Origin of the sequence: Pseudoalteromonas issachenkonii (assembly GCF_002310795.1) — a bacterium.
GTDB classification, from domain to species: domain Bacteria; phylum Pseudomonadota; class Gammaproteobacteria; order Enterobacterales; family Alteromonadaceae; genus Pseudoalteromonas; species Pseudoalteromonas tetraodonis.
Genome location: NZ_CP011030.1, coordinates 3,171,924 through 3,287,266 on the forward strand (window position 1 = coordinate 3,171,924; position 115,343 = coordinate 3,287,266).

General features: G+C 40.9%; 114 protein-coding genes and 4 tRNA genes (1 of these 118 only partly in view). 51 read left to right on the forward strand and 67 right to left on the reverse strand.

The features are described from left to right. A protein-coding gene (locus tag PISS_RS14715) for an efflux RND transporter permease subunit (RefSeq protein WP_058155535.1) crosses the window boundary here: on the reverse strand, positions 1–1,866 show its 5' portion. The gene continues 1,410 nt to the left of window position 1, outside the view; 1,866 of the gene's 3,276 nt are visible here — the first part of the coding sequence; its start codon is at positions 1,864–1,866; the stop codon falls past the left edge of the window. A gap of 5 nt (positions 1,867–1,871) precedes the next feature. Further along, positions 1,872–2,174, reverse strand: a complete 303-nt coding sequence (locus PISS_RS14720; RefSeq protein ID WP_008467273.1) for an ArsR/SmtB family transcription factor — start codon at positions 2,172–2,174, stop codon at positions 1,872–1,874. 131 nt (positions 2,175–2,305) lie between these two features. Between PISS_RS14720 and PISS_RS14725 the strand changes: the two genes are divergently transcribed. Both PISS_RS14725 and PISS_RS14730 read left to right on the forward strand, forming a co-directional pair. Further along, complete coding sequence (locus PISS_RS14725) at positions 2,306–2,494, forward strand: YgaP family membrane protein (protein ID WP_008467276.1); 189 nt, start codon at positions 2,306–2,308, stop codon at positions 2,492–2,494. 5 nt (positions 2,495–2,499) lie between these two features. Further along, positions 2,500–2,844 (forward strand): rhodanese-like domain-containing protein, encoded by a 345-nt coding sequence (locus PISS_RS14730; RefSeq protein WP_008467278.1) that lies wholly within the window; start codon positions 2,500–2,502, stop codon positions 2,842–2,844. A gap of 62 nt (positions 2,845–2,906) precedes the next feature. Here PISS_RS14730 and PISS_RS14735 read toward each other — a convergent pair whose 3' ends face one another. The 4 genes from PISS_RS14735 to PISS_RS14750 form a co-directional block, all read right to left on the reverse strand. Then, positions 2,907–3,449: a PH domain-containing protein gene (locus tag PISS_RS14735; RefSeq protein ID WP_013466085.1), complete on the reverse strand. Its 543-nt coding sequence runs from the start codon at positions 3,447–3,449 to the stop codon at positions 2,907–2,909. A gap of 77 nt (positions 3,450–3,526) precedes the next feature. Continuing rightward, a complete protein-coding gene (locus PISS_RS14740) occupies positions 3,527–4,144 on the reverse strand; it encodes a LysE family translocator (RefSeq protein WP_028834843.1) in 618 nt (205 codons plus the stop codon). A 9-nt stretch (positions 4,145–4,153) separates the two neighbouring features. After that, entirely contained in the window at positions 4,154–4,336 is a 183-nt protein-coding gene (locus PISS_RS14745) for a hypothetical protein (protein ID WP_008109493.1), read from the reverse strand. Positions 4,337–4,353: 17 nt separating this feature from the next. Next, the gene (locus tag PISS_RS14750) at positions 4,354–4,752 is read right to left on the reverse strand and encodes a DUF3224 domain-containing protein (protein ID WP_058155334.1); all 399 of its coding nucleotides are present in this window, start codon (positions 4,750–4,752) and stop codon (positions 4,354–4,356) included. Positions 4,753–4,840: 88 nt separating this feature from the next. Here PISS_RS14750 and PISS_RS14755 point away from each other — a divergent pair, with 88 nt between their 5' ends. Continuing rightward, on the forward strand, positions 4,841–6,619 hold the full coding sequence (locus tag PISS_RS14755) for an ABC transporter transmembrane domain-containing protein (RefSeq protein WP_058155335.1): 1,779 nt from the start codon (positions 4,841–4,843) through the stop codon (positions 6,617–6,619). 14 nt (positions 6,620–6,633) lie between these two features. Here the strand turns inward: PISS_RS14755 and PISS_RS14760 are convergent, their stop codons facing one another. Both PISS_RS14760 and PISS_RS14765 read right to left on the reverse strand, forming a co-directional pair. After that, the gene (locus PISS_RS14760; RefSeq protein ID WP_058155336.1) at positions 6,634–7,299 is read right to left on the reverse strand and encodes a hypothetical protein; all 666 of its coding nucleotides are present in this window, start codon (positions 7,297–7,299) and stop codon (positions 6,634–6,636) included. Positions 7,300–7,403: 104 nt separating this feature from the next. Beyond that, entirely contained in the window at positions 7,404–8,036 is a 633-nt protein-coding gene (locus PISS_RS14765) for a YiaD family glycine zipper/OmpA-like lipoprotein (RefSeq protein WP_058155337.1), read from the reverse strand. 184 nt (positions 8,037–8,220) lie between these two features. Between PISS_RS14765 and chrA the strand changes: the two genes are divergently transcribed. Continuing rightward, positions 8,221–9,372: a chromate efflux transporter gene (chrA, locus tag PISS_RS14770; protein WP_058155338.1), complete on the forward strand. Its 1,152-nt coding sequence runs from the start codon at positions 8,221–8,223 to the stop codon at positions 9,370–9,372. Here the strand turns inward: chrA and PISS_RS14775 are convergent. Genes PISS_RS14775 through speA form a run of 4 tightly spaced genes read right to left on the reverse strand, consistent with a single transcriptional unit; the run spans position 9,332 to position 14,340 of the window. Then, a complete protein-coding gene (locus PISS_RS14775; RefSeq protein ID WP_058155339.1) occupies positions 9,332–10,591 on the reverse strand; it encodes a mechanosensitive ion channel family protein in 1,260 nt (419 codons plus the stop codon). The genes chrA and PISS_RS14775 overlap by 41 nt on opposite strands. Continuing rightward, a complete protein-coding gene (locus tag PISS_RS14780; protein ID WP_058155340.1) occupies positions 10,588–11,508 on the reverse strand; it encodes an acetyltransferase in 921 nt (306 codons plus the stop codon). Before PISS_RS14780 ends, PISS_RS14775 begins: the two co-directional genes overlap by 4 nt. An 18-nt stretch (positions 11,509–11,526) precedes the next feature. Continuing rightward, a complete protein-coding gene (locus PISS_RS14785) occupies positions 11,527–12,399 on the reverse strand; it encodes an acyltransferase (RefSeq protein WP_008109502.1) in 873 nt (290 codons plus the stop codon). Between the two features lie 60 nt (positions 12,400–12,459). Beyond that, positions 12,460–14,340 carry a biosynthetic arginine decarboxylase gene (speA, locus tag PISS_RS14790; protein WP_028834838.1) on the reverse strand — a complete coding sequence of 627 codons (1,881 nt, stop codon included), beginning with the start codon at positions 14,338–14,340 and terminating at the stop codon, positions 12,460–12,462. A gap of 199 nt (positions 14,341–14,539) precedes the next feature. Here speA and speE point away from each other — a divergent pair, with 199 nt between their 5' ends. Continuing rightward, entirely contained in the window at positions 14,540–15,403 is an 864-nt protein-coding gene (speE, locus tag PISS_RS14795) for a polyamine aminopropyltransferase (protein WP_013466096.1), read from the forward strand. 139 nt (positions 15,404–15,542) lie between these two features. Continuing rightward, complete coding sequence (locus PISS_RS14800) at positions 15,543–17,585, forward strand: glycoside hydrolase family 97 protein (protein ID WP_058155341.1); 2,043 nt, start codon at positions 15,543–15,545, stop codon at positions 17,583–17,585. Positions 17,586–17,626: 41 nt separating this feature from the next. Here PISS_RS14800 and envZ read toward each other — a convergent pair whose 3' ends face one another. Continuing rightward, entirely contained in the window at positions 17,627–18,940 is a 1,314-nt protein-coding gene (gene envZ / locus PISS_RS14805) for a two-component system sensor histidine kinase EnvZ (protein WP_013466098.1), read from the reverse strand. A 5-nt stretch (positions 18,941–18,945) separates the two neighbouring features. After that, positions 18,946–19,665, reverse strand: coding sequence for an osmolarity response regulator transcription factor OmpR (ompR, locus tag PISS_RS14810; protein ID WP_013466099.1), 720 nt, complete (start codon positions 19,663–19,665; stop codon positions 18,946–18,948). A gap of 183 nt (positions 19,666–19,848) precedes the next feature. Here ompR and greB point away from each other — a divergent pair, with 183 nt between their 5' ends. The 4 genes from greB to PISS_RS14830 all read left to right on the forward strand — a co-directional run bounded on the left by greB (position 19,849) and on the right by PISS_RS14830 (position 23,879). Next, positions 19,849–20,322: a transcription elongation factor GreB gene (greB, locus tag PISS_RS14815; protein WP_024602196.1), complete on the forward strand. Its 474-nt coding sequence runs from the start codon at positions 19,849–19,851 to the stop codon at positions 20,320–20,322. 124 nt (positions 20,323–20,446) lie between these two features. Next, positions 20,447–20,752: a hypothetical protein gene (locus PISS_RS14820; RefSeq protein ID WP_024602195.1), complete on the forward strand. Its 306-nt coding sequence runs from the start codon at positions 20,447–20,449 to the stop codon at positions 20,750–20,752. 55 nt (positions 20,753–20,807) lie between these two features. Next, positions 20,808–21,386: a CBS domain-containing protein gene (locus tag PISS_RS14825; protein WP_013466114.1), complete on the forward strand. Its 579-nt coding sequence runs from the start codon at positions 20,808–20,810 to the stop codon at positions 21,384–21,386. A gap of 168 nt (positions 21,387–21,554) precedes the next feature. Continuing rightward, positions 21,555–23,879: a Tex family protein gene (locus PISS_RS14830; RefSeq protein ID WP_024602194.1), complete on the forward strand. Its 2,325-nt coding sequence runs from the start codon at positions 21,555–21,557 to the stop codon at positions 23,877–23,879. A gap of 61 nt (positions 23,880–23,940) precedes the next feature. Here PISS_RS14830 and PISS_RS14835 read toward each other — a convergent pair whose 3' ends face one another. The 3 genes from PISS_RS14835 to bioH all read right to left on the reverse strand — a co-directional run bounded on the left by PISS_RS14835 (position 23,941) and on the right by bioH (position 25,973). Beyond that, a complete protein-coding gene (locus PISS_RS14835) occupies positions 23,941–24,798 on the reverse strand; it encodes a putative metalloprotease CJM1_0395 family protein (protein WP_058155342.1) in 858 nt (285 codons plus the stop codon). A 6-nt stretch (positions 24,799–24,804) separates the two neighbouring features. Continuing rightward, a complete protein-coding gene (locus tag PISS_RS14840) occupies positions 24,805–25,113 on the reverse strand; it encodes a hypothetical protein (RefSeq protein WP_008112879.1) in 309 nt (102 codons plus the stop codon). Positions 25,114–25,205: 92 nt separating this feature from the next. After that, entirely contained in the window at positions 25,206–25,973 is a 768-nt protein-coding gene (gene bioH, locus PISS_RS14845) for a pimeloyl-ACP methyl ester esterase BioH (protein WP_058155343.1), read from the reverse strand. A 74-nt stretch (positions 25,974–26,047) separates the two neighbouring features. Here bioH and PISS_RS14850 point away from each other — a divergent pair, with 74 nt between their 5' ends. Continuing rightward, a complete protein-coding gene (locus PISS_RS14850; protein ID WP_016900084.1) occupies positions 26,048–26,725 on the forward strand; it encodes a ComF family protein in 678 nt (225 codons plus the stop codon). Between the two features lie 2 nt (positions 26,726–26,727). Here PISS_RS14850 and PISS_RS14855 read toward each other — a convergent pair whose 3' ends face one another. Further along, positions 26,728–29,277 carry a M14 metallopeptidase family protein gene (locus PISS_RS14855; RefSeq protein ID WP_198147818.1) on the reverse strand — a complete coding sequence of 850 codons (2,550 nt, stop codon included), beginning with the start codon at positions 29,275–29,277 and terminating at the stop codon, positions 26,728–26,730. Positions 29,278–29,423: 146 nt separating this feature from the next. Here PISS_RS14855 and nfuA point away from each other — a divergent pair, with 146 nt between their 5' ends. Beyond that, entirely contained in the window at positions 29,424–29,999 is a 576-nt protein-coding gene (nfuA, locus tag PISS_RS14860; protein WP_013466120.1) for a Fe-S biogenesis protein NfuA, read from the forward strand. A 13-nt stretch (positions 30,000–30,012) separates the two neighbouring features. Continuing rightward, positions 30,013–30,282: a hypothetical protein gene (locus tag PISS_RS14865; protein ID WP_016900082.1), complete on the forward strand. Its 270-nt coding sequence runs from the start codon at positions 30,013–30,015 to the stop codon at positions 30,280–30,282. A 4-nt stretch (positions 30,283–30,286) separates the two neighbouring features. On the opposite strand, the gene dinF is transcribed toward PISS_RS14865, so the two are convergent. Beyond that, positions 30,287–31,621 (reverse strand): MATE family efflux transporter DinF, encoded by a 1,335-nt coding sequence (gene dinF, locus PISS_RS14870; protein WP_076916068.1) that lies wholly within the window; start codon positions 31,619–31,621, stop codon positions 30,287–30,289. Between dinF and PISS_RS14875 the strand changes: the two genes are divergently transcribed. Beyond that, complete coding sequence (locus PISS_RS14875) at positions 31,601–32,626, forward strand: polysaccharide deacetylase family protein (RefSeq protein WP_058155344.1); 1,026 nt, start codon at positions 31,601–31,603, stop codon at positions 32,624–32,626. The two genes, dinF and PISS_RS14875, sit on opposite strands and share 21 nt — an antisense overlap. Positions 32,627–32,629: 3 nt before the next feature. Here the strand turns inward: PISS_RS14875 and PISS_RS14880 are convergent, their stop codons facing one another. From PISS_RS14880 to PISS_RS14940, 13 genes are all read right to left on the reverse strand, one after another. After that, the gene (locus tag PISS_RS14880) at positions 32,630–33,661 is read right to left on the reverse strand and encodes a protein-glutamate methylesterase/protein-glutamine glutaminase (RefSeq protein WP_058155345.1); all 1,032 of its coding nucleotides are present in this window, start codon (positions 33,659–33,661) and stop codon (positions 32,630–32,632) included. Positions 33,662–33,669: 8 nt separating this feature from the next. Then, the gene (gene cheD / locus PISS_RS14885; RefSeq protein ID WP_024602188.1) at positions 33,670–34,287 is read right to left on the reverse strand and encodes a chemoreceptor glutamine deamidase CheD; all 618 of its coding nucleotides are present in this window, start codon (positions 34,285–34,287) and stop codon (positions 33,670–33,672) included. Continuing rightward, positions 34,271–35,101 (reverse strand): CheR family methyltransferase, encoded by an 831-nt coding sequence (locus PISS_RS14890; protein ID WP_058155346.1) that lies wholly within the window; start codon positions 35,099–35,101, stop codon positions 34,271–34,273. Before PISS_RS14890 ends, cheD begins: the two co-directional genes overlap by 17 nt. 69 nt (positions 35,102–35,170) lie before the next feature. Then, positions 35,171–37,870 (reverse strand): methyl-accepting chemotaxis protein, encoded by a 2,700-nt coding sequence (locus tag PISS_RS14895; RefSeq protein ID WP_016900080.1) that lies wholly within the window; start codon positions 37,868–37,870, stop codon positions 35,171–35,173. Positions 37,871–37,918: 48 nt separating this feature from the next. Beyond that, positions 37,919–38,404 (reverse strand): chemotaxis protein CheW, encoded by a 486-nt coding sequence (locus PISS_RS14900; protein WP_013466129.1) that lies wholly within the window; start codon positions 38,402–38,404, stop codon positions 37,919–37,921. After that, positions 38,386–40,461, reverse strand: coding sequence for a chemotaxis protein CheA (locus PISS_RS14905; RefSeq protein WP_013466130.1), 2,076 nt, complete (start codon positions 40,459–40,461; stop codon positions 38,386–38,388). The genes PISS_RS14900 and PISS_RS14905 overlap by 19 nt, the downstream gene beginning before the upstream one ends. 14 nt (positions 40,462–40,475) lie before the next feature. Next, positions 40,476–40,838 carry a response regulator gene (locus PISS_RS14910; RefSeq protein WP_013466131.1) on the reverse strand — a complete coding sequence of 121 codons (363 nt, stop codon included), beginning with the start codon at positions 40,836–40,838 and terminating at the stop codon, positions 40,476–40,478. An 8-nt stretch (positions 40,839–40,846) separates the two neighbouring features. After that, entirely contained in the window at positions 40,847–41,119 is a 273-nt protein-coding gene (locus tag PISS_RS14915) for an STAS domain-containing protein (RefSeq protein ID WP_024602184.1), read from the reverse strand. A 163-nt stretch (positions 41,120–41,282) separates the two neighbouring features. Then, positions 41,283–41,900 (reverse strand): SCO family protein, encoded by a 618-nt coding sequence (locus PISS_RS14920; RefSeq protein ID WP_058155347.1) that lies wholly within the window; start codon positions 41,898–41,900, stop codon positions 41,283–41,285. Further along, positions 41,897–42,826, reverse strand: a complete 930-nt coding sequence (cyoE, locus tag PISS_RS14925) for a heme o synthase (protein ID WP_058155348.1) — start codon at positions 42,824–42,826, stop codon at positions 41,897–41,899. Before cyoE ends, PISS_RS14920 begins: the two co-directional genes overlap by 4 nt. Before the next feature lie 12 nt (positions 42,827–42,838). Continuing rightward, positions 42,839–43,828, reverse strand: coding sequence for a COX15/CtaA family protein (locus tag PISS_RS14930; RefSeq protein WP_024602181.1), 990 nt, complete (start codon positions 43,826–43,828; stop codon positions 42,839–42,841). A gap of 12 nt (positions 43,829–43,840) precedes the next feature. Further along, positions 43,841–44,335, reverse strand: a complete 495-nt coding sequence (locus tag PISS_RS14935; RefSeq protein ID WP_013466136.1) for a hypothetical protein — start codon at positions 44,333–44,335, stop codon at positions 43,841–43,843. Then, positions 44,325–45,065, reverse strand: a complete 741-nt coding sequence (locus tag PISS_RS14940; protein ID WP_013466137.1) for an SURF1 family protein — start codon at positions 45,063–45,065, stop codon at positions 44,325–44,327. The genes PISS_RS14935 and PISS_RS14940 overlap by 11 nt, the downstream gene beginning before the upstream one ends. 14 nt (positions 45,066–45,079) lie before the next feature. On the opposite strand from PISS_RS14940, the gene PISS_RS19150 reads away from it, so the two are divergent. Next, a complete protein-coding gene (locus tag PISS_RS19150; RefSeq protein ID WP_081485455.1) occupies positions 45,080–45,388 on the forward strand; it encodes a DUF2909 family protein in 309 nt (102 codons plus the stop codon). On the opposite strand, the gene PISS_RS14950 is transcribed toward PISS_RS19150, so the two are convergent. The 5 genes from PISS_RS14950 to lexA all read right to left on the reverse strand — a co-directional run bounded on the left by PISS_RS14950 (position 45,291) and on the right by lexA (position 50,577). Continuing rightward, complete coding sequence (locus tag PISS_RS14950; RefSeq protein WP_013466138.1) at positions 45,291–46,166, reverse strand: cytochrome c oxidase subunit 3; 876 nt, start codon at positions 46,164–46,166, stop codon at positions 45,291–45,293. The genes PISS_RS19150 and PISS_RS14950 overlap by 98 nt on opposite strands. Before the next feature lie 35 nt (positions 46,167–46,201). Next, the gene (locus PISS_RS14955; protein WP_013466139.1) at positions 46,202–46,732 is read right to left on the reverse strand and encodes a cytochrome c oxidase assembly protein; all 531 of its coding nucleotides are present in this window, start codon (positions 46,730–46,732) and stop codon (positions 46,202–46,204) included. Next, positions 46,732–48,324, reverse strand: a complete 1,593-nt coding sequence (gene ctaD / locus PISS_RS14960; RefSeq protein ID WP_058155349.1) for a cytochrome c oxidase subunit I — start codon at positions 48,322–48,324, stop codon at positions 46,732–46,734. Before ctaD ends, PISS_RS14955 begins: the two co-directional genes overlap by 1 nt. Continuing rightward, on the reverse strand, positions 48,324–49,466 hold the full coding sequence (gene coxB, locus PISS_RS14965) for a cytochrome c oxidase subunit II (protein ID WP_036980527.1): 1,143 nt from the start codon (positions 49,464–49,466) through the stop codon (positions 48,324–48,326). The genes ctaD and coxB overlap by 1 nt, the downstream gene beginning before the upstream one ends. Positions 49,467–49,959: 493 nt before the next feature. Further along, positions 49,960–50,577: a transcriptional repressor LexA gene (gene lexA / locus PISS_RS14970; RefSeq protein WP_008114166.1), complete on the reverse strand. Its 618-nt coding sequence runs from the start codon at positions 50,575–50,577 to the stop codon at positions 49,960–49,962. 198 nt (positions 50,578–50,775) lie between these two features. Here lexA and PISS_RS14975 point away from each other — a divergent pair, with 198 nt between their 5' ends. Next, positions 50,776–51,219, forward strand: coding sequence for a PaaI family thioesterase (locus tag PISS_RS14975; protein WP_058155350.1), 444 nt, complete (start codon positions 50,776–50,778; stop codon positions 51,217–51,219). 29 nt (positions 51,220–51,248) lie between these two features. Here PISS_RS14975 and PISS_RS14980 read toward each other — a convergent pair whose 3' ends face one another. Further along, positions 51,249–51,629: a hypothetical protein gene (locus PISS_RS14980; protein WP_024602174.1), complete on the reverse strand. Its 381-nt coding sequence runs from the start codon at positions 51,627–51,629 to the stop codon at positions 51,249–51,251. 252 nt (positions 51,630–51,881) lie between these two features. Between PISS_RS14980 and PISS_RS14985 the strand changes: the two genes are divergently transcribed. Then, positions 51,882–52,535, forward strand: coding sequence for an endonuclease (locus PISS_RS14985; protein ID WP_013466146.1), 654 nt, complete (start codon positions 51,882–51,884; stop codon positions 52,533–52,535). Positions 52,536–52,574: 39 nt separating this feature from the next. On the opposite strand, the gene hmpA is transcribed toward PISS_RS14985, so the two are convergent. Beyond that, positions 52,575–53,756 carry an NO-inducible flavohemoprotein gene (gene hmpA / locus PISS_RS14990; protein WP_058155351.1) on the reverse strand — a complete coding sequence of 394 codons (1,182 nt, stop codon included), beginning with the start codon at positions 53,754–53,756 and terminating at the stop codon, positions 52,575–52,577. Between the two features lie 165 nt (positions 53,757–53,921). Here hmpA and norR point away from each other — a divergent pair, with 165 nt between their 5' ends. Then, positions 53,922–55,487 carry a nitric oxide reductase transcriptional regulator NorR gene (gene norR, locus PISS_RS14995; RefSeq protein WP_058155539.1) on the forward strand — a complete coding sequence of 522 codons (1,566 nt, stop codon included), beginning with the start codon at positions 53,922–53,924 and terminating at the stop codon, positions 55,485–55,487. A 5-nt stretch (positions 55,488–55,492) separates the two neighbouring features. Here norR and PISS_RS15000 read toward each other — a convergent pair whose 3' ends face one another. After that, positions 55,493–56,389 (reverse strand): LysR family transcriptional regulator, encoded by an 897-nt coding sequence (locus tag PISS_RS15000; protein ID WP_013466149.1) that lies wholly within the window; start codon positions 56,387–56,389, stop codon positions 55,493–55,495. A 116-nt stretch (positions 56,390–56,505) separates the two neighbouring features. Between PISS_RS15000 and PISS_RS15005 the strand changes: the two genes are divergently transcribed. Further along, the gene (locus tag PISS_RS15005) at positions 56,506–57,072 is read left to right on the forward strand and encodes an NADPH-dependent FMN reductase (protein ID WP_013466150.1); all 567 of its coding nucleotides are present in this window, start codon (positions 56,506–56,508) and stop codon (positions 57,070–57,072) included. Between the two features lie 7 nt (positions 57,073–57,079). On the opposite strand, the gene PISS_RS15010 is transcribed toward PISS_RS15005, so the two are convergent. Next, complete coding sequence (locus PISS_RS15010; RefSeq protein ID WP_013466151.1) at positions 57,080–57,523, reverse strand: tellurite resistance TerB family protein; 444 nt, start codon at positions 57,521–57,523, stop codon at positions 57,080–57,082. 95 nt (positions 57,524–57,618) lie between these two features. Between PISS_RS15010 and PISS_RS15015 the strand changes: the two genes are divergently transcribed. Then, a complete protein-coding gene (locus tag PISS_RS15015) occupies positions 57,619–57,999 on the forward strand; it encodes a hypothetical protein (protein ID WP_013466152.1) in 381 nt (126 codons plus the stop codon). A 74-nt stretch (positions 58,000–58,073) separates the two neighbouring features. On the opposite strand, the gene PISS_RS15020 is transcribed toward PISS_RS15015, so the two are convergent. Beyond that, the gene (locus PISS_RS15020; RefSeq protein ID WP_058155352.1) at positions 58,074–58,670 is read right to left on the reverse strand and encodes a hypothetical protein; all 597 of its coding nucleotides are present in this window, start codon (positions 58,668–58,670) and stop codon (positions 58,074–58,076) included. A gap of 385 nt (positions 58,671–59,055) precedes the next feature. On the opposite strand from PISS_RS15020, the gene PISS_RS15025 reads away from it, so the two are divergent. Then, positions 59,056–59,349 carry a hypothetical protein gene (locus PISS_RS15025; RefSeq protein ID WP_013466154.1) on the forward strand — a complete coding sequence of 98 codons (294 nt, stop codon included), beginning with the start codon at positions 59,056–59,058 and terminating at the stop codon, positions 59,347–59,349. Between the two features lie 51 nt (positions 59,350–59,400). On the opposite strand, the gene leuD is transcribed toward PISS_RS15025, so the two are convergent. The 5 genes from leuD to fabR all read right to left on the reverse strand — a co-directional run bounded on the left by leuD (position 59,401) and on the right by fabR (position 65,094). Continuing rightward, complete coding sequence (gene leuD, locus PISS_RS15030) at positions 59,401–60,000, reverse strand: 3-isopropylmalate dehydratase small subunit (RefSeq protein ID WP_013466155.1); 600 nt, start codon at positions 59,998–60,000, stop codon at positions 59,401–59,403. Continuing rightward, complete coding sequence (gene leuC / locus PISS_RS15035; RefSeq protein ID WP_008465616.1) at positions 60,000–61,400, reverse strand: 3-isopropylmalate dehydratase large subunit; 1,401 nt, start codon at positions 61,398–61,400, stop codon at positions 60,000–60,002. Before leuC ends, leuD begins: the two co-directional genes overlap by 1 nt. Positions 61,401–61,456: 56 nt before the next feature. Next, the gene (gene leuB / locus PISS_RS15040; protein WP_013466156.1) at positions 61,457–62,533 is read right to left on the reverse strand and encodes a 3-isopropylmalate dehydrogenase; all 1,077 of its coding nucleotides are present in this window, start codon (positions 62,531–62,533) and stop codon (positions 61,457–61,459) included. Beyond that, complete coding sequence (gene leuA / locus PISS_RS15045) at positions 62,530–64,083, reverse strand: 2-isopropylmalate synthase (RefSeq protein ID WP_013466157.1); 1,554 nt, start codon at positions 64,081–64,083, stop codon at positions 62,530–62,532. The genes leuB and leuA overlap by 4 nt, the downstream gene beginning before the upstream one ends. 393 nt (positions 64,084–64,476) lie before the next feature. Beyond that, positions 64,477–65,094, reverse strand: coding sequence for an HTH-type transcriptional repressor FabR (gene fabR / locus PISS_RS15050; protein ID WP_013466159.1), 618 nt, complete (start codon positions 65,092–65,094; stop codon positions 64,477–64,479). A 130-nt stretch (positions 65,095–65,224) separates the two neighbouring features. On the opposite strand from fabR, the gene PISS_RS15055 reads away from it, so the two are divergent. Both PISS_RS15055 and sthA read left to right on the forward strand, forming a co-directional pair. After that, on the forward strand, positions 65,225–66,358 hold the full coding sequence (locus tag PISS_RS15055) for an acyl-CoA desaturase (RefSeq protein WP_024602170.1): 1,134 nt from the start codon (positions 65,225–65,227) through the stop codon (positions 66,356–66,358). 13 nt (positions 66,359–66,371) lie between these two features. Further along, a complete protein-coding gene (sthA, locus tag PISS_RS15060; protein WP_016900074.1) occupies positions 66,372–67,802 on the forward strand; it encodes a Si-specific NAD(P)(+) transhydrogenase in 1,431 nt (476 codons plus the stop codon). A gap of 73 nt (positions 67,803–67,875) precedes the next feature. On the opposite strand, the gene hemE is transcribed toward sthA, so the two are convergent. Further along, the gene (gene hemE / locus PISS_RS15065; protein WP_013466162.1) at positions 67,876–68,940 is read right to left on the reverse strand and encodes a uroporphyrinogen decarboxylase; all 1,065 of its coding nucleotides are present in this window, start codon (positions 68,938–68,940) and stop codon (positions 67,876–67,878) included. 507 nt (positions 68,941–69,447) lie between these two features. Between hemE and PISS_RS15070 the strand changes: the two genes are divergently transcribed. Continuing rightward, a complete protein-coding gene (locus tag PISS_RS15070; RefSeq protein ID WP_013466164.1) occupies positions 69,448–69,918 on the forward strand; it encodes an Rsd/AlgQ family anti-sigma factor in 471 nt (156 codons plus the stop codon). Between the two features lie 59 nt (positions 69,919–69,977). Here the strand turns inward: PISS_RS15070 and fkpA are convergent, their stop codons facing one another. Continuing rightward, positions 69,978–70,730, reverse strand: a complete 753-nt coding sequence (gene fkpA / locus PISS_RS15075) for an FKBP-type peptidyl-prolyl cis-trans isomerase (RefSeq protein ID WP_013466165.1) — start codon at positions 70,728–70,730, stop codon at positions 69,978–69,980. A 195-nt stretch (positions 70,731–70,925) separates the two neighbouring features. Here fkpA and PISS_RS15080 point away from each other — a divergent pair, with 195 nt between their 5' ends. Beyond that, on the forward strand, positions 70,926–71,924 hold the full coding sequence (locus PISS_RS15080) for a WD40 repeat domain-containing protein (protein ID WP_058155353.1): 999 nt from the start codon (positions 70,926–70,928) through the stop codon (positions 71,922–71,924). After that, on the forward strand, positions 71,911–72,126 hold the full coding sequence (locus PISS_RS15085) for a SlyX family protein (protein ID WP_013466167.1): 216 nt from the start codon (positions 71,911–71,913) through the stop codon (positions 72,124–72,126). Before PISS_RS15080 ends, PISS_RS15085 begins: the two co-directional genes overlap by 14 nt. An 11-nt stretch (positions 72,127–72,137) precedes the next feature. On the opposite strand, the gene PISS_RS15090 is transcribed toward PISS_RS15085, so the two are convergent. Next, entirely contained in the window at positions 72,138–72,341 is a 204-nt protein-coding gene (locus PISS_RS15090) for a YheV family putative zinc ribbon protein (RefSeq protein ID WP_008114218.1), read from the reverse strand. Between the two features lie 132 nt (positions 72,342–72,473). Here PISS_RS15090 and PISS_RS15095 point away from each other — a divergent pair, with 132 nt between their 5' ends. Then, a complete protein-coding gene (locus PISS_RS15095; protein ID WP_013466169.1) occupies positions 72,474–74,393 on the forward strand; it encodes an ATP-binding cassette domain-containing protein in 1,920 nt (639 codons plus the stop codon). Continuing rightward, positions 74,380–74,796, forward strand: a complete 417-nt coding sequence (locus PISS_RS15100) for a TIGR02444 family protein (protein WP_013466170.1) — start codon at positions 74,380–74,382, stop codon at positions 74,794–74,796. The genes PISS_RS15095 and PISS_RS15100 overlap by 14 nt, the downstream gene beginning before the upstream one ends. 77 nt (positions 74,797–74,873) lie before the next feature. Here PISS_RS15100 and PISS_RS15105 read toward each other — a convergent pair whose 3' ends face one another. Further along, on the reverse strand, positions 74,874–75,107 hold the full coding sequence (locus tag PISS_RS15105; protein ID WP_013466171.1) for a helix-turn-helix transcriptional regulator: 234 nt from the start codon (positions 75,105–75,107) through the stop codon (positions 74,874–74,876). Beyond that, positions 75,100–75,600, reverse strand: coding sequence for a hypothetical protein (locus PISS_RS15110; protein ID WP_013466172.1), 501 nt, complete (start codon positions 75,598–75,600; stop codon positions 75,100–75,102). Before PISS_RS15110 ends, PISS_RS15105 begins: the two co-directional genes overlap by 8 nt. 588 nt (positions 75,601–76,188) lie before the next feature. On the opposite strand from PISS_RS15110, the gene PISS_RS15115 reads away from it, so the two are divergent. From PISS_RS15115 to PISS_RS15125, 3 genes are read left to right on the forward strand one after another with little or no spacing between them, the layout of a single operon-like run. Next, positions 76,189–77,181 carry a hydrolase gene (locus PISS_RS15115; protein ID WP_013466176.1) on the forward strand — a complete coding sequence of 331 codons (993 nt, stop codon included), beginning with the start codon at positions 76,189–76,191 and terminating at the stop codon, positions 77,179–77,181. Further along, positions 77,178–77,423 carry a YheU family protein gene (locus tag PISS_RS15120; protein ID WP_008114225.1) on the forward strand — a complete coding sequence of 82 codons (246 nt, stop codon included), beginning with the start codon at positions 77,178–77,180 and terminating at the stop codon, positions 77,421–77,423. The genes PISS_RS15115 and PISS_RS15120 overlap by 4 nt, the downstream gene beginning before the upstream one ends. 60 nt (positions 77,424–77,483) lie before the next feature. Next, positions 77,484–78,674, forward strand: coding sequence for a dipeptidase (locus tag PISS_RS15125; RefSeq protein ID WP_058155354.1), 1,191 nt, complete (start codon positions 77,484–77,486; stop codon positions 78,672–78,674). Between the two features lie 894 nt (positions 78,675–79,568). Here the strand turns inward: PISS_RS15125 and tuf are convergent. From tuf to murB, 8 genes are all read right to left on the reverse strand, one after another. Next, the gene (gene tuf, locus PISS_RS15130; RefSeq protein WP_013463851.1) at positions 79,569–80,753 is read right to left on the reverse strand and encodes an elongation factor Tu; all 1,185 of its coding nucleotides are present in this window, start codon (positions 80,751–80,753) and stop codon (positions 79,569–79,571) included. Positions 80,754–80,888: 135 nt separating this feature from the next. Further along, positions 80,889–80,964, reverse strand: a tRNA-Thr gene (locus PISS_RS15135). A gap of 10 nt (positions 80,965–80,974) precedes the next feature. Then, positions 80,975–81,049 (reverse strand) — tRNA-Gly (locus PISS_RS15140). Positions 81,050–81,095: 46 nt separating this feature from the next. Next, positions 81,096–81,189, reverse strand: a tRNA-Tyr gene (locus PISS_RS15145). A gap of 61 nt (positions 81,190–81,250) precedes the next feature. Continuing rightward, a tRNA-Thr gene (locus PISS_RS15150) sits at positions 81,251–81,326 on the reverse strand. Positions 81,327–81,452: 126 nt separating this feature from the next. Continuing rightward, a complete protein-coding gene (locus PISS_RS15155) occupies positions 81,453–82,151 on the reverse strand; it encodes a type III pantothenate kinase (RefSeq protein WP_058155355.1) in 699 nt (232 codons plus the stop codon). Beyond that, positions 82,148–83,140, reverse strand: coding sequence for a bifunctional biotin--[acetyl-CoA-carboxylase] ligase/biotin operon repressor BirA (gene birA, locus PISS_RS15160; protein WP_058155356.1), 993 nt, complete (start codon positions 83,138–83,140; stop codon positions 82,148–82,150). Before birA ends, PISS_RS15155 begins: the two co-directional genes overlap by 4 nt. Then, positions 83,137–84,147 (reverse strand): UDP-N-acetylmuramate dehydrogenase, encoded by a 1,011-nt coding sequence (gene murB, locus PISS_RS15165; RefSeq protein WP_058155357.1) that lies wholly within the window; start codon positions 84,145–84,147, stop codon positions 83,137–83,139. The genes birA and murB overlap by 4 nt, the downstream gene beginning before the upstream one ends. 142 nt (positions 84,148–84,289) lie before the next feature. Between murB and PISS_RS15170 the strand changes: the two genes are divergently transcribed. Then, on the forward strand, positions 84,290–86,131 hold the full coding sequence (locus tag PISS_RS15170) for a M1 family metallopeptidase (RefSeq protein WP_058155358.1): 1,842 nt from the start codon (positions 84,290–84,292) through the stop codon (positions 86,129–86,131). 57 nt (positions 86,132–86,188) lie between these two features. On the opposite strand, the gene PISS_RS15175 is transcribed toward PISS_RS15170, so the two are convergent. Beyond that, positions 86,189–86,791 (reverse strand): DUF2057 domain-containing protein, encoded by a 603-nt coding sequence (locus PISS_RS15175; protein ID WP_013466184.1) that lies wholly within the window; start codon positions 86,789–86,791, stop codon positions 86,189–86,191. 92 nt (positions 86,792–86,883) lie between these two features. Here PISS_RS15175 and PISS_RS15180 point away from each other — a divergent pair, with 92 nt between their 5' ends. The 3 genes from PISS_RS15180 to PISS_RS15190 all read left to right on the forward strand — a co-directional run bounded on the left by PISS_RS15180 (position 86,884) and on the right by PISS_RS15190 (position 90,362). Further along, positions 86,884–87,255 carry a histidine triad nucleotide-binding protein gene (locus tag PISS_RS15180; RefSeq protein WP_013466185.1) on the forward strand — a complete coding sequence of 124 codons (372 nt, stop codon included), beginning with the start codon at positions 86,884–86,886 and terminating at the stop codon, positions 87,253–87,255. A gap of 213 nt (positions 87,256–87,468) precedes the next feature. Beyond that, positions 87,469–88,125: a helix-turn-helix transcriptional regulator gene (locus PISS_RS15185; protein WP_008108518.1), complete on the forward strand. Its 657-nt coding sequence runs from the start codon at positions 87,469–87,471 to the stop codon at positions 88,123–88,125. Positions 88,126–88,205: 80 nt separating this feature from the next. Further along, positions 88,206–90,362: a response regulator gene (locus tag PISS_RS15190; protein WP_058155541.1), complete on the forward strand. Its 2,157-nt coding sequence runs from the start codon at positions 88,206–88,208 to the stop codon at positions 90,360–90,362. Between the two features lie 593 nt (positions 90,363–90,955). Here the strand turns inward: PISS_RS15190 and PISS_RS15200 are convergent. The 3 genes from PISS_RS15200 to PISS_RS15210 are packed head-to-tail and all read right to left on the reverse strand — an operon-like array spanning position 90,956 to position 94,348. Beyond that, positions 90,956–92,386, reverse strand: a complete 1,431-nt coding sequence (locus PISS_RS15200) for a mannose-1-phosphate guanylyltransferase/mannose-6-phosphate isomerase (protein WP_058155359.1) — start codon at positions 92,384–92,386, stop codon at positions 90,956–90,958. Positions 92,387–92,444: 58 nt separating this feature from the next. Then, positions 92,445–93,218: an amidohydrolase gene (locus PISS_RS15205; RefSeq protein ID WP_058155360.1), complete on the reverse strand. Its 774-nt coding sequence runs from the start codon at positions 93,216–93,218 to the stop codon at positions 92,445–92,447. Further along, positions 93,206–94,348 carry a methionine aminotransferase gene (locus PISS_RS15210; RefSeq protein ID WP_013466189.1) on the reverse strand — a complete coding sequence of 381 codons (1,143 nt, stop codon included), beginning with the start codon at positions 94,346–94,348 and terminating at the stop codon, positions 93,206–93,208. The genes PISS_RS15205 and PISS_RS15210 overlap by 13 nt, the downstream gene beginning before the upstream one ends. 107 nt (positions 94,349–94,455) lie before the next feature. Here PISS_RS15210 and PISS_RS15215 point away from each other — a divergent pair, with 107 nt between their 5' ends. From PISS_RS15215 to PISS_RS15225, 3 genes are read left to right on the forward strand one after another with little or no spacing between them, the layout of a single operon-like run. Next, positions 94,456–95,073, forward strand: coding sequence for a methylthioribulose 1-phosphate dehydratase (locus PISS_RS15215; protein ID WP_013466190.1), 618 nt, complete (start codon positions 94,456–94,458; stop codon positions 95,071–95,073). Next, positions 95,070–95,756, forward strand: a complete 687-nt coding sequence (gene mtnC, locus PISS_RS15220; protein ID WP_033103525.1) for an acireductone synthase — start codon at positions 95,070–95,072, stop codon at positions 95,754–95,756. The genes PISS_RS15215 and mtnC overlap by 4 nt, the downstream gene beginning before the upstream one ends. Further along, positions 95,753–96,295 (forward strand): 1,2-dihydroxy-3-keto-5-methylthiopentene dioxygenase, encoded by a 543-nt coding sequence (locus tag PISS_RS15225; RefSeq protein WP_058155361.1) that lies wholly within the window; start codon positions 95,753–95,755, stop codon positions 96,293–96,295. The genes mtnC and PISS_RS15225 overlap by 4 nt, the downstream gene beginning before the upstream one ends. A gap of 63 nt (positions 96,296–96,358) precedes the next feature. On the opposite strand, the gene mtnA is transcribed toward PISS_RS15225, so the two are convergent. Further along, entirely contained in the window at positions 96,359–97,384 is a 1,026-nt protein-coding gene (gene mtnA, locus PISS_RS15230; protein WP_058155362.1) for an S-methyl-5-thioribose-1-phosphate isomerase, read from the reverse strand. A gap of 130 nt (positions 97,385–97,514) precedes the next feature. Here mtnA and mtnK point away from each other — a divergent pair, with 130 nt between their 5' ends. Beyond that, complete coding sequence (mtnK, locus tag PISS_RS15235; protein ID WP_024602242.1) at positions 97,515–98,732, forward strand: S-methyl-5-thioribose kinase; 1,218 nt, start codon at positions 97,515–97,517, stop codon at positions 98,730–98,732. 69 nt (positions 98,733–98,801) lie between these two features. Here the strand turns inward: mtnK and PISS_RS15240 are convergent, their stop codons facing one another. After that, a complete protein-coding gene (locus PISS_RS15240) occupies positions 98,802–100,283 on the reverse strand; it encodes an FMN-binding glutamate synthase family protein (RefSeq protein ID WP_058155363.1) in 1,482 nt (493 codons plus the stop codon). A 77-nt stretch (positions 100,284–100,360) separates the two neighbouring features. After that, a complete protein-coding gene (locus PISS_RS15245; protein ID WP_058155364.1) occupies positions 100,361–102,139 on the reverse strand; it encodes a DUF885 domain-containing protein in 1,779 nt (592 codons plus the stop codon). A 342-nt stretch (positions 102,140–102,481) separates the two neighbouring features. Between PISS_RS15245 and PISS_RS15250 the strand changes: the two genes are divergently transcribed. From PISS_RS15250 to PISS_RS15305, 12 genes are all read left to right on the forward strand, one after another. Next, positions 102,482–103,441: a GGDEF domain-containing protein gene (locus PISS_RS15250; RefSeq protein WP_058155365.1), complete on the forward strand. Its 960-nt coding sequence runs from the start codon at positions 102,482–102,484 to the stop codon at positions 103,439–103,441. Positions 103,442–103,549: 108 nt separating this feature from the next. Next, positions 103,550–104,305, forward strand: coding sequence for a bifunctional demethylmenaquinone methyltransferase/2-methoxy-6-polyprenyl-1,4-benzoquinol methylase UbiE (gene ubiE / locus PISS_RS15255; RefSeq protein ID WP_058155366.1), 756 nt, complete (start codon positions 103,550–103,552; stop codon positions 104,303–104,305). Between the two features lie 12 nt (positions 104,306–104,317). Continuing rightward, positions 104,318–104,977 carry a ubiquinone biosynthesis accessory factor UbiJ gene (locus tag PISS_RS15260; RefSeq protein WP_013466198.1) on the forward strand — a complete coding sequence of 220 codons (660 nt, stop codon included), beginning with the start codon at positions 104,318–104,320 and terminating at the stop codon, positions 104,975–104,977. A gap of 17 nt (positions 104,978–104,994) precedes the next feature. Next, positions 104,995–106,596: a ubiquinone biosynthesis regulatory protein kinase UbiB gene (gene ubiB, locus PISS_RS15265; protein WP_028834688.1), complete on the forward strand. Its 1,602-nt coding sequence runs from the start codon at positions 104,995–104,997 to the stop codon at positions 106,594–106,596. Positions 106,597–106,675: 79 nt separating this feature from the next. Beyond that, on the forward strand, positions 106,676–106,936 hold the full coding sequence (gene tatA, locus PISS_RS15270) for a Sec-independent protein translocase subunit TatA (RefSeq protein WP_013466200.1): 261 nt from the start codon (positions 106,676–106,678) through the stop codon (positions 106,934–106,936). Positions 106,937–106,941: 5 nt separating this feature from the next. Continuing rightward, complete coding sequence (gene tatB, locus PISS_RS15275) at positions 106,942–107,274, forward strand: Sec-independent protein translocase protein TatB (protein ID WP_013466201.1); 333 nt, start codon at positions 106,942–106,944, stop codon at positions 107,272–107,274. Positions 107,275–107,323: 49 nt separating this feature from the next. Continuing rightward, a complete protein-coding gene (gene tatC / locus PISS_RS15280; RefSeq protein WP_013466202.1) occupies positions 107,324–108,064 on the forward strand; it encodes a twin-arginine translocase subunit TatC in 741 nt (246 codons plus the stop codon). Between the two features lies 1 nt (position 108,065). Further along, on the forward strand, positions 108,066–108,575 hold the full coding sequence (locus PISS_RS15285; RefSeq protein WP_058155367.1) for a hypothetical protein: 510 nt from the start codon (positions 108,066–108,068) through the stop codon (positions 108,573–108,575). Then, positions 108,575–109,360, forward strand: coding sequence for a TatD family hydrolase (locus PISS_RS15290; RefSeq protein WP_013466204.1), 786 nt, complete (start codon positions 108,575–108,577; stop codon positions 109,358–109,360). The genes PISS_RS15285 and PISS_RS15290 overlap by 1 nt, the downstream gene beginning before the upstream one ends. Further along, positions 109,360–111,219, forward strand: coding sequence for a sensor domain-containing diguanylate cyclase (locus PISS_RS15295; RefSeq protein ID WP_058155368.1), 1,860 nt, complete (start codon positions 109,360–109,362; stop codon positions 111,217–111,219). The genes PISS_RS15290 and PISS_RS15295 overlap by 1 nt, the downstream gene beginning before the upstream one ends. 13 nt (positions 111,220–111,232) lie before the next feature. Beyond that, entirely contained in the window at positions 111,233–112,240 is a 1,008-nt protein-coding gene (hemB, locus tag PISS_RS15300) for a porphobilinogen synthase (RefSeq protein WP_058155369.1), read from the forward strand. Positions 112,241–112,513: 273 nt separating this feature from the next. Continuing rightward, positions 112,514–115,177 carry an ExeM/NucH family extracellular endonuclease gene (locus PISS_RS15305; protein ID WP_058155370.1) on the forward strand — a complete coding sequence of 888 codons (2,664 nt, stop codon included), beginning with the start codon at positions 112,514–112,516 and terminating at the stop codon, positions 115,175–115,177. Positions 115,178–115,343 lie beyond the last annotated feature (166 nt).

Sequence of the window (115,343 nt, forward strand, 5' to 3'; positions counted from 1 at the left end):
ATAATAACCGCGCACCATACCGTTAAAGTCCATACTTGAAGGTTGACCAACATAGGCCGCTATTTCACTTACTTCGTTTAATTGCCATGTGAGTGTTTGGATTTGTTTAGTAAATGCAGCTGTGCGCTCCAGATTAGTCCCCTCTGGCATATCTATCAGCACTTGCAGCTCATTTTTATTATCAAAAGGGAGTAGTTTTAAAGGCACCAAACGCATCACGGGTAACATGGCGCTAATAATAAATAATGCTAGGGTTAGCCACAAAACAAGTTTAGCTCGCCCCTTAGAAGCCAATAATGGGCTTAATATTCTTTGATATGCACCAACTTTAGGAGCAAGCTCGGAGGGTTGTTCGTTATCAGGCTTGAGTAACTTCATCGCAAGCCAAGGGGTTACAAAAAATGCAACAATGGTAGAAACCATCACGCTAACCGGCACATTAAATGCCATAGGTGCCATGTACGGCCCCATCATGCCGGTGATAAACGCCAGTGGAATAAACGCCACCATTATAGTGAGTGTCGACATAAGCAAGGCATTTCGAATTTCGCTCATTGCACCAACAATCTGCTGTTTTTTATCGCCTTTTTTATTCAAAAAGCGGCTAATATTATCAATACCTGTGATTGGGTCATCTACCAGTAAACCCAAAGATAAAATAAGCGCAAATAAGGTCACCCGGTTAATGGTGTAACCAAATGCAAAATCTAATGAGAGTGTAATGCCATAACAAATAGGCACAGCCAGCCCTACCACAACCGCCGGACGCCAACCTAAAAACACCCCCACAAATATCACCACAGTAAAGACCGCAAAGACTAAACTTGAAGTGAGGTTATTTACTTTTTCATCGGCAGTTTCGCCATAATCTCTTAATACCGCATAGCTCACCTCAGTGGGTAATAGCGTGCGTGTTAGCTGCGTCATCATTTGATGAACATCGTTGGCAACTGCAACAGCGTTCGTGCCTGTTTGTTTTGCAACGCTTAGTGTTACCATTGGTAAATGCTGCTGGTTTGCCGATTGGGCAAGCCATTGGTAATGCTTAGCTTCACTTGGGCCATCAATAACGTTTGCAACATCAAGCAAGTAAACACTTTTGCCATTAACAACATTCACTACCAGCTGTTCTACAGCAGATTGACTTCGTAGAACATCACCTGCCTGCAATTCAATTTGCTGCTGACCATCAACCACACTGCCTACTTGCGTTAGTTGATTAGACACGCTTAATGCATAAAAAACGTCATTTACGGTTGTTTGGTGGGCAGCCAATGCGCTGGCATTTAAATTAATGGTGAGGGTTCGTTTACGACCAGCAATGACTTTTACTTCACTGGTGTGTTCAATACGCTGTAAACTGTTGGCTATTTCGTTAGCAAAGCGGTTTAACTCGTAATCACCATAAAGTTGTGGGTCTTTACTGTATAGCCCCAGCATAACAATAGGTACATCATCCACTTCAACGGGCCGTATTTGCCAACTTTTGATAACAGAAGCCATAGTATGTTGATAACTGTTAAGTTTTGCATAGGTATCTAAAATAGCTTGTTCGCGGTCATGGCCAACCTCAAAGCGAAGTGTAACCACTGCGGCATTCGTTTGTGTAGTGGAATAAATATGTTCCACACCGCCAAGTTGGGCAAGTAGCTTTTCAAGTGGCTGGGTAACCAATCTGGCTACCTCTGGAGCTTCTACGTTGGGCGCCGATACGTATATATCGAGCATAGGCACCACTATTTGTGGTTCTTCTTCTCGCGCTGTTTGTTGTAAAGCAAATAAGCCAAACAAAATCGACAACACAAAAATAATAACCGGAATACGGCCACTTAAGCTGCTTTTTACTGCGTTATCAATCATGCTCATAACTTTTAGCCCTTGCAAAACAGTCCATATAATGTGCCTAACAAATGCACGGCATTTTGATCAATCACGCGGTAATAAATAGTTTGGCTTTCGCGGCGAGTAGCCACTACATTGGCTTTGCGCAGTGCCGCTAGGTGCTGTGATAACGCAGACTGCGCTAGCGGTACGGCTTCGTTAAGCTGCGACACACTCATTTCGGTATCTTGTAATGAGCATAAAATCATTAGTCGATTTTTATTCGCTAATATTTTTAATAGCTGCTCAGCTTGATCCACATTAGTCGCCATCGCTGTAAAGTCAATTTTCATACTATGCTCTTATTCTAAATTATGCACTTAGTATAAATTGCTAGATAAGAAATGTCTAATATTAGAATTTACTAATTTAATAATATCTAATATAGTAGCTCTGTACTCAATCAAATAAGTGACCTACTATTATGAAACTCAATAACGCACTTCGTCTTATCGCTGGCATCATGATTGTTGTATCAATCCTTTTGCAAACGTATCACGATCCGAAGTGGATATACTTTACCGCTTTTATCGCTGTAAACTTAATCCAATCAGCTTTTACTAGCTGGTGCCCAATGATCACTCTATTACGCAAACTTGGCTTTAAGGAATAATCACCATGCTTACATCTATCCCCGATTTACTAAAAATTATTACGCCTAATCAACGTCGTATCGACGCCGAACAAGCTAAACAGGAGATCAGTGAAAACAAAGGATTACTCATTGATGTGCGTGAACCGGCTGAACATGCAACCAAAGCCGCTACCGGCGCAATTAATATTCCGCGCGGCTTACTTGAAATGAAGTTAATGGAAATAGAAAAAGACGCAGCACGCCCTATTTACTTACATTGCGCTAGTGGTGCGCGTGCAACATTAAGTGCTGAAGCACTGACACGCGTAGGTTATGAAAACGTCACAGTTATTACCTGTAAAGCAGAAGCTGTTTGTCAGGCATTTTAAAGGCCAAAAATTAAATCTCTCGGCGATCAACCGATCGCCGAAAATTAATGTATACCTGCGCCTTACTTCCTCTCATCCAACAAGTTGACTAACATTTGCTCGATATTTTTTACGCTATAGGTAAGCGAGCGGATGAGCTCTACTTGGCTTTGTGGTTCATCGTTATTAGATTGGGCTGGCTGATCTGAAGTGAGGTTATCTTTTTGAGTTAAAATGGCTTCACGAAATTCACTGGCATTAACTACCCCAAGTAACGATACTAATGCACCGTGACCAGACTGCCCTGCAGTTTCAAAGCTTAAGCGGTATAAACCAAATAGTCGCATTAATGGCCCCTGACTTAATCCCACATCAGTGATTTTTTCAAGCGGAATCGATTTTTCTTCTTTAAACAAAATACCGCGTTTAACCACTAGCTTGCGCTCTAGTAAATCGGCCGACATAGCTGCTAATACTCGCCCTGCGACTAGCCACACCAAAAGCAATACAACGGGTAAAAACACAATAGTTACAACTGGAAAAAGGCTAAATATTGCAGCTAAGCACATCCAGTACTGTTTGACTTTGTTATCAAAAGTGGCACTTTTTAAAATTATATTAGACATCGTTTTATCACTTTTAAATTATAGTTTTTTTAAGTTACATTAATTACCAACTGTACGCAATTCAATCACTTTGATAGTTAAAATCCAATTACCACTTTGATCGCAAGCGCAATAAATACCATACCTAATAGTCTATCTAACCAGATATTTTGCTTGGTAAAGCCAAAGCGCTTTTTAGACACATCAGTGAGTAAAGCCACCAATAAATACCACCCAGTATCTATTACAAAAACGGTTAAGCACATAATAATACCGATGTTTAATGTAAGGTTTTCTGGATCGATAAACTGCGAAAATAGCGCCAAAAAGAAAATTGCCAACTTAGGGTTTAAAAATGCAATCGCAAAACCATCTTGTAACGCCTTAGAACTGCTCACTGCACTTTTTTGAACTTGCAGCTCGCTGTCGTTAGGTTTTGAAAATAGTATTTTCAAACCTAAATACGCTAAATAGGCTGCCCCTAAGTACACTAAAAATTGATACACAGTAGGAAACTGCAACATCAATGCGCCTAATCCCAATAATGAGGCCGCTGCATATAAGCCAACCCCAAAACCATGGCTTAACGCTGCCAGCATGCCATTTTTCATCCCGCCATTTAAGCTATGCTTTAATACCACAGCTAAACTAGGCCCTGGCGACATTGCGCCCATCATGCATACCAGTGCTAAGCTAAACCATAATGATAATGCCATTAGTAACCCTTATATTTCTTCATTTTCAATAAGTAATGCATAACCATGCACTTGCCCATAAAAGCCTGTCAATGGCACTGCGTTTATTACTTTCCAGCCGTCTTGGTTTAATTCCTGTATGCGATCATTTAGTGCGACTATATCTACCCCACCCAAAAAACGGGCCTTTCTGAATTCGATTACTTTTTGCATTTTAATCCTTGTTGAACTTATAACATGTATTCAAAATCGTAATGGTGAATCCCTTGCTCAATCCGTATTTTCATACTGCCTGTTAATCCTGCGAGCTCATCAGTGCCTGATTCGGGTACCACTTTTAAAATCAAGCTATCTTGGCCTTTATCCATGGTGCCAAAATGCTGCAGTACAAAACCACCTTGCAAACCATCAAGTTCGCCTATTACTTGTTCAATAGCCACATAACCGGCACTGCCTTGGGTGGGGGTCATGGCGCTGAGCATTTCACCTTGGCTAGTTGCGGTTAGGCCGCCAGTAAATTGTTTATCAATCGACATACGACCTAAATTAACGCCTTGCTGCCCGTGTGCATACCCCTCTATAGGCGCTAATGTAACGGTAAACTCGCCTGTTACCTGTTTAGTTGTCATAATTTTTCCTTATTGATGATTTTTAATACTATTGATTTTTAATCTATTGATGCCATATCTATACCTTAATCATCAATAAGAATCTACTATGCCTACAGACAAGCCTGCTTCAGATAAAGCCGCCTTTAGCGCTTTATTCCCTATATTCAATTTTATTAAGCCTTATAAATGGGTAGTTTTAGGGGCTTTAGTGGCGTTACTTGCCACCGCAGGAGTTAACTTATCGCTAGGGCAAGGCGTTAAATTTGTGATTGATCATGGCTTTATTGCCGGTTCTCAAGCGCAATTACAACAAGCTGTTTTAGTATTAATTGGCTTGATCAGTTTATTGGCAGTAGGCACATTCAGCCGATTTTATTTAATGTCGTGGATTGGCGAACGAGTCAGTAACGACATTCGAAAAGCCGTGTTTAATCGTATTGTTACCTTGCACCCGAGTTACTTTGAAGAAAATCGTAGCGGCGAGCTGATGTCGCGTTTAACCACCGACACCACATTACTACAATCTATTATTGGCTCGTCATTTTCTATGGCACTGCGAAGCGCGCTAATGTTAGTCGGTGGTTTAATTATGCTGCTTGTTACTAATTTAAAGCTTACCTTGGTCGTTGTGGCCTGCGTCCCTTTAGTACTGGTGCCTATGATAGTGTTTGGTAAAAGGGTGCGTAAACTCGCCAGTTCTAGCCAAGATGCTATTGCCGATATAAGCACCTACGCGGGTGAGATCATTCAAAACATAAAAGTGGTACAAAGTTATAGCCACGAACAACAAGAACAATCTGCTTTTGCGCTTGAAACCGAAAAGGCCTTTAATGTGGCTAAAAGCCGAATTAAACAACGTTCGTTTTTAATTGCAGCTGTTATTTTTCTTACCTTTAGTGCTATTAGTGCCATGCTCTGGGTAGGCGGTAGTGATGTGTTAGCAGGCACTATGACGGGCGGTGAACTCGGTGCTTTTGTGTTTTATGCCATTATGGTGGCCATGTCGGTAGCGACCGTTGCAGAGGTTTATGGTGAACTACAGCGCGCCGCAGGAGCCGCAGCAAGATTGCTCGAACTGCTCGCCGTTGAAAGTAAAATACAAAACCCCGAAATTCCACAAGATGATGAGTTACATGCAACAACCAGCAACAGTGCAATTTCACTTGAAGGTATTAGTTTTAATTACCCTTCTCGCCCAGATGTAAGCGCATTAAATAATATCAGCTTAAATATTGAAACAGGTAAAACTGTGGCTATTGTTGGCCCTTCCGGTGCGGGTAAAACTACCTTATTTGAACTATTGCAGCGCTTTTACGATCCAGCCAGCGGAGCGATTAAGTTTCATAATATAGATATTAAAGAGTTGTCGTTAAACACCTTACGCAACAAAATGGGCATGGTGGCACAAAACCCAATTTTATTTAGCTCTGATGTCATGCATAACATTCGCTATGGCAACCCAAGCGCCAGTGACGAGCAAGTTTATGCGGCCGCCAAACATGCACATGCTGATGAATTTATAAAACAGTTACCACAAGGCTATAACAGCTTTTTAGGTGAGCAAGGTGTTAGGCTTTCGGGTGGGCAAAAGCAGCGTATTGTACTTGCCCGCGCCATTTTAAAAGATCCCGAAATACTGCTACTCGATGAAGCTACCAGCGCACTTGATGCGCAAAGTGAGCATCATGTTCAGGCCGCACTTGAGCACTTAATGCAAAATAGAACAACGCTGATTATTGCCCATAGACTAGCCACGGTAAAACACGCCGATATGATTGTGGTAATGGAAAATGGCGAAATAAAAGCCACAGGCACTCATCAGCAATTAATGGCAAGCAACCCTTTGTATCAAAAGCTATGTGAATTACAGTTTAATCTAGATTGATTGCAATTTAGTCGCTACTTTTTATCAAGCCATTTATTCATTGCGGTATCGTAAGCCTCAGTTAGCTTGGTTTTATCGCACTTTGCACCAACAATATAACTATCTGGCAAGTCATTTTTTGACATAACCCCAGCACCAACGGATACCTTTTTAAAACAGCTATCACCTCGTCGGTAAGTGGTAAATTGCATATTTTGCTGCTCTATTTTTAATAGCGGCTTCACCTTCCCTGCATGCTCTTTTGGGACGGTAATGCGCTTTTTCTGAGGGTCATTCTTTGCAGTATCAGAATAGCCAGTTTGTTGCTGTAAAATACTATTGAGCCCTTTTTTCAGGTCGATCTTTTTATAAGACGTTGCGGTTACAGGGTGGGTGTTTATGGAGGTGGTACTTACCGGCTCAGTCGTCTCCTTTGTTTTTTTATTAGTCGCATTTAGTGGTTTTGATTGGGTTGCATTAACAGGCTTGGTTGGGGTTATTTCTGTATTAACATTTTTATTAGCGCTTTGCTGAGTGGCTTGTTGCGTTACTTTAGTTTTGGCAGGCACATTCACCATATACGCTTTAATTGGCGTTAATTGCGGCTGTTTAATTTTAGGGGCTTTTAAGGTAGTTAAAAAAAACAAAACTAACCCATGTAAACATACCGATAAAATAATTGCTGTACGCCAATTTGTCATAAACATGTCCCTATGAAGAACTCCTTATGACAACTAACTTATTTAAAAGTGCCCTTTAAATAAGTACACAAACCGCGCGCAAACGCGGTTTGTAACTACAAAAGCTAACCTTGAGTGTTTGGTACAATTTGAATTTCTACTCGGCGATTTTGCGCACGACCATTCGTGGTATCGTTAGTCGCTATTGGGCGTGATTCGCCATAGCCACTCGTGCTTACTCGTGCCGCCATAATTTGCTGGTTCACTAAGTAGTTTTTTACACTTTGTGCACGCTGCTCTGAAAGAGTCATGTTGTAACTGTCTTTGCCCGTGCTGTCGGTGTGACCTTCAACACTTAAGTAGGTTTTTTCGTATTTATTCATTACACTTGCTATCGCATTTAGAGTGTCATGAAAGCCCGATGAAATATAAGATTGATCAGTCGCAAACGTAATATTAGAGGGCATCACTAAGCGTAAGTTATCGCCTTCACGAACCACTTCAACTCCCGAACCCGCTAACTCATCACGAAAAGCAGCTTCTTGTTTATCCATGTAATCACCTACAGCAGCACCCGCTAGCGCACCAATAGCTGCACCAATAAAAATACGCTTATCTTTATGATTACCTGTAGCTTTACCTAAAATACCACCCGCGGCTGCACCAATAGCGGCACCTTTACCTGTGTTATTCATTTCACAGCCAGAAAGTAATACAGCAACGACAGTGACACTTAAAAGTGATTTAGTTAACATCATGGTAATTTCCTATTCATTTAGAATTTATTATTGCGATTATGCAAATATATGTATGAACCAACAATGAAGAATAACGTATAAGCGTTGATATTGCCTATCAAATAAGGAAGTAGTGATAGCGTTTCATAATAATGTCATACTTGTTTGTGACAATTTTATGATTTATCAAAAGGCGATGGACACTATGTTAATTGCGATTTTTAGGCAGTTTTTTTTGCTTGGCTGCATGAGCTTTGGCGGCCCTGCCGCGCATTTAGGTTACTTTAAGCACCACTTTGTTGATTCGCTTCGCTGGTTAAGTACAGCGCGTTACGCGCAGCTAATTAGCTTAAGTCAAGCTCTGCCAGGCCCTGGTTCAAGTCAGGTTAGCTTTGCTATTGGCGTAGAACGTGCGGGTGTACTCGGTGGTATCGCTGCGTTTATAGGCTTTACCCTGCCTTCGTTTTTGATCATGGTGCTAATTGCAATAAGTGCACATCAGTTTGATGCTGTTTATTTTGCTATTATTGCAGGTTTGAAACTATTTGCCGTGGTTATTGTTGCTGATGCGACCCTTAGTATGGCGAAGAGCTTTTGCACCAGTGCGGTACTTAAACTTCTGGCAATAATGAGTACTTTAGCACTGATTTTATTTCCTATGTTGGGCACTCAAATCGCCATTTTAGTAACCGCTGCCATTATCGGTGCTTTATGGCCTTTACTTAACTTAGCCAAATCTACAGAAAATGTTAGCAGAGAAAAAACCAACATCAATTGGATTGCTTTTGGCTTATTTGCACTACTACTTGCAATCAGCTTTATCCCACTTGGCGAAAACGCTGCGTTATTCGCGCCTTTTTACCAAGCAGGTGCCATGGTATTTGGTGGTGGACACGTTGTATTACCTGTTTTGCAAGCGGGAGTTCCAACGCTGAGTAATGATCAATTCTTAACTGCGTACGCCAGTGCCCAAGCCGTTCCTGGCCCAATGTTTACTATAGCCACCTACTTGGGGGCACAATTGAACTCTGCACAACCATTAGTGGGTGCGCTAATCGCAACATTATTGATATTTTCACCCGGTTTTTTACTGATGCTGGCGTTTCAAAAAAGCTGGATAAACTTGGCCAGTAATCCTCGCTTTGCCAGCTCAATTGCAGCGCTTAATGCTGCTGTAGTTGGCTTTTTGGCAGCTGTATTATATTCACCCATTTGGACTTCTGCCGTAAGCAATATTTGGCAAATTGCATTAGTGATTGCTGCGTTTGCATGGTTACGTATTAAAAAGCCACCTATTTGGTGGCTATTGTTATTGTTTATTGGTGTTGGCCTTGGACAGCATTATTGGGCACTTTAATGCTGGGTTTACCTGCCATATTGGCCCCGTCAGCTGGGCTTAATTGCCCACTGACACTTTGATAAGCGCGCAGCCCAAACACAGGTAATACGGCCAGTAAATGGTCCATAATTTCAGCTTGTAAGTGCTCGTACGATATCCAACGTTTGTCTTCACTGAAGCAGTAAAACTCAATCGGTAAGCCATGATTAAGCGGTTGTAGTTCACGCACCATAAGTGTGAGCGAGGTATTGATTTTACTGTGTTGTTTTAAGTAACCCTCTGCATAGCGACGAAATAGCCCTAAGTTCGACACCGGATCGGGAAGGGTGCCTAGTCGAATATATTCTTGCAGTGGTATAGCCGCTTCTATTTGTGTTTTAAAGTCACCATTAACCAAGAAAATGCTATTCATATCTATGTTTAAAGAACGCTTGATGCGTCGCCCACCAGATTCTTGCATACCGCGCCAATTTTTAAATGAACCGGCCACCAGCATATAAGTAGGGATGGTCGTTATGGTGTTATCCCAGTTACGCACTTTTACAGTATTAAGTCCTAAATCAATTACTTCGCCATCGGCGCCGTAGTTATCTACTTGGATCCAGTCCCCATAGGTCACCAAACGATTAGCGGCAATTTGAATGCTGGCGACAAAACCTAATATGGTGTCTTTAAATACTAATAAAGTAACAGCGGCAATAGCACCAAAACCAGAGAGAATATAAGTCGGCGATTTTTCAAGCACAATACTAACAATTAATATTGAACACACAATAAAGGTGATCAGCTTAACCACTTGAATTAAGCCTTGAATAGGTACTTCGCGAGCAAAATCTAATTGGTTATAAATAGCGCCAGCAATGCTCACTATGCTGCTAATAATAAAACCAATATAAATAATTAATAATGCTTGGCCAATGGTTTTAAGGATCTCTTGAGCAATTGCATTAACCGGATAAACACTATCAAATGTGGCTAAAAAAAGTACACAACATAACAAGCAAGCAATTCGTTTATTCAGCTTAGTTAACATAGGTGACAATGAACCAATACGCTCAGGAGAGAGTTTAGTCACCACCTTTTGAATACCCGGTAACATCAAGCGACGAGTAAATAAGTAAACAAATAATAACGAAAGGATGCCAATTGATGAGGCGGTGATTGCGCTGAGAAAAAAAGCATCGGGGACTTTTTCAAACCAAGGAGTAATTAGCTCCTGTAGGTGTGTTTTGCTCATGGTATTTCAATTTCCTTACTGGGTGTTAATTCAGTACTAGCTTGCTGAATATGAATAGCGCTTAATTGCTTATCTTTTACTGTCCATAAGTTATTTAAGTATTGCTGAAACTGGGCCCTGAATGCCTTATCGGTTTGGTAACTGCCAATCATCTGTGTATTTATTGGCATAACCTCAATAGTAATATGAATAGACTCCAGCTCGCCTTTTAAAATATTACGACACACATGATCTGACTGACCGCTATACACTAAACTGGTGTTAAGCATAGCGTCAAACTGCTCGTTTAAAACCTCTAAGGCAAAAGCAGTTCCACCAGCCTTAGGCTTTAATAAATGCTGAAAAGGGCTTTGTTGATGCAGGTGCTTTTGCGCAGTAAAACGCGTACCTTCTACAAAGTTAACTATGGTTGTAGGATGATGACGAAAGTTACGGCAACTGCGCTTAGTACGCTCGACATCTAAGCCTTTTAAATTCGGATTTTTAGCCAATTGCGCTTTGGTCACTCGTTTCATAAAGGGCATACCCATCGCCCACGCACCAGTGCCAATAAATGGCACGTATTTAAGCTCATCTTTTAAAAAAAACTTAGGGGCTGGCAATGCATCCAACGAGCTCAATACCGCAATATCAAGCCAACTAATATGATTACTGATTAGCAAATACCAACTGTTGGCGTTTACCTCCCCACTAATATTAACTTTAATATTATTACAGCCTAACCACAGCCCTAAGCGGTTACCTTTACACCACCCTTTATACGCACTGTGTAATAATTTACTCACTACAGGTATGGGCAGCACTAATTTAACTAACCCTAGGGTAAGCACTAATGCGCCAAATATTATTAAATTAGCAAATAAAACACAGCCAACAATTAAGCCATTTAACCAATTAGGTAACCATTTTTTTAGCATAACTGTCAGCTCATTTTGTTATTTTTGTTTGAGATTAACCAACGTCTGGTTTTTTTCTTCCCACACGCGGTTTAATTCACTTTGAAAGCGTACTCTAAAGTCAGGATCATTAGTGTAATCACCAATTAAGTCGTCACTAACGCCTTTTACTTCAACATGTACATCAATGTGTTTTACTTTACCGGCTGCAAAATCCATAAAGGTAGGAATGCCCTCAGGGTAATGAATAGTGACATTTACCACTTTAGAAATTTGCTCACCCATGGCTTGCATTACAAACGCCACACCACCCGCTTTCGGTTTAAGTAAGTGAGGAAACGGGCTATTTTGACGCGCATGCTTTTGCGCTGTAAAACGCGTCCCTTCAACAAAGTTAACCACACTGACTGGCATTTCTTTAAATTTTTCACAGGCTTTACGGGTGGTTTCTAAATCTTTACCACGCAATTTAGGATTCTTTTTTAATTGGCTTTTACTGGTACGGGTCATAAAAGGAAAGTCGAGTGCCCACCAACACAAACCTAAAACAGGTACGTAAATAAGCTCTTTTTTCAAAAAGAAGTTCAAAAAAGGTATTTTTCGGTTAAACACCCGCTGTAACACTAAAATATCCACCCAGCTTTGATGGTTCGCAATAACTAGGTACCAATCTTTTAATTTAAGCTCTTCAAGGCCAATAACATTAAGTTTAGTTGGCGTTAATAACGTCTGATTTAACGTGTTGAAGGTCACCCAAATAGAGGCACATTGCTTGGCCGTCCAGCTCATTAATTTTTGTAGTGGTTTGATTGGGATTAACTTAACGATGCCACAAATAAAAATAGGCACAAACCAAAAAAGAGTGTTTATTGTATAAAAGAAAATACTAAATACACTACGAATAACTGACATTACTTCTATTCCTTTAAACATCGCGCAGCCACTAAGACCGCGCTTAACTATGCAACTAAATTAATCTTCAAAATAGGTGTAGCCCTCAAGCCCTGCATTGAGCTCGGCTAGGTACCCTTCTTTACAGTGTTCTGATACATCAAGTTTATTAATTTGAGTGGCAAAGTTATCAGCTAATAACTCGCTATCATAATCAACAAATTTTAATACATCCTTAACGCTGTCACCTTTAATGGCATTGGTTAATACATATCCTTGCTCATTAAGCTCAACATGGACTGAGTCGGTATCACCAAATAGGTTATGTAAGTCACCTAAAATCTCTTGGTATGCCCCCACCATAAACATGGCAATATGATACTGCTGACCTTGTGTATATTCAGGGATAGGTAAACTTGTTTCAATACCCGCACCTTCAACGTACTCTCGTATTTGCCCGTCAGAATCACAAGTAATGTCTTGGATAATCGCGCGCTGAGTAAGCGGCTGCGTTAGGTTTTCGATGGGCATGACCGGAAATAACTGCTGAATACCCCATACATCAGGTAATGACTGAAACAATGAAAAATTCACAAACAGTTTATCGGCTAGCTTTTCGTTTAAATCATCCAGCACTTCGCGATGAGCACGTGCGTTAACGCTTAACGATGCACGAACTCGGTGTAAAATCGTAAAGTAAAGCTGCTCTATTTTCGCCCACTCTAGCATGCTCACTAAACCATGCACGTATTGATCGTGTGCTTCGCTAAATAAGTGCATAGCATCATGATATATTTCAAGTGCCATACGTGGGTTCAAACGTTGTAAGCATTGCCACATTTCATCTAGCACTAATGCGCTGTTTTCCAGTGGCGGTTCTGGGTTTAAATGATTCGGTGCTTTTTCTACATCAATGACATCGGTGATCAACACTGCATGATGAGCCGTTAATGCACGGCCAGATTCGGTAATAATAGCAGGGTGCGTTAAGTTATGCTGATCGCACACATCGGCAAATGCATTCACTACATTACGCGCGTATTCTTCGACCGTGTAGTTCATTGAGCAGGCACTGCGTGAGCCTGAGCCTTCGTAGTCAACGCCAAGCCCGCCACCCACATCAACCGTATTTAGCGGTACACCGTATTGAGTTAATTCAGCAAAATGGCGAGCACATTCGCGCAAGGCACGATGAATATCACGAATATTGGCGATTTGAGAACCAATATGAAAATGCACCATTTGCATTAAATGCAACTTGTTATGTTGCTTAAGTACTTCCACTGCACTGAGTACTTGCCCTGCGGTTAAACCAAACTTACCTTTTTCACCACCGGTATTTTGCCATTTACCTTTGCCAACCGAATTTAAGCGAATACGAATTCCAATAGCCGGTTCAATGCCTAAATTATCAATTTCTTCAAGCAATGTGGTTAGCTCTGAGAGTTTTTCAACCACAATTTTAACGCTGTGTCCCATTGCTTGACCAATACAGGCTAAACGTAAAAACTCACTGTCTTTGTAGCCGTTGCATACAATTGTAATAGGCTCTTTCGCCACCCCTAAAATGGCCATTAGTTCAGGCTTAGAACCGGCTTCAAGTCCCACTAAGCCACTTGGGTGAGCTAATAACTTACTAACAACAGAGCGCTGCTGGTTTACTTTAATAGGATAAACACAGGTGTATTTGCCGTTATATTCGCGGTTAGTGCGCGCTTGAGTAAAGGCATTGGTGAGCGTATCTACACGATTTTTTAAAATATCAGTAAAGCGCACCAGTACGGGCAATGTTAACCCTTGCTGCTTAAATTGCTCAGTAAGCTGACTTAAAGAAATGGCAGGTTTTGTTTGGTCGCCATCAGGATAGGCTATCAACTCACCTTGTGCGTTAATATCAAAATAACCATCGCTCCAATGAGCAACATTGTATGTAGCACGTGCTGTTTCTAAACCCCAAGTCATGGCAACTCTTCTTTATTAAATTAGGTGTAAAGGGGCATTTTAATACGTCACTATCTGCTAAGCTAACAAAAATTGAACTTTCCCCTCTTTATAGCTAACTTTATTCGCTAAAGAGAGTAAAATTTGATTGAGCAATAGGCCAAGCACTGGCAGAATTGCCTCCTTTTTTTCATACTCAACCAAAAGTGTAACAACAACTATGGCAAATTTAGATCAAAGTAAGTGGTTTACTGAAATTAGCGACCGCGATGGCAGCGCATTTTCATTACGTATTAACAAAAAGTTAGATGAAAAACAGTCTCCTTTTCAAAAAGTAGAAATGTTTGAAACCACAGACTTTGGTAATTTAATGATCATTGATGGTTGTACTATGGTAAGTAGCCGTGAAAACTTTTTTTACCACGAAATGATCAGCCACCCAGCATTACTGGCACATCCAAACCCAAAAAACGTAGTTATTATTGGTGGCGGCGATTGCGGTACGTTACGTGAAGTGCTCAAGCACCCAAGCGTAGAAACTGTAACTCAAATAGATATTGACGAAGTGGTTACCCAAATGTCGTTAAAGTACTTCCCAGAGTTATGTGAATCAAATAATGACCCACGTGCTACTGTGATGTTTGACGATGGCATTAAATACATGCGCGAAGCAGCTGGTGAGTCTATTGATGTAGTGATTGTTGATGGTACTGATCCGGTAGGCCCAGGTGAAGGTTTATTTAACCATGCGTTTTATACTAGCTGTTTAAACGCACTTCGCCCTGGTGGAATACTGGTACAACAAAGTGAATCGCCATTAATGCATATGCCACTGTTGGTTGAAATGCGCGAAGCTATGCTAAGTGTTGGTTTTAACGATTTACAAACACTCCCATTCCCACAACCTATTTACCCAAGTGGGTTATGGTCAGTGACGCTAGCTCGCAAATCTGAGGCATTTAATGGCTTTAGAGAAGACGGCGCAGCAACAATTGCACAGCATAGTGAATACTACAATGGCGGCATTCATCACGGTGCACTCGCAACACCTAATTACATGAAACGCGCTTTTGATAAAAAATAATAAGTTATAAATATAAAACAGGGCTCGCTAGAGCCCTTTTTTATGTGTTTAATTACACTGAATACGTTTGCAGTCATCTCGTAATAACCCCACCTTCACTTTATGCTCATAGTCTACAATTTGACATAAAGGACACACAATGAGATTACCTTTACTGCTAGTTGCTTTACTTTCAAGCAGCGCTTTTGCAAAAGAAGCCATGCTGGAATCGCCTGATCAAAAAATTAAAATCACCATATCTGATCAATCTTCATCTCCTTACTATTCTATTAGCTTTAACGGTAAACCTGTTATTACGCAGTCACATTTAGGTTTTAGATTTAAAAGCCAAGCGCCATTTGATGAAGGTTTTGTTATTAGTGAAGTAACTCGCTCACAAACAGATAGTCAATGGCAGCAACCTTGGGGAGAGCGTCAAACCGTTGTCGACAAGCACAATGAAATTGCCGTTACCTTTAATAAACCCGCACCCCACGGTGGCACATACACAGTGCGATTTAAAGCCTTTGATAGCGGTGTGGGATTTCGCTATGAAGTCCCTAAACAAGCCGGTTTTGAAAAAACAGAAATTACTAAAGAGCTGACCGAGTTTGCCATCGCCGGTGCCGATAAAGCCACTGCATGGTGGATACCTGCTCGCGGTTGGAATCGTTACGAATATGTCTACAACACCACAGCCTTACAAGATGCTGCACTCGCTCACACCCCTTTTACTTTTAAAAATGGCAACGGCGTGCATGTCAGTATTCATGAAGCAGCCCTAGTCGATTATGCGGGCATGGTGCTTAACCAACGTCGCCCAGGCACTTTTAGCGCCGATTTAACGCCATGGTCAGATGGTATAGCAGTCAAAAAGCACGGTGCATTTAATACGCCTTGGCGCACCATTCAAATTGGCGAACATGCGGTAGACTTAGTTAATTCAGATATTATTTTAAATCTAAATGAGCCAAATAAGCTCGGTGATGTGTCCTGGGTTAAACCAGGCAAATACGTAGGTATTTGGTGGGGCATGCACATCAATGAAAATACTTGGGGTAGTGGCGAAAAACACGGTGCTACCACAAAAAATACTAAATACTACATGGACTTTGCCGCAAAATACGGCTTTGATGGTGTATTAGTTGAAGGTTGGAACACTGGTTGGGATGGCGACTGGTTTTTTAATGGCGATGTATTTAGCTTTACCCAAGCATATGATGACTTTGATATTGAGGAGCTTACCCGCTACGGTAAGCAAAAAGGGGTGCAGTTAATTGGCCATCATGAAACCTCAGGTAACGTAACAAATTATCGTAATCAAATGGAAGACGCTTTTGCGCTTTACGAGCAATCAAATGTAAGCCAAATTAAAACCGGTTATGTGGCCGATGGTGGCAATATTAAACGCATTGATGAAAACGGCATTGCCCGTTTTGAGTGGCATGACGGCCAATTTATGGTTAATGAGTACTTATACAACGTTAAGCTAGCTGCAAAACATAAAATAAGTATTAATACTCATGAGCCAATAAAAGACACCGGCCTTCGCCGAACTTACCCTAATTGGATTGCTCGTGAAGGCGCTCGTGGCCAAGAATTTAACGCATGGGGCACACCACCCAATCCACCAGAGCACATTCCAATGCTTGCTTTTACGCGTATGCTTGCAGGCCCAATGGACTTTACGCCAGGTATTTTTGACATGAGTTTTAATGGCTTAGGTGGCGATACAAACCGTCCGCAAACAACACTTGCAAAGCAATTAGCACTTTATGTTGTAATGTACAGCCCAATTCAAATGGCGGCTGATTTACCTAAAAATTATTTAGCTAAGCCCGATGCTTTTCAATTTATTCAAGACGTACCGACCGATTGGCAACAAAGTATTGCGCTTGATGGAGAAGTAGGCGACTTTATTGTATTTGCACGAAAAGAACGTAAACGCGATCAGTACACTGGTAATGACTGGTACTTAGGCGCTGTAACTGATGAAAACGCCCGCACCATTGAGGTTAAACTCGACTTCTTAGATAAAGATAAACAGTTTGAAGCGCAAATCTACAAAGATGGTGATAAGGCAGAGTGGAAGAACAACCCTTACGATTTAAAAATCGAAAAACGCACTGTTACCGCAAATGATAAACTCACACTAAAATTGGCCACCAGTGGTGGTACAGCCATTCGTTTTAAAGCACTATAAAATGGTTAAAGCTATCCGCATATAACGGCGGATAGCTTTATTTAGTTTTGATTAACCACTTTAACCGGTAAATATATTTGCGCACTTAAACCACCTTCAGGGCGATTAGAGAGCACAACCTTGCCATTATGCATGTCTATAATGCGTTTAATAATAGCTAAGCCTAAACCACTGCCTTCACTGCCTCGTGCAGCGTCACCTTGCTTAAATGGTTCGAACACTGATTCTAATTCACTCTCAGGAATACCTGGGCCATTATCGTTAACCGCAATAATGACGTACTTTTTATTGCTATTAAAATAACTTTGCACCTCAATATCCCCTTGCGAGTAACGCAGTGCATTTTCAATCATATTCGTCACTACTCGCTTAATAGCCACTGAGCTGATGGGAATATTACCTAGGTTAGGATTGCTTTCAAACGTGATAACACGTTGATGCTTTAATTCACTTTGTACGACTTCGGCTACCAACGCATTGATATCTTCATAGCTTTGTTCTTCACGTTTATGATGACGTAAATATTCAATAAACTGATCAATAATGCCATTCATATCTTCAATGTCGTAAATAATACCTTCGCGTAAATAATCATCTTCATCAACCATCATTTCTGTGGCTAAGCGTATACGGGTAAGCGGTGTGCGTAAGTCGTGAGAGACACCGGCCATGAGTAATCGACGATCATTTTCAAGGGCTGCAATACCTCGCGACATTTGATTAAAAGCCCGCGTTACCTCAATAACTTCACTTGAGCCTTGTTCTTGTAACTTAGTACTAAAATCACCAACGCCTACTTTTATTGCCGCTTGTTGCAGTGCTTTTAATGGTCGGTTCAAATGTCTTGCAAATAGCCACCCGCCTAATACACTTAAAAAGCCTATACTGGATAAGTAAAAAGTTAAAAATTCAAGATTACTTTCTTTAAATCCGGTTAAGGGAACTTTAACCCAATAGCCCGGTGCTTGCGGGGCTTCCACCCAATAAATAAGTGGATCGGTTTGACTAATGCGTACCCGAGAAAACCCATTCAACTGCTCTGACATACTTCGCGATAGCCCTGAATACTCACGACTTTGCCCTAAGCCATTGCGCATCGCTTCACGCTGAGTCATCACCTCAATACCGGTTATTTCAAAAAACTTTTCTGAAACTTCATCGGTTACTTCAACACCATCTTCCCAGTCAATAAATACAGTTTTAATTTGCTTAGCGAGCATCAAATTAACTTGCTCAATAGTGGGTTTAACAACATATAAACTTACTGTGACGTAGGATACAATTTGGTTAATCAGCAACAAAGCTGCTACTAAAAAAACAGTTTGCCCAAACGCACTACGTGGAAACATCCCCATAATTATTACTTTTCACCATCAGGAACAAACACATAACCTAATCCCCATACAGTTTGAATATAACGCGGGTTAGCCGCATCCACTTCAATCATACGGCGAAGGCGTGACACTTGCACATCAATACTACGCTCTAGCGCACTGTAATCACGACCTCTTGCCAAGTTCATTAATTTATCACGACTTAACGGCTCTCGAGGGTGAGATACCAACGCTTTTAATACGGCAAATTCACCACTTGTGAGCGATACGGTATTATCCCCCTCGCTCATTTCTCGTGTGGCTAAATTTAAGGTAAATTTACCAAACTTGATTAAATTCTCTTCTGCTGAGGGCGCCCCTGGCACTTCTTTTGATTGGCGACGTAAAATTGCTTTTATGCGGGCAAGTAACTCACGTGGATTAAACGGTTTAGGAATATAATCGTCAGCACCGAGCTCCAAACCAATAATGCGGTCTACTTCATCACCTTTAGCGGTCAACATCACAATTGGGATTTGGTTTTCTTTTTGACGTAACCGTCTGCAAATAGAGAGCCCGTCTTCTCCGGGCAGCATTAAATCAAGCACCATTAAGTGAAAGTTTTCACGCTCAATAAGCCTATCCATTTGCTGTGAATCGGCGGCTGTTCTAACAATAAATCCTTGCTCTACTAAATAGCGCTCAAGCAAACTGCGCAAACGTTTATCGTCATCAACCACTAATACTTTTACTGTCTCTTGTCCCATAATCTGTTGCTTATTTTTATAATTTATTAATAGTTAATATAAATGAAAAACTTAATAATAAAAAACTAATTAAGTGCTTAGATTGTTACTGAACATTTCAAACCCATTGGTGGCTATTTTATCTCGACAAGCTGCCTTTATTTTAATACCGTGCCACACATGAAAATTAAACAAGAACACGGCGTGAAAACAAACTTAATTACTCGCGAAGGTTATTTACAACTTCAGCAAGAACATGACCATCTTTGGAATGTAAAACGCCCAGAAGTCACTAAAATTGTGAGTTGGGCTGCAAGCCTTGGTGACCGCTCTGAAAATGCAGACTATCAGTATAACAAGCGTCTATTACGCCAAATAGACCGCCGAGTGCGCTATCTACGTAAGCGCATCCCCGATTTAAAAATTGTTGATTACTCACCCGTGCAAGACGGCAAAGTTTTTTTTGGTGCTTGGGTTGAAATAGAAAACGAGGCTGGGGAGTGTAAGAAGTTTAGAATTGTCGGTCCCGATGAAATTTATGATCGCAACGATTACATTTCTATTGACTCACCGATGGCGCGAGCATTATTAAAAAAACAAGTAGACGATGATTTTGAGGTCATGACCCCTCAAGGTGCTAAGCAATGGTATGTAAATAATATTTCCTACCAAAAATAAAACGGCTTAGTTTTGATTCAGATCATATTAACTTTTTATTGTTTATATTATCTGAGTAAGCTATAACTAAAGTAACTCAAGTTATGATGTATTAATTTGAGAGTAGTTAATTAAGGTCGTCACTATGTCAAACATTACAGCGCGCATATTACAAAATGCCCTATTGTTTACACTCTTTATGAGTGTAAGTTTGACATTGCATGCAACACCCAAAAATACGCAAATTGATGCTGGTTTTACACCTGCAGAATTTATTGTTTGCGACTCTCCTGACCAAGCAAACCTCGACACCGATATAGATTCTCATGTCGGTGTTATTGCGCTTAGAGAAATTCAACCACTTCCTTTAGCGTTTTACTTTCATTATGAAAGCAGCCTTTTAGTCACACCTTACAGCCATGCACACCCGCGAGCGCCACCCGTTATTTAGTTTAATAACTTGCTTTTAAACATTATTAAATTTTATAACTAATTAGGTGGATATTATGTCTAACTTTAAAGAACTCCGTACCCAAGATATTTCGCATGGCACTATTGCGAATACATTTACTAATGAAGCTGTCATTGATTTAACTTCACCTGCTACACAAGTGGTGACTAGTTTTACTGATACAAGCCCGATGCGTGCATCGTTTGATACAACAATTGAACAAGCGTCAAAACAGTTAACGACTCAACGCTCTGATTTTATTTTGGTAACTGATGAGCAGCAAAAGCTAGTAGGTATAGTTGCGAGTGCTGATTTACAAAGCTCAAAAATCATGATTTTAGCACAGCGTTTAGGCTTGCCTCGTAGTGAAATTAGCTTGCGCTATTTAATGACACCGCTAAGTAATTTAATGGGTGTAAGTATGAAAAGCTTAAGCTACTCATGCATTGGTGATGCACTGCAAACTATGGAACATCATGGCGCTATGTTTTTATTAGTCACTGCGGCTAATAATGAAATAAGTGGTTTAATTTCAGCACGCGATATAGCACGTAAGCTGCAAATTCCTGTTCATATTAGTCCAATAGCGCACACATTTAGTGAAGTACTCGAAAGTATAGAGCACCCTCACTAAATCAGCTTTTTATTAGTATAGTTCCAACCCCAGTAATGGCATCTTAAAGCAAGTAAAATAGCTTGCTTTAAGAGCTTTTTATTACCTTCCCCTGTGATATTATTCAAGACATTGACGCATCAGTTAACTTCTTAGCTGGTCTTATTTTTTGTATTAAAAGGTTTTTGCATGAGCGATATCTCTGCACGTTTAGCAACTGAGCTAAATGCACAGCAGCAACAAGTGGTTGCAGCAACAAAGTTACTTGATGAAGGCGCAACCGTCCCCTTTATTGCCCGTTACAGAAAAGAAGTGACCGGTGGATTAGATGACACCCAACTACGCCTTCTAGAACAACGTTTATCTTATTTACGTGAACTTGAAGAGCGTCGTGGCTTTATTCTATCGACGATAGAATCTCAAAATAAGCTTACCGGGGAATTAGCAGCTGATATAAAAGCAGCGCAAAGTAAAACCGAGCTTGAAGATTTATACTTGCCTTATAAGGCAAAGCGTCGCACTAAAGGTCAAATCGCTATTGAGGCCGGTTTAGAACCTCTTGCTAATGCGTTATTTAACGACCCAATGCTCGACCCAGAAGCTGAAGCTGCTCACTATATTAATGCCGATAAAGCCATTATTGATACAAAATCAGCCCTTGATGGTGCCAAATTTATTCTAATGGAGCGTTTTGCTGAAGACGCTAAATTACTCGCTAAGTTTAGAAGCCATATTAGTCAAAATGGGGCGATTGAGAGTAAGTTAATTGACGGGCAAGAACAAGCAGGTGCTAAATACAGAGACTACTTTGAACATCAAGAGCCGTTAAAAAAAGTGCCCTCGCACCGTGCATTAGCCATGCTAAGAGCACGTAATGAAGGCATTTTACAGTTAACGATTAACCCTGAGCCAAGTGCTGAAAATCCAGCCCAGTTATGTGCCCAAATGATCAGTGATCATTACCGCCTAGATATTAAAAACAAACCTGCTAGTGCATGGTTATTAACTGTGGTGCAGTGGGCATGGAAAATTAAGCTTGGGCTACACTTAGAAAACGAGTTTTTAGCCGCAATGCGTGAAAAAGCCGAAACCGGTGCCATTGACGTATTTGCTAAAAATTTAAAAGATTTATTAATGGCAGCGCCTGCAGGCCCTCGCACGACACTTGGTTTAGATCCTGGCTTGCGTACTGGTTGTAAAATTGCGGTAGTCGATAGCACAGGAAAACTGCTCGCTACACAAACAATCTTCCCACATGCACCGCAAAATCATTGGGATAAATCACTGCGTACGCTCGAGCAATTATGTCGCCAACATAAAGTTGAGCTTATTGCGATTGGTAACGGCACTGCTTCTCGCGAATCAGATAAACTGGTTGGCGAACTTATCAAAGCCAACGCCGAGCTTAAACTGAATAAAATTATGGTCAGTGAAGCCGGCGCTTCGGTGTATTCTGCGTCTGAATTTGCCGCTAATGAGTTCCCAGATTTAGATGTATCTTTACGCGGTGCAGTATCTATTGCACGTCGCCTACAAGATCCATTAGCTGAACTAGTTAAAATAGAGCCTAAGTCTATCGGTGTAGGCCAATATCAACACGATGTATCACAAAGCCAACTTGGGCAAAGCCTAATTTCTGTAGTAGAAGACTGTGTAAACAGTGTGGGGGTTGATTTAAATATGGCCTCAGTGCCTTTGCTTGCACGTGTTTCTGGCTTAAACAAAACGTTGGCTCAAAACATTGTAAACTACCGTGACACGAATGGGTCATTTACAAAACGTAGTCAGTTGAAAAAAGTAGAACGCTTAGGGCCAAAAGCATTCGAACAAGCGGCCGGGTTTTTACGCATTAATAATGGCAGCGATCCGCTAGATAACTCATCAGTTCACCCTGAAGCATACCCAATCGTTAAGCGTATTTGTGAACATAATCAGGTAGACGTAAATAACTTAATTGGTAACAGTGAATTTTTAAGTAAACTCGCTGCAAACGACTATATTGACGATAAATTTGGCTTACCAACCGTGACTGACATTATTAGCGAGCTTGATAAACCAGGTCGCGATCCACGTCCTGAATTCAAAACCGCGGAGTTTAAAGCCGGTGTTGAAAAAATTAGTGACCTTAAGCCTGGTATGATTTTAGAAGGTGTGGTTTCTAACGTTGCTAATTTTGGTGCATTTGTTGATGTGGGTGTTCATCAAGATGGACTCGTGCATATTTCAGCTATTACTAACAAGTTTATTTCAGACCCACGCGAAGTGGTTAAAGCAGGTGACATTGTTAAAGTAAAAGTGGTTGAAGTCGATGCTGCCCGTAAACGCATTAGTTTTACTATGCGCCTAGATGACGACATAGACACCAGCAATAAAGCAGCAGCTGCAGCACCGCAAAAGCCTCGCAGCAATAATACAAACCAAGCACGAGCGCCTAAGCCTAAACGCGATACAGGCAATGCGATGATGGGGAATGCCTTTGCTGACGCCTTTGCTAACGCAAAAGTGAAAAAGTAATTTAAACGATATATTTAAAAATAAAAAAACCGCCTAGGCGGTTTTTTTTATTTTTAATCAGCTAAATTTGCGCTGAAAATTCGCTCTGAATCGCGGGGGATGTGGCCAGTTGATAAAAGCTAGCAATGCGTCCTGCACGCGCTTCAACTTCAATATCACGCGATTGTTCTTCGCTTTTAGCGGTTTTTACTTCTGAACTTTCACTATTAGAAAACGACGCACTGACTCTGCTTTTATCTTCGCTGCTGTCTTCGTCATCAGCTGAAGCTAACTCAGCTTGTGCGGCAGCCATTTTCTGTGTGGCGTCTGCCGCAATCGCTCTGTCGGCACCTGAGGGTTCTGCTGGTGCTAGTGCAGCAGCACGTACCGTTTGCATTTTATCGATGGTTGCTTGCGGATCGCCATTGATAATCCCAACATCAATCGGTACTTCACCACCTACGGCATAATTAGTTCCATCGGGGCCTCTTTGGTATTCGTAACTGGGTGAACCGGCATATTGTCCACCAACAGCCGCATGCGCTTGCTCGTGGGTTCGCACTTCGGTATCGCGAGCTTTGAGCTCTTTAATTTGTTGCTGTTCTTGCTCAAGTTGAAGCTCTTCTTGCTCACTAACTTCTTCGGCAGCTTGCTGTTTTTCTTGCTCGGCATCATCTTGATCACTATCAGCATTGCCTTCGCGTTGTTCAATAATTTTGTTGTCTGCAATTTTGCCGCTTGCAGTATAAGTTGAACTATCGCTGTTACCAGGTAGTTTGGCTTTTTCTGCATCACTTTGAGCTTTGTTTTCAGTACTACCAGCGGTGTTTGCAGCGGCTGGGGGAATGACTTCACGTAACTGATTGTCACGCCGAGCAGTCTCCGTATAAACATTTGCAGTGTTTATATTGATAGACGGAAACGGCGTGACGATATTCATGAGGAATTACACTTTGATATCAACTAAAGTGCCTAGTACATCATCTGCAGTTTGAATTGATTGCGTGTTAGCCTTGGCATTAAACTCTTCAACTTTTAAGTTTACTAATGCATCATCAATTCGTGCAGGTTGGGATACCGGCGCGGTTACGGCTTCTTCAGGGCGAGCAGCCGTTAATTGACGTTGCTGCGCTAATTGAGAATCATCTTGCTGCTCTATGCTGGCACGGTTAATCTCAGCGCTGGCCTTTTCAATACCTTGGCTGGCTCTATTAAACCCTTCAACACCGCTATTAAATACAGATCCAATCGGCATAATAATAAACCTCCACCAAATAAATATTGTTTAATTATCGCTCAAAAATCACGCAAAATAAAGCTTTAAACCGCTGTATTCATGGCTTTGCTTCAAAGCATTGATTTAACGGCAGATAAAAATTCTTTTTTATGAGAAATAAATGGCGCATGGGATGCTTTGTCTATCACTTCGTACTCAAAGCCAGAATTAAGTGCGACCATTTTTTCAATTGCTCGATAAGGAACGAGAGAGTCTAAACGCCCAAAAATTCCACTAATCGCGACGGGACAGTGAGAAAATAATTCACGTAAGTCTTCACTTTGCAGTATATCTAACCCCGCACTCAATGCTTGGTTACTCGGCGGCGGTGACTGACTCAATAGTTGTTTTAGCTGTTTTACATCATCTCGCGCCGACTCACTGCCCATCGCTTGAATCGCCAAAAAGCGCTCTATCGTTTTTGAACGCTCTTGCAATAGCTGTTCTTTAAACTGTGTGAGCACTTTAGGTTTAATACCTTCCCAGGGCAATTGCTCTACAAAAAAAGGAGTGGAGGCAACTAAAATAACTTTTGACACTTTTTCTGGCCAATGTTTGGCAATATAAATGGCAAACAAACCGCCTAAAGACCATCCCATCAAAACAGACTGTGGTTTTAATTGCTGACTCACCAGCTGAGCTGCATCATGTAAAGTATACGGTTCCAAAGAGACATCATGTAAAGTATACGGTTCCAAAGAGACATCATGAGCACCGTAACCAGGTAAGTCTAAACTACGTACCTTACCAGAATATAAAAATTCTAATTCTGGTTTTATTAACTGCCACACGCCTTGGTTCATTCCCCAACCATGCAACAACACACATTCATTTTGCATATTTGCCTAACCTTAACCAAACTTAAATCTATGATAGCGTTTTAGGGGGAGTTTGTAATGAGGAGAATCAGCGAATGAAACTTAGCCTAACTGATTGGCTTTTTCCCTCGTATTGCGTGTTGTGCCAGAATCAGATACACAGCTCACTGGGACTATGTCAGTTTTGTTTAGATGACCTGCCTTTGCTAGATTTGGCTGAGTATGACAATTTATTTTACCGCCCAGATATTGTAGAAATGTTTCCTAACTGCAGCTTTGAGAAACTATTTGCCTGCGCTTTTTATCAACCCCCTTTTGATTTATGGCTAAAACAACTCAAATTTAATAATCAAATTCATTACAAAAAAGCACTGCAGCAAGTCATCAAAAAACAACTTACTATTTTTACTAATAAACAGCATTTAGCTGCTGCTGTATTTATTATTTTACCTTTGCACAAGTCGCGTTTTTTTAGTCGAGGATTTAATCAGGTTACCCAAGTATGGCAGCCTTGTTTGTCATCCTTTAAGGTCTTGAATAATGTTTTAATACGCAATAAAAACACCTCGGCACAGTCACAACTGAGCAAAACAAAGCGGATAAAAAATTTACAGCAGGCTTTTTCATGTACTGCCAATTTAGAGGGTAAAACGGTGGTCATTATTGATGATATTATGACCACCGGTGCAACACTCAATGCAGCCACCTTGTCGCTAAAAGAAGCGGGCGCTAAACAAGTCTGGGCATTTACGACCTGTTTAACGCCACTTTAGATTTAGTTACCACTGACGCGAAAGGTATGACCGAAAAATAAAGCGTTACTTAATAATCGGCTGGTGCCATACCAGTAACCTCTAAATACAGGGTTGTCTGTCATCGCAATCACACTACCTCGACCATAAGAGTGAGCCATTAGCGCAGCACCGCCGGCCACTTGCTCTACATTAACTGCATCAGTAAAACCAGCAAGTAACGGCTGTTGTGTATAGGTGAGTATATTTACAAACGGCGCTTGCGAGGCTTCAAGTAACCAGGTACTGTTTTTAAATACTGGCAGAGTGTCACGCTTAAATGAAAACGTCAGTGGGTGCGTTGTATCTACATCAGTATTAAATATAGCGCCTGCAATACGCTGGCGACCCGCTAGATGGTCTTTGTCTGCATATTTTAAACCTTGAGTATCAAATGCGCTTGCAACATCTTTACGTGATAAGTAGTTTGCTTTTAATAACTGCTGATCAGCTAAGAACTTTGCCCCGCCTTTATGACCCCAAATAACGCCGCCTTTTCTCACCCAGCTTTTAATTGCCACTTTGTCGGTATCAGATAACGTCGAATAATCGCCATGCGCCAAAACAATATGGCTGTAATTACTGAGCTCTAAAGACGCTAAACGGTTCATTTCAACAATGGTAGGCGCTACGCCTACAAAGCGATCTAGGTAATACCACACTTCACCTGCTTCATATTGGCTAACCCCTTTACCGCCAACTAATAACACCTTAGGCGCAGAAACAACCGCCATAGAGCGCGAGCCTAAGTCGGCACCTTTACTGGTTAAGCCTGTGGTAATTGGCTTAATTTCAATATCAAATTGGCTTTGTGCTTGATTTAGCTTTGCCACCCAATCAGTCTCTGTTTGCAGTCCTGCAGGGATAATAATACTGCCAGCATCAAAATTTATCTCATTACTCGTTGATGTTGCGGTTAATGGCTTTAATGCAACACGCGCTTTAATGCCTTGCTGTAATAAACTATTGAGCATTTTTGGGGCAAGCATGTCGTCCCAAGCAAATCCGTAGGCATAGTTTTTAGTTAGCGGCGTTAAAACAGGCTGTTTTGCTTTTTGCCAAGCCGTAGTATCAACCTCTAATCCCCAGCGGCTTTTTACTTTAGCAAATGGTAAATTAAACGCATGCGCTAATGTCCAACCTGATACATCGTAAAAAGTGTTATCGGCAAAGTTTTGTTGTTCACTAAAAATAGCTTTAACTAATCGGTATTGTGGTTGCGCAAGCGGCACAAAATAGCTATTAGCGGTAAAGTTTTTACCTTCAGCTTTTAGTCCCTCTTTAACTGGATAAGCATTAATTTGGTGCTGTTTAAGTATGCTTAAAAAGTCGTTAGTACGTGTTTTGTCTTCACCACCTTGAACAATATAGCCTTGATAGTCTTCATCTTTGGCAAGCTCAACCGCTTTGTTATAAAAGTTAGCCTGATACTCAAGTAAAGCTTGGCGGTTATCAATCGCTGCTTTAAACGTAGATAAGCTGGTTAATAACTGATTCTTAATAGTGAATGCAAACGTCAATGGGCCATTAATAGTGTCTTGAATATGACCGCGAGAACTTGCTTGTTCAAATAAAATACCGACACCACCATTTACATCAGGGTAAGTTGAACCTTTGCCATAATAAAAGTCATCAAAGCTTTCTTCTGTAAAATACAGTGCGTTGTTTTCATCTAAAGTTTTTGCATGATAATTTGCAATTGCTTTGGTTAGGCTCACATTTTCTTCAGGGGTAATGGGGTGTTTACGACTAGGGATCCCTGGCTGGAAAAAATAGCTACTGTTTGGTCCCATTTCATGAAAGTCAGTTAAAATATTAGGTTTCCAATAATGAAACTTGGCTATACGCGCTCGCGACTCAGGGTGCTGCAGTAAAAGCCAATCACGATTTAAATCAAACCAGTAATGATTAGTACGGCTACTTGGCCAGCTCTCTACATGCTCACGCGTTTGCGGGTCTGACGATAAGTTCATTCCACGATTACTATTAGCCCAATTAGCAAAACGTGCTAAGCCGTCTGGGTTAAGTGCTGGGTCGAGTAAAATAACGGTGTTATTTAGTAAGTTATTCATTTCATCACCTTGCGCGGCTGCTAAATAATAAGCCACTAGCAAGGCAGCATTACTCCCTGACGATTCGTTACCATGAACGCTATACCCCATCCACACAACGCTTGGCTGCTCTGCTAATTTATTATTTGAGTTATTTAGGCGAGCTAAATGTGCTTGGCGAGTTTGCTCTATATTTTTTAGTTTGTTAGCTGCGGTAATAGTGAGCATAACTAGTGGGCGCTGCTCGTGGGTACGACCTATTACTTCAAAATTAACTCGGTCGCTTTTTTGAGCTAAAATTTCCATATAGCGTACAAGCTGATCATGCCTTACATGCCATTCACCCACTTGATAACCAAGTACTTTTTCAGGTGTTGGAATGCTGGGATCAAATTCAACCTGTTGCTCAAAATAATACGACAGGGGCTTTGCCACACTTGAAAAACTGGCTAGTATCACCATTACTGTTAATATAAACCGCATATAAATCACTCTAAAAATGTTTGTTAATTGCACGCTACCATTGCTTAAAATAGATGCCAACTTTTTACGTTCAACACTAGCCGCAACACGATGAGCGGAGTATGATATGCAGTATCCGAGTAATTTAGTCAAGTATAGACGGTTTTATGATTTCAATTTCCGAAACAGCGCAAGCGCATTTTGCTAAGCTATTAGCAGATCAATCTCAACAAACGAATATTCGTGTGTTTGTTGTTAATCCTGGTACATCACAAGCTGAATGTGGTGTTTCTTATTGTCCAGAAGACGCGGTAGAAGAGAGCGATATTCGCCTAAACTTTAACGGTTTTGACGCTGTTGTTGATGCCGAAAGCGCGCCTTTTTTAGCCGAAGCTGAAATTGATTTTGTTACTGACAAAATGGGCACGCAGCTAACTCTAAAAGCGCCTAATGCTAAAGCACGTAAGCTAGGTGAAGACGCAAGCCTAAATGAACGCGTTCAACACATGTTAGAAACAGAAGTTAACCCACAACTTGCAAATCATGGCGGCCAAGTAAGCTTAGTAGAGATCACCGCTGCTGGTATTGCTGTGCTTCAATTTGGTGGTGGTTGTAATGGTTGCTCTATGATTGATGTCACACTAAAAGAAGGCATTGAAAAAGAAATGATTGCTAAGTTTGATGAGATCACCGGTGTGGCTGACATAACCGATCACGAAGCTGGCGAGCACTCTTATTACTAAGTATTAACCCACTATGCTAAAGCCACTCATTTACCGCTTAGGGAGCGACCCTAAGTTGAGTCTAAAGCGCTTTTTTCGCGGCCTAGCACTGTTTGTGCTGGCCGTGATATTTATCACTTTGGGTTATTACAGTCATTATAGTTTACAAGTCATTGGCATAGTAATTTTAGCGCCGGCATTGTTTTTTGCATTCTGGGGCTACGCGGGTATTTTTGCCAATCGTTTTTCGCAAGTATTGAAAAACATCCCTGCCAAAAATAACGACCCCGATCTGTGGAAATAACGGTTTAATCAAGTAATTGATTATTAGTTTTTAGCTGCTGATATTTAATTATAAGTGTTACACCCCGCATTAGCATAAAGCAACTCATTGCCAACCATAAGCCATTATTTTGCCATTCCTTAAATAGCCAAAACACCCCAAAAAAACCTATTGTCGCCGATAACAGCATACTATTTCGCATTGCTTTAGCACGTGTTAAACCAACGAATATACCATCAAACAAAAAACAACTCATCGCTAAAATTGGCAGCACAATTACCCACGGTAAGTAATGAGTAGCTTCTTCAATAACCTCAGGTACATTAGTCAACAGCTTTATAATAGAGCTGCCAAATAATATAAAAAATACACTATACAAAATGCCAAACAACATGCCCCAAAATACGCTTATTTTTACCCATAGCCTTATCTTTTCAACACTTTGTTGACCTTTCGCTTGGCCTACTTTGGCCTCGCTCGCATAAGCAATTCCATCAAGCGCAAAGCTGACCAACATTAAAAAGTTGAGTAGTACCGCATTGGCTGCCAATGTAGTTTCACCTATACGTGCAGCATAAAAGGTCATAAAGCTAAAACATAACTGCAATACTAAAGAGCGAATAAAAATATCGCGATTTAAACTTAATAATCCTGCCATTTTTTCTATGCTAAACCAATTTGCAACCGCTAAACTTATGCCCTGTTTTTTAGCTAGCTGAACCACTAACAGCAAAGCAAAAATTAAAGCCGTGTAATCCGCTATTAATGATGCCCAAGCCGCCCCTGCAACCGCCCAATCAAGATAAACTACAAAATAAATGTCGAGTACAATATTGGTAATATTAGTGACTAACAATAAATAAAATGGCCCTCGCCCATAATGAACGCCGAGCATCCAGCCTAATAAAACTAAGTTACATAGCGCAGCAGGGGCACTAAAAATACGAATACTAAAATACCGATAGGCCTCATTGAGCACATCACTATTGGCAGCAGATAAATAAGCAATGGCGTGTTTTATAAGGGGGGATAATAAAATCAGAATTAAAGCTACGCTGCTGGCCAATAACAAACTGCGTTTGAGTAAAGCTGCCAACTGAGTTAAATCATTTTTACCGTAAGCCTGTGCCACCAGCCCAGTGGTGCTCATTCTTAAAAAACCAGCAAGCCAAAATAAAATGGAGATCACGGTAGAACCTAAGGCAATTCCCGCTAAATAATGCGCACTCCCCAGGTGACCAATCACTGCCGTATCAACAATTCCTAACAACGGCACAGTAATATTTGATAATATCATTGGACCGGCTAACAACAACAAGCTTTTATGGTGTGCTTTATTATGTATAAGAAATTGTTTCATTTAGTATTATTGTTCCTGATTTGTGGTTCTTTACGTGCGCAAGCAGCTGTTATTCTACAGTATCATCACGTCAGTGAAACCCTTCCCGCGGTGACCAGTGTAAGCGCCAACACTTTTACTAAACACTTAAATTATTTAAAAGAGCATAACTTTAACGTTATTCCACTAAATGAGCTGATTAGCGCATTAAAACAAGGTAAGGCTTTAGACGATAAAACGCTCGCGATTACTTTTGATGATGGATACAACAATAACTACGAACAAGCTGCGCCTATTCTTGAGAAATTTGGCTATCAGTACACTATTTTTGTAAACCCAAAACTCATTGATGAACAAGCGGGTTATGTGATGGGATGGGATAAGCTCAGAGAGCTGGCAAAAAAAGGCGCCCTTATTGCCAACCATAGTGCCGAGCATAACTATCTGCATAAAAAGCGCGAAAATGAAACACAAAGCCAATGGCGTGAACGCACTAAAAACGACATTCTTAGTTCACAGCAGCGTATTAAAGAAGAAATAGGCCACGATTATAAATACCTTGCCTATCCATACGGAGAGTTTAACAATCAGCTACAAGCTCTCGTTACTGAACTAGGCTTTATTGGTATTGGTCAGCACTCTGGTGCAGTTAATCAACATTCTAATTTTAGCCGTTTACCACGTTTTCCCGCATCTGGTTTTTATAGCAAATTAGATACGTTAATTACCAAGCTCAATTCAACTGCTTTTACTATTAATAAACTAACCTATAAAGATAGTGTAACCACACAAAATCCACCGTCGTTAACTATAAATCTAGAGACTGATGACTTTCATAAAAGCCAATTTGCCTGTTATGTATCAAGCATTGGACAAGCTAATTTAAATTGGTTAAACGATAATACGGTTGAGGTGACCTCGCCAAAGCAGCTTAATAAAGGACGCTCTCGCTTTAACTGCACCGCCCCATCAATAAAAAAAGCAGGCAGTTATTATTGGTTTTCACAGCCTTGGGTGATCAATTAAATTCTATTTTTTAATCACTTGATTTAATAACCGCTGGGTCATTTTATCCAGCGGTACGACCTCATTTGCAGCCCCGAGATCAATAGCAGCCTTGGGCATTCCCCATACCACAGACGAAAACTCATCTTGTGCCAATGTATAAGCCCCTTGTTGTTTTAACGCCAGTAAACCTTTCGCGCCATCACTTCCCATACCGGTTAATAGTGTGGCAACAATATACTTAGCACCAATTTCAAGTAATGAGTTAAACAGTACATCTACTGCGGGCTTATGCCTATTTACAGGCTCACCATCATCAAGCTGACAATATAATGCACTACCTTGTTTGCTAATGCGTAAATGTAGCCCGCCGGGAGCTATGTAAGCGCATCCTGCTACCAGCTTATCGCCTTGTTGTGCCTCTTTTACGTTAATGGTACAGGTGCGCTGCATTCGTTCTGCAAATGAGGTACTAAATACAGGAGGAATATGCTGCGTTATTACAATGGGTGGGCAGTTTTTTGGCATGCGTATAAGTACTTCTTTTATCGCCTCCGTGCCTCCGGTTGACGCACCAATCGCAATCACTTTATTTACTAAAAATTCGGCATTAGTGGGGATAGGTTCTGCTACAGCACTATTTTTTTTATAGCCTCGAACCCGTGCACTGGCTGCCACTCTGACTTTTTGCTGAACAATATCAGCATATTGACTCATTTGCTCCTTAACGTTAACTGTTGGCTTAGCAATAAAGTCAACTGCACCAATCTCAAGCGCTTCAAGCGTAATGGGTGAACCTTTTTGTGTGAGTGTAGAAATCATCACAACCGGCATAGGACGTAAGCGCATCAGGTTTTTTAAAAAACTAATGCCGTCCATTTTTGGCATTTCAACATCCAACGTTAGTACATCCGGATTATATTTTTTGATCATCTCTCGGGCTTCGTATGGGTCTTGTGCACCCCCTACTACCACAATATCTTTTGCCTGTTGCAGTATCTCTGTCAGCAATTGTCTGATCAGTGCCGAGTCATCAATTATTAATACTTTAATCATAGCCATCCTTAAAACAGCTCTATATCAGTGGCTTTTGTTTGTTGTTCAAGATTATGTAAGTAACGCACTTCACGTTTTTCAATCGTATTATTGTGTAAGTTACGTAGCTTTTTAACTTGTACTTTTCCATTATGAGGATTAAAAAATATTTTTCGTGGCCAAGGCCCGCCCATATCATGCGCCACTAAATTTAGCGCTTCTTCTGCTATATATGCATTGGCAAAACTGATATTGCCAATACCAATATCTGTCATGGCGCTAATTATTTTGCCTCCCCCAAACAGTTTTACTTTTAAGTTTGCCCGGGATGCGCCATTTTTAAGCACTTCATTAATTAAATATTCCATAGCCCAATTACCGTAACGACAACTTAAACTATGCGCTTGCTCAATTCGCTCACCTTTTTGAATTGGTAGCATAAAGTGGTTAATCCCGCCTATGCCTAGCTTATCGTCGTAAACACAGGCAGCAATACACGATCCTAGTACGGTGGTGATTAGCTCATCATTTTTAGAAACATAAAACTCACCTGGTAATACCTTAGCGACCACACGATCTCGCGAGGCGTCCCAATAGCGTTTAATATGCTCAAAACCCGCTAATACTGGCTTAAATTGCGTGTGCATGGGCTACTTTTTGATACATGGTTTTCCCTAAGTTTTTAAATAAAACATGCTCTTTACCCATGGTTTCTGAATGCCCTAAAAATAAATAACCTTGGTCATTAAGAATATCGGCATAACGGTTAAAAAGCTGATCCTTTGTCTCTTTATCAAAGTAAATCACTACATTTCGGCACAAAATTAGGTCAAACGGGCCTTTCATTGGCCAGTCTTGTAATAAGTTTAAACGCTTAAATGAAATACATTGCTGCAGCTTAGGTTTAACCTTATAACTTTGCCCATCTTTACTGGTTAAAAACCAGCGTTTTAGTAAAGCATCATCAAGACCATTTACGTTCGCTGCGGTATAAATACCACTTTGCGCCTTCGCCAGTACATTAGAGTCAAGATCAGTGGCTAATATCTTCACATCCCAATCACTTGGAAAAGCTCCTTGCAGCGTCATTGCTAAACTATAGGACTCTTCACCGGTAGAGCAGCCTGCAGACCAAATTCGAACGCGCTTAGTCTGTTTATTTGTCTTTAACAGGGTTGGTATTAACTGATCTTTTATAAACTCAAAGTGATGCATTTCACGAAAAAAAGAGGTTAGATTAGTGGTAATGGCATTGATAAATGCATCAAACTCCTGATCTTTATGATTTTTTAAGTAATCGAGGTAGCTTGAAAAGTTTGTTAATTTTCGCTCACGAATTCGTCTTGCCAAGCGTGAGTAGACCATCTCTCGCTTATGCTCTCCTAGTACAATACCGCAGGCGTTATAAACTAAATGAGCCACTTCCTTAAAATCACTATCCGTTAATAAAAACTCTTTCATTATTTGCTCTCATTTAAAAATAAAGCGAGGTTCACGCATACATTGCAGGTGAACCTAACTAAAGTGAGTTTAAAACTCCTCCCACTCTTCAGCCGAGTCTACAAAATTTTCACCTTTGCTTTTATTACTAACGAAGCTATTTTGTTGCTGATGAGATATTTCAGGTGTGCGAATAACAGGCGATACCACTGCCATATCTTGCTGGCCTAATGAGAAAAAGTGCAGTAAACGGCGCATTTCATTGGCTTGTTCCGCCATTGATTCACCTGCAGCCGATGCTTGTTCAACTAATGCCGCATTTTGCTGGGTCATTTCATCCATTTGCGATACAGCTTTATTTACTTGCTCAATACCTGCACTTTGCTCTTCAGAGGCTTGGGTAATATCGGCTATCATTTGTGTTACGCGTTTTACTGATACCACAATCTCTTGTAACGTCACGCCTGACTCATTCACAAGCGCGCTACCGTCAGCAACTTTGCCAACACTGTCTCTAATTAGCTCTTTAATTTCTTTCGCTGCACCTGCCGAGCGCTGCGCTAAGTTACGTACTTCACCTGCAACAACCGCAAAACCTCGGCCTTGCTCACCGGCTCTAGCAGCCTCTACGGCAGCATTAAGTGCAAGCAAATTGGTTTGGAATGCTATTTCGTCTATCACTCCAATGATGTCGGCAATTTTCTTACTCGATTCATTAATCGCAGACATGCTGGTTACCGCTTTATTAACCACTTCTCCACCCTGAATCGCCTTATCACAGGTTTCTTCAGCTAAGTCGTTGGCCACTTTAGCATTATCTGCGTTTTGGCGAACTGTACTGGTCATTTCTTCCATGCTAGAGGCCGTTTCCTCTAACGATGACGCTTGCTCTTCTGTGCGCTGGCTTAAATCAGCATTGCCTTGTGAAATTTCTTCAGCCCCACTGGCCACCAAAGTGGCTGATGTATTAATTCGGTTAATAACCTCAGTTAGTTTATCTGCTGTCGCATTTGCATCTGTTTTCAGTTTTTCAAACGAGCCTTGGTATTCTTTTTCAATCCGTTTAGATAAATCACCAGTGGCCATGGCATCGAGCATATTGCCAGTATCAGTTACCGCATCGTCAACCACTTTCACTAAACTATTAAGACCCTGAGCTAAACGTAAGAAAAAGCCATCTTTACCTTGCTCAGCTACTCGTGCATTTAAATCACCTTTGCTTGCTGCGCCGACTAATTGAGCAATTTCTTTTTCAATAGCAACTTCTGCGGTTCTGTCTTCCCACTCAACTACCGTCCCAATACGCTCATTGTCTGTGGTGATTATAGGGTTTGCCACTAAACCAAAGGTTCTGCCGCCCACTTTAATTTCTGTACTGTAAGTATCCGTTAACTTAGCCAACATATTTTGCTGATGGGCTGGATTTTTATGAAATATATCAATACTTTGATTAAGTAAGTTTTTGCTATCAAAGTTAGGTAAGTCAGTACGTATATCATTTTGCGCAACACTCATCATATTTCTCACTGCGCTATTCATATACACAATGACATTCGAGGCATCAGCAATCATGGTATTGGTTGCCACGGTATCTAATGCTTGGCGAACACGTAAGTTTTCTTGCGCTCTAGCACGTTCAGCATCCGCTTTAGACACCTCATCAGTAATATCTTGCCATTCAACAATAGTACCTAAGCACTTGCCATCTTGATTTGTCCAAGGAGAAGCAATGATGTCAAAAATAAGACCAGCTAAATTCAACGTAGTTTTATAAGGAGCATCTAAGTTTTTTAGTCGCTCTTGCTGATTAGCTAGTTCCTGATGAAACTCATCAACACGGATATCCATTAACCCAGCGACTGAAAAACTAGGTAAAACAGTTTGCAACTCTTTTTCACGTGCTTTAAACATTTTCTTGATGCAGTCATTCACAAAAATAATGTTTAAATTTTTATCAGCAATCATCACACTTGCTTGGCATACTTTTAATGCGTTAGCCAAGTCGGCCGCTTTTTTAGAGGTTTTTTCTAGCTCTTTTTGCGCTGTAATATCGGTGGCGTACTTAATCACTTTAAATGGCTTACCATTCATATCGTAAATAGGATTATAAGAGGCATATATCCAAATTTCCTCGCCTTGTTTACCTATTCTTAAATACTCACCACTGTCATACTCGCCACGCCCAAGTTTATCCCAAAACGCTTGATATTCTTGGCTGTTTGCATATTCAGAAGTAACAAACAATCTATGATGCTGCCCTTGTATTTCATTTGCCTGATAACCAAATGTTTTTAAAAAATTATCATTAGCGCCAATAATGGATCCATCTAAATTAAACTCAATAACCGCTTGTGACTTACTGATTGCGGTAATTTGGCCTGCAGCTTCAACCGCTTTTAACTTTTGCTCAGTAATGTCTGTTGCAAATTTAACGACTTTAAGTACTTGCCCTTGCGAGTCTATAACAGGATTGTATGTTGCTTGGATCCAGACTTCTTTGCCATTTTTTCCAATACGCTTAAATTCATCTGAAATAAATTCACCCGCGTTCAAACGCTGCCAAAATTGACGATATTCATCACTTTGCGTTTCGCTAGGGCTTAAAAATAAAGAATGGTGCTGGCCTTGAATCTCAGCGAGTGAGTAGCCCATTACACGAAGAAAATTAACATTGGCAGTAATGATTCTTCCATTAGGCTCAAATTCAATTATTGCTAATGATTTATGCAATGCATTTATGATCAAATCATTGCTTGATTTAGACTGTTTTGAATTACTAAACCATCCCATGCTTATCACCACCTTTAAGTTATTTGCTTTATTTAGTTACTATTACCGCTAAATATTCATGGTTGCCTGTAGGTTAATTAGCGCGACCATTTTATCGCCCACATTCACTAGCCCTGCGACATATTCACTTTCATTTGTTTGGGTTAAACTCGGCACTGCTTTAGCGTCTTGCTCAGCAATACTGTAAACATCCGCTACGGCGTCTACCGTGATCCCCATCACTTTACTTTCTTGCTCAAACTCAACTTTTACAATAATGACTACCGTTAACGGTCCATACTCAATGGTGGGTAAACCAAAGCGCAATCGTAAATCAATAATTGGCACAATGGTGCCGCGTAAATTAATCACGCCTTTTACGTACTCAGGGGCATTTGGCAGTGCGGTTATATCTTCCCAGCTACGAATTTCTTGCACCGTTAATATATCTACTCCGTACTCTTCTTCAGCCATAATAAAGGTGAGAAACTGCTTAATGCCCTCTTTGCGCTGTAGTTCAATATTGCTATTTAATGCTATTGATTCAGAGAACATGAATCCTCCAAGATGGTCGATGGCTCAATACTCAATGCTTGGCTACCTGGCTTTTTTAACCCTGAAAGCTTTATCAAGCCGCTAATATCTAAAATTAACGAAACACGCCCATCACCTAAAATCGTTGCCCCCGACACACCATCCACTTTGTGGTAATTAGCCTCTAAGCTTTTTATAACCACCTGCTGTTGTGAAAGTAAATCGTCGACAAGTAACCCTACTTTTTGATTATCGTTTTCCACGACAACTAGTAAGGTTTTATCTAACGATTCAATGGCATTTTGGTGATTAAAAATGTCGTATAAACGTAAAATAGGAATGTATTCATCACGTAATCTGAGTACATCTAGGTCTTTACCAACACGGCTTACTTTTGCAATATCAATTTGCAACGATTCTACAATCGAGATCAGTGGAATAATGTAAGTATGCTTGGCTACTTTGACTAATTGCCCATCTAAAATAGCTAAAGTGAGCGGTAGCCGAATAGTAAAAGTAGAACCAATTCCAGCAGCAGATGTCACTTCTACCGAGCCATTTAATGATTGAATATTACGCTTAACCACATCCATACCCACCCCACGGCCAGATAAGTCACTTACCTCATCAGCGGTAGAAAATCCTGGCATAAAAATGAGTTCGTTAATTTCATCATCTGTTAGCTCACTGTCAGCGGCGATCACTTCATTGGTAATCGCTTTTTCTTTGATCTTTTGAGTGTTAAGACCTTGGCCATCATCCATAATTTCAATGACGATATTGCCGCCCTGATGAAAGGCATTTAATGTAACCTTACCCACAGGATCTTTTCCTGCTGCAATACGTTTTTCTACCGTTTCAATACCATGATCCAATGAGTTTCTTACTAAATGCACCATAGGATCGGATATTTTTTCCATAACGGTTTTATCTAATTCTGTTTGTTCTCCTATCAGCTTTAACTCCACCTCTTTATTAAGCTTTTGGGCAATATCACGTACTAAACGTGGAAAACGACTGAACACAAAGTTAATTGGCAACATGCGAATACGCATCACGTTTTCTTGTAAGTCGCGGGTGTTATGCGCTAATTGCGCAAGCCCCTCTTGAAGCGAGGTCACCGTGGTAGGCGTCATTTCTTGTTCGCTAAGCTGATTTAGCATCGCTTGGGTAATGACCAACTCTCCAACCATATTAATCAGTGAGTCGACCTTATCAATGCCAACACGAATGGAAGTTGACTCAGGCGCTGCTTTTGCACTGGTTGGTGCTTTTGGTTTATTGGTTTTGGGTTCAACAACCGTTTTTGGTGTTTCAATAACAGGTTCGTTGACCACTGCAGCTTCTGCTGCTTTACCATCATTAAATAAGCCACCGCAAAGCTCAATTTTAATATCGGCATCGTCCTCAACCCACTCAAAAATTTCTCTAATTGCTTGATCGTCACGGTCAGTGTTTAAGAAAAATCGCCAATATAAAAAGCATTCATCGGTCGTTAAATCTTTTATATCAGGTATGACATCTGTAAACGCTTGTACTTCCAATTCACCAAGTTCAGCTAATTCACTGATCATAAACAGCGGTTCGTTACCCGTTTTAAACAAATGAAAATGCGGTTTAAAATCAATTTGATAAGTATTAATAATGACCTGTTCAACACTGGCTTCTGCCACTACGGCTTCACTTTCAGGCATGCCAAGTAATCTTTCAAACTGCTCTCGTAATGAGTCAGCTTGGCTTAAATCAGGCTCTTCCTGTACTTTAAGCGAATGCAACAAGGCTCTTAAACAATCTACTGATTTAAGTAATAAGTTAATATGTTCACTGCTTATATTTCGCTGACCTTCACGTATTTGATCCAGTAATGTTTCTAGAACATGAGTGAAGTTTGCGATTGAATTAAACCCAAAGGTAGCACTGCCTCCTTTAATAGAATGGGCAGCCCTAAAAATAGTATTAATGGTTTCTAAGTCTTCTTCGCCCGGCACTAAGTTGAGTAATTCAGTCTCCATAACATCGAGGCCTTCAAAACTCTCTTCAAAGAACACTTCAAAAAACTGGCTTAAATCAATACTCACAGTGCACTCCTAGGTTAGCGGATTACTTTTTTTAGCACGGCTAATAGTTGATCTGGATTGAAGGGCTTTACAATCCACCCTGTTGCCCCAGCAGCTTTCCCTTCTACCTTTTTATCCATACCCGATTCTGTGGTTAACATAAGTAGCGGTGTAAACTTGTAATTCGGAAGCCCTCTTAACTCTCTAATAAGCGTGATCCCATCCATAACAGGCATATTTACATCAGAAATAACTGCATCAAAACCTTGCTGCTTGGCAATCGCTAATGCCTCACTACCGTCTTTGGCTTCGGTAACATCAAACCCTGCTGTTTTTAACGTAAAACTCACCATTTGACGCATTGATGCAGAATCATCTACAGCTAATATTCTTTTCATATAGACCTCTAATTAGTACTTTCTGGTGCTAAGTATTCACTTAAACCGAGTTGATCAATAGCATTGGTTAATGCATCACTACTGCCAACCCAGGCAATTTTTTGATTAATAGTAAGGAGATGTTTTTGTAGGGCACATAAAAGTTGAACCGAGGCCGTATCAGCAGACATTACATCGCTAATATCTAAGCAAATATCTCGGCTATTATTAAGTTCGCTTAATAAATCTTGATGTAAAACTTCAACATGAACAATTGAAAGTTCGTTTGGTAGTTTAAGCATTTTTTAAGCTTTTCCTTATCAACTCAATCCATAACAAAAGCTTAGACCGAGATAATGAAAACGCCATAAAAACGACTAAAAAATAACTAATTAATTAAAAACCGTTAATAAAAAACGCGAAAAGGGGCATAAAGCCCCTTTAAAATCGTAAAACCTTTAAAAGCTAGTTTTTGTAGTATTCGGCTATTTCAATAAATTCTGCGGTTAATTTTGTAGTATTAACCAAAGGCACATCTCCTTGTTTAAATTCAGGCTTAAAAATAGCCCTTAGTGCGCCACTGCCATCAACAAGGGCAACAGATGCACTATGATCCACCGCATAGTCGGATTCATTACTATCACTAATTGCGTAAATTAATCCAAGCTCGCGGACAAATGGAAATAAGTCTTTATGTTCACCTGATACAGCTAAAAAATCTGGATTAAAGTAATCTATGTACTCTTTACGTTTTTGAGCAATATCACGTTTAGGATCAACAGATATAAACCATACTTGTAGTGGATACTCAGCCTGCAAATTTTTATAGGCATTGTTGAGCTTAGCTAGCGTCATCGGGCAAATATCAGGGCAACTTGTGTAACCTAAAAACACTAAATTCCATTGGCCTAAAAACTGCTGTTTGGTTACTAACTTCCCTTGTTGATCACTCAACGAAAAGTCAGATAACGGCTTTGCGGTTTCATAAACTAACGCATCAAGATCTTGTAAATTTTTTTTATCACTACAGGCCGATAAAAAGAGTACTGAAAAAACAACTAAACCACACCATAACTGCTTCATATAACTAGCCATTTATCTATAAATAAGATGATAAATAGTATCATCAAATGAATAATCGAAAAACGAAATAAATCCATCGCAGTGTCTTCTTTGGCGGCAAACTTTAAGTTAATTGCTTTGTATATAAATACAATATTGAGAAGACATGCCCCGCTTAGATAAATAAGCCCTGACATGCCAATCAAATAAGGAAACACACATACAATGGCGAGTAATACCGAATATGCAAGCACGCATGTTTTACAAAAATCGATACCATGGGTGACCGGTAACATGGGGATTTTAGCCCGCTCATAATCACTTTTACGTGCGATGGCGAGCGCCCAAAAATGAGGTGGGGTCCAGGTAAATATAATCATCACCAGCAACCAAGGGGCTGCCGCCATTTGATTTGTTTCAGACACCCAACCGAGTAATGGAGGCATTGCACCGGCTAATCCCCCTATAACTATATTTTGTGGTGTGGCACGTTTTAAAAATGACGTATAAATAAACGCATAACCAACAAGTGCAAATAAGGTCAGTATGGCTGTGAGCGTATTTGCCCACAACATCAGCATAATAAAGCCCGCAACGCCAATCACAGCAGCAAAGCTCAGTGCATGTAATTTACTTAAACGCCCTTTAGCAACAGGGCGATGGCGGGTGCGTGCCATTTTGCTATCAATTTCGCTATCAACCACATGATTAATGATTGCGGCGGCCGCAGAGAGTAATCCAATCCCTAATAAACTGATGAACTGAACCCCAACACCTCTGCCAACATCAGGGGCTAGCGCTAAGCCAACCCATGCTGTTAACACTAGCATAGCCACTACTTTAAATTTACTTATTGCCAAATAGTCTTGGATTAAGTGGTAACTTTTAGTCAATAACGATGCGCTGTAAACGGGCTGCATTGCTTTTTTATTAATTGTAAGTGCCATAATCATTCCCCTCTAAGTACGTACTTTTAGGTAATAACATAACCTAACCATAGTTAATAACAGTATGGCAGCCATTAAGTTATGCGCCAGTGCCACGCCTAACGGAAAATGAAAATGCACCACGGCTAACCCTAAAGCTATCTGGCAAAATAACGCCACTAACACACTCACCGTACAGCTTTTAATTTTTTGCGAATAGGCATGACTGTATATACGCCACATCACCAAGGCTAAAACAATGCAAGTAACTAAGGCCCATATTCGATGCAGTAAATGAATAGACATACGCGCCTGTTGCGACAACACACCAAATTCATAATTACTGTGCTCAAGGGGGAGCTGAAAGACACTACTGAATGAAAAAGGCTGAGCGTAACTACATAGCGGTAAGCCATTACAATGTGGAGCCGCATAATTAGCCGCTAACCAACCACCAAGGGCGATTTGTAAAATCAGTACCGTTAATGCCACGAGGCTTAATTTAAAGTGAGGTTTTGCGCCCGCATCACCACCCGTAATAGGTTGGCTGGTCAGACGCAAATACAATAGCGTTAATAACGCTAAAATACTAAATCCTCCGAGCAAATGCCCCATAACTATAAGCGGCTGTAGGTTCATAGTAACCGTCCACATACCTAATGCGGCCTGAAAAATAACAAGCAGTAGCAATATCATAGGCAACCTTACAGGCGTGGTTGGGTACTGACGCTTTAGAAAAGCTAAAATAAACAACACTAAAATTAATACCCCAAGCGTGCCTGCAAAGTAGCGATGGATCATTTCTTTCCATGCTTTTGCTTTTTCAAATATCATATCGGGATAACTTTGAATCGCTTGTGCAATCTCTGCTTCGTGTTTAGGCACGGTTAAAAAGCCATAACAACCAGGCCAATCGGGACAACCAAGCCCTGCGTCACTTAAACGCGTGTATGCGCCCAGAGCCACCACAATTAATGCGAATAAACTCGTTGCTAATACCAAATTTTTATAGTTTTTATACATAGCATCCTCTACTTAGCTCGAACGAGAGTAATTGAGTAATTTTTTTAGATCTTTTAATAACCCTTTTTGGATCAAACGGTTTTCTTGTGGTTGAGAACTAAATGGATACTCCAGTACAATCAGCCCCATATGATCGATTAAATACAAACTGGCAGGTTTTAACTGCTGTTGCTCATCAATAACATGCCAACGCGTTGTAACTAGCTCAGGCTGTCCCATAATAGCCATATCAACTTTGTGTTGGTTTTTGCCAAGGGCAACATATAAGTTGTCTAAAGCGGCTAATTGCTCTGTGCAAGACGCTTTGCATTGTGCTGAATAATTTAAAGCGATGGTCCATTGCTTAGGGTTATGCTGCGCCCAATTGTCTAGCTTAATTTCACGCTCTAAAAATTCACCATGGTTAGTAATTGCTGTAGGTAGCCAATCAAGTTTTAACGCGCTGTAAGCCAGCACTAAGGGAATAGCGCAGCACACAGCAAAGAGTAACAGGGGTTTATTTTTCATTATCTATCCTCTTCCTGCTTGCAAAAATAGCGACCACCACACAGGCAACCGCAATTAAAAACCACTGTACTGAGTAGGCATAATGTTTTTCTGGACTCATAACAACGGCTTCATAATGAGGGGCAGCAATTTCATCAGCTTGACCTTGGCGGTAAGCCATAAAATTCACTAAAGGGCGATTAGATTGGCTACTCAATGCTTGTAAATCAATGATTTGAATTCGTTTGGCTAAATCCGACTGAGTATTGTTATTGGCTAAGGTAAAGCCACTTAAATTATCTTCTTTAATTTGTGCCGTTAACGTAAATTTACCACTAGGTATTGTTACGTTTGGTAGGATTTCTCTTGAACGTTCTGCTTTTACCCAGCCTAAGTTCACTAACAAAAAGCGTGATTCATCAGACAGTTTTAATAATGCCAGTAAGTCGTAACCAACCTGACCATTATAGATTTGGTTATCAAGCAACCAATAATTATTAGTGTCAAAATAACCATTTAACGAAACCAATACACCGGTTTTGTTCCACTCTTTTGGCAGCTGTTGTAACTCTGCCCAGCTCATTACGCCATGTTGTTGTATATTTTCAATGGCACTAAGCTGCTGTTGCTTTTGCTCTGCTCGCTGTAATTGCCAAAACCCTAGTCGCACACAAACCAATACCACAATAACAACCAAGCAAATTGTTATTATTGAGCTAAGCTTTTGTTTGTTAAATACAACTAACTGCATAAGGGTAAAATCCAGTGATTATTAAAATTATTATTGTTCTACTGTTATTATTTATATTATTTAATTTATTTCGTGCTTTATTAATTATGGTGTCAGGGAAAACCAATGGACGCCCTATGTCTCACTTTTTAGGGCGTCGGGTGTTATTTTCTGTTGTGGTATTAGTGATGGTGATTGCCGCACTAAAACTTGGTTTTATTACGGCAAATCAGTCCCCCTTAATCACTAAAGCACATACACAAATACAAACAAACACAGCCAAACAACATCAACAAAATGCCAGTACCAAGCTGCAGCTTGAAAGGCAAAGTGCTTATCTTTAGTGAAATGTCCTTTCATAATGCGCAAAAACACCACCAATAAAATAATTGTTCCTAAGGTGACGTGCATGCCGTGAAAGCCGGTTAACAAAAAGAAGGTATTGCCATAAATGCCCGCATCAAGGGTTAAGTTAAGATCGTTATAAGCATATATATACTCTTCTACCTGCAGCCCTAAAAAGCACACTCCGAGTAAAATGGTCGCTCCCAAGCATACTTTGAGTGGGGTACGTTTATTATTTTCCATCGCCACATGGGCAAAATGTAAAGTTACCGACGAGGCAAGCAAAATAAGGGTGTTGATAAGCGGCAACCCTTGCCAGCCCATTGCTTGGGTCGTGGTGCCTCCTGGGGTATTTAGCAATGGCCACATGGCTTCAAACGTCGGCCACAATACTTCATTTGTCATGGCGTTGTTATCCGCACCTCCAAGCCAAGGCACAGAAAACATGCGAGCATAAAAAAGCGCCCCAAAAAATGCCATGAAGAACATCACTTCTGAAAAAATAAACCAGCTCATACCTTGCCTAAAAGAACGGTCCATTTGTGCAGAATAAAGCCCTTGATCAGACTCGTGTATGACATTTTTAAACCAGCTAAACAGCATGTAAAGTAGTACAGCTATACCTACGTATAACAAGTAAACGCCATTACCACCCTCTTTGCCCATATCCATTACGGTTAAGGCTGCGCCTACCGCAATAAAAAATAACGCAACTGCCCCAACTATTGGCCATGGACTTTGCTCTGGTACATAATAATGTTCATATTTTTGATTCATTTTATTTGCTCCTAGTTTTTCACTAGTTTTATAAGCTAGTTATTACTGGCTACTAGCCTCTCGCTAATATCAAATACGGTATAAGACAGGGTTAACTCTTCTACATCACTGGGTAATTCAGTATCTACATAAAACAATAATGTAAACTCCAGCTCTTCACCTGCCTTTAACGGTTGCTGATCAAAGCAAAAACACGCTATTTTGTGTAAATACTTGGCCGCTTTTCCTGGTGCTACCGACGGTATAGCCTGCATTACTTTATCTTCATTGCTGTTATTTTTAGCGCTAAACTTAACTTCACGCATGGCCCCAGGCTTTACATCTACACTGTACTCTTTAGATTTAACTTCAAAAGGCGCACCACTTTGCGCATGCGTAGTGAAACTAACGCTGACTTCTCTATTTTCAGTGACCAAGGTACTTTGCTGTGCCTGCTCTAACGAGGGCTTACCATTAAGCCCCGTTATATCGCAAAACACGTCATACAAAGGGACCATGGCAAATGCAAATGCAAACATTGCAATGCAAATCACCACCAGCTTTTTTAATAACGGCAAGTGAGTCATTATTTAATGTCCGGCGGCGTTGAGAACGTATGATAAGGCGCAGGTGAATCAACTTCCCATTCAAGCCCCTCAGCTCCATCCCAAACTTTTGCAGGCACTTTGTCGCCCCCCTTTGCACATTTATACACAACCACCACGAATAATAATTGCGATAAACCAAAGGCAAACCCACCTATACTAATAATGGCGTTAAAATCAGCAAACTGTAGCGCATAATCTGGAATACGGCGTGGCATACCGGCTAACCCAACAAAATGCATTGGGAAAAACAGCACATTTACACTTATTAACGACAACCAAAAATGCCATTTTGCTAAGGTAATATTGAACATGTTTCCGGTCCATTTTGGCAGCCAATAATAAGCCCCCGCCATAATAGAAAACACCGCGCCCGTTACGAGTACATAATGAAAGTGTGCAACCACAAAATAGGTATCATGATATTGGAAATCGGCAGGTGTAATCGCTAGCATCAACCCCGAAAAACCACCTAAAGTAAACAACACAATAAATGCGATACTAAACAGCATTGGCACTTCAAAGCTAATAGACCCGCGCCACATAGTCGCTACCCAGTTAAATACTTTTACGCCGGTAGGTACCGATATCAGCATAGTCGCGTACATAAAAAACAACTCACCCGCCACGGGCATACCAGTGGTAAACATATGATGCGCCCACACAATAAAGCTCAACAAGGCAATGGAGGAGGTGGCATACACCATAGAGGCATAACCAAATAGTTTTTTACGTGAAAAGGTGGGAACAATCGTAGAAATAATGCCAAAGGCAGGCAAAATCATAATATAAACTTCAGGGTGACCAAAAAACCAAAAAATATGTTGGAACATCACCGGATCGCCACCACCAGCGGCATCAAAGAAACTGGTCGCGAAGTATTTATCGGTGAGCACCATAGTAACTGCACCAGCAAGTACCGGCATAACTGCAATAAGTAAAAACGCCGTGATCAACCATGTCCACACAAATAACGGCAGCTTCATCCACGTCATACCCGGAGCACGCATATTTACTATGGTGACCACCACATTAATGGCCCCCATAATCGAACTAATACCCATAATATGCACAGCAAATACAAACATTGCTGTGTTGTCGTTACTATAAGTGGTGGAAAGCGGCGCGTAAAAGGTCCAACCAAATGCAGGGCCACCACCGGGCATAAATAATGAAGCTAATAGGATTAAAAACGCAAACGGTAAAATCCAAAAGCTCCAGTTATTCATTCTCGGTAAGGCCATATCTGGCGCACCAATCATTAGCGGGATCATCCAGTTTGCCAAGCCGGTAAAGGCTGGCATAACCGCACCAAACACCATTATTAAACCATGCACTGTGGTCATTTGATTAAAAAAGTGAGGATCAACCAGTTGTAGGCCCGGCTGAAATAACTCAGCTCGAATAACCATCGCCATTGCCCCACCAATTAAAAACATGGTGAGTGAAAAAATTAAATATAAGCTACCTATATCTTTATGGTTGGTTGTAAATAACCAGCGCTTAAAGCCTGTGGCAGGTTGATGGGCATGATGAGCCTCATTGGTATTAGGTTGTTCTGCAATGCTATTCATTATTTAGCCTCCCCATCAGCATCCAGTGCCGCTTGTATCTCGCTCGGTTGAATTACATCACCAGTGTCATTACCCCACGCGTTGCGTTTATAGGTAATAACAGCTGCTATTTGCTTGATTGATAATTGCTTTGCGAAAGACTGCATAGCCGTACCTGGTTTACCGTGGAGCAAAATATCTATATGCCCTTTGATATCACCTATGACTATTGGGCTGCCTTTAAGGGCCGGGAAAACACCCGGTAAGCCTAAGCCAGTTGGTTGATGGCACGCCGCGCAGCTCGCCATATAAACCTGCTCACCAAGCGCCATCAGCTCTTCTTTTGGTACAACTTGGTCTAATAACGCAGCGTCTGCTTCAGCTGCTTTTTGCTTGGCTTGTTTAGCCTCTGCTAACCACGTTTTGAAGTCTTCTTCTGTTTTAGCTTCTACCACAACAGGCATAAAACCATGATCTTTACCGCAAAGCTCTGCACACTGCCCACGGTAAGTACCAACCTCATTAATATTGGTCCATGTTTCGTTAATAAACCCAGGGTTTGCATCTTTTTTAACGGCAAAGTCAGGCACCCACCATGAGTGAATAACATCATCTGAAGTCATTAAAAAACGTACTTTTTGATTAATTGGTAGTACCAGCGGTTTATCGACCTCGAGTAAATAATTCGGGTTTTTATCAGCAAGGTTGGTTATTTCATTTTGAGGGGTAGCTAGCATGGAATAAAACTCAACGTCCTCCCCCATATACTCGTAATGCCACTTCCACTGTGAGCCTGTAATTTTAATGGTGAGATCAGCTTTGCTGGCATCCTCCATGGCAATTAAGGTTTTAGTCGCAGGAATGGCCATAACAATTAATATGACAAAAGGTATCGCAGTCCACAGTATTTCTACTTTGGTGCTTTCATGAAATTGGGCAGGGACAGCCCCTTTAGATTTGCGATGATGAATGAGTGCCCAAAACATAATGGCAAACACGATCACCCCAATCACACAACATATTAAAAAAATAGTCATGTGCAGTTGGTATACATTATTACTTATATCGGTTACGCCTTTACGCATATTATATTGGCTATTAGCAAGCACATTCTGCGAAAAAACAAACAATATAAGCCACAAGGAAGAACTCAGCTTACCCATGTGACGGCTCCTTTGATGCTATTGCTGACGCAAAGCGAAGAGGCATACGGCTTAAACGCCTATTCGTTATTTTTATTTTTTATAAGGGTGCTGGATTTAGTAAATGTGTGTTCTCAAAACGACTAAGCTGTGAGTTATTTTTATTCCAGCTCTTTAATAACTAGTTAAAAAATAAACAATAAGCAAGGTGAGTATGAAAAATAAACAAGGTGTATTTTTTAAAATGCGCAGCTAAAAAAATAGCAACTAGTCAGGCAATTAATCTAAGAGTCAGGTTTAGTAAGGGGTGTATTGAAATTACAGGATAGAAATATAAAAAATTGTTAACTTAAAAAAGCAGAGTAAATTTGTTTATTTATAAAGTATTTAGTGATTTTATTTATGATAGGAGAAGCACTTAACAACATATAGTCATACATTTGATAAGTTAGACATTGTGCTGCTAACAAACCCAGCGCCTAATCACTATTAAGCGCTAAATTATGCTTTAATACTACATCCAGTCAGCGTTACGAATAACACCTACCGCTAAGCCTTCAATATTGAACGACTCATTTTCTAAATCGACCTCAATAGCTGAAAACTCATCATTTTCAGCATGTAAGAGTACTTTTCTGCCCGCTTTTTCTAAACGCTTCACGGTTACATCGTCGTCAACACGGGCAACAATAACTTGTCCATTTTCGGCAACTTGGGTTTTATGCACAGCAAGTAAATCACCATCCATAATACCAATGTCTTTCATACTCATACCGTTAACACGCAATAAAAAATCGGCCGCAGGTTTAAACATTAAAGGGTCAATTTTACAGTGGCTTTCTACATGCTGTTGCGCCAATATTGGCTCACCGGCAGCAACCCTGCCAATTAAAGGCAAGCCCAACTGCTCTGGCTCCTCCTCTTCAACAAGCTGAATGCCCCGACTCGCGCCTGGCTTCATTTTAATAACACCTTTTTTGGCCAGTGCTTTTAAGTGTTCTTCTGCAGCATTCGCACTTTTAAAACCCAGTGTTTGTGCAATTTCGGCACGTGTAGGAGGCATACCAGTGTCTTTAATAAACACTTTAATGAGTTCGAGTATTTGCGCTTGGCGTTTCGTTAATGGTCGCATACAACTGGTTTTCCATACAGTACAATTAACTGTGAGTATATACAGTTATTTAAAAATCGCAAATATAAATTAATGCCTTATATGCCGTTATCATCAAACAATAACCTACTTTAAAAGCAGGGTGATAAATGTAATTATTAGCAACGCATTATCATATTAATAAATTTTAATTCTCAATTACTTATCCAAGGAGCTAGCATGAGTATTTGGCATCAACCGATTACATTAGAGTTTTGTAAGCAATTAGATCAAGGTATTACAGGCCAAGGGACACTCATGAAAACCATGGGAATAGAGATCAGTGAAATTGGTGATGACTACTTAGTGGCAACTATGCCGGCAATTCCAGAGCATCATAACCCTATGGGTATCGTTCATGGGGGTGCAAATGTGGTGCTTGCTGAAACAGTAGCAAGTTATGCCGCTAATTTTATGGTTGATTTCAATCGATTTTATTGTGTTGGCCAAGAAATCAGTGCAAGTCATTTAAAGGCATCACGCAATGGCACATTAACGGCCACAGCGAGAGCTTATCATATCGGCAAGCGCAGCTCGGTTTGGGATATTAAAATAACCAATAGCCGCAATGAGCTTTGCTGCGTATCACGTATGACCGCAGCCGTAGTTGAGCGAAAAGGCTAGTAAGTCAATTAACCAAGGTTGAAGTTAAATTACTTTTCGAGAGGGTAAATAGTAATTTCTACGCCTGCACCAATTGCAGATATACGTAACAAGGTATCTGCATGTAAGGCTTGGTTAAAGCATTTTGGCGAAGTGCCAGACTCAAACCCAATATCGAAAGTTCTGCGTGAACAACTCAACCATTGCTTTAATGCATTGCGTGAACACGACTCGATTAACTCACACAAGTGATTAATCGCTTTATCTGGCGTGGTTATTTCACCTGCAACCTCAATGCGAGCAAGTTGACGGTATTCGTCTTTATCATAATGTAAAATAGTTGCGACCTTTTTTAAATCAGCAACTAATACGCTAATATCTTGCTTTGACTCAAGCTCTAGATCTACATTTAAAAATTGAATTTCCGACATTATCTCGTTTTTACCCTCTATTAATTTCATTGCAAACTTTAACGCAGTTTTACCGTTATACCAAATCAACAACGCAGGAATCACCTCATTAACGCATTTTTAGCGTTAGCCTCTGAATATTGCCCACTATTTACTCCTCAAAAACGCCCTCTACAAAATACGCAAATTAAAATTAAAGCATGCCGGCGGCAGTTTACTTTTTTATTCTAGGCCTTAAACTAGCCGCTCCTGTAGTTCACGTATGTGATGGATATGATTCGGTTTATTTTAGCTTTGTTGGCTTGCTGTGCTTGTTTTTCAGCAATGGGCGAACAATTTACGCGGTTTTCGAGTGCCAAAAAGCACTTAATTAATACCCTTCCCGAAAACGCTAAAAGTATTTATTGTGGTTGCGATATAAAAAAACAAGGCAAAAAGTTGGTACCCGACCCTACCCATTGTGGCTACGTGCCTCGCAACACACTAACCCGCTCAGGCAAAGTAAATCAACGTGCCCTGCGAATTGAATGGGAACATATTGTCCCTGCATGGGAATTTGGTCACCAGTTACAATGTTGGCAAGATGGTGGGCGTAAAAACTGCCGCAAAGTTAGCGCTAAGTTTCGCATGATGGAAGCCGATATAAACAATTTAGCCCCTGCAATTGGTGAAATTAACGCCGATCGCTCAAACTACCGCTTTGGCATGTTAGCCCAAAACGCGACGCAATATGGTCGCTGTGAGGTTAAAGTTAATTTTAAACAACGTGTTGTTGAACCGCCTGTTCATGCACGTAAACGCATTGCCGATGCGTACGCTTACATGCAAAAAACGTATGGTTTAAAAATTTCAGCTAAACAACAAAAGCTATTTAATGCTTGGCAACAACAAGCTTATGCTGCTAACACAAATAGTAAAAAGCTGTAAGTTTAAATTAAAAGCGTGTAACACACGCTTTTAATTAACCTATAACGCTTGGTGTGGTCCAAATATTTCGTAGTGAATGTTTGAGCTTTGCACACCTAAATCAAGTAGCTGGCCTTTTACGTAAGCCATAAATGATGCTGGTCCACACAAATAAAATGCCCCTTCGCTAATAGGTAATGATGCCTCAAGCACCGTTAAATCCATTAGCCCAGTGAAATCACACTCCTCGCCACCTTGATTAAACCAAGTAAATGTTTTTAGCTGTGGATGCATTGCCGTTTGCTGCGCTAAATACCCTTTAAATGAAAATTCGCGGCTGTTTTCACACGCGTGCAAATAACTAATCGCTTGATTTTTATCACCACTAAGTAGCGTTTGCAGCATCGCCATCATCGGGGTTTGGCCAACGCCTGCTGAAATAAGTACCACTGGAGTTACCTCATTTTTTAAAATGAAGTCTCCCGCTGGCGGGTATAACTCTACTCGTGCGCCTTGCTCTAGTGAGTGTAAATAATTAGACACCACGCCAGGCTTTGGTTGGCACTCTTTTTTAACGCTAATACGATAGTTTTTAGCATTGCTCTTTTGCGAAATAGAATACTGGCGGATCTCTTCATATTCTGCGCCCTCAGGCTTAACTTTAATGCCAATGTACTGTCCTGGCTTGTAGGTAATAACTGCTTTACCATCCACAGGTGTCAGCGTAAAACTAGTTACGAATTCAGATTCAACATGTTTATCAGTAATTTCAAACTGGCGCGTGCCTGCCCAGCCACCATGGTTGTTTTTACTGTGCGCATACAATGCCGCTTCTTCGGTAATACAAATATCAGCAAGTACACCGTAGGCCTCGCGCCACGCATATTCAACATCGGCAGTAAACTGCTCAGGAATAAGCTCTTTTAACGTACCGATTAAATGTGCGCCCACAATAGGATAATGCTCAGGTAAAATATTTAAGCTGGTATGCTTATGATTAATTCGCGCTAGCGCCTCTTTTAACACGGCTAAATTATCAATATTTTGCGCGTACGCAGCCAACGCATTAAATAATGCAAATTGCTGACGACCCGTTTCTTGATTAGTCATATTAAAAATATGTTTAAGCTCGGGATTATGACTAAACATGCGCTTGTAAAAATGATCGGTTACGACCGTACCTGCCTCTGCAAGCAATGGCACCGTGCTTTTAACTATTTGTATGGTTTTATCGGATAACATGTTTATTTCCTATGTAATAACTAACTGCTTGCATTTAGCATTACACAGAGTGTGCCAACTAATTAAACCTATAATATTCAAAAGGTTAAATTAACTCGCTTTACAAGATGGGTCTTTATGACCTACTATAAAACCTGTAAAAATACACTAACAGGTCATTTTGACATGAACCAACAATTCAACCTGACGCAAGTTGCATTAGAACTTGCGCAAAGTACGTTACATGCTCACAGTTTTGAGCAACTTTTAGCCACGGTTGAACGTGTTATTCCCAGCGATGCCAGTGCATTATTAATTTGCCAAGGTGAGCAATTAAAACCCTTAGCCATTAAAGGGCTTATGCCCGATAGCCTAGGACGACGTTTTGATATTGCGGAGCATCCTCGCCTTAAAGCCATCTGCAGTAGTCGTTTGGCTCTGCAATTTGCACATGACTGTCCACTACCTGATCCATACGACGGGCTACTACTGGCTAAAACCGGTGATATTCCAGTGCATGCCTGCTTAGGGTTACCCCTTTATGATAAAGACGCACTACTTGGCATTCTGACCTTTGATAGCCTTAACGCCAATGCGTTTGACGGTATTACCACTGATACACTCAACACCTTACAAACCTTGTGCAGTGCGCACTTTAAAACAGCCCTAGAGCTTGCCCATTACAAACAACATGCGCAGCACTCTAGTGAATTAGTACAAGCGTTAAACCGTGAGGCGCTCAAACGTGATGGTGGTGAAATTATTGGCCAAAGCTCTGCAATACAAACGCTTAAAAATGAGATAAAACTGGTTGCGGCATCAAACTTTAGTGTCCTTATTTTAGGTGATACTGGGGTCGGCAAAGAGTTGGTGGCACGTAATATTCACTTACACTCCGCACGTAAAGATCAGCCATTAATTCATTTAAATTGTGCATCACTGCCTGAAAACCTCGCAGAAAGTGAATTTTTTGGCCATGCAAAAGGCGCTTTTACGGGTGCGCAAAATGCTCGCCAAGGTAAATTTCAGTTAGCCGATGGCGGCACCTTATTTTTAGATGAAATCGGCGAGCTGCCTCTGGCTATGCAAAGTAAATTATTACGCGTACTGCAAAGTGGCGAAGTACAAACCGTTGGCGAAGATGAACTTAAATATGTCGATGTTAGAGTGATTGCAGCAACCAATCGCGACCTAAAACACGAAGTAACACAAGGACGGTTTCGCGCCGATTTGTACCATCGATTAAGTGTTTATCCACTCACAGTCGCTCCATTGAAAGCCCGTGATGAAGATGTTATTTTATTAGCTGGTTATTTTGCAGAAAAAACAGCCCGCAAGCTCGCTATTAAACAGCTAAAACTCAGTATTGAAACGCAACTGCTGCTTAAAAAATATGACTGGCCAGGCAATGTGAGGGAGCTTGAGCATGTGATTAATCGGGCTGCATTAAAGGCTAAACAACATCAGTGGCAGCAACCAATTATTACTATTGAACCTGCGCATTGTGAGCTAAATTTAAGCGCTGTTAACACCTTAGCTCTTGAACACTCAAACCAGCTTGTAATCCCACCTTTAGCAAACAACATTTCGTTAAAGCAAGCCACAGATACCTATACTCAGCAACTTATAATACAGCAACTTAAACAACATAATTATAACTGGGCAAGCACAGCGCGTAGTTTACAGGTCGACCGCGCTAACTTAACGCGGCTAGCCAAGCGCTTAGGTGTTTCAATAAAAAAATCGTTGTAGCCTTTTTAACTTAACTTTCGCTGCCTAAAATAATTTTTTAATAGCTGACTAAACGCTTGAACTTTTGCCGTTCGATGCACTAAATGATGCGTAACCAGCCACAAATCGGTTGGCCAACTCAGTTCATTAGGCAGTACAGGGACTAAATCAGAGTATTGCGCTGCAACATCATGCTGTAATCCGCCAATACCGAGTCCTTTTACTATGGCGCGGGTCGCTTCTGAGGTTTCTGACACTCTTAGCTTAACTTGCGACGGGGGAATATTTTCATCAACCCATGCAAAGTAAGGCACTTTGGCATTATACCCTGCTACACCTGACACAAAGCTATGCAGCGATAGTTGCGCTAATGTTTGTGGCAACCCATAACGGCTAATGTAATGCTTTGATGCATAAAATCCTGACGAGAGCGCCGCTAAATGCTGAGCAATATAATCACCCTCATCCGGTCTGGGTCCAGCTCTTACTGCGATATGTGCTTGGCCATGATCTAAACGTAAGCGTTTTTGATCCATAATCACTTGTAATTGCACTTGCGGATGCAAGGTTTGAAACTGCTCACACACCTCACTTAATACATCAATAAAGCCACTAACTGTGGTGAGTAACAAGCTACCTTGCAAGGTGCTATCTGCAGCAATAATGTCATTATGTAGGCGCTCTAGTTCACCATTAATCGCTTGTGCTGTGGTAAATAACTTAGCGCCAATTTCTGTGACTTTGTAGCCGCGAGCATGGCGATGAAATAGTCGCGCATTTAAGCTTTTTTCTAAGTTATTTATTCGCCTGAGCACCGTACTATGGTGAACATCTAACACTTCGGCAGCGGCAGTTAAAGTACCTAAGCGCGCTACCTCGTAAGCAACCTTCAGGTCTTGCCAATCATTAAATTGAATTGCCATGATAACTACTCTTTAATCTGTGCATATACGCACACAAGTTTTGCGTTTATTTGGCTTTTCTGCAAGTGATTATTTGTTAAAGTCACATTATACAAACTCATTATCAGGAGCAGCTCATGACAACACCAAAAATTATTGCCCTAGCAGGTAGCTTACGTAAAGATAGCTTTCATCAAAAACTCATTAACGAAGCGGCACGCTTTGCTTTAGAAAGTGGCGCTGAAGTAGAAGTGATTAAACTCGCAGACTTAGCCATTCCTATGTTTGATGAAGATCTCGAGGCACAAGGCACACCAGCCGGTGTACAACAACTTAAAGACAAACTTCGCGCAGCCGATGGCATTTTGCTGGCCAGCCCAGAATATAATGGCTCTATTACCGCCGTGTTAAAAAATGCTATTGATTGGGCATCGCGCACCGAACAAGGCGCAGAGCCTGCATTTGCAAATAAAGTAACCGCGTTATATGCAGCCTCACCAGGTGGGTTGGGCGGTTTACGGGGCTTAAATCATGTGCGTGATATATTATCAGGCATTGGCAGCTTAGTATTAGCGAACCAACTGGCAGTACCGGCTATTCATACTTTATTAGATGACAACGGTCGAATTAGCGACCCCGCTACCGCTGAAAAAGTGGCTGGTCTTGCACAGCAGTTAGTTAGCGTAGCAAGTAAGCTTAAATAAGCAGCCACTATAACTTTGTTGCTGCAAGCTTTGCAGCAATAAAGTCTTCATGGGTAACATACAATAAATTAGCAACACGACGAATAACGTATTCTTCTTGTGGATCAAGTTCTCCATCGGAGTACGCTAAACGCCAAAGTAATTCAACTATATCAATGCGTTGCTGTGCACTACATTGATTGTTAATTTGCTTAGAAAATTGAAAATAATCAATGGCGTCATCTAAGCTTGCACTTGCTTGCTCGGTTAACTCATCTACTGCTTCATCCGTTAAATCAAAATATTTTTTTAATGTTAGACTTAGCGTATGTTGCTCATCAGCCTGTAAATCGTTATCCGCTCGCATTACCTCAATTAATAATGCGGCAACCGCTGTTTTTAAATCATGTTGTTCAATATCATAATCTTGCTGATCAATACTCGAAAAAAGCTGTTTAATTTGCTTGAACATCACATTTCCCCTTTTTGGGTGTTAGACTTATATCATAACGGGTTTAATAGATATGCTGATCACACTACCCAAAATCAAGATGGAGTTAAAGGTTTATGAGTATAAAAGCCAATCATTACATACATGGAATTATTAGCTGGTGTTTATTAACAGGGTGTTTGAGTGTGTCGGCAGAGCAAAGTGAAATGCAGCGACTTTATGATTTTGATGAAAAGGTGCATTATAAGCAAACTCAAATAGACACTAACAATTACCACTTAGAAATACAGTCTGACGACTACCCACATTTTAGAAACCAAAGTGTGTTTTTGTTGCGCCACGCAAATCGTTTATGTCACGATAATCCTTTTATGTTAAAAGTGACTGAGGGCGTGCAGGAGTACCAACGCTTTCCAACTAAACCGCGTGCTTATCAGCCACCGCTCAGTGTATTTGTGCAGTGTGAAATGCCTGCAGAAAAAACCTCAAAAAAATAACACCTCGTTATTTTCAGTAAAACCACTGAGTATTAAAATAGCCTGTGGTTTTACTGTAGTTAACCTGAACTAAGTTAGTTAACGCCATATCCCCACGGCGCAGCCGGTGGTGTGATAGGTTTAGTTAAATCAAAATCAACACGGAATTCGCGACCTTGGCGAATAAGTCGATAAGTGAACTGTTCAGGGTAAATATACATTTGCCATGTATTGCCTACCGATTGCGGTATGCCTTGGCTAACAAATAACTCTTTTGAATACTGATCTGCAGGGAATGACTGCAAATTAGCAAAACCCGCATCCACAGTATGACCGCCATACATAGTAGACACATCATCGCTGCCATCTTTATGGCGATGATCGTGCTTTAGGCTCAAACCACTACCTGTTTTAGTAATAATCCACGTACGTGAAGCATCATCACCGACATGAAACGGCACTTGTAGCTCACGTTCATTACACTTACGCACATGCATAACTAATTTTTTACCGGCAAATGAACTCGGCCCTGTGGCATTATCAACCGTTACTTTACCCTCAAAAGCTTTACCGCAATGTGCAGCAATACTATTGAAAAAGCTATCATGACTTGGAATTGATACTAAAGGTGCTGGGCGAGCTAATGCAGCGGTTGATGCCAGCATAAACGCTGCAGCTGTTAATAATTTCATAATGTGTCCCTAAACATGTAAAAAATCAGCTTAGCGTTTAAGCAAACACAAAGAAAATAATCACGATGAACAGCAATAAAAATTAACAGAACAATGGAGCTTTGCTTTAATTAATTGGTAAAAAAATATCGCTTGAAAGAAAATGAGAAATTAAATATCGTTGTTTGATAAAGGAGAAATAACTAATACCAACTCGCTTAATTAAGCGGTCTATTTTGAGGCAGGAAAAACGGGTTGATAGCTAGGCAAGAAATTCGCTATTTAGTTGTTCTAAATGAGAATTTTTTAACACAGATAGCGACACGTTTAGCCCCGCAAAATGATTGAGTATTATTGCGGATTGGTATAAACGTAAAGCCAGTTTTAGCGTGGAGCACATATTAAAATGGAAAAATATATCGGCTTAATAATCATCGTATTACTATTAATTATTCAAAATCGCTACACTCTGCACATATATCAACACCTTGCTGAGCAGCACCCAGAACAATGGAAAAAATTATCACAAAATTCATTAGATGGGACACCCTATGCCAATCTTGCTGAGTCATTTAAAGATGGTTTTTTTTCGACTATCAACGACCCAAAGGTAGTCCGCTACCAGAAATTTAAAACTCTCAATTTATTACTAATGGCAATGATTACATTAGCAAGCTTATTGCGTGGTTTTTTAATATAAGCGATTAAAAAAGCGCAACCTAAGTTGCGCTCCAGTTTCATATGTAAAAGGTTACTGCCACGGTCTTTCTGCGGCTAACTGCTTTTCAAACGCATCAATTTGCGGATTGAGGGTTTCGGTTACACCAATAAAATCTAAGCCACTTAATAAACGCTCTTTTACGTCTTTGCGAATATCAAAGCGAATTGGCGCAAACTTATTGCTGGTAAGCACTTGGTTTTCAAGATCCACATCAATGTGAATATCGTCGTGCTGCTCACTTAACACAAATAACTCTTCCAGCGTTTGCGCTGGCAATGCAATGGCAAGCATTTGATTGTTACCACAGTTATTAAAGAAAATATCAGCAAAGCTTTCAGCTAAAATCACTTCAAACCCATATTGCTTTAATGCCCATGGTGCGTGCTCGCGTGATGAGCCACAGCCAAAATTATCGCGGGTTAATAATATTTGCGCACCTTGGTAACAAGGACGATTTAAAATAAATTCAGGATTTGGCTCGCCATTATCTAAATAACGCCAATCGTAAAACAGTGCTGCATCAAAACCATCACGGCTTGTTGAGGTTAAAAACTGCTTAGGAATAATTTGGTCGGTATCGACGTTGTTTTTATCAAGTGGGGCCATTAAGCCGCTAAAATAGATGCTCATTAAGCTTCTCCTCTAATATCAACAAAGTGACCATGTATTGCAGCTGCTGCCGCCATTGCAGGGCTCACTAAGTGTGTACGTCCGCCGCGCCCTTGGCGACCTTCAAAATTACGATTCGAGGTGGAAGCACAGCGTTTACCAGCTCCTAAACGGTCATCGTTCATAGCTAAACACATCGAACAACCCGGCTCGCGCCACTCAAACCCTGCAGCTTTAAAAATATCGGCTAAGCCTTCATCTTCAGCTTGCTGCTTAACTAAGCCTGAGCCTGGAACAATCAGCGCTTCAATACCAGCTAAAACCTGTTTACCTTCAACAATTTTTGCTGCAGCGCGTAAATCTTCAATGCGGCTGTTGGTGCATGAGCCAATAAATACCGTGTCTACTTTGGCGCTTGATAGTTTATCGCCCGCTTTTAAGCCCATGTATTTAAGCGCACTGCGAATTGCATCGGCTTTAATTAAATCGGTTTCTTTATCTGGATCTGGAATACATTCATCAACGCCAATCACTTGCTCTGGATTAGTCCCCCAAGTAACTTGCGGTTGAATACTGCCTGCATCTAACTCTACTTCTAAATCAAAATGAGCACCATCATCCGTTTTTAAAGTTTCCCAGTAGGCAACAGCGGCATCAAAATCAGCACCTTTGGGTGCAAACGGGCGGCCTTTTAAGTACTCGTAAGTGATTTTATCTGGGGCAATTAAACCTGCCTTGGCACCCATTTCAATGCTCATGTTACACAATGTCATACGGGCTTCCATTGATAGAGCTTCTATGCCTTCACCACAAAATTCAGCCACATAGCCAGTGCCACCAGCAGTGCCTAGCTTACCAATAACCGCCATAATTAAATCTTTAGCTGTTACTGTAGGGCGTAATACACCGTTAATTTGAATTTTTAACGACTTCGCCTTTTTTTGCTGTAGTGTTTGCGTAGCTAATACATGCTCAACCTCTGAGGTACCAATACCATGTGCCAAGGCACCAAACGCACCATGCGTTGAAGTATGACTATCGCCGCAGACTATAGTGGTACCTGGTAAAGTAATCCCCTGCTCAGGGCCAATAACATGCACTATGCCTTGGTTTACTGAATTTAAGTCGTACAGCAAAATGCCAAACTCTTTACAGTTTGCATCCAGTGCCATTAATTGATTTTTAGAGACTTCGCTGGCTGCATCCAGTGAACGACTTTTAGTTGAAACATTATGATCCATGGTGGCAATGGTTTTTTCTGGACAGCGCACTTTACGATTTTTTTCACGTAAGCCTGCAAATGCTTGTGGTGACGTCACTTCGTGTACTAAATGACGGTCAATATAAAGTAAATCGGTTTGCTCATTAATGCTGGCAACGGTATGTGCTTGCCAAATTTTATTGTATAAGGTTTGGGCCACTTGCTAACTCCCTGATCTGATTGAGCCACAGCCTGACGGTGCTGTGGCTTTAATAATTAAATGCGTGAAACGATGGCCGCTGCTACATCGGTGGTGGTATAGCCGCCCTGCGGATAAATATCTGGCGTTCCCACACCGGCTTCAACCGCCTCTGCGACTGCTTTTTCAATGGTGCGAGCCGCTTCGTCTTGGCCTAATGAGTAACGTAGCATTAAGGCGGCACTTAAAATTTGTGCGATTGGGTTTGCCACCCCTTTTCCGGCGATATCAGGCGCTGAACCACCCGCGGGTTCATACAAGCCAAAGCCTGATTGATTTAAGCTAGCGGAGGGTAATAGACCCATTGAACCGGTGATCATGGCGCACTCGTCCGATAAAATATCACCAAATAAATTATCGCAAAGTAATACATCAAACTGGCTAGGTTGTTTAACCAGCTGCATCGCTGCGTTATCTACATAAATGTAATCTAAGCTCACTTCTGGAAAGTCTTTACTCACTTCGGTTACCACTTCGCGCCATAAAACGCTTGATGCTAAAACATTGGCTTTATCAACCGAGGTCACATGATTGCTGCGCAACTTAGCTGCCTCAAAAGCAAAACGTGCAATACGCTCTATCTCTTTACGTGAATAAGTTTGCGTATCAAATGCAGTTTCTTCTGCCCCTTCGCCACTGCGACCTTTCTCACCAAAATAAATACCACCCGTTAGCTCGCGCACACATAAAATATCAAAGCCTTTTTCGCTAATATCCGCACGTAGTGGTGATGCAGCGCTTAATGCGGGTAACAATTGAGCAGGGCGTAAGTTACAAAACAAACCAAAGTGCTTTCGCAGTGGTAACAATGACGCGCGCTCTGGTTGGTCATTCGGTGGTAAATGTTCCCACTTAGGACCACCTACTGAACCAAATAAAATAGCATCGGCGTTTTCACACGCTTTTAAGGTCGTATCAGGAAGTGCTTTGCCAAATTCATCAATGGCAGCACCACCAATAGCATGGTGTTCACGGTTCAGAGTAAAGCCAAACTTATCACTTACTGCATCAAGCACTTGCTCTGCAGCTGCCATAACTTCTGGGCCAATACCGTCGCCCGCTAATACGGCAACGCTGTAATGTGTTTTACTCATCCTGCTTTCCTTTGTTGTTTTAAATCAGACACTTTTTGTGCTCGATAAATTAAGTTATAAACCCGAACCATAGCGCGAACAGAGGCTTCGACCACATCGGCCGCAATACCGGCACCGTGATAAGGACGGCCATCATATTTAGCAATAATATTCACTTGTCCTAATGAGCTTGCACCTTGGCCGGTGGCCTCTAAATTGTATTCAATCATTTCAACGCTCATACCAGTTAAGCGCTCAATGGCTGCAAATGAGGCTTCTACCGGGCCATTACCTGTGGCCGCTTCTTGTTTTGCTTCGCCATCAATCAACAAACCTATCGTTGAGCTGGCTACCGATTGAGAGTTCGACGTAGAGTGAACAAACTCTAATTGATATTTTTCATCTTTGTCGCTGATTTGATTAAAGTAAATCATTGCTTCTAGGTCGTAGTCATATACTGTGCCTTTTTGGTCAGCTAACGCAACGAAACTTTGGTATAAGCTATCCATGTCGTAATCAGATTTTTGATAACCTAACTCTTCTAAGCGATGCTCTATAACATGACGCCCTGAACGCGAGGTCATATTTAATTGATTACTTGGCACACCCACACTTTCAGGTGACATAATTTCATAGGTATTTTGCGCTTTTAAGACACCATCTTGGTGAATACCTGAACTGTGGGCAAACGCATTTTCGCCAACAATCGCTTTATTTGGCTGTACCGGCATATTACAAATTTTGGCTACTTGGCGAGAGGCGCGGTAAATTTCTTCGCTTTTTATATCGGTATATACGTTTAAATGGTCTTTGCGCATTTTCATGATCATCGCCACTTCTTCAAGTGAACAATTACCCGCGCGCTCCCCTATACCATTAATGGTGCATTCGATTTGGCGCGCACCGGCTTGAACGGCAGCAACAGAGTTAGCAACGGCTAAGCCTAAGTCGTTATGGCAATGCACACTTAAACGGGCTTTATCAATATTTGGCACGTTGTTCATTAAATGACGGATCATTGCTGCGTATTCATCTGGCGTTACAAAACCGACGGTATCTGGCAAGTTAATCGTGGATGCACCGGCATTAATAGCTTGCTCAACAATTTTGCATAAATCCCAATGTGGTGTACGTCCTGCGTCTTCACATGAAAATTCCACATCATCAGTGTAATTACGGGCAAGCTTGATTGATTTAACCGCCATCGCGGTTGCATCATCTAAGCTCATACGTAGTTTATGCTCAAGGTGTAAAGGGCTGGTTGCAATAAAAGTGTGAATACGGCTTTGCTGTGCACTGCGAAGTGCCTCGCCACAGGCTTCAATATCTTTGGCAACCGAGCGTGCTAAGCCACAAATAATAGGGCCTTTTACTTCAGTGGCAATTCGCTGCACTGAGCGAAAGTCAGCGGGGCTCGAAACCGGAAAGCCCACTTCCATGACATCCACATTTAAGCGGCTAATGGTATGCGCTAGTTGAATTTTATCATCTTCAGTCAGGCTTGCTTTAAGTGCCTGTTCGCCATCGCGTAAGGTGGTATCAAAAATCCATACTTTATCTTGCTCTTGCATAACTGCCCCTCATTCCTGTGTTACCCAAATTTCGATTTATCCCTGCAGCGAGATAAAAAAAACCCCGCAATTGCGGGGTTTTGTTGTTTAGCTCAATGCAAACACACTAATCCCCGCTCACTTGCCACAGCAGTAAGAGGTTTAGTTTTAGTGTAATTAAACGATTAGTTTGCATTTGTTTTCTTGTGTGTGTCCAATGAGGCTTATTTTTATCATTGCAGCGCAGTAGGTGCAAGCATAAAAATGCCATAAAAATAATTACACAAGACTTTTAAGGGATTTTAAATTCAATAAATAGATAAAAAAGAGATAAAGAATTCAACCTTGGAGGGCGTGGCGTTTAAATTAACAAGCACCGTAAAGTACAGTGCTTATTTTAACTTTTTTTAATATTTACTCTTTCTTTTCTGCGCGTACGTAATTTGACGCACCACGAGTAATATAGCGTAACTGCCAAATAACTCGCTCAATTAATTCATCGCGTTGCTGACCTTCAATATCTAGCGCTTCGGCGCCAGCATTAAATACCAACGTAACCATAGCCTCTGCCTGAATATACGCATGAATCGCATCACAGGGCGTTTCACTTTCTAAATAATGAGCAAGCTCTAAAATAAAGTGTTTCACTTCACGTGCTACTGCCGCTCTAAATGCTTTTGAGGTACCCGAGCGCTCACGCAGCAATAACCTAAATTGATTACTAGAGTTATCAATAAACTCCATAAAAGTAACCACAGACGTATTTATTACACTGCCGCCACTGGCTATTCGCCTACGAGCTTGACGCATCAGCTGACGCAGCGTTAAACCCGCTTCATCAACCATGGTTAAACCTAGCTCGTTCATATCTTTAAAGTGACGGTAAAAAGAGGTGGGCGCAATACCCGCTTCGCGCGCTACTTCACGCAAGCTCAAATTTGAAAAGCTATGATCAGCACTAAGCTGATTAAAAGCAGCTTCTATTAATGCTTGTCGTGTTTTTTGTTTCTGTTGTGCTCTAACGCCCGACATCAACAGCTCCCTGAATGAATTTGTAATAAATTTTTAATTAAAAAAATAGCTAATAGTACAGTCTAATACTTGACGGCAGCAGATTGAAATATTATTTTAGCGTACAGTTGTACGCTGAGAAATGAGAAAGATGAAAAAACCACCACTTATATGGACCAACGTCCTGTTCTTTAGCCTGACGTTTTTGGCTGCTGTTACACTTGTACCTTGGTATGGGTTTAACTATGGCTTTACAGGCACACAATGGGCTGCTTTTGTAGCTTGCATGTTTTTTGCTGGATTATCGATCACTGCGGGTTACCATCGTTTATGGGCGCACAAAACCTACAACGCACACCCGGTCGTTGAATTTATTTTTGCCTTAGGCGGCGCGTTTGCTTTGCAAAACAGTGCGCTGCATTGGAGCAGCGATCATCGTATTCACCACGGTCAAGTTGATGACCCTGTAAAAGACCCTTATGCCGCTACCAACGGCTTTTGGTATAGTCACATAGGCTGGATGCTGCGCGACTACCAAGGCGATAGCTACGGTGATTACAGCAATTGCCGCGACCTACAACGCAATAAAATAGTGATGTGGCAACATAAACATTACTTAAAGCTGGTAGTTGCCATGAATGTTGGTTTGCCACTGGTATTAGGTTTAATGTTAGGTGATGTGTGGGGCATGTTATTACTAGCGGGACTACTTCGTTTAGTACTGAGCCAGCATTTTACCTTTTTTATTAACTCTGTTGCGCACATTTGGGGTTCTCGCCCTTACACAGAAAAAAATACCGCACGCGATAACGGCTTTTTAGCCTTATTTACTTATGGCGAGGGTTATCATAACTTTCATCATATTTTTGCGAGCGATTACCGCAACGGCATTAAGTGGTTTCATTACGACCCAACTAAATGGATGATCCGCTCGTTAGCTGCACTTGGTTTAGCGAGTAAATTAAAGCGCACACCGGTTGAGCGCATAGAAAAAGCTAAAGCAGAAACCTTGATGAGCAAAACACAAGGTCGCCTCGCAAAATTGCCTTTAGCGCAAGATAAGCTTACATTATTACAACAAGAGTACGATTTGTTGCTTAAAAAACTGCAAAATTATTGCTCATTACAAAAACAAGTGTTGGAAGCTAAAAAAAATAATATGGCAAAGCAGTGTGAAAAGTCGGCATTAATGGCACAATATCACGAGCTTGAGGCCGCCTGGGAAACACAAAAACAGGCATGGCTAGCACTTAATGCGAGGTTATTAAAAGCCTCTTTTAGTTAAAATAGGAGTGGCTGTGGCCAAACAACCAGAAAAGAAAAAAGTACCCGTGACATACCAATATGATGCAATCATTATTGGCACGGGTCCTGGCGGTGAAGGGACCGCTATGAACCTCTCTAAAAGTAACAAAAAAGTAGCGGTTATTGAACGCCAAACAGCCGTGGGTGGTGGCTGTGTACATTGGGGAACCATTCCTTCAAAGGCACTTCGTCATTCTGTTAGTCGCTACATTGAATACAAAGCAAATCCTTTATTTAACGTAGGCGAGCGTCCGGTAAGACTTACCTTTCCTGATATTTTACGCCATGCCAGTTCGGTAATTTCAAAGCAGTCAAACTTACGCAGCAGTTTTTACGATCGTAACCGCATTCATATGTTTCAAGGCGACGCTAGCTTTGTTGATAAGCACACTATTGAAATTAGACGTAATGACGGTTCTACTGAGCGCCTTACTGCACAAACGATTGTCATTGCCACAGGCTCACGACCTTATCGCCCACCAGGGGTTGATTTCACCCACTCACGAATTTACGAAAGTGACACTATTTTAGGCCTTGAACACGACCCTCATCGCGTACTTATATACGGCGCGGGTGTAATTGGTTGTGAATATGCGTCTATCTTTAAAGGGCTAGGTGCCAAGGTTGATTTAGTCAATACTCGCGATCGCTTATTGGCGTTCATGGATGCTGAAATATCTGATGCATTAAGCTATCACTTTTGGAATAGCGGTATTGTAATTCGTCATAACGAAGAATTTGATCGCATTGAAACCCGTGATGACTGCGTTGTTATGCATTTAAAATCGGGCAAACGTGTTAAAGCTGACTGTATTTTATTTGCCAATGGCCGAACCGGTAACACTGATACCCTTAATTTAGAGGCCATTGGCTTAAAAGCAGATAGCCGCGGACAGATAAAAGTAAACGAAACCTACCAAACAGAAGTAGACAATGTATACGCGGTAGGTGATGTTATTGGCTATCCAAGCCTTGCTAGTGCTGCCTTTGATCAAGGTCGAATTGCCGCAGATGCCATCGCGTGTGGTAATTGTGATGAAAAGCTGATTATTGATATTCCAGCCGGTATTTATACTATTCCTGAAATGAGTTCTGTGGGTAAAACAGAGCAGCAATTAACTGCTGCAAAAGTACCGTATGAAGTGGGACGTGCGCAATTTAAACATTTAGCCCGCGCGCAAATTGCAGGCACCGATGTGGGCAGTTTAAAAATATTATTTCATACAGAAACCAAAGAAGTACTCGGCGTGCACTGCTTTGGTGAGCGTGCCTCTGAAATTGTGCATATTGGCCAAGCTATTATGGAACAAAAAAATGGTGGCAACACCATCGACTACTTTGTAAATACCACGTTTAACTACCCAACGATGGCAGAAGCCTACCGAGTTGCGGCGTTAAATGGCTTAAATCGCTTGTTTAAGTAATATTAAGCACTAGGTAACAAAAAGCCCGCTTGAATCAAGCGGGCTTTTTTAATAACTCATCGTTATTTAGAAACTATTTATGATATTGCGCACTTAATTCATGCACGGCGTTAATGAATACACCGGCATTTTCTGGGTCAACATCTGGTGTAATACCGTGGCCTAAATTAAATACATGGCCATTGCCAGTACCAAAGTCTTCTAAAATAGTACCAACCTCTTGGCGAATACGATCAGGCGTACCATGAAGCATTGATGGGTCCATATTACCTTGCAGTGCTACTTTATCGCCAACACGACGTTTAGCATCACCAATGTTAATAGTCCAATCTAAACCTACTGCGTCACAGCCCGTTGCGGCAATCGCTTCAATCCACTGACCACCATTTTTGGTAAATAAAGTAACCGGTACTTTACGGCCATCGTATTCACGAATTAAGCCATCAACAATTTTATGCATGTATTGCAATGAAAACTCATTGTAATCACGCGGGCTTAGTACACCGCCCCATGAGTCAAATACCATTAGCGATTGCGCACCCGCTTTAACTTGCGCGTTTAAGTAATCTATCACCGAATCAGCTAGTTTATCGAGTAATAAATGCAGTGTTTGTGGCTCAGCAAACGCCATTTTTTTGATTTTACCAAATACTTTACTGCTACCACCTTCAACCATGTAAGTTGCAAGTGTCCAAGGCGAACCAGAAAAACCAATTAATGGCACTTCGCCTTTAAGTTCACGACGAATAGTGCTCACTGCGTTCATTACATAGCCAAGCTCATCGGTAGGATCGAGTTTAGGAATTTTTTTAACATCAGCTAGTGACGAAATTGGGCGTTCAAACTTAGGGCCTTCGCCGGTTTCGAAGTACAAGCCTAATCCCATTGCATCGGGAATAGTTAAAATATCACTAAACAAAATAGCTGCATCTAATGGGTAACGGCGCAAAGGCTGTAATGTTACTTCACAGGCTAACTCAGCATTTCTACACAGGCTCATAAAATCGCCCGCTTGTGCACGTGTAGCACGGTATTCAGGTAAATAACGTCCTGCTTGACGCATCATCCATACCGGCGTGACATCAACAGGTTGCTTGGCAAGGGCACGTAAATAACGGTCGTTTTTTAATTCGCTCATAGCGTATAGAGTCCTAGGGCTTTTAGAAATTGTGCAAGATTGTACCACCATATTCACGCCCCCTCTATCGCTAAGCGATTAAATCGCTACAGAGTAGCGCTAGATCAAGTAATTTTTAATTTTCATGTTGCTTTGTACATAAAACAACCAAACAAACGTTAATAATAAAAACTTTTCATTAAACTATTTGCAACATCTAAAAAAGCTTGATATTGTATCTCCCGCGTTAACAAAACAATAACAAAAATTGTTAATATAAAAATAATAAAAATCTCTAATAAAAATAAGAATGCTTGTTTAAACAAGTCTAATAAAGAAATTAAACCACCGTAATAGGTGGTTTTTTCTTGCCTGGAATAAATTACTTACAACTTATACCCTTAAACAAAATTCCCTCTGGTATTACATCTATTTTACTTGTTGATATACACGCCAATTAAATATATCTTGGATAACATAAGTTTTATTTTTAATTTAAAAAATCCAACCCAGCTTAGGAGAAGAATTATGCTGAAGCGTGTAGAAAAAGCTCAACAAAAGTGGGGGGGTAGCCATACGGTCATCGATAATTGGTTAAACGAACGCCAAGAGTTGATTGTGCTTTACTGTAAAATTGCAGGCTTTTCACCTTATGAGAAAAAAGATCAGTCTTTGCCTGAACCATCACAAATTCAGGCATTTTGCCAAATTTTAATGGATTATTTATCTGCCGGCCACTTTGAAGTGTACGACGATATTGCTAAAGCCTGCGAAAAGAAAGGCCTAGAAAGCCAGCAACTCGCTAATACGATATACCCACGTATTTCAGATACCACTGACATCGCTCTGGATTTCAACGATAAGTACGCTGAGGTAGACGCTGAAGATTTACTAGAAGGCTTTGATAACGATCTTTCAGTAATGGGTGAAGCACTCGAAGCGCGCTTTGCACTTGAAGATGAGCTGATTGATAACTTATTTTCTAATCACACTGACTAATTAGTTATTCAACGTAATAAAAAAGGGACCTAAGGTCCCTTTTTTATTATCTATAACGCTTATTCTGCAGCGGCAGCTGCTGCATCATTTTGAATTTCTAATAATTCAACTTCAAAAATGAGTGTTGAATTAGCAGGAATTTTACCTAAGTCACGATCGCCGTAAGCAAGGTCTGAAGGAATAGTAAATTTGTACTTAGACCCTACAGGCATAAGTTGTAAACCTTCAGTCCAACCAGGAATTACACGGTTTAGTGGGAACGTTGTCGGCTCGTTACGTGAGTAAGAGCTATCGAACTCAGTACCGTCTAACAATGTGCCTTTATAATGTACTTTAACCACATCAGTTGCTACTGGTTTTGCGCCTTCGCCTTCGCTCATTACTTCGTACTGTAAACCAGACTCAGTAACCATCACGCCTTCTTTTTTAGCGTTATCAGCTAGGTATTTTTCACCTTCAGCTTTGCTTTTTTCAGACTCTACTTTTGCTTTTTCTTCTTGTTTAGTACGCACTGATTCGTCTAATGCTGTTAGTACTTCACGAATTTTCTCTTCGTCAATTTTTGCATTACCCGCAAGTGCATCTTCAAAGCCTCGCATTAATAAAGCTTGGTCTAATTCAATACCAATTTCTTTTTTATCCGCTAGGTCTTTATTTAAAAAGTTACCCACAGATGCACCAATACCGTACGCTTGTTGCTGTGCTACAGTATCTAGCTTAACGTCTGCTTGCTCTTTTTTTGCTTCTTGATTACAAGCTGTAAGCGCTAAAACTGACGCTGCAATCAATGACAATTTAATCGTCTTTCTCATTTTAAATCTCCGACACACTTTGCAGTTGCCATTTATTGTAATATTACTAGTTAAAGATTAACGGCCTACATGGTAGGCTGCTTGTTTAATAGCTAAACTAAAAACATATCCAGTGATTAGACAAACAACCTAGGCGTTTAACGAGACCTAGTCTAACCTCTCAGTCACTAAGAGTTAAGAGGAAATACCTGTAATATGTCGTTATTTCGTACTTTTTTAGTCGCCACTTGCTGTTTATTAACAATTGCATGTAGTGATGAAAAACAACAAGCAGTGGCCAGTTTTGAGCACACTGCACAGGGCGCCTTTTCATCTGCGTTATCGCACGATGGTCAATACAGCTTAGTGTCTTCTATCCATCATGGGGTCGCCCTTTGGGATAATCAACAGCAAGCGCTTAAATACCAATGGTTTCAACAGCAGGCTGAAGATAGCTTAGTTTATGCCGTAGCCATTGCTTTTGATAATAGCGTGGCTGTTACCGCCGAAAAAACCACCTTTGCGGTCTGGGATATTGCCACCGGCAAAAATAAAGGCTTTTATAAAATACAAAAAGCCAGCATTCGCGATATTGCCATTAGCAACCAAGGCCAAAGTGTTGTTTACGGGCGCAGCGATGGCGTTGTGGTATTTATAAACCTTAACACAGGTAGGCGCATTGAATTTTTAGGCCATCAAGAAAAAGTAAATACCGTTGACCTATCACCCAACGGGCGCTATGCACTAAGCGGCTCTAACGATTATGTTGCCTACTTATGGGATACTCAAAGTGGGCAAGTAGTTCATCGCTTTAATCACCCAACCCGAGTAACGCAGGTCGCTTTAGATCCTCAAGGGCGCTATGCTTTTACCGCCGACAGTATGGCACAAGCAAGTGTATGGAAGCTGACTACAGGTGACCTTGTTAGTAAACTAAAGTATATTGCGCGTCAGAAAATTTTTACCGCAGTGCGCTTTAACGATCAAGGCACTTTATTAGCAACCGGTTCACCCAATAAACGGGTTGATTTATGGCAGCTAACCAGCGGTGAAAAAATTCAAACATGGCAAGTCACTCCGCGAGAAGGCAGTAAGCCCAAATCGGCAGTGGTACTTGATGTGGCATTTACAGATAACGGTAAATCATTGTTAACTGAAAGCTCGAGCGGAATCGCTGAGCGCTTTATTATACGAGAACCAAATGAACACAATTGAACATCGGCTAATGGAACTTGAGGCTAAAGTGGCTTTTCAAGACGAAACAATTGAAATTTTGAATGATGAAATAAAAGTTCACCAGCAACAGTTGGCAAAAATAAAGCGCCAAACCGAATTGCTGGCTGAAAAACTTAAAGAGTCACAAGCATCGCAACCTATGATGTCGAATATGCCGGAGCCTCCGCCACCGCATTACTAAACTGTTTAGGTTTAGTCGCCTGGATTAAACACGCCAATGATCTGTTCAAATTGGCGTGTTGATGCCTGCACAGCCTGCTCTGGTTGAGCCATTTTATGACCACACTGCATACATTCAACTTTTTCTACGTCATGCTCTTTGTAGAGCATTAACATATCCATGGTTTTACACTCAGGACACGTTGCTCCAGCAATAAATCGTTTTTTATGTTTCACTTCGTTTTTCCTACCATTTTAACTGACGTTATTTTATCGCAATATTTGCCTACTTGATACGATTGATATAGCTAATAAGATCCGTGTTATAATGGCTGCAATTCAATCAAGGCACAGTAAAGTAACGTATTTATGATCCAAATCTCAGAAATAGAACTGCTTCGCGGTGGCAAAGCTTTATTAAAAAATGCATCGGCTACATTATTTCCAGAGCACAAAGTAGGCCTTGTTGGTGCTAATGGCTGTGGTAAGTCAACGCTATTTAGTTTATTAAAGTCTGAGCTTTCATTAGATGGCGGTAATTGCAGTATTCCTAAAGATTGGTCACTGGCCTCAGTAAAACAAGAAACCCCCGCCCTTGAAATAAGCGCTATAGATTACGTACTGCAAGGCCACCCTGAATATTATGCGCTACGAATTGCTTTGCGTGAAGCTGAGCAAACCAATGATGGCGACACTCAAGCTAAAGTGCATATTCAGCTAGAAAATATTAAAGGCTATAGCATAGAAGCCAAGGCAGGAGAGCTATTACATGGTTTAGGGTTTGCTAATAACCAAATAGAAAATCCGGTAAGTGCATTTTCGGGTGGTTGGCGTATGCGTTTAAACTTAGCCCAAGCGCTTATTCGCGATGCCGACTTGCTGTTACTGGATGAGCCTACAAACCACCTTGATTTAGATGCTGTGTATTGGCTTGAGCGTTTTTTACGTGCATACACTGGTACACTGGTACTGATATCTCATGATCGAGAGTTTTTAGATGCGGTGGTTGATCAAATTTGGCATATAGATAAACAACTTATCAATGTATATAAAGGCAATTACTCGCAGTTTGAACGCCAAAAAGCTGAGCGTTTATTACAGCAGCAAGCCATGTTTGAAAAACAACAAGATCAAATTGCCCACTTAGAGCAATTTATTACTCGTTTTAAAGCTAAAGCCAGTAAAGCCAAACAGGCACAAAGCCGCGTTAAAGCGCTAGAACGCATGGAAAAACTTGCCCCTGCACATGCTGACTCGCCATTTGATTTTGAATTTGCCGAGCCAACCGCTCTGCCTAACCCGCTAATGACGCTCGACAAAGCAAAAGCTGGTTATGGCGATGTGACCATTTTAAACAGTATTAAGCTGAACTTAGTGCCAGGCAGCCGTATTGCACTACTTGGTAGAAATGGCGCAGGTAAATCAACACTTATTAAGCTGCTCTCTGGTGACTTACAACCTCAAGCAGGTGAAGTGTTTCAGCATCAGGGGTTAAACATTGGCTACTTTGCGCAGCATCAATTGGAATCACTTGATTTAAAAGCCAGTGCCGTCACTCACCTGCAACGTTTAAACCCTAAAGCCAGCGAACAATCACTGCGTGACTTTTTAGGCGGCTTTGCCTTTGTAGGCGATAAAGCACTCGACCCTGTTGCCCCTTTTTCAGGCGGCGAAAAAGCGCGCTTAGTGCTAGCTATGTTAGTCTATCAAAAGCCAAACTTACTGTTACTCGATGAGCCAACCAACCACCTTGATTTAGAAATGCGCCACGCATTGGTTATGGCATTACAAGGCTTTGAAGGCGCTATGGTCACGGTATCGCATGATCGCCACATGCTTAAAAACACCGCTGATGAATTTTACTTAGTTGATAACGGCGAAGTTACTCAGTTTGGTTACGACCTAGACGCGTATTATCAGTGGCTGCTTAATGCTAATAAAGAAGCCGCTAAAAGCGACACCGATGACGAGCCAAAAGCCCACTCACAAGTAAACCGAAAAGAGCAAAAGCGCTTAGAGGCCGAGTTTAGAAAAGCGATTCAACCGCTTAAAAAGCAAATTGAAAAGCTTGAAAAACAATTGGATAAATTTGCTGCAGAATTAGCTGACGTTGAAGAGGCGCTCGGCGATAACACACTTTATAACGATGAAAATAAAGCTAAGCTCAAAGAGCTAATTACCAAGCAAGCCACACTTACGCCTAAGCTTAATAATGTTGAAGAAGAGTTATTAATGGCCCTTGAAGAGATGGAACAAAAAGAACAGGCATTCGCCGATGAACTTGCTTAACAGCAACGATTTTTGGCAGTTTGCATGTCAGCTTTATAGCGAAGATGGCATGCAAGCGCGCCTGTTAGATTACCAAAACCTGCAAGGTAAAAACGTCAACCTATGCTTGTTGCTGTATTACTTAGATTCTCTCAATCTAGCTATTAACCAAACACAGCTGAGCAAGCTTGAACAATCTATTAGTGAATTTGAGCAGCAGGTATTAAAGCCTCTACGTACTACCCGCGCCTATTTAAAAACAATTCAAACCGAGATTACCGATTACGCCGCAATTCGAAAAGCACTTCTCGGCGCCGAGTTGAAGTTAGAAAAGCAGCAACAAATAATATTGATTGATGTAGTTAATAGTATGGATTTAACAGCCTGTTCAACGCCCAATAACAGCGATAAATATTTGGCATGATTTTTCACCATTATTTTCATCATATCACTTATATTATGAATATTAGCTCGTAATATACGTGGTTACTTTGGTTTGTTTTATAAACCAAGCTGCATATCTTTGGCTTTGTATTGAAACACCTCTTCTAATGGCAAGTTAAAAACTATAGAAATTTTAAAAGCCACTTCTAGAGAGGGTGAATATTTATTTGCCTCAATTGCCATTACCGTTTGCCGAGTTACACCAATAGCATCTGCTAATTGCTTTTGCGTCATTTCATCGCGTAAAAAGCGTAATGTTCGAATAGAGTTAGTTATTACATACTCACTCATAAATATTACCCGTTCTACCTTTATAAAGCTGCGCTATATAGTTGACTATTTCGGCAATCAAAAAAGCACCTACCATGACGTGCATTGGTAAGTATGGAATATTATATTCAATGGCTGGGCCCCAGTTATTAGCTTCAATTTGATACTGAACAATAGCAACACAAATTCCCGTCTGTAATATTATGGCCTTATATTTATAACCCACTAAATTTATTTGCTTTTCTCTCACATCAGGTGGCTGATTTAATTCATTATCACTGATAAATGAAAGTAATAAATAGCTCAATACTATAAGTATCACAGAATAAATTAACACCTGTAGCAATAAACCAGATAACCAAGAAACAGAACTAAGCTGCTGCGTACTCGCATTCATTAGGCTGTTTACATAAAAGTAAGATATGTACACGCTTACTAGTAAATCGATACTCAGCGTCAGTTCTCTAAAACTTATGCTTTGTAAAAATTCTTTAAAGTGCTCTGAACGAGTCATATAAAGCTAACCCCAAGTAAAATATTTTTGACTTTAAAACTATAAGTTCACTCTTTAGCCATGTCAAATATATTTAACACTAGGTTTATTTTATTTAACCTAAAACAAAGCAACGGTTATTCAAAGCTGAACTTTGCTGACCATCTTTATTATAAAAGTGATTAAAAAATCGCAGATAATTTACTAAAAAGTGCAAAATCGACTTAACTTTATTGATCAAAATCAACATCTGCATTGCCCATTTTATAATCTTTTAAATAGCTTGATCTGGATCATATCAAGCCCTGCCAAGCCAGCCTATGATTAACCCATAGACATCAGGAGGCCATTATGGACGTATTCTTTAGAGATTTTTTTAGCGACCCAGTACTATTTTTATCATTTGGATTTTTAGGCGTCGTTATTAGTTTATGCCTCTTCTTTGTGTATTTTTTCATGAAAAAAGTACACGATGCAGATATTAAAGAACAGCATTAAGCACGACGCACAAAGCGCCTTATTAGTTTACTGATTAGGCGCTTTTTATTTTTAAATATAAAAAATTTGCTACACTAGCGCTTCGTTTATTGCAAAGTGCGTAGTACAGACATGATCCCTAAGTTCAAACCCGCATGGTGGATGACCAACCGACACGTTCAAACCATAATGCCGCGTTTTTTTCGCCCTTTTCACCATACTCGCTACGAACTTGCGCAACTTGATACACCCGATGGTGACTTTATTGAGCTTGCTTGGTCACTCCCGCATAACGAAACGGCGCCGCTCGCAGTGGTACTTCATGGACTTGAAGGCAACATAAATAGTTTTTATGCCAAAGGCATGATGAAAGCATTAAAAAAGCAAGGGTTTGCAGTGGTGCTAATGCACTTTAGAAACTGCTCAACCGAAGTCAATCGCCTGCCAAGAGCCTACCATAGTGGCGACACTGCCGATTTAGCTTTTTTTATAAACCATTTAAAACAGCAATTTCCAAAGCGCCCGATTGTGGCGGTTGGCTTTTCATTGGGTGGTAATGTGCTGGCTAAATACTTAGGGGAAGAACACATTCACTGCCCGCTTAGTGCAGCCGCCGTGATATCTGCGCCCTATGATTTGTCATCATCTAGTGATGTTATTCGTAAAAGCTTAGGTAAAATTTACCAAAAATATTTGCTCGATCGGATGAAAAAGTCGATGCAACGCAAACTACCACAAATTAAACAGCAAATACCGATCACCACCGATCAGTTAATGGAAATTGACGATTTATTAGAGTTCGATAACCAGCTTACAGCACCGCTACATGGCTTTGAAAATGCGCACGACTACTACAAAAAAGCCAGTGCCATGCCGTATTTAAAAGATATTGCGACACCCACACTAATTATTCATGCCAAAGACGACCCTATGCTGTCGATTAAAGCAGTTCCAAGTAGTCAGAATGTGAGTGAGCATGTTACGCTGCGTATCTCAGAGAAGGGCGGCCACGTAGGTTTTATTAGCGGTAACAACCCATTTAAACCCGTGTTTTGGTTAGAGCAAGTCGTGCCTGATTATTTTAAGCAATGTGTATTTAATAACACCGATAAAGAGTGGCTATGATTATTCCTTTTGAACAACTTGATAAAGACACACTGTACAACCTAATTGAAAGCTACGTTTTGCGCGAAGGCACTGACTATGGCGAACAAGAGTTCAGTATTGAAAGTAAAGTAGCGCAAGTAAATCAGCAATTAAAAAGCGGCGAAGCTATGGTATTTTTCTCTGAGCTACATGAGTCGGTCACCATAATTTCTAAAAGTGAATTCAAAGCACTACAAAGTGAAGCGCAATTCGACGAGTAAACTTGTCAGACACGGCGTAAAAATAGACAATGGCTTTTTTAACTTAAAGAGCCATTATAAATGATAAAACTAAGCTCAATAGTTATTGCAATGTCGATTGCATTAACAGGTGCAGTACACGCAGAAATTAATCCCTCGGATAAAGCAATTAAGCTTGCACACGATACCATTTTAATCGATACCCACATTGATGTACCTTACCGTATTCACGCAAAATGGGCTGATGTAACTAAAGCTACTGATGGCGGCGATTTTGATTACCCTCGTGCAGTAAAAGGCGGTTTAAACGCGCCATTTATGTCGATTTATATTCCTGCTCATTTAGAGTTTGAAGGCAAAGGCAAAAGCTTTCAATTAGCGAATCAATTGATTGATGGTATGGAAGCAATTGCACAACGTGCACCTGACAAGTTTGCCATTGCCAGCTCAACAAGCGATATCGAAGCACAATTTAAGCAAGGTAAAATGTCGATTGCTATGGGCATGGAAAACGGCTCACCCATTGAAGGCGATTTAAACAACCTACAGCATTTTTTTGACCGTGGTGTGCGCTATATCACTCTTGCTCACTCGCAAAGCAACCATATTTCTGACTCATCATACGATATTCGTCGCAAGTGGAAAGGCCTAAGCCCATTTGGTAAAGAACTAGTAAAAGAGATGAATAATATCGGCATGCTGATTGATGTGTCTCATATCTCGGACGATGCGTTTTATCAAGTGATGGAACTGTCTAACACCCCTGTGATTGCATCACACTCATCACTACGTAAATACACACCAGGTTTTGAGCGTAATATGAATGACGACATGTTATTAGCTCTTAAAAAGAACGGTGGTGTTATTCAAATTAACTTTGGTTCAAGCTTTGTTACTGCTAAAGCAGGTACGTGGGGCAAACAGTTAAAAAGTAAAAAAGAAGCGGTAAAAAAAGATGGTACTAAGTTAAGTAAAGATTTTGATGCGATGTACCGCGCTAAAAACCCTTACCCATTTGCAAGCTTAGAGCAAGTGCTTGATCATATTGATCACGTTGTGAAGTTAATTGGTATAGAGCATGTTGGTATTGGCTCTGATTACGACGGCGTAGGTGACTCACTGCCTATCGGTTTAAAAGATGTGTCTAGCTACCCAAACCTTGTACAAGGCTTAATGGATAGAGGCTACAGCGATAGCGATATTAAAAAGATTTTAAGCGGCAATACGCTAAGAGTGTGGAAGCAAGCTGAAGTGTATGCGGCAAAACACTAGGTATCAGTTTAGAAAAATATAACTAAGACTAACTTCAATATATAACGCGGCCCATAGCCGCGTTTTTTGTTCTCGAGTTTCGTAAAGCTCAACCCATGCTACGATGATCAAATTAATACCGCTTTGCTCTGCCTGAAGCCTCGCACCTAATAACTGAAACCTGTATTTTTCTTGAGACATTAAAAAAGGCCACCTGAGTGACCTTTTTCCAACAATTAACTTAGACGTTAATTATTACTCGTTGAACGTTGCTACAAAGCACCTACCCCTAAGGTAAGAGCGCCACCTTCACATGAAGTAAATTACAGACATTAAAAAACCCGAGGCTAAGCTCGGGTTTTTCGTATTAATTAGCTAGGCTAATTATTACTCTACGATAGTTGCTACAAAGCACCTACGCCTAAGGTAACTGCGCCACCTTCACATGATGTAAATCGCAGCCATTAAAAAAGGCCACCTAAGTGACCTTTTTCTAACAATTAACTTAAACGTTAATTATTACTCTACGATAGTTGCTACAAAGCACCTACGCCTAAGGTAACTGCGCCACCTTCACATGATGTAAATCGCAGCCATTAAAAAAGGCCACCTAAGTGACCTTTTTCTAACAATTAACTTAAACGTTAATTATTACTCTACGATAGTTGCTACAAAGCACCTACGCCTAAGGTAACTGCGCCACCTTCACATGATGTAAATCGCAGCCATTAAAAAAGGCCACCTAAGTGACCTTTTTCTAACAATTAACTTAAACGTTAATTATTACTCTACGATAGTTGCTACAAAGCACCTACGCCTAAGGTAACTGCGCCACCTTCACATGATGTAAATCGCAGCCATTAAAAAAGGCCACCTAAGTGACCTTTTTCTAACAATTAACTTAAACGTTAATTATTACTCTACGATAGTTGCTACAACACCAGCACCTACAGTACGGCCACCTTCACGGATAGCGAAACGAAGACCTTCGTCCATCGCGATTGGCGCGATTAGCGTTACAGTCATCTTAACGTTATCACCAGGCATTACCATTTCTACGCCTTCTGGTAACTGTACGTCACCTGTTACGTCAGTTGTACGGAAGTAGAACTGTGGACGGTAACCTTTGAAGAATGGAGTATGACGACCACCTTCATCTTTCGAAAGTACGTATACTTCTGAAGTGAATGTAGTGTGTGGCTTGATTGAACCAGGCTTAGCTAGTACTTGACCACGTTCAACGTCTTCACGCTTAGTACCACGTAAAAGTGCACCAATGTTCTCACCAGCACGACCTTCGTCAAGAAGCTTACGGAACATCTCAACACCAGTACAAGTAGACTTAGTCGTCTCTTTGATACCAACGATTTCAACTTCGTCGTTCACGTTGATGATACCAGCTTCAACACGGCCAGTTACAACAGTACCACGACCTTGGATTGAGAAAACGTCTTCGATAGGCATGATGAATGGCTTATCGATGTCACGCTCTGGCTCTGGAATGTAAGTATCTAGTGCTTCTGCAAGCTCTACGATTTTAGCTTCCCATTGCTCTTCGCCTTCAAGTGCTTTAAGTGCAGAACCTTGAATTAGTGGTAAGTCATCACCTGGGAAGTCGTATTCAGAAAGAAGTTCACGAACTTCCATTTCTACTAGCTCAAGTAGCTCTTCATCATCAACCATGTCACATTTGTTCATGAATACAACGATGTAAGGAACGCCAACTTGGCGAGAAAGTAGGATGTGCTCACGAGTTTGTGGCATAGGACCGTCAGTCGCAGCAACTACTAAGATAGCGCCGTCCATTTGAGCAGCACCAGTGATCATGTTTTTAACATAATCGGCGTGACCAGGACAATCTACGTGTGCGTAGTGACGAGTTGGTGTGTCGTACTCAACGTGTGAAGTTGAGATTGTGATACCACGCTCGCGCTCTTCTGGAGCGTTATCGATTGATGCGAAATCTTTAGCAACACCGCCGTATACTTTTGCAAGTACGTTAGTGATTGCTGCAGTTAGTGTAGTTTTACCGTGGTCAACGTGGCCGATTGTACCAACGTTTACGTGCGGTTTTACGCGTTCAAACTTTTCTTTTGCCATGACGGAACCTATCAGTTTTGTGTATCTAGATTACATATGAAAATAATCCACCATAGGTAGATTAAGTTAATTTTTTCAAATTTCAAATAGTTTTTTCTGACAGATAAAGGAAGTGTTTAAGGCGATTCGATTGACTGGTGCTGATAGGCAGATTTGAACTGCCGACCTCACCCTTACCAAGGGTGCGCTCTACCAACTGAGCTATATCAGCATCATCAAATTGGAGCGGGCAGCGGGAATCGAACCCGCATCATCAGCTTGGAAGGCTGAGGTAATAGCCATTATACGATGCCCGCTTTAAGGAACCTGTTCTTAAACTACCTCTAACCGTCTAGAATAAAGTGGTGGAGGGAGCTGGATTCGAACCAGCGAAGGCTGAGCCGTCAGATTTACAGTCTGATCCCTTTGGCCGCTCTGGCCGCTCGGGAACCCCTCCATGGCCGCTCGGGAACCCCTCCACGATAATTCTTTACTAAGCACTTCCGGTAAAAGGAAAGTGGTGCCGACTAACCGAGTCGAACGGTTGACCTACTGATTACAAGTCAGTTGCTCTACCAGCTGAGCTAAGTCGGCACTGCTTTAGTACGGGGCGAGATTCTAGAGTAAGGTTTATTGGGATGCAACCAAAAAATTAAAAAAAATGTGATTTAATGCTTCAAATGCTCACTATTCGCGCAAAAAGCTGTTTTTTTGTTGTTTTTAACTCTTTTTAGCTAACTCATACCAGTAATTTAAGCCTTTCATTACTAGCATTGGGTCGAAAATACTCTGTGAAAAATACCCTTGTAACAGCTGACCATAACCACCCGCAAAAATTAAGAGGCTATTTTTTGTCTTTAAATGCAACCTTGCTTGCTCAATGGCACCCATAGTTGCCACTAGGGCTCCGTTTTTTAACCCGTTAGGAGTGTTTTTTCCAAGCTCATTAGCAAATGGCGTGTTTGCATCATCAAATACCCGCTGAGTATTTTGAGTGAGTGATGAGGTCATTAAATCAAGCCCAGGTAATATCCAGCCTCCTAGATGCTGCCCATCATTATTGAGAACGTCTATGGTGGTAGCCGTGCCAGCATCAACAACAATAGCAGCCGTATTAGGGTAAAGCGTATAACCGCTAATAAGCGCCAACCATCTATCTATACCCAAATTACCTACTTGCTGATACGCGCAGCGTAACCCACTAAGCTCACTACTAACCGTAGCCTCAAAACAATCAATATTATGCGTTTTGGCTTGCGCTAATAATTGTTTAAGTAACTCGCTACGACCAACACAAGCGTAAATAACAACCGTAATTTGCTGCCATGAAATATTATTAATATCACATGGCTGTATTTGCCCGTTTTCCCACAATACGGCTTTGAGTGAAGTATTACCTACATCAATTAACAATCTCATGCTTGCGCCTTTCTTAATGAAATCTCGCCGCCATAATAGCTTTTTACTTCGCCGTCTTGGCGAATACGTACACCACCGTGCGCATCTATACCTTCACAAATGCCACGCCAACTACGATGCCCAGTATTAAGCTCTACCTGCTCGTCTGCAAACGCATTTAATGCATTCCATTGTTGATACATAGTTTGTAAACCGTTCTCGCGATATTGCGCTAAGCGCTGCTCTAACCAATAAGTTAATGAAGCTACTAATTGATTTTTATCTAGCTGCTGGGTGTGCTGACTTAAATCAGTCCATGCTTGGTCAATGTGCTGACTGGCACTTTGTGGCATATTTAAATTAATACCAATTCCTATCACCAACTGACACGGCCCTTGTGGTTGCCCGTCTAATTCAACTAATACGCCAGCGAGCTTTTGTTTGTTTATGTAAATGTCGTTTGGCCACTTTAACTCTACATCAATACCATAAAGTGCTTTTATCGCATCATACACCGCTAAACCAACAGCAATCGATACACCCATAGCGGCTTGTAAACCATCATCTAATCGCCAAAAATAGCTGTAGTATAAGTTGGCACCAAATGGCGATTGCCATACACGCCCTCGACGCCCGCGCCCTGCTTGCTGCATTTCGGCAACGATTACCGTGCCCGACTGAAGTGGTGTTTTAGCCTGAATGCGGCGCATTAGTTCGCTGTTGGTTGAATCAATGAGCGGCTGCACTTCAATATTAGCGGTATTTTGCCCTAACTCAGCATAAATCTGTTGTATTTTTTCCTGATTAAGTAATCCTACTTGGTTATTTAAGCAATAGCCTTTACCTGTAACTTTAAATACATCTAAGCCCATAGCTTGTAAGCTTTGAATGTGTTTACTAACAGCGGCACGACTAATCCCTAATTCCCCTCCTAAAGCTTGCCCAGAGACAAACCCACCTTTATTAAGCGCATTTAAAATAGCCAGCTTGTTTCCATCAGGTGCTTTCATGCTGATTGCTCCAAAGAGATATGGCATTCATTGTGTTGATCAATTAACCGCACTTCGTGTTCTAAGCTTATGTTATAGCGCGCTAAAACAGTGTTTTGAATATGGGTGATCATGCTGATCAAATCATCCCCTGTACTGTGACCATGGTTAACGAGCACCAAAGCTTGCTGCTGATGCACTTCAATACCGGCAATCTTATATCCCTTTAACCCCGCTTGTTCTATTAACCATCCCGCTGCGACTTTATGATGACCGGCTCCGTGTGGGTAATGAGGTAACTCAGGAAACTGCGCAAGTAACGGCACTAACGCAGCATTCGTAATAATTGGGTTTTTAAAAAAACTCCCAGCATTAGCTAGTTTATAAGGGTCTGGGAGTTTGCTATTGCGTGTTTGTATCACCTGCTCACATACTTGCTGTGGCGTCGGATTTTTTAGTTGTTTAAGCGGCCCATAACTGAGTACTGGTTGCCATATTTTTGGCAGTTTAAAGTGCACTTGGGTGATCACCGCTTTATTTTTTAGCGCATGTTTAAAAACCGATTCACGATAAGCAAAGTGGCATTGCTGATTAGTTAAAGATTTGAAGCAGTTGCTATTAATATCAAAATAGTCAACAGCTTCTATAAATTGTGCTATTTCTACACCGTAGGCACCAATATTTTGCACTGGCGCGGCACCGACTGTGCCAGGTATGAGTGCTAAATTTTCAACCCCTGCTATGCTTTGCTCAAGCAAGTAAGTCACTAATTGATGCCAATTTTCACCGGCAGCCGCACTGACTAAAAAATCATTTTCCCGTTCAGCAATATTAATTCCTTGGGTCGCCATTTTAATAACCGTGCCAGCATAATCATTTAAAAAAATGGTATTACTGCCCTCCCCTAACAGACAAAAAGGCGCGTTAAAGCTCTGAGTTTGAAGCTGCGCTGAGTCGGTGATCTCAATAAAATTTTGGCATTGGCTACTTAATGCAAATGTATGTAGGGGTTGTAATGAGTGCGCCACAAGGGTCCTAAAGGTACCAGTAATTAATCGCTCTAGTTTAACTCATCGTCGCAAATTGCGCATCAGCTTGTAAAAATTGTTCAACCCACTGTGGCAATCATGTTATAAAACGGGTACTTTTTTATTTGTACTCAAGGTAATTATGAAAATCAAACCTCTTTTTTTAAGCCTCGCTATGGCCGGTATGTGCTCGCAAGCAATGGCTAGCGCTATTGATCAAAATTCCTACGCCAACCTTGATGATGTTATCACTACGCATTTAAACCTTGATTTAGACATCGACTTTGCCGACAAGCAATTAGAAGGTTTTGTTGAGCATACGCTACAATGGCAAAACGCGAAAAGCACAAAGCTAGTACTTGATACCCGCGATCTTGATATTGATAAAGTGATGTATCAAACAGCCAATGGCAATTGGCATAAAGCCAGTTTTAACCTTGCTAATCGCGACGATGTTAAAGGCTCAAAACTAACCATTACATTTAAAAGCCAAGCTGAAAAAGTCCGTATTTACTACAACAGTCGCCCAGAAGCGTCGGGCTTACAGTGGTTAACGCCAGAGCAAACAGCCAGTAAAACGCACCCGTTTATGTATAGTCAATCGCAAGCGATACATGCACGTAGTTGGATCCCTGTGCAAGATACACCGGCAATGCGTGTGACTTATTCTGCACGTATTCATACCCCTGAAGATGTGCGTGCGGTAATGAGTGCCGATAATAAAGATGCCCTTTATAAAGACGGTGATTACCACTTCAATATGCCACAAGCAATTTCGCCTTACTTAATTGCGATTGGTGCTGGTAACTTAGAATTTAAAGCGATGTCTAAACAAACCGGTATTTTTGCTGAACCGACTATTTTGGATGCCTCAGTTGCTGAATTTAATGACACCCAAGCGATGATCGACAAAACCAATGCGATGTATGGTGAATATGCTTGGGGTCGCTATGACTTACTTATGCTACCGCCTAGCTTCCCATTTGGTGGCATGGAAAACCCGCGTCTATCATTTATTACCCCAACCGTTGTTGCTGGCGATAAAAGCCTCGTTAACCTGATTGCACATGAGCTTGCTCACTCTTGGTCTGGTAACCTAGTAACCAATGCCACATGGGAAGACTTATGGTTAAACGAAGGATTTACCTCTTACGTTGAAAACCGCATTATGGAAGAAGTATTTGGTCGCGACCGTGCAGTAATGGAGCAAGCGCTTGATGCTGCTGGTCTGCGTGCGCAACTTAAAACCATTGATGCACCAGACACTCGCCTTAATTTAAAACTTAATGGCCGCGATCCGGATGATGCGTTTAGCTCAGTGCCTTACACAAAGGGTCAGCTATTTTTAATCTACCTAGAAGAAAAATATGGCCGTGATAAGTTTGATGACTTTGTTAAAACTTACTTTAATGAATTTGCGTTTAAATCGCTAACCACTGCGCAATTTGTGACTTACATCAAAGCTAACTTAATTGAAAAGTACCCTGGTGTAGTGAGCATGGATAAAGTGAACGAGTGGATTTTTGAGCCTGGTTTACCAAGTGATGCACCTAACCCTACCTCTGATGCGTTCGATAAAGTAGATGCTGCAACACAAGCATGGTTAAAGGGGGATACAACTGCCGCACAATTACCTACTGCAAATTGGACAGTGCATGAGTGGCTGCACTTTTTAAATAACCTACCGCGCGATTTAAGCATTGAAAAAATGACTGAATTAGACGGCGAGTTTAACTTAACCCAATCAACTAACGCAGAACGCGCATTTGCATGGTACATGCTAGCAGTGGGTAACGGTTACCAACCGATTTACCCTGCGCTTGATAAACACTTATCGGGTATTGGTCGTCGTAAGCTAATAGTGCCACTTTACAAAGCACTTATTACACATGGTAAAAAAGACTGGGCACAAAGCGTGTACTTAAAAGCACGTCCGGGTTATCACCCACTTGCACAAGGTACCATTGACGCGTTATTTGAATAAATAATAGCGTTACCAATAAACTAAAAAGGGCCAATTTGGCCCTTTTTTAATGCTTAATTATTTTGTTACTTTATCTAAAAAAGCCTGCCTTTCAGCGAGCGTTGCTTGTTGCCACCAAAAGTCGAGCATATTTGCCGCACTTGGCATGCCTTTTCCATTAATTGGCGTAATCGGTTTAATGGGACGACTCGGTTTTTGCGGGCCCGCTGGGGTTGCTGTTGTTTGCTGGTTAAACTGTGCGCTTTGAACTTGTCGTTCGGCAATAATATTTAATGGCTTAGCTAAGGTGCTGCCTTTTGCTTTTAAACTCACTTGCGGTGCCTCAGCAAATACTTTTGCCGCTACCGCATTTTCAGCACGATTAAATACTAAGGTGTAATCTTTACCCGCTTCAATGGTTACATTCACCCAAAAAGGTTCTGATTCAATCACTTCATGATCGTCATAACCTAAGTCATATAAATCTGTGTATTTAAGTTTTAGCTGATAAGTACCCGGTGCTAATTCAACATCATCAACACGACTAAAAAGCGAACTTTCAATTATTCGTTCACCCACTTGCAAAGGAACAAATTCCTCAGGAAAGTGAATATTTTCTGCCAAACTCGATGCACTCACTAAGAGCGCCGCTACACTGCCTAATAATATTGATTTACGCATAATTACTCCTTTAGTTGATTTCAGTTTGACACTGCTAGCAAAATTTGTCATTAGTGACACATATATTAATCAAATAAATTAGAGTCATCATTATGAGCCAAGAGACTATTTTTACTAAAATTATTAATCGCGAAATTCCAGCAGATATTATTTACGAAGACGATGACACGCTAGCGTTTAAAGACATTAATCCTCAAGCGCCATTTCATGTATTAATTATTCCCAAGCAACCAATTGCCACTATAAATGATATAAATAATGAAAACTCACATTTAGTTGGTAATTTATACACGGTCGCCGCAAAACTGGCCAAGCAACACAACTTTAGCGATGACGGCTACCGCGTTGTGATGAACTGTAATGAACATGGTGGCCAAACTGTGTATCACATACATTTACATATGCTCGCAGGTAAAGAAATGGGCTGGCCTCCATACCAAGAAACTAAAAAAACGGCGCTATAGTGCTTAGTTAAATCTTAGATTAGTTTAAAAAAATCAAAAATACGGCGTTTTTCTTACTACACGAAAAAAAACAATTACTTATTTGCAACATTTTATGTTTAAATAATCGGAAATCGCACCTTTTCTCCAGTGAAATAATGATTTTCTAATACAAAAGGTGTGTAGGGATTGTGGTAAAATTAATTAGCCAGCTTTATAAAAGAGTAAAAAAACATGAGCAGTTCAGCCTTTTTGTTGTTAGATGAAGAACCAATTAACACTATTGGTATTAACGTTTTAGAGCCATTGTTAAAAACGCAAGGCCTTGACGTAACTACGGGTACAAATATTTTAGATGTTCCGGTAGGTACTCGCTTATTGTTCATTGAAACATCAAGTAAAGACGCATGGACAAAGCTAAAAGAGCAACTCGTTAATTTACGCATCAAGTGCGATATTGTGTTGTTCAATTTAGATGAAAACCCAGAGCTTGCTAATCGCGCATTACTTAGCGGTATTCGTGGTGTATTTTACACCACAGATAACGCCGATGTACTCATGAAAGGGATTCGTTTATTACTCGAAGATCAGCTTTGGTATCGTCGTGACATTATGTGTAATGCGCTTAACCGCATGCTGCAATTTAATAAAGATGCGCTGCATAAGCTAACTGATGGTGATATTGAACCAATAAAGCTAACGAAGCGTGAAAAAGCAATTATCTCGTTAATGAGTAATGGTTCTAAAAATAAAGAAATTGCTGAAGAGTTAAGTATTAGCCCGCATACAGTTAAAACTCATTTATACAGTGCATTTAGAAAAACTAAATGTCGTAACCGTATTGAATTACTTTCTTGGGCACAACAAAACATTCCTGACGAAATTCGTTAACGTTTGTTTGAATAAATACCATACAGGCACTTTAAGTGCCTGTTTTTATATCTTCTTTAAAAAACGCTGTTGGGGTCTTAATGCTCGACTCATTTACGCTTTATTTTGCCAGTATCGCCGTTATGACAGTGATGACGCTACTGAACTTTTTAACCTGGCGTACCAATAAGCATGTTCCCGGCACGTTACTTTATATTTTCTATCCTTTACTGCTATTAACTGCCATTGTTAGTTTTGCACTAATAGGCAAAATTCCTGATCAGATTGCCATTACCCTTGCTAATAACATGATGTTTTTAGCTTCTATTGTGCATTGTTTGTCACTGAGTCAATTTTTAAATTATCATGGTCGTGGCCTTAAGTTTGTTTGCCTATTTACAGCGCTCAGCGCTTTGCTGCTTGTTTATTTCACATTTTTACAGCCCTCAATGCGCTCACGGGTATATATTTCTGATCTGCAGCATATTGTAGAGGCCACTTTTTTATTATTTATATTTATAAAATATGCGCGAAAACCCTACCCTAACGCCAGTATTGTTTACATAATTATTTTAACTTTAGTTGCAGCCAGTTTTATTACCCGAAGCCTATTTATGGACGACATTGCACAACAGGATGCCATTTTAAATTCATGGTTTAACTCACTGTTATTTTTAAATAGTGTTATTGCCCCCATGTTCTATGCTGCAGGTATGGCGTTGTTATGTAATGAGCGCAGGGAATTACGACTTAATAAACTCACTGAAAAAGCTCATAAAGATTTAGAAATTCGCGGACTGTTTTTATCCACCATTAGCCATGAAATACGCACACCACTAAACGGCATATTAGGCAGTGCACAACTGGTATTAAATCAAACCAGCGACAGCCGTAACAAAGCCTATTGTGAGGCCATTATCAACTCAGCTGAGTCACTCAACTTACTGGTAGATAAAGTGCTGGAATATGCAAGCTTAGATCAGCACGACGAAGCCCTGTACGAAGAAGACATAGAGTTTAAAACGTGGCTGCAAAACTTATGTTTGCTGTTAAGCCCTCTGGCCGAACAAAAACAACTTAAATTTGAGCTCGCCTGTAATATCCCCGACAAAGCCTGTTACTACTGCGACCAACAAAAACTCAGACAAATTATTATTAACCTTGTAGGTAATGCGATTAAATTTACCGATACGGGTATGGTAAAAGTACAAATAGACTTAATTAATGAAACCCAGCTAGATCATACCCTTAAAGTAAGCGTACTCGATTCAGGTCCCGGTATTGAAAAAGATGAAATTAATTATTTAACTGAGCCCTACATTCAAAGCAGTGCCGGTAAAGAAAAAGGCGGAACAGGTCTAGGACTAGCTATAACCAGTCGCCTTCTCGATAAAATTAATAGCCAGCTAGAAATTACCAGTGAGCTGGGAGTAGGCAGTGTCTTTAGCTTTAACATGACGTTAGCTATTGGTGAGCTTAGCCTTGTAGAGCAACGCCACCAAAGTAAGGATTATTTAACTGGGCTTGATGTGTTACTTGTTGAAGATTTAGATTTAAACCAAAAAATAGCTGTTGAATTTATGGCTGACGACGAGCATAAAATTAAGCTCGCTAAAGATGGCAAAAGTGCGATTGAATTGATGAAAAAGTATCACTTTGATGTGGTGCTACTTGATATGAACTTACCTGATTTAACAGGGCAACAAGTGCTAAAAACACTCAAGCGAGTGGAGCATAAAAATCAGCGAACGCCGGTGCTGGCCTTTACTGCCAGTTTGAGCCCTGATGAAATAAAAGAATACTTAGCATTAGGTATTAAAGACATTGTTGGCAAGCCATTAAAGCAAGAGAAACTACGCCAAGCATTGAGTGATTCACAGTCAACACAAACAGCTAATATTGCCGTCGAGCTGATTGATACGTTATACGATGAAACCGCAACAGACACCCTGACAAGCTCTTTTAGTATTGATGAAGTATCTTCTATTTATAATGAATTTATTCTTTCTGCTCGTAATAAGCTGAGCCGTTGCCAAGCTTTATTAGAGCAAGACCCCGAGCAATGCATTAAGTTATTACATCGCCAAGCCAGCACCGCTATGCAACTTGGTTTTAATAGCTATGGACTAGCTCTAAAAAAAATTGAGCGACGCTTACTAGATAAAAAACCATTAAATAACTCGTTAAATGAAGCCAGCACACTGTGGCAACACAGTTTAGAGGCGTATTTAAAGTATGTACGGCAAGGACTAGGGTAAAAACGGGCTACGGGCTACGGGCTACGGGCTACGGGCTACGGGCTACGGGCTACGGGCTACGGGCTACGGGCTACGGGCTACGGGCTACGGGCTACGGGCTACGGGCTACGGGCTACGGGCTACGGGCTACGGGCTACGGGCTACGGGCTACGGGCTACGGGCTACGGGCTACGGGCTACGGGCTACGGGCTACGGGCTACGGGCTACGGGCTACGGGCTACGGGCTACGGGCTACGGGCTACGGGCTACGGGCTACGGGCTACGGGCTACGGGCTACGGGCTACGGGCTACGGGCTACGGGCTACGGGCTACGGGCTACGGGCTACGGGCTACGGGCTACGGGCTACGGGCTACGGGCTACGGGCTACGGGCTACGGGCTACGGGCTACGGGCTACGGGCTACGGGCTACGGGCTACGGGCTACGGGCTACGGGCTACGGGCTACGGGCTACGGGCTACGGGCTACGGGCTACGGGCTACGGGCTACGGGCTACGGGCTACGGGCTACGGGCTACGGGCTACGGGCTACGGGCTACGGGCTACCAAGTTTTACTGCAGTGACAAATAATCAAGCATTTTCACTATTTATACTGTTATTTTCTGCCGTATATATCGTCAAATCGCTCTATATCGCTTTCATCTAAAATGGCACCCGTTTGCACTTCAATAACAACTAAGGGCTCGGGCTGATTATTCGCTAAACTGTGCAGCTGTTTTGCAGCAATATAACAAGACTGGTCATGGGTCAGCGTTAAGCTTTGCTGGTCAATACATATATCTGCAGTGCCTGATACTACCACCCAATGCTCAGCGCGATGCTGATGACGCTGCGTTGAGAGCCTAGCCCCACTATTAACGGTTATTTTTTTTACTTTAAAACCGATACTTTCTACCAGCGTACGATAATTTCCCCAAGGGCGGTAAACCACCTGATGGTGTGTCAGTTTGTTATTATGTGTTGTTGTCAATTGCTTGAGTAATAACGGGAGGGCATCAAGCGCATTTTGATCAGCAATTAAAGTGGCGTCGTGGGTATGAATAACCGCTAAATCGCTTACCCCTAACGTCGCTATTGTGTGTCCATCTTCGCTAATAACTAAGTTGTTACTACTGTTTTGGGCGATATGTTCTTGGTGTGGGCTATTACCCTGTGGATCTTTTTTACTCAACGCTGCGAGTGCAGAAAAACTACCCACATCGCTCCAATTTAATGCAACGGGCATTACCACCACATTATTACTACGCTCTAAAATAGCATAATCAATCGAGTCACTTGGGCAAGATTCAAGTGCATGAGTATTTGCTCTTGTAAACGCTAAGTCTTGTTTAAAATCAGTGGCACTAGCAACACTTTTAGCTATTTTTGGCGCAAAGCGTTCCAGCTCTTTTAGATATGCAGCGGGAGTAAATAAAAACATTCCACTGTTCCAACTATAACCGCCCTCAGTTAAATAGGTTGATGCAGTTGCTAAATCAGGTTTTTCTTTAAACTGGTCTACCTCAAAGCAAGCAGTACCTATAATTGCTGTGCCCTGTTTGATATAGCCATAACCGGTATGCGGCTCTGTTGGCGTAATTGAAAATGTAACTAATTTACCTTGCTCAGCCAGTGTCACCGCATCAGATAACTGAGCAGTTAATGGCGTAAAATCTTCAATATAATGATCGGCAGGCATCACCAACAAAGGACCTGTAATATTATTTTTTAATGCATAGTGCGCGGCAAGGGCAATGGCTGGTGCGGTATTTTTGCCTTCTGGCTCAAGTACTATGGCATGGGGCTTTGCAAATGCTGCCTGCTGCGCGGCAATAAATCGATGCTGCTCATTACAGACCAAAATAGCGGGATTAAAGTCCTCAGTTGCAACACGCACTAACGTGCTTTGCAATAACGACTGCTGGTTTTTATTATCAAGCAAAGATAAAAACTGCTTTGGCATTGCTTGGCGCGACAGCGGCCAAAGCCGTGTGCCAATGCCGCCAGCTAAAATTACCGGTGTCGGTGTAATAAGGGTTGTATTCATAAAGCCGCCAATAAAAATATCAGCGGCTATTTTAGCACTTTATCGGCTGGGCGCTAATTTATACCAATGTAAAAGCATCAGCATCTAAATGTGCCGGAAATTTAGCTCTAAACTCATAAAGCGGCGCTTTATTTAACATGATTGTTAGTAGTGCTTGCTGGTCGTCATTCGCTTTAATCAGTGGCTCACCTTTAAAGTCATACACTGCAGTTCCACCACTGTGAGCAATACCATTGCCATCTTCACCAACCCGGTTTACGCCAACCACGTAGCATAGGTTTTCCATTGCTCGTGCCATTAATAAAGTGTCCCATACATTGCGCCTTGCTGCTGGCCAATTGGCAATATTTATCATCACGTCGTAGTCATTGTTATTGCGCTGAAACACCGGAAACCGTAAGTCGTAGCATACTTGTGGCAATATTTTAAACCCATTGAGTTCAAACACTTCACGCGTTTGTCCTGCCACTACAAACTCGCCTTCGTTACCTAAACAAAATAAGTGCCGTTTATCGTAATAGCTCACTTCTCCATTTGGTTGTACCCAGTAAAACCGATTCGCTTTTTTACTTCCTTGGGTTACCAATACCGAGCCTGCAATTACCGCATTATAGTGCTTCGCCTGTGCCTTGAGCCAACTCAGTACTGAGCCATTTTCAGCTTCGCCACAGTCAAGGTTAACCGCAAATCCAGTGGCAAAGGTTTCAGGAAGTACAATTAAATCAGGTTGATTGGTGATATTAGCAAGCTGTTTTTCAAACATAGCTAAATTGGCTTTTTTATCGAGCCAATGCAGCGAGCTTTGTAATAATGCGAAGGTTAAAGTTGACATAAAATATGTGCCGCCTCTATTAAGGTTTGATCATTTTTAGCAAAACATAAACGAATAACTTTATCATTGCTTGGTTGCTGATAAAACACGCTCAGTGGAATGGCTGCAACGCCTGCTTGTTCTGCTAACCATTGGCAAAATTCTACGTCATTTAAATCCGATACATCACTGTAATCAAGCAGTAAAAAGTAGGTGCCTTCACTTGGTAAAATGCTAAAGCGGCTATCTTGTAGAGCATTACTGAGCACATCGCGTTTTTGTTGATAAAACTCACTTAGCGCATCCACATGCTCACCTTGCTGTTCTAACATATCGGCGAGTGCATGTTGCGCAGGCGTGAAGCTTGAAAAAGTCACATATTGGTGAATTTTACGAAACTCGACCGCAAGTGTAGCGGGTGCGATGCAGTAACCCATTTTCCAACCAGTGCTATGAAAAGTCTTGCCAAAGCTTGAGATCACAAAGCTGCGAGCAAACAATTCCTCATCTCGTAACACACTTAAATGTGGTTGCTTATCAAAAGTAATATGCTCGTATACTTCATCACTTATCAGGTATAAATCATGCTCGATGACTAAGGCTTTTAGGGCATTAATATCGTGCTGTTTTAACGTTTTACCACTTGGGTTATGTGGAGTGTTGATAATAATAGCCCGCGTTTTGCTATTAATAGCCGCAGCCACCGTTTGCCAGTCAATTACATAACTCGGAGCATGCAGAGCAATATTAACTGACTTACCACCGGCCAATTCAATCGCTGGCTGGTAAGAGTCATAAGCAGGGTCAAATACAATGACTTCATCACCTTCGCGCACTAGCGCTTGAATGGCAACAAACAGCGCCTCGGTTGCCCCTGAGGTTACCGTTACTTGCTGCGCGGCATCTATTTCAACCGCATATTTTCGTTTTGCTAACTGGGCAATTTGTTGCTGCAGGCGCGGTACACCAGATGAAGGTGAATATTGATTAACTCCTTCAAGCACATAATGATTAAGCTGTTTTTTAAGTAGCTCAGGCGCATCAAACTCAGGAAAACCCTGCGATAAATTAATCGCTTCGAATTGATTTGCTAAAGCAGTCATTTGACTAAAAATACTGGTGCCTAAATTTGGCAATTTACTTTCAAACACTGGTTACCCTTAATGATGGTTTTACGCCCAAAGCGATGCTATCATTGCTTAAAACAGAAGTATAGCCGTCTAAAACAAATAGCTTTATGCTCATTAGTGAGGAATGTATGCAAAACAATACCGCTATTTCAGAACTTATTGAAGCCGGAAAATGGGTCAGTCAAAAAGGTTGGGTACCCGCAACAGGTGGAAACTTTTCAGCTCGCACCAGTACGGGCTTTGTAGTCACAGCCAGTGGCCACGACAAAGGCGCGTTAATGCCTGAGCATTTTCTACAATTAAATCATTTAGGTGAGCGTGTTGCAGGGGCAATAAAACCCTCAGCCGAAACACAACTGCATTTGAGCTTGTATCAACTTATTCCTGACGCGCAATATGTTTTGCATACTCACTCGGTAGCGGCAACTGTACTTTCAAATATTATTCAACGCCATCAGCTTGAACTAACCGGCTACGAGATGCAAAAAGCGCTCAGCGGTATTACATCGCACTTAGAATCACTGGCCATCCCTATTTTCGATAACGATCAAGATATAGACCGTTTAAGCCTACTTGTGAGCGACCATCACTTACACTCACCAATTAAGCATGCCGTATTGATCAGAGGTCATGGTTTATATGCTGTTGGCCGTAACATTGATGAAGTTCGCCGCCATTTAGAGGCATTAGAGTTTTTATTTAGTTGCGAGCTAGAACGCTTAAAAATAACAGGAACCGCACTATGATCAAAGCATTGCTAACTGATATTGAAGGCACTATTACGCGTATTTCGTTTGTAAAAGATGTGCTATTTCCTTATGCCGCACAACAACTGCCTGCATTTGTGCGCAGTCACACAGAACAGCCTGAAGTAGCAGAACAAATTAGCGCTGTAAAAGCTGAAATTAACGAGCCTAATGCCGATATCGACACCGTTATTAGCACTTTACTTACTTGGATTGAAGAAGATAAAAAAATAACGCCACTTAAGCAATTACAAGGTTTAATTTGGCAAACAGGCTATGAAAACGGTGATTTTACTGGTCACTTATACCCAGATGCTTATCAATTTTTACAACAACAAAAGCAAGCTGGCCAACAGTTATACGTTTATTCGTCGGGCTCTGTGAAAGCACAGCATTTAATTTTTCAGTATTCTGACTTTGGCGATATTCGCCCACTATTTAGTGATTACTTTGACACCAAAGTAGGCGCCAAACAAGCGCCAAGCGCCTATGAAAACATAATAACGCAATTGCCTTTTAACCCAGACGAAGTATTGTTTTTAAGTGATGTAGTTGCAGAGCTTGATGCTGCAAAAACCGCTGGGCTTAAAACCTTACATTTAATTCGCGATGGGCAAGAAAGCTCATCAAAGCACAGCTACATTAACGATTTTAGCCAATTTAAAGCGGAGCATTTAGCATGAGCCAACTCACTATTTTTGCAGATTCTGACGCCACTAATGCACTGCTGACCAGTAGCGACGTTCAAAATATTGCCGCTGAACTTGCTAAGGTTAATGTGCGTTTTGAGCAATGGCAGGCAAATACCGAGATCACTGAAAGCACCAGTAATAATGATATTTTAACTGCCTACAGCGGCGATATTGAACGCTTAAAACAGCAAGGCGGCTATCAAACTGTTGACGTTATATCACTAGCTAAAGGCAACCCTGATGCTTCAGAATTGCGCAAAAAATTTTTATTTGAACACACTCACAGCGAAGACGAAGTACGCTTTTTTGTAAAAGGCCAAGGGTTATTTTGCTTACACATTGGCAGTAAAGTGTACCAAGTACTTTGCCAACAAGGCGATTTGATCTCAGTACCTGAACTGACACCTCATTGGTTTGATATGGGTAGCGACCCAGAATTTACCGCTATTCGTCTATTTAACAATACACAAGGTTGGGTAGCACAAAGCACGGAATCACCGATTTCAAAGCAATTTCCATTATTACCGTAATTTAATCATTCAAAACCCTGGTCCACACTAATAAACATAACGTGGACCAAACGCATCGCAAAATTACTTCAGCTTTGTGAGCACGCCATTTTCTACCTGACTTTGGTTATAAACACCGGTATCTAACACCCACCCAGTAACCAACTTTGCGGGTGTTACGTCAAATGCGGGGTTATATACATTAGCATTAGTGGGAGCCCACAATGCCTCGCCAAAACTACCACTAACACCACGCACTTCTTGTGGATTACGTTGCTCTATTTCTATATCACTACCTTGGGCAGTATTTAGATCAAGCGTAGTAACCGGTGCTACCACATAAAATGGAATATTATGAAAATGCGCAAGCACCGCTAAATTATAAGTACCGACTTTATTGGCAAAGTCGCCATTAGCAGCAATACGATCAGCCCCTACAACAATTTTATCTACCTTACCTGCAGCCATTAAACTGGCCGCCATGTTATCGCAAATTAGCGTGTAAGGTATTTGCCAACGCTCCAATTCAAACGCAGTTAAACGCCCACCTTGCAGTAAGGGGCGCGTTTCATCCACCCACACATGGACATTGCCATGGACTTGTTGTGCTTTATAAATAACACCCAATGCAGTACCTATGCCCGCAGTGGCTAAAGCGCCGGTATTACAGTGAGTTAATATATTGTCGCCGCTATTTATTAGCTCGGCACCACGTGTTGCCATACGCTCACATAGCTCAATGTCTTCAATAAATAACTGCTCAGCCGTTGCAACAATACTGGCAACATAATCAGTTTGTTTAAGCGCTTGGCGCAACGCCGCCATACAATGCATTAAGTTAACCGCTGTTGGGCGAGTGGCTTCTAGCTCATTTATGGCGGTTGCAAGCGCGTCTCTAGTCATACCTTGCTCAGCTAAATAAGCAATTAATAAACTGGCCCCTAAGCCTATAAGTGGCGCACCACGCACTTTTAAGCTGATGATCAGCTCTTTCATGGTCTCTACAGTGTGGCATTCATGCCACACTTGTTGATGAGGAAGCAAATATTGATCAAGTACGCTCAGCGTACTATTTTCATATTTTAAACTGCTTGCGATTAAATTTTGCATAAGGCTCAAAAGATTAGAAGTGCGTAGGGTTATTTTACACCACTTTGAAGAACTCTCAAGTTAGACTTGTAGACATCTAAACATTTAAAGGTATAGAATGCTTAAATGCATCTTTATTGAGAATAAAACCATGACTAACTATGTTGCTTTTAATGCACAGCACGCTATTAATTACATCAATTCGTTAATTGAATCTAATCAATACGACTTTTTTAAGCCGGGGCAAGCGCTTACCGCTTATGAGTTTGGTGACGGTAATCTCAACTTAGTATTTAGAATTACGGATGAGCAAAACAACAGTATTATATTAAAGCAAGCTTTACCGTATGCGCGTTGTGTAGGTGAGTCGTGGCCATTAACACTTGATAGAGCACGCATAGAGGCAGAAGTTTTACTTAATCATGGGGCTATTTGCCCTGCGCATACGGTTACTGTTTTACATTACAATAAAGACTTAGCTCTGACCATTTTAGAAGATTTAGGTGATTTGCAAATTTTGCGAACAGCGCAAAATAATGCTGAACAATTTCCAAACCTTTCTCACCACGTAGCTGTGTATTTAAGCCAAACGGGCTTTTATAACTCTGACTTTTATTTATTAGCGCAAGATAAAAAAGCACGTATTAGCCAATTTACTAACCCTGAATTGTGCCAAATTACTGAAGATTTATTTTTTAGCGATCCGTACACAGAGCATGAACGCAACAACTATCCGGCACAATTACAAACTGAAGTTGAGGCTATTCGTAAAAACGGGGCATTAAAACTTGAAGTAGCAAAGCTAAAAGCTAACTTTTTATCGAACCCACAAACCTTGTTGCATGGCGATATGCACAGCGGAAGTATTTTTGTTAATCAAACTACCACTAAAATGATCGACCCTGAGTTTGGCTTTTTTGGCCCTATTGGCTTTGATATTGGATCTTTTATCGGTAACTTACTACTAAATTACTGTGCTCAGCACGGTCGCATTGACGACTTTGTAGCACGTCGTAATTATCAAACCCATTTATTAAGTACATTGGTTGAATGCTACGCCACATTTGAACAACAGTGGTTTGAGCTCATAAATAAGCAAACAACTGATGAAACACTTAAAGCTTCAGGCTACGCAGAGTATTTTATGAAACATGTTTTACAAGATGCTATTGGCTACTGTGGCATAGAGCTAATTAGACGCACTATAGGCCTTGCTAATGTAATTGATATAGAAGGCATTACCGATGAGGCCGCACGGTTAAACGTACAAAAACAAACATTAGCACTGGGTGAGCAATTGATTTTAAATGCCCACACTTGCGATACTAAAGACGCGTTTTTCAGCTTGCTAATAAGCCATTTAAATTAGGGTCTGTTTGACCCTAAACTAAGTCTTTATTTTATTAAAAAAGGCGCTTTAAGCGCCTTTAAGCTATATTTAATGATAGTGCTCGTACATTTTATCTAGCGGCTCAGAAAGACCGCTCTCTTGCACTATACGCACATGTTTGCGCTTTAATTCGCGGGCACTGGTAACGCCACAAGAATGTGCAATAAGCCCCGCACCGTAATGAATGTATTTATTATAATTTGCGACCCGCTGCGCTTTATCTTCAACATTCAAGCCCCGTTGTAAACGTTCATTATGCGTAGTAATTCCTGTGGGGCAGGTATCTTTATTACATTGCATAGCCTGAATGCAGCCTAGTGCAAACATATGTCCACGTGCAGACACAACAAAGTCGGCACCCAGTGCTAATGCCCACGCAACTTTTGAGGGCACAATTAATTTGCCAGAGACAATAATTTTAACTCGCTCTCTAAGGCCATGCTTTTTTAGTAACTGAATAACTAAAGGAAGACTTTCTTTTAGCGGTAACCCCACCGAATCGAGTAAAGACTGAGGCGCAGCGCCGGTACCACCATCAGCACTATCTATGGTAATGAAGTCGGGTGCAGACTCAATACCACGATGATTTATCTCGGCAAATAAACTTTCTAACCAAGCATGTTCACCAATTACCGCTTTAAAGCCTGTCGGTTTACCGGTTGTACTTCTTATCGTGGTGAGCATGTCTAGAATATCGTTTGGATTTTTTATTTCTGGGTGCCCATTTGGACTAATTGAATCCTGCCCCTCAGGTATGCCTCTTATTTTAGCAATTTCAGCATTCACTTTTCGCCCAGGTAACATACCGCCTTTACCTGGCTTGGCGCCTTGGCTCATTTTCAGCTCAAACATTTTAACTGCAGGGTGTGCAGCAACTGCTTTTAGTTTTTCTGTGCTTAAATTTCCCTGCTCGTCGCGTACACCATATTTAGCCGTACCAATTTGAAACACGATATCGGCACCACCTTCTAAGTGATACGGACTAAGTCCGCCTTCCCCCGTGTTCATCCAACAACCGGCTAATTTTGCCCCCTTTGAGAGTGCACGTACAGCAGGACTGGATAACGCGCCAAAGCTCATGCCCGATATATTAAATAACGAATTTGTGGTGTAAGGAAATTTACAATAAGGCCCAAGCGTTACGTTGCTAGGCGCTAGGGCTTCTTCATCTAAGGTAGGAAATGCGCAGTTCATAAACATTACGGTGCCTGTCGTTTCTAAGCTTTGGGTTGAACCAAAAGCAGCCGTATGATCAACATCTTTAGCAGCCCGATATACCCAACTGCGTTCGGCGCGATTAAAGGGCATTTCTTCACGGTCGAGAGCAAAGAAATACTGACGAAAAAACTCACCTTGGCGTTCAAAAAAGTACCGAAAACGTCCAATTACTGGATAATTACGCCTAATAGCATGCTTTGTTTGGGTAACATCTCGAACATAAAAAATAGCAATTAATATAACCAGCAATCCCAATACAACAATAAATAAGCTGGCAAACACATCGATACTGAACATTATAAATTGACTCATTACTTATCCTTAAATGCTAAAAAAGCATGATGTCATTAAATAACACCACGCTTTTATAGTTTCAAAATAATGCGCTATTAGCTATCTGTTTCTGCTAATTCTGCTTGTATATACAAACGTATTTGCTGCTCAAGCACCGACAAAGGCACTGAACCATGGCGCAATATTTGATGATGAAACTCACGAATATCAAACTGCTGACCTAATGCTTGCTCGGCCTCTGCACGCAGACGTTTAATTGTTAACTCACCAATTTTGTATGACAACGCTTGTGCAGGCCATGAAATATAACGATCGGTTTCTGTTTTTACATTGTGCAATGAAAGCGCCGTATTATCGGCCATAAAATTCATTGCACGCTCACGACTCCAGCCGTACATGTGCATACCCGTATCAACCACTAAACGTGCAGCACGCCACATTTCGTAGGTTAAACGACCAAAGTTGCTGTACGGGTCTTGATAAAAACCCGCTTCAACGCCTAAGTACTCTGAATACAGTCCCCAGCCCTCACCAAACGCTGATAAATACGCATCACGGCGATAGCTAGGTAAACTTTCAAGTTCTGCATTGAGTGAAATTTGTAAATGATGACCCGGAACAGCTTCGTGCAAAGTTAACGCTTCTAAAGCATAAAGTGGTCGTTTATCTAAAGCGTACGTGTTCACCCAATAAAAGCCGGCTTGATCATCACGGCTCGAACCTGAATAGCGCCCAGTAGTGTACTTAGGTGCAATATTGGCAGGCACCGGCGCTACGCCATAGGGTTTGCGTGGTAAGGTATGAAATAATTTAGGTAACTGTGCATCCATTTTTTTGGCAATGTACGCGGCCTCTTTTAATAATTGTTCAGGCGTTGTGGCGTAAAACTGCGGATCTGTTCGTAAAAAGTGGATAAATTCTGCAAATGTGCCTTTAAAACCTACTTCTTTAATAACCGCTTCCATTTCACTACGAATGCGCGCAACCTCCGCTAAACCCAGCTCATGTATTTCTTTTGGGGTCATTTGTGTGGTGGTGTAATATTTAGCACGATTTGCATAAAAGGCCTCACCATTCGGTGTTGACGAAATACCAATATCACTACGTGCGCCTGGTAAGTATTCGTTATTAAAAAAAGTTAAGTAGTCTTTGTAGGCATTAATAACTTGGCTGCTAATAATTGCTTTAGCTTGTTGTTGTAACGCTGCAAATTCACTATCACTTAAACCCGCGGTATTGTTTAAAAATGGCTTATAAAATTCAGATTGTGTGACGTCATCAACAATGTAAGCAGTAATCGAGTCCTGATAACCAATTAACACCGCTTTGGGTTGAGTTAAACCAACCTCTAATCCTTTGCGCATCCAACCTATGTTTTGCTCAAAAAAGCGCGGCACTTGCTGTAATCGCTTTAAATAGTGTTGATAATCTTGTGCAGTTTTATAATCAGAGCTATTAACAATAAACGATAGGCTTGAATGAAAGCCATATTCTGACGTTAAAGGCATGTAGTGCGTATTAAATACATATTCATCAACACTATTTTGCACTTGAGCTCGAATAATACTGTAGTTAATTTGGTTTTCATCACTGAGCTTACTTATATCTATGGCATCTAAATCAGCCAATAACTGGGTGTTTTTTTGATATTGCTGCGCTAAAAATTCAGCTGACAAATTAGGTAATAAGTAGCCATCAACTCCTTCGGGGTTACTATACGGGCTAACATTTTGGCGATGCTGTACTATATTCTCAGCCGCTTGCGTAAATTGTTGATCCGCATTAATTGCGGTGAGCTGACACGCGCTTAGTGAGCACACTAAAGTGACACTTAATAAGGAAAGACGCATTTGTTTTGAAAGAGATAAATTCATAGTGAGTGATCTTAGTAATATTACAGATGTGATAAACCTATCGTAGCCTAGATAAATAGCAAATAGATATACGACCAACTGCGCAAAATATACGCCCGTGAGACATTGTATTAACTTAAGTTAATACAAAACTATAAATAACTTAGAGTAATTGCTCAGAAAAACAACGGTTACCTCATTAATAATACTATTTTAGCCAACTCCGACTCATTTTACTTTTAAATAACGGATATAATGATTATTGTATCGTTGCTTGGAAGCAAATTGCCTCATTGGACGAGTTTTATAAATCAGCATTTATGCGTATTTGGTTGGTAATTGCAAATGATGTTCCATGATTCCATGGCTTTAGCACAAGAAAAAATGACAAAAGTATGTATGTTTTTAGAGCATCATGTTTTGCCTCCTACCCCCTTAAATTTTCAAGTTGTGTATACATACATTAGTAAAGTCCATTTCGCGCTTAATAATGCCATTGATGATGCCATAGATGCCCATCAAAATATTGATGAGCTGTTTATTGAACAACTCTATTTTGAATATTTAAATCAAGGGCATAAAACCGAAGTAGCAATGATTGAAAACGTCAATGGCGTGATCAATTCACTATCGCAAAATGCTCAACAGACCGAAAAAAAGCTAAATGACTTTGCAGGTCATGTTAATGACTGTATGCACTCTCTAGATGAAAATAATATTGCCAACAGCCGTATTGCTTTAGAAAGGCTTAATGAACAAACTCAGCTTTTATTAACGCAACAAGCACAATTTAAACACCAACTAAGTCAGGCCAAAAAACTACACGAAGCAACTAAAAAACAACTTAATACTTTACGCAAACAACATGTGATTGACCCACAAACTGGCTTATATAAACGCCATTATTTAACCAAACAAACACAGTTATGGTTAAAACAAGACAAATCAATCTCAGCTATTGCAATTCAAATTGATAATTTAGAGCATTTTATTAATAATTTTGGCGATGCCATTGGCGAAGTGATTTTAAATAAAGTGGCTAAGCAAGTGCAAAAATATGTTTCGCAAAGTGGCTTAGCTGGGCGCTCTGCAAAAGATCAATTCATCGTTTTACTTGCTAACATAGAACCCGAAACCGCTAACCTTATTGCACAAAAAGTGATAAGCGGAGTTGAAAAGCTACGTTTTATTAGTTCAAAAAGCGATCTAAAACTACCCCCCATTTCTCTCTCACTAGGGATCACTGAGCAACAACAAGGCGACTTTAACCAGCTGGTTAAAAGTGCCTCAAACGCCGCTTTTAAGTCACGCTCTTCTCAATAACCCAGTACACTGTTCAAACAATAAAATTAACTGATAAATCATATTCAAATTGCACCCTTGGTGCACAATCAAGTACACTAGTCTTTATTACCACGATAGAGATTAATCATGAACGAGAACCCTGAAAAGACCACGCATTTTGGCTATAAAACTGTTGCCGAAACCGAAAAAGCTTCTATGGTTGCTGATGTATTTCATTCTGTTGCGACAAAGTACGATGTTATGAATGATCTCATGTCTTTTGGTATTCATCGTTTATGGAAACGTCAAACAATTGCCAGCTCAGGTATTCGTAAAGGTCATCATGTATTAGATTTAGCCGGTGGTACTGGCGATTTAACTGCAAAGTTTAGCCTGCTTGTTGGCGAAACCGGTCAGGTTGTTTTAGGTGATATAAACTCTTCAATGTTAAAAGTAGGCCGCGAAAAGCTGCATAACTTAGGCCTTGTAGGCAACATTGATTACGTACAAATGAATGCCGAAGCCTTGCCTTTCCCTGATAATAGCTTTGATTTAATTACGATTGCTTTTGGTTTACGTAATGTGACGGATCAAAATAAAGCGCTGCGCTCTATGTATCGTATTTTAAAACCAGGTGGTCGTTTACTCATTCTTGAGTTTTCAAAACCAGAGCAAGAATTGTTGAGCAAAGCGTATGATTTTTACTCTTTCAACATTTTACCTACTATGGGTAAGTTGGTTGCTAACGACAGTGAATCATACCAATATTTAGCTGAGTCAATTCGTATGCACCCAGATCAAGAAACGCTAAAAGCGATGATGGTCGAAGCAGGATTTGAACAAGCGACTTATCAAAACCTTACAGGCGGCATTGTTGCACTTCACCGTGGGTTTAAATACTAAGGTTAGTAATTTATGGCGCTTGAAGAAAACAATAAAGAACAATCGGCTGAAAGCAGTTTTTTTATGCTACCGAGCTTTGTGCTTTCGCTTATTGAACAAGTATTAAATCAAGCGCTTAAACTCGACCCGAGCTTAGTCGATAAGCTAAAAGCGGTAGAACATCAGCGTTTATTAGTTGAAGTTAGAGATTGGCAGCAAAAAATAGCCATTACTTATGCCAATCAGCAGCTACATCTTTACACTGCATTAGCACATGCTGACGCTGACTGTATGATCAGTGCCAATATAAACACCTTGTTAGCTCTTAAAAATCCAGCCATGCTTACCCAGCTTATACGTCAAGACAAACTTGATTTGCAAGGGGATTTAAACATAGCTCAAAATTATAGCTCCGCCTTTTCAAGTTTAGACATTGATTGGCCAGAGCAACTAGCAAAGTATGTTGGGGATGCACCTGCACAGCAACTTTATTTGCACTTTCAGTCGTTTAAGCAGCAAGGTAAAAAAGCAAAATCACAGCTCGATAGCACCTTGATTAGCCTGTTCCAAGATGAATTGGCAATTACAATTCACCCATTAGAGCTTGCGCAATTTAAACAACAAAATAGAGCACTAAAAAGCCAAGTTGCTGCCATTGAGCAACGCATTAACGCCCTAATTAAAGCACTTTAACGCGCTAAGGATTTTTTGTGTCAACTGCCCGATTGTATTACATAACTAAAACCCTGCTTAGCTACGGACTCGATGAGCTTATTCCAAAACACAAAGTACCTTGGTTTGCTAAACTTGCACGAGGAAGTTTGTTTTGGTTGCGCAACCAACACAAAAATAAACCCCCGGGCTTAAGACTTCGTTTAGCGCTGCAACAACTTGGCCCGGTATGGATAAAATTTGGCCAAATGCTCTCAACCCGTCGTGACTTGTTACCCCACGATATCGCGCTAGAGTTAGCCTTTTTACAAGATCAGGTAGAACCTTTTGAAGGTGAATTAGCGCAAAAGATCATCGAAAAAGCATTAGAAATAGATGATATTAGCCAGCTATTTAGCGAGTTTTCACAAACCCCCTTGGCATCGGCCTCAATTGCTCAAGTGCATACTGCCACCCTCGTTGACGCGCAGGGCGAATCGCAAGATGTTGTTATTAAAGTTATTCGCCCTAATATTGAGCAACAAATCAACGCCGACTTAGCCTTAATGGAAAAATTAGCTAAAGTTGTTGGTAAGTTAATTAATGAAGCGAAACGCTTACGCCCTGTAGAAGTGGTTAAAGAGTATAAAAAAACATTACTCGATGAACTCGACTTAATGCGTGAGGGTGCTAACGGCATTCAATTAAAACGTAATTTTGAAGGCTCAGAATCGCTATATATTCCAACAGTATACAGTGACTACAGCCGCAATAATGTGCTGGTTATGGAGCGAATTTACGGAATTCCGGTGTCAGATACTGAAGCACTGATGGCACAAAATACCAATATGAAATTACTAGCTGAGCGCGGAGTGGAAGTGTTTTTTACCCAAGTATTCCGCGATAGTTTTTTTCATGCAGATATGCACCCTGGCAATATTTTTGTGTCGCGCGAAAACCCGCACAATCCTAAATATATTGGCATAGATTGCGGCATTGTGGGAACACTTAACAAAGAAGATAAACGTTATTTAGCTGAAAACTTTATTGCCTTTTTTAATCGTGACTACCGCCAAGTAGCTCAGCTACATGTTGATTCAGGATGGGTGCCGCCCGATACCAGCATTGAAGAGTTTGAATTTGCCATTCGTACCGTTTGCGAGCCCATTTTTAATAAACCACTTGCTGAAATATCATTTGGCCATGTACTGGTTAATTTATTTAATACTGCACGTCGTTTTAATATGCAGGTTCAACCACAACTCGTATTATTACAAAAAACCTTGTTGTATGTTGAAGGCTTAGGTCGCCAGCTTTATCCACAACTAGATTTGTGGAAAACCGCAAAACCGTTTTTAGAAGACTGGGTAAAACAACAGGTTGGCCCGCTTTCTGTACTAAAGCAAATGTATGCAAACTTACCGTTTTGGGCAGAAAAAATGCCTGAGTTGCCTGATTTAATTTATCAAAATTTAAAACGAGCACCGCACGCACAACCTCCAACATCAACGGTTTCACATAAACCCTTGGTTTTAGGACTTTTTAGTAGTGCAGCGATGATTGTTTCAGCATTATTTTATTTACAACACAACTTAATGGCTGCTGGCGTTGTCTTAGGCTGTGCTGTAGTTGGCTTTATAGCGGCTTGGCGCCGCGCATAAACTAAGTGCTATTTACCGCTGTGGGCGTATAATCAGCATTTAATCTTAATATTAACGGCTTTAAAAGCAGGAGAAAACCATGGGGTTTGGTGGTATTAGTATTTGGCAGCTATTAATTGTACTTGCAATCATTGTACTTTTATTTGGTACCAAAAAGCTACGCGGTATCGGTGGTGATTTAGGCGGCGCAGTTAAAGGTTTTAAAAAAGCGATGTCGGATGAGCAAAGCGCTGAAAAACAAGCCAGCGAAAATAAAACAGAACACATTGAAAAATCAGCAGAATCAACACCTATCGATTCAAGTACAACTAGCAAAACTAAAGACAACGACAAGGTTTAACCAGCATGGGAATGTGGGAGCTTGTTGTTGTATTTATTGTCGGTTTGGTGGTGCTTGGTCCTGAGCGCTTACCTGTCGCTATTAGAACTGTGAGCCGTTGGGTTAAAACAGCAAAAGCAATGGCCAATTCCGTAAAAGCGGAGGTGAGCGAGGAGCTTCGTGTGCATGAACTACACGAAAATCTAAAAAAAGCAGAGCAACAAGGTCTTAAAGATTTAAGTCCTGACCTACAAAACTCTGTTTCTGAGCTACAACAAGCGGCGCAATCAGTCACCCATAGCTATAAAAAAAGTCAAACGCCAGCATCAAATAGCCAACAAACAGATGACTCAAAGTGAACATAGCACTCTCTTTTTTTCATGCACTTAATACACGGTATAAAACACAATGACTGAGGAAGTAAAATCAGGGTTTGTCGCTCATTTAATTGAATTACGTGACCGGCTAATTAAATCGTTATTAAGTATTTTAGTGATTTTTATTGGCTTAATTTACTTTGCAAACGATATTTATACCTTTGTAGCCGCTCCTTTAGTTGCTCATTTACCTAGTACAGCCACTATGATTGCAACGGATGTTACTGCACCGTTTTTTGCCCCTTTTAAGCTGACGTTGTTTGTTGCTTTATTTGCTGCCATTCCTTGGATTTTGCATCAAATTTGGGGGTTTATAGCCCCGGGTTTATATCAACATGAAAAGAAAATGCTGATGCCCATATTGGCTTCCAGTATTATCTTATTTTATAGTGGCATTGCTTTTTGTTACTTTGTGGTGCTACCTATAATTTTAGGGTTTTTCACCAGTGTAGGGCCGCAAATGATGACGCTTGCGCCCGATATAAGTAGTTATTTAGGCTTTGTGCTCAAGCTTTTTTTTGCTTTTGGGATCGCATTTGAAATCCCAGTTGCAATTATGTTGCTCTGCTGGAGCGGTGCAACAACCACACAAAGTCTAAAAGAAAAGCGCCCCTATATAGTGGTTGGCGTATTTGTAGTGGCAATGTTTTTAACGCCTCCTGATGTGCTTTCACAAACCCTATTGGCACTACCTATGCTGCTTTTATTTGAGCTTGGTTTAATTTTAGCTAAATTTTATACCGCAAAACCACAACAAGAATCTAAGGAATAATATGAACAAGTATTTACTTTCTTTACTCGCTTTAGTCAGCGTACCGGTTTTAGCCGCTACTCCTATTAATGAGCAAGCTTTGCAAGCCTGTAGTTTTATTGAAAACGACTTTAATCGTTTACTCTGCTACGACAACACCATTGCCGGAAAGTCATTAACACAACCAGCACAAAGCCAGCTAAGCAAATCGGCACAAACAAATGTAAAAGCTGAGGCTCCCGCTGCAACAGCGCCTGTGGCCACTAAAGTAAAAGAGTTTGGTTTAGAGCATAAAGAAATTGCGGAAAATGGTGAAGAGTCTATTACGTCAATGATTTCATCTGTTAAAAAAGCACCTTATGGTGAGCTAATCATTACCTTAGAAAATAACCAGCAATGGCGTCAAATTGGTTCAGATAGCTTAAGATTAGACGAAGGCGATACTGTTATTATTAGCCGTGGCGTATTCAACTCTTTTTTACTTAAAAAAGCAGATCAAAACCGTTCAATTCGTGTAAAACGTACTCAGTAATGCAATACACGTTAATTGATGCTGGCGTAAATTTAACTAATCATCAATTTGATGGTCAGCATCAAGAGGTGCTCGCCAGAGCAAAAGATGCGGGCGTAAACCAAATGCTGATTATTGGCTGTGATATCAGCTCCAGTGAAGAATCATTAGCACTTGCTGCGCACTATAATCAATATGCTACCGCTGGTATTCACCCTCATGACGCTAAAACAGCAACCCCTGAGCTTGAGCAACAACTTACTCAGCTCGCTCAAAATGAGCAGGTTATTGCCATAGGTGAATGCGGACTAGATTACAATCGCGACTTTTCCCCAAGAGATATACAACGTGCTGTTTTGCGTCGTCAGCTCGCATTAGCTGAAAAACTCAACTTGCCTGTTTATTTGCATGAACGTGATGCCAGTGAGGATATGCTCACTATTTTAAAAGAATTTACTGTTCGCGGTGTACTGCACTGCTTTACAGGTAATGCACAAGCACTCTCAGGTTACTTAAACTTAGGACTTTATATTGGTATTACCGGCTGGGTATGTGACGAAAGACGTGGCGAGGAGTTACAACAACTTATACCGAGTATTCCTATTGAACGTTTATTAATAGAAACCGATTCGCCTTTTTTAATTCCTCGTACAGTTAAACCAAAGCCAAAATCAAGACGAAACGAGCCAGCACTGCTGCATTATGTGTGTGACACGCTTGCTCAGCTTTATGGCATTCCGGCATCTGAAGTGGCAAAGCATACTCGTGAAAACTTTAATCGCTTATTTGGATTAGAGAAAAAATAATGCGCATCTTTAGCACCTTGCTGGCATTCATCATGGTGTTTTTTACATCCTGTTTCCCTGCAACTGCAATTGATATAAATAGTGAATTTAGCTCAAAAAAAATAGAGTCTATTCATTATTCATTTACCCCCAACTCATTAGAAGATGCGCAACAAAGCAACTTACAACAATGGCAGTCACTTAATAATAAACCGCTTAATTTAGGTCTTGAAACTCGCCCTGTGTGGATTAAATTTCAACTAAATAATTATCTTAATAAGCCAACAGAGCCAATTTTATCGTTAGATAACCCACTTCTAAACAATGTATACCTGTACCACTTTATGGGTGAGAAGCAACTAAAATCGGAACATCTTGGTGATGCTCTTCCTTTATCTAATAGAGCGATTAAAAGTGAGTCTTTGCTGGTTAAATTAACACTTCCCGCTAACAGCGAAACCACCGTTTATCTTAACGTTAATAATAATGCGGGAATCGGGCTTCGCGTCCCCCTCACCTTATGGCAACAAGATGCATTATTAGCCCATAAAAGTATGCTTAACTTGCACTATGGATTACTGATTGGATTTATTTTTTCTTTGGCTATCAGTAGCTTGGTTTTATTTGCTTTTTCACGTAAACATTATTTTGCCTATGCCGGTGTGATTACACTGATGCTTAGCCTATTTTTAGCATATTTAGGCGGATTTGGGTTTCGTTATGCCCCTCCAAGCATAGCAGCCTTACAGCAATTAATGCTGCCTATTTTGCTAATGCTGATCACGGTATTGTTTCTTCCTTTACAGCGTCATGTTTGCATACCCATTAAATCCAACTTAGTTAAAGGGCAAACAATAATTACCACCTTATATGCATTGGTTATTGTACTTATAGGGTTGCTGCCTACTCCAAGCGTGGCTTTGTTTGCTATTTTAAGCATTCCTGTCATTTTAAGTTATCATGTTGTCACAACATTATTTTATCTACGAAAAAACCCCACGAGCCCCAATAAATCTCTGTTAATGGCACTTGGGTTCTTTTTAATTGTAGTCATTCATTTTTCCGTTGCGTTAACAGGCCTGTATACAGTCACTAGATCCAGCTTAATACTCACCTTCGCAGCCTCATTAAGTTGCTCATTTTGTTTAAGCTACACCGTCATAAAATTATTTATATTACAACGCGATGAGCAAGTCACAACACAACAGGCATTGATTGCAAAAAGTGCAGCGCAAGACGCGTTGTTAAATGAACGAATTGAATTACAAGAGCGCACTCGTCATGAACTTGAAAACCAAGTTGATGAGCGCACCTTTGAGTTACAAGTCACACTTAGGGAACTTGAAGATAAAAACCGCGAGCTTGAACAACTCAATATGGAAGATGCTCTAACAGGGGTAAAAAACAGACGCTTTTTTGATAAAAAAATAATCATGGAAATTCGCCGTTCACGCCGTGAGCAAACACCCTTAAGTATCATTATGCTTGATATAGATAAGTTTAAAGCAATCAACGATACGTATGGCCACTTAACCGGCGATCAGGTAATTCGAGCAGTCTGTGATGTTATTAAACAACAATTAAAACGTCCTCTTGATGAAGTGGCGCGTTATGGTGGTGAAGAATTTGTCGTCCTGCTACCCAATACTAATAATCAAGGTGCGTTAGCTATTGCCGAGCAAATACGGTGCGCAATAGAAAAAAACACTGTCAGTGTTGCAGGTACTACGATTAAATACACCATTAGTGCCGGTGTTTATACTCATATTGCCGATGATGTTCATAACCCTGAAACATTTACTGAGCGTGCCGATAAGGCACTCTATCTAGCAAAACAACATGGCCGCAATCAAGTGGTTAATTTTCCAATCTCACAGTAGGAGCGTATAACTTATGGCCCAATCTGGACTAGACCTTTTCCCATATACTCGCATGCGTAGAATGCGCCGTAATGATTTCTCTCGTCGCCTTATGGCTGAAAATCAGCTGAGTGTTAATGATCTTATTTACCCTGTTTTTGTGCTTGAAGGTAAAAACCGTCGTGAAAGTATTGAATCGATGCCCGGCATTGAACGTTTATCAATTGATTTACTGCTAGAAGAAGCTAAAGAATTAGTTGATTTAGGCGTCCCTGCGCTTGCTATTTTCCCTGTTACCCCTGCAGATAAAAAGTCTCTACTCGCTGAAGAAGCGTATAACGATGATGGCTTAGCACAAAGAACTGTACGCGCATTAAAAGAAACCTTTCCAGAGCTTGGCGTAATCACCGATGTTGCACTTGACCCATTTACTGTGCATGGTCAAGACGGCATTATTGATGATGCAGGTTATGTGATTAATGACGTCACTACCGAAATTTTGGTGAAGCAGGCGCTATCACATGCACATGCAGGTGCTGATGTTGTTGCCCCATCAGACATGATGGATGGGCGTATTGGTGCAATTCGTGAAGCCCTTGAAGCCGATGGCTTTATTCACACTCGCATTATGGCCTATTCAGCAAAGTATGCATCAAGCTACTATGGCCCATTTAGAGATGCTGTCGGTTCAGCAGGAAACTTAAAAGGCGCTGATAAAAAAACTTACCAAATGGATCCTGCCAACTCTGATGAAGCTATTCGCGAAGTGGCTCTTGATTTGCAAGAAGGCGCCGATATGGTAATGGTTAAGCCAGGTATGCCTTATTTAGACATTGTACGCCGCGTTAAAGATGAATTTGGTGTACCAACATTTGCTTATCAGGTAAGTGGTGAGTACGCGATGCATAAAGCCGCTATTGATAACTGCTGGCTGAGTGAGGAAGCCACTATTATGGAGTCTCTATTAGCATTTAAACGTGCAGGTGCTGATGGCATTCTGACTTACTTTGCAAAGCAGGCAGCCCGCTATTTAAATAAGTAATAAAAGCATATTGATATAAAAGGGCTTTATTGCCCTTTTTTATGTTTAAGAACAACACATAGTTGGCATTTATGCAGCGTTACCCCCTATTTTTATAGATAGTAATCACACTACACAGGCTCTGCCTTACCTAAAACCAAACACACAACTGTACGTTCTACCTCAAAAAATAACAAAACTTAATATTGTTAACATTCTGTATTCTATTTGTAATCATTTTTCATTACACTAAGCGTCCCATTTGGGGAAACAAAAACACGGGAAAAAATAATAATGTTGAAAACAAAAATAACGCCATTGGCGCTTGTGTTAGCAAGCCTCAGTGCACCCGCTACCGCTAACCTCGTTATATCAGAATACGTAGAGGGCAGTAGCTATAATAAAGCAGTAGAACTATTTAATAATTCGACAACCCCACTGTCATTGGATGGCTACACCCTAAGTCTCTATTCAAATGGCAATACAGAGGCAAACAATACGCTCGATTTAACCGGTGAACTTGCTGCTAATAGCACTTATGTCATTGTTAATGGTAATGCTTCAGTTGAATTAAAAGAAAAAGCGGATCAACTCAGCGCCGTCACTAACTTTAATGGTGATGACGCACTGGTACTTACGCAAGGCTCAACCGTTATTGATAGCTTTGGTCAACGCGGCGTAGATCCAGGTTCATTTTGGTCTGAAGGTGGCGTACAAACACAAAATAAAACACTGCGCCGTAAAGAAACTCAATTAAACGGACGCACTGATGCCGATGGCGCTTTTAATCCAAGTGAGCTATGGCTGCAATTTGATCAAGATGATTTTAGTGATCTAGGTATCTTTGCAGGGAATTCTTCACCTAATCCAGATCCTGAGCCAGAACCTGAAGATCCTTTACTATGTGGCGCTGATAAAACATTAATTAGCAGTATTCAAGGTGAAGGCGCAAGCAGTCCACTGGTTAACACTGTGGTTGAATTTGAAGGCGTTGTGACAGCTGATTTCCAAGCAGATGATCAGCTCAAAGGCTTTTTTGTAAATTCACTTAATAGTGATGAAGATGCAAATCCCCTTACTTCTGAAGGTGTATTTGTTTACTTTACCAATACTGATGTTAATGTTGGCGACCATGTTCGCGTACAAGGTACTGTTGAAGAGTACTTTGATGCCACCCAAATTGGTAATGTTAGCCAAGTTGCTATTTGTGATACCGGCCTTTCAGCTTATCCGACTAAAATCACTTTACCCGTTATCGATCAAAGTGAGTTAGAAGCATTTGAAGGTATGTTGGTGACCCTAGAGCAGCCATTAGTTGTCACGAATAACTATGGTTTAGGTCGTTACGGTGAATTAGAGCTTGCCACCGAACGTTTATATCAAGGGACACAAGTTGCACTTCCTGGTGCGGCAGCAAATGCGGTTGAAGCGCAAAATCTAACTAAAAAAATACTCGTAGATGATGGCTCAACTCGTCAAAATCGCGACCCTATTGCTTACCCTGTACCTGGATTATCAGCAGAGAATACGCTGCGTACTGGCGATACAGTAAATACCGTTACTGGCGCCCTAGCGTACAGTTTTAGCACTTACCGTATTCACCCAACGGTCACACCTCAGTTTATAGCAACGAATCCGCGTACCGATGCACCAGAGTTAAACCCTGACGCTGATTTACGTGTTGCCAGCTTTAACGTACTTAACTACTTTAATGGCGACGGCCAAGGCGGCGGTTTCCCAACTAGCCGAGGCGCTGACTCAGAAGTAGAATTAATTCGTCAGCAGGCCAAACTAGTTAGTGCTATCAGTGCTATGCAAGCTGATGTGATTGGCTTAATGGAAATTGAAAATGACGGCTTTGGCGAATTTAGCGCAGTTGCAAGCTTAGTAAATGCACTTAATGATGCCGACAGTCAAAATCAATATGCATTTGTGGACTTTGGCGTTGATAAAATCGGCACCGACGCTATTACTACCGCGCTTATTTATCGTGCTGATAAAGTACAGCAAGTAGGAACAGCAGCGATTACAACTGACGCGCCTTTTGACTACAGCAATCGCGCACCTATTGCGCAAAGCTTTAAGTCTTTAGAGACAGAAGAAGTCTTTACTGTTGCCGTTGCTCACTTAAAATCTAAAGGTGGTTGTGGAAGTGCAACTGGTGGAAACGCTGATCAAAATGACGGCCAAGCATGTTGGAACGAAATTCGAACTGCTGGCGCCAATGCATTTGCTGATTGGTTAAATAGCAAACCAACAGGGGTTGATGATGAAGATATCATTCTTGTTGGTGACATGAACGCCTATGCAATGGAAGATCCTATCCGTGCATTTGCTGATAAAGGCCTTAAAAATGTGGTTGCTGAGCTAGATGGCAACACTTTAGGTTACTCTTATAGCTTTTCTGGCCGAGCGGGTAGTTTAGATCACGCCCTAGTCAGTCCAAGCTTATTAAATAAAGTAGTCAGTGCAACCGATTGGCACATTAATGCCGATGAGCCTATCTCGCTTGATTATAACGTTGAGTTTAAATCTGACGCACAACAATCAACTTTATATGCTCAAGGTCCTTACAGAGCGTCAGATCATGACCCTGTTATTGTCGATATTCGCTCGACCATTATCGCGCCACCTGAGCCAGAACCTGAAGTAATTATTGGCGAAATTAATAATATTGGCGGGTGGTTTTGGTGGAAAAGCTACAGCTTTGAAATCCCACAAGGTTATGACGAGCTAACGGTTAGCCTTGACGGTGGCTGGGGTGATGCAAACTTATTTGTACGTCATAAAAGAAACCCGACTCTTTTCAGAAAAGATTGCGCCTCAATAAGCTTCGGTAATAATGAAAGCTGTTCATTTACCAATCCTAAAGAAGGTAAGTGGCGAGTGCGTGTAAACGGCGCCATTCCTTTTGGTAATGTTAAATTAACGTACAAAGCAACAAAGTATGCTGATTAAGCTTAATTAGTCGGTTAACAATTAGGTATTGTGACCTAAAATATCTATATAGTTACTCAAAAGCCGCTTTCGCGGCTTTTTTATTTTTTATACAAATGTAATTCAGACAAGCTTCAGCAAACATTGCTTACTATCTATGCAAACCTTGATATGGCCTTTATCAAAT

Coding starts and splice junctions, on each gene's coding strand:
- PISS_RS14720 (WP_008467273.1), bottom strand. CDS start 2,174: ATGAAAATTGACTTTACAGCGATGGCGACTAATGTGGATCAAGCTGAG.
- PISS_RS15100 (WP_013466170.1), top strand. CDS start 74,380: ATGAACTTGCTTAACAGCAACGATTTTTGGCAGTTTGCATGTCAGCTT.
- PISS_RS15055 (WP_024602170.1), top strand. CDS start 65,225: ATGAAAAAACCACCACTTATATGGACCAACGTCCTGTTCTTTAGCCTG.
- PISS_RS14780 (WP_058155340.1), bottom strand. CDS start 11,508: ATGCTAAAAAAATGGTTACCTAATTGGTTAAATGGCTTAATTGTTGGC.
- PISS_RS15070 (WP_013466164.1), top strand. CDS start 69,448: ATGCTGAAGCGTGTAGAAAAAGCTCAACAAAAGTGGGGGGGTAGCCAT.
- PISS_RS15200 (WP_058155359.1), bottom strand. CDS start 92,386: ATGAATACAACCCTTATTACACCGACACCGGTAATTTTAGCTGGCGGC.
- PISS_RS15125 (WP_058155354.1), top strand. CDS start 77,484: ATGATAAAACTAAGCTCAATAGTTATTGCAATGTCGATTGCATTAACA.
- PISS_RS15025 (WP_013466154.1), top strand. CDS start 59,056: ATGGAAAAATATATCGGCTTAATAATCATCGTATTACTATTAATTATT.
- hemE (WP_013466162.1), bottom strand. CDS start 68,940: ATGAGCGAATTAAAAAACGACCGTTATTTACGTGCCCTTGCCAAGCAA.
- cyoE (WP_058155348.1), bottom strand. CDS start 42,826: ATGGCACTTACAATTAATAAAAAAGCAATGCAGCCCGTTTACAGCGCA.
- PISS_RS14930 (WP_024602181.1), bottom strand. CDS start 43,828: ATGTATAAAAACTATAAAAATTTGGTATTAGCAACGAGTTTATTCGCA.
- fkpA (WP_013466165.1), bottom strand. CDS start 70,730: ATGAGAAAGACGATTAAATTGTCATTGATTGCAGCGTCAGTTTTAGCG.
- PISS_RS15000 (WP_013466149.1), bottom strand. CDS start 56,389: ATGGCAATTCAATTTAATGATTGGCAAGACCTGAAGGTTGCTTACGAG.
- PISS_RS14875 (WP_058155344.1), top strand. CDS start 31,601: ATGTATAAGAAATTGTTTCATTTAGTATTATTGTTCCTGATTTGTGGT.
- PISS_RS14725 (WP_008467276.1), top strand. CDS start 2,306: ATGAAACTCAATAACGCACTTCGTCTTATCGCTGGCATCATGATTGTT.
- PISS_RS14950 (WP_013466138.1), bottom strand. CDS start 46,166: ATGAATCAAAAATATGAACATTATTATGTACCAGAGCAAAGTCCATGG.
- PISS_RS14820 (WP_024602195.1), top strand. CDS start 20,447: ATGTCAAACATTACAGCGCGCATATTACAAAATGCCCTATTGTTTACA.
- tuf (WP_013463851.1), bottom strand. CDS start 80,753: ATGGCAAAAGAAAAGTTTGAACGCGTAAAACCGCACGTAAACGTTGGT.
- mtnA (WP_058155362.1), bottom strand. CDS start 97,384: ATGCAAAATTTAATCGCAAGCAGTTTAAAATATGAAAATAGTACGCTG.
- PISS_RS14800 (WP_058155341.1), top strand. CDS start 15,543: ATGAGATTACCTTTACTGCTAGTTGCTTTACTTTCAAGCAGCGCTTTT.
- PISS_RS14880 (WP_058155345.1), bottom strand. CDS start 33,661: ATGATTAAAGTATTAATAATTGATGACTCGGCACTGATCAGACAATTG.
- PISS_RS14975 (WP_058155350.1), top strand. CDS start 50,776: ATGAGTATTTGGCATCAACCGATTACATTAGAGTTTTGTAAGCAATTA.
- PISS_RS14980 (WP_024602174.1), bottom strand. CDS start 51,629: ATGTCGGAAATTCAATTTTTAAATGTAGATCTAGAGCTTGAGTCAAAG.
- PISS_RS14750 (WP_058155334.1), bottom strand. CDS start 4,752: ATGACAACTAAACAGGTAACAGGCGAGTTTACCGTTACATTAGCGCCT.
- PISS_RS15155 (WP_058155355.1), bottom strand. CDS start 82,151: ATGAGATTGTTAATTGATGTAGGTAATACTTCACTCAAAGCCGTATTG.
- cheD (WP_024602188.1), bottom strand. CDS start 34,287: ATGCACACGCAATTTAAGCCAGTATTAGCGGGTTTTGAGCATATTAAA.
- PISS_RS15185 (WP_008108518.1), top strand. CDS start 87,469: ATGAGCAGTTCAGCCTTTTTGTTGTTAGATGAAGAACCAATTAACACT.
- lexA (WP_008114166.1), bottom strand. CDS start 50,577: ATGCGACCATTAACGAAACGCCAAGCGCAAATACTCGAACTCATTAAA.
- PISS_RS14865 (WP_016900082.1), top strand. CDS start 30,013: ATGCTAAAGCCACTCATTTACCGCTTAGGGAGCGACCCTAAGTTGAGT.
- PISS_RS14760 (WP_058155336.1), bottom strand. CDS start 7,299: ATGACAAATTGGCGTACAGCAATTATTTTATCGGTATGTTTACATGGG.
- ompR (WP_013466099.1), bottom strand. CDS start 19,665: ATGGGACAAGAGACAGTAAAAGTATTAGTGGTTGATGACGATAAACGT.
- PISS_RS15260 (WP_013466198.1), top strand. CDS start 104,318: ATGGCGCTTGAAGAAAACAATAAAGAACAATCGGCTGAAAGCAGTTTT.
- nfuA (WP_013466120.1), top strand. CDS start 29,424: ATGATTTCAATTTCCGAAACAGCGCAAGCGCATTTTGCTAAGCTATTA.
- PISS_RS15245 (WP_058155364.1), bottom strand. CDS start 102,139: ATGAATTTATCTCTTTCAAAACAAATGCGTCTTTCCTTATTAAGTGTC.
- ctaD (WP_058155349.1), bottom strand. CDS start 48,324: ATGAATAGCATTGCAGAACAACCTAATACCAATGAGGCTCATCATGCC.
- PISS_RS14855 (WP_198147818.1), bottom strand. CDS start 29,277: ATGCGGTTTATATTAACAGTAATGGTGATACTAGCCAGTTTTTCAAGT.
- leuD (WP_013466155.1), bottom strand. CDS start 60,000: ATGAGCATCTATTTTAGCGGCTTAATGGCCCCACTTGATAAAAACAAC.
- PISS_RS14890 (WP_058155346.1), bottom strand. CDS start 35,101: ATGAAAGAGTTTTTATTAACGGATAGTGATTTTAAGGAAGTGGCTCAT.
- PISS_RS14785 (WP_008109502.1), bottom strand. CDS start 12,399: ATGTCAGTTATTCGTAGTGTATTTAGTATTTTCTTTTATACAATAAAC.
- PISS_RS15170 (WP_058155358.1), top strand. CDS start 84,290: ATGAAAATCAAACCTCTTTTTTTAAGCCTCGCTATGGCCGGTATGTGC.
- speA (WP_028834838.1), bottom strand. CDS start 14,340: ATGACTTGGGGTTTAGAAACAGCACGTGCTACATACAATGTTGCTCAT.
- hemB (WP_058155369.1), top strand. CDS start 111,233: ATGGCCCAATCTGGACTAGACCTTTTCCCATATACTCGCATGCGTAGA.
- birA (WP_058155356.1), bottom strand. CDS start 83,140: ATGAAAGCACCTGATGGAAACAAGCTGGCTATTTTAAATGCGCTTAAT.
- PISS_RS14910 (WP_013466131.1), bottom strand. CDS start 40,838: ATGAAAAGAATATTAGCTGTAGATGATTCTGCATCAATGCGTCAAATG.
- PISS_RS14775 (WP_058155339.1), bottom strand. CDS start 10,591: ATGAGCAAAACACACCTACAGGAGCTAATTACTCCTTGGTTTGAAAAA.
- PISS_RS14755 (WP_058155335.1), top strand. CDS start 4,841: ATGCCTACAGACAAGCCTGCTTCAGATAAAGCCGCCTTTAGCGCTTTA.
- PISS_RS15305 (WP_058155370.1), top strand. CDS start 112,514: ATGTTGAAAACAAAAATAACGCCATTGGCGCTTGTGTTAGCAAGCCTC.
- leuA (WP_013466157.1), bottom strand. CDS start 64,083: ATGCAAGAGCAAGATAAAGTATGGATTTTTGATACCACCTTACGCGAT.
- PISS_RS15110 (WP_013466172.1), bottom strand. CDS start 75,600: ATGACTCGTTCAGAGCACTTTAAAGAATTTTTACAAAGCATAAGTTTT.
- coxB (WP_036980527.1), bottom strand. CDS start 49,466: ATGGGTAAGCTGAGTTCTTCCTTGTGGCTTATATTGTTTGTTTTTTCG.
- PISS_RS14850 (WP_016900084.1), top strand. CDS start 26,048: ATGAAACTTAGCCTAACTGATTGGCTTTTTCCCTCGTATTGCGTGTTG.
- PISS_RS14955 (WP_013466139.1), bottom strand. CDS start 46,732: ATGACTCACTTGCCGTTATTAAAAAAGCTGGTGGTGATTTGCATTGCA.
- PISS_RS14765 (WP_058155337.1), bottom strand. CDS start 8,036: ATGATGTTAACTAAATCACTTTTAAGTGTCACTGTCGTTGCTGTATTA.
- PISS_RS15080 (WP_058155353.1), top strand. CDS start 70,926: ATGTCGTTATTTCGTACTTTTTTAGTCGCCACTTGCTGTTTATTAACA.
- ubiE (WP_058155366.1), top strand. CDS start 103,550: ATGAACGAGAACCCTGAAAAGACCACGCATTTTGGCTATAAAACTGTT.
- PISS_RS14915 (WP_024602184.1), bottom strand. CDS start 41,119: ATGCTTAAACTACCAAACGAACTTTCAATTGTTCATGTTGAAGTTTTA.
- leuB (WP_013466156.1), bottom strand. CDS start 62,533: ATGAGTAAAACACATTACAGCGTTGCCGTATTAGCGGGCGACGGTATT.
- PISS_RS14935 (WP_013466136.1), bottom strand. CDS start 44,335: ATGAAAAATAAACCCCTGTTACTCTTTGCTGTGTGCTGCGCTATTCCC.
- PISS_RS15180 (WP_013466185.1), top strand. CDS start 86,884: ATGAGCCAAGAGACTATTTTTACTAAAATTATTAATCGCGAAATTCCA.
- PISS_RS15085 (WP_013466167.1), top strand. CDS start 71,911: ATGAACACAATTGAACATCGGCTAATGGAACTTGAGGCTAAAGTGGCT.
- mtnK (WP_024602242.1), top strand. CDS start 97,515: ATGACTAACTATGTTGCTTTTAATGCACAGCACGCTATTAATTACATC.
- PISS_RS14740 (WP_028834843.1), bottom strand. CDS start 4,144: ATGGCATTATCATTATGGTTTAGCTTAGCACTGGTATGCATGATGGGC.
- PISS_RS14830 (WP_024602194.1), top strand. CDS start 21,555: ATGAGCGATATCTCTGCACGTTTAGCAACTGAGCTAAATGCACAGCAG.
- PISS_RS15205 (WP_058155360.1), bottom strand. CDS start 93,218: ATGTCAACTTTAACCTTCGCATTATTACAAAGCTCGCTGCATTGGCTC.
- PISS_RS15240 (WP_058155363.1), bottom strand. CDS start 100,283: ATGAGTCAATTTATAATGTTCAGTATCGATGTGTTTGCCAGCTTATTT.
- chrA (WP_058155338.1), top strand. CDS start 8,221: ATGTTAATTGCGATTTTTAGGCAGTTTTTTTTGCTTGGCTGCATGAGC.
- PISS_RS14895 (WP_016900080.1), bottom strand. CDS start 37,870: ATGGGATGGTTTAGTAATTCAAAACAGTCTAAATCAAGCAATGATTTG.
- fabR (WP_013466159.1), bottom strand. CDS start 65,094: ATGTCGGGCGTTAGAGCACAACAGAAACAAAAAACACGACAAGCATTA.
- PISS_RS15020 (WP_058155352.1), bottom strand. CDS start 58,670: ATGAAATTATTAACAGCTGCAGCGTTTATGCTGGCATCAACCGCTGCA.
- mtnC (WP_033103525.1), top strand. CDS start 95,070: ATGATCAAAGCATTGCTAACTGATATTGAAGGCACTATTACGCGTATT.
- PISS_RS14940 (WP_013466137.1), bottom strand. CDS start 45,065: ATGCAGTTAGTTGTATTTAACAAACAAAAGCTTAGCTCAATAATAACA.
- PISS_RS14840 (WP_008112879.1), bottom strand. CDS start 25,113: ATGCCGATTGGATCTGTATTTAATAGCGGTGTTGAAGGGTTTAATAGA.
- PISS_RS15115 (WP_013466176.1), top strand. CDS start 76,189: ATGATCCCTAAGTTCAAACCCGCATGGTGGATGACCAACCGACACGTT.
- tatC (WP_013466202.1), top strand. CDS start 107,324: ATGACTGAGGAAGTAAAATCAGGGTTTGTCGCTCATTTAATTGAATTA.
- PISS_RS14920 (WP_058155347.1), bottom strand. CDS start 41,900: ATGAAGCAGTTATGGTGTGGTTTAGTTGTTTTTTCAGTACTCTTTTTA.
- tatA (WP_013466200.1), top strand. CDS start 106,676: ATGGGGTTTGGTGGTATTAGTATTTGGCAGCTATTAATTGTACTTGCA.
- PISS_RS14825 (WP_013466114.1), top strand. CDS start 20,808: ATGTCTAACTTTAAAGAACTCCGTACCCAAGATATTTCGCATGGCACT.
- PISS_RS15225 (WP_058155361.1), top strand. CDS start 95,753: ATGAGCCAACTCACTATTTTTGCAGATTCTGACGCCACTAATGCACTG.
- PISS_RS15295 (WP_058155368.1), top strand. CDS start 109,360: ATGCGCATCTTTAGCACCTTGCTGGCATTCATCATGGTGTTTTTTACA.
- PISS_RS15010 (WP_013466151.1), bottom strand. CDS start 57,523: ATGTTCAAGCAAATTAAACAGCTTTTTTCGAGTATTGATCAGCAAGAT.
- PISS_RS14745 (WP_008109493.1), bottom strand. CDS start 4,336: ATGCAAAAAGTAATCGAATTCAGAAAGGCCCGTTTTTTGGGTGGGGTA.
- PISS_RS15175 (WP_013466184.1), bottom strand. CDS start 86,791: ATGCGTAAATCAATATTATTAGGCAGTGTAGCGGCGCTCTTAGTGAGT.
- speE (WP_013466096.1), top strand. CDS start 14,540: ATGGCAAATTTAGATCAAAGTAAGTGGTTTACTGAAATTAGCGACCGC.
- PISS_RS14735 (WP_013466085.1), bottom strand. CDS start 3,449: ATGTCTAATATAATTTTAAAAAGTGCCACTTTTGATAACAAAGTCAAA.
- dinF (WP_076916068.1), bottom strand. CDS start 31,621: ATGAAACAATTTCTTATACATAATAAAGCACACCATAAAAGCTTGTTG.
- tatB (WP_013466201.1), top strand. CDS start 106,942: ATGGGAATGTGGGAGCTTGTTGTTGTATTTATTGTCGGTTTGGTGGTG.
- PISS_RS14835 (WP_058155342.1), bottom strand. CDS start 24,798: ATGAATATCGTCACGCCGTTTCCGTCTATCAATATAAACACTGCAAAT.
- PISS_RS15015 (WP_013466152.1), top strand. CDS start 57,619: ATGAGTATAAAAGCCAATCATTACATACATGGAATTATTAGCTGGTGT.
- PISS_RS15290 (WP_013466204.1), top strand. CDS start 108,575: ATGCAATACACGTTAATTGATGCTGGCGTAAATTTAACTAATCATCAA.
- PISS_RS14900 (WP_013466129.1), bottom strand. CDS start 38,404: ATGTTCTCTGAATCAATAGCATTAAATAGCAATATTGAACTACAGCGC.
- norR (WP_058155539.1), top strand. CDS start 53,922: ATGAACCAACAATTCAACCTGACGCAAGTTGCATTAGAACTTGCGCAA.
- hmpA (WP_058155351.1), bottom strand. CDS start 53,756: ATGTTATCCGATAAAACCATACAAATAGTTAAAAGCACGGTGCCATTG.
- PISS_RS14985 (WP_013466146.1), top strand. CDS start 51,882: ATGATTCGGTTTATTTTAGCTTTGTTGGCTTGCTGTGCTTGTTTTTCA.
- PISS_RS15005 (WP_013466150.1), top strand. CDS start 56,506: ATGACAACACCAAAAATTATTGCCCTAGCAGGTAGCTTACGTAAAGAT.
- PISS_RS15105 (WP_013466171.1), bottom strand. CDS start 75,107: ATGAGTGAGTATGTAATAACTAACTCTATTCGAACATTACGCTTTTTA.
- bioH (WP_058155343.1), bottom strand. CDS start 25,973: ATGCAAAATGAATGTGTGTTGTTGCATGGTTGGGGAATGAACCAAGGC.
- envZ (WP_013466098.1), bottom strand. CDS start 18,940: ATGGGGATGTTTCCACGTAGTGCGTTTGGGCAAACTGTTTTTTTAGTA.
- PISS_RS15285 (WP_058155367.1), top strand. CDS start 108,066: ATGAACAAGTATTTACTTTCTTTACTCGCTTTAGTCAGCGTACCGGTT.
- PISS_RS15095 (WP_013466169.1), top strand. CDS start 72,474: ATGATCCAAATCTCAGAAATAGAACTGCTTCGCGGTGGCAAAGCTTTA.
- PISS_RS15250 (WP_058155365.1), top strand. CDS start 102,482: ATGGCTTTAGCACAAGAAAAAATGACAAAAGTATGTATGTTTTTAGAG.
- PISS_RS15120 (WP_008114225.1), top strand. CDS start 77,178: ATGATTATTCCTTTTGAACAACTTGATAAAGACACACTGTACAACCTA.
- PISS_RS15215 (WP_013466190.1), top strand. CDS start 94,456: ATGCAAAACAATACCGCTATTTCAGAACTTATTGAAGCCGGAAAATGG.
- PISS_RS14730 (WP_008467278.1), top strand. CDS start 2,500: ATGCTTACATCTATCCCCGATTTACTAAAAATTATTACGCCTAATCAA.
- PISS_RS15190 (WP_058155541.1), top strand. CDS start 88,206: ATGCTCGACTCATTTACGCTTTATTTTGCCAGTATCGCCGTTATGACA.